Origin of the sequence: Labrys sp. LIt4, from assembly GCF_017813775.1 — a bacterium.
Taxonomy (GTDB): domain Bacteria; phylum Pseudomonadota; class Alphaproteobacteria; order Rhizobiales; family Labraceae; genus Labrys; species Labrys okinawensis_A.
In genome coordinates this window covers 1-112,589 of sequence record NZ_JAGIPY010000005.1, presented here as the reverse complement: position 1 = coordinate 112,589, position 112,589 = coordinate 1, and the positions used below count along the sequence as shown (strand labels likewise).

Genomic DNA, 112,589 nt, shown 5'->3' with positions numbered 1-112,589 from the left:
CTGCAGGAGAATACCGCCGAATTCACATTGGTGCCGACCCCGCCCTGCATCGAAGATCTGATTGACCCGCTGGCCGCGCCGGATAATCTGCGCGAGATCCCGGACCTCACCCATATCGGAGAAGATGTGGTGGAAGCCGAAGTACCGCTCAGGAGGGTCGCCGGCGGGCGCGGCTGAATCCAGTCGCTAAGAGCAGGGAATCTTTATTCAACGGCTGGAGCGCGAGGGCGCTCCGGCCCCGAGCCGTGACAGACTGTTCTGTGGCGATGACGGCGGACTTTTCCGCCAATCCCCAAAATTTGCCCTTCCAAGGGCTGAAATCGCGAATTCCGGCCCCGAGGCGTGCCTGAGGCTTGCCTCCGCGCGTCAAGGTGCTTACTGCGAACGCTGACCGAACTGATAGGAAGCGTCCGCATGTCTGCCTCTTTGAACCGTCTCGTCGACGAAATGTTGGCGAATGCCTTTTCAGCCTGTGGATTGCCGACCGAGACTGCCCGCGCCACCCGCTCCACGCTGCCCGAGCTCGCGGATCTGCAGTGCAATGGCGCCATGCCGCTCGCCAAGAGCCTCAAGCGCAATCCGCGCGAGCTCGCCGCCGAGGTCGCCGAAAAGCTGAAGGAACAGCCTGCCTTCAAGGAGGTTTCGGTGGCCGGCCCCGGCTTCCTCAATCTTCGCCTGTCCGATGAATTCCTGTCCGAATGCGCCGCGGCGCAGGCCGCTTCGCCCGATCTCGGTATCGTGCAGCTGCCGGCGGACACGGTGGTGCTCGACTATGGCGGCCCGAATGTCGCCAAGGCGCTGCATGTCGGCCATATCAGGGCGCTGGCGATAGGCGAGAGCCTGAGACGCATCAATGTCGCGCAGGGCCTCAACACGGTTTCAGACATCCATCTCGGCGATTGGGGCCTGCAGATGGGCCAGCTGATCTCCGAAATCCGGCTGCGCTGGCCCGAGCTCGGCCCGGGCGAGACGCCTGACCTGACCATGGACGACCTGCAGCGCCTCTATCCCGAGGCGGCGGCGGCCTGCAAGGCCGATCCCGCCCGCATGGAACTCGCCCGTGCCGCCACCGCCGCCTTGCAGGCCGGCGATCCCGACGCCACGGCGATCTGGCAGAAGCTGCGCGACATCTCGCTGACGGCCCAGCGTGTCGATATCGACCTTCTCGACACCCATTTCGACCTGTTCCTGGGCGAAAGCGACGTGCAGCCGCTTATCCCGGACATGATCGCCGACATGCGGGCCAAGGGCGTGGCTGTCGAGAATGACGGCGCCCTGATCGTCGACGTCGCCATTCCTGGCGACAATAAGCCGATGCCCCCGCTCTTGCTGCAGAAAAAGGACGGCGCGGCCCTCTATGCCACCACCGATCTCGCCACCATCGTGGCACGGGTACGCGACCAGGACCCGAAGCGTATCATCTATGTCGTCGACCAGCGCCAGGAACTGCATTTCCGCCAGGTCTTCCGCGCCGCCGAACTGGCCGGGATAGCGCCGGGCGTCGAACTGATCCATGCCGGCTTCGGCACGGTGAACGGCGCCGACGGCAAGCCCTACAAGACCCGCGACGGCGGCGTCGCTCAGCTTAAGGATCTGCTTGCCGATGCGATCGAAAAGGCCCGCCAGCGTCTTGATGAGGTCATCGCAAAGCGCACGGTCGATCCTGCGCTGGATCTTGACACGTTGGCTCGTCAGGTTGGCATCGGTGCGGTCAAATATGCTGACCTCTCGTCTTATCGTCTCTCGGGCTACATCTTCGACATCGAGCGGATGACCGACCTCGAAGGCAAGACCGGTCCTTATGTGCAATATGCCTGCGTGCGGACCGGCTCGATCCAGGCGGACGCCCGCCTCAAGGGCTTCGAAGCCGGTACGATCGCGGTCGAAGCGCAGGCCGAGCGCACTCTTGTGCTCGAATGTGCCCGGTTGCCCGAAGTGGTTGCTTCCGCCAGCCGCAACAACGCGCCCAACGAGATAGCCGACCATGTATTCACGGTCGCACAGGCCTTCAGCCGCTTCTACGTTGCCTGTCCCGTTCTCAAGGACAATACGGAGGCCGAGCGTGCTTCGCGTCTGGCTCTGTGCGGCCTTGCGCGCGCCGTTCTGGAGAAGGAACTGTGGCTGCTCGGCATCGAAGTGCCGGAGAAGATGTAAACTTGGGTCATCCCGCGCGCAGTGCAGCATGCAATACTGCTCCACAGATGCGGGATCGCGGCCGGGATGACGAATGCCCTTCCCGCGTTTCCTGTTTGCTGCTACGCACGCTTCTAATTGACTGACAAATAGAGGCGGCCTTCATGAGCCAGCATTCCATCGCCATCATCGGCGTCGGCAAGATCGCGGTCGACCAGCATCTGCCGGTCATCGCCAAGAACCCGGCCTTCCGGCTGGCCGCCCTGGTGAGCCAGCGCGGCGTCGAGCAGGCGGGCGTGCCGACCTTCCGTACCCCGGCCGAGCTCTATGCGGCGATGCCGGACCTCGACGCCGTTGCGATCTGCACCCCGCCTTCCGTGCGCCACCAGGTGGCGTTGGAGGCGCTCAATGCCGGCATGAACGTGCTGCTGGAAAAGCCGCCCGCCCCCACCGTCAGCGAGTTGGCCGACCTCGTGCGCCAGGCCGCGGCCCGGCGCTGCGTGCTGTTCGCCACTTGGCACTCGCAATACAATGCTGGGGTCGAAGAAGCGAAGAAGCGCCTTGCCGGCCGCAAGATCGCCTCCCTCGCCATCACCTGGAAGGAAGATGTGCGGCGCTGGCATCCGGGCCAGGAATGGATCTGGCAGCCCGGCGGCTTCGGTGTGTTCGATCCCGGCATCAATGCGCTGTCGATCCTGACCGAGATCGCGCCCGAGCCCTTCTTCGTCACGGCCGCGACGCTGACCTATCCCGCCAACCGCGATACGCCGATCGCGGCCAAACTCACCTTCGCCTCCGATGCCGGCCTGCCCGGCGCGGTGCTGACGGCGGAGTTCGACTGGCGCCAGACCGGCGACCAGACCTGGACGATCGAGATCGCCCTGGAGGACGGCACCCGGCTCACCCTGATCGACGGGGGCTCCAAGCTCGCCGTCAACGGCGACCTGACCGTGGCCGAGCCCATGGCCGAATATGAAGGCATTTATGCCCGCTTCGCCGGCCTGCTCGATCGCGGCGAGAGCGCGGTGGATGCCGCGCCCTTCCATCTGGTCGCCGACGCCATGGTGGTGGGCAAGCGCGAGACCACCGACGCCTTCGAGTGGTGATCGCCCGTGGTGCTCACGGTGTGATCCGGCCGTCTTTCTCCCTATAGGTGGCGCTGCCCCTCACCGTCCCTCTCCCCGTAAGAACGGGGCGAGGGACTTTGACGTCGCGTTTCATGCCGAGAACGCATCATCTCGCCCAACCGTCGGGCGAGATGAAAGGACTGTGGGGAAGTCGCAACGCCTGTGCCTCCTCGCCCCGTTCTTACGGGGAGAGGTACGGTGAGGGGCAGCGCGACCGTGAGCAATTACCCCAGCATCTGGGCGTTTGATATCAATAGGTCGCCCGGCCGCCGGAAAGATCGAACACGGCGCCTGTGGTGAAGGAATTCTCCTTGGTGGCCAGCCAGCAGATCATCGCGGCCGCCTCGGCGAGTTCGAGCATGCGCCCGCGCGGGATCTTGGAGAGGATCATCTTCAGGAATTCCGGATCCTGACTCATCGCCATCGTGGTCTTGGCCACGGCCGGTGTCACCGCATTGACGGATATGTCGTATTTGGCGAGTTCCTTGCCGAGCGACTTGGTCAGCGCCAGCACGCCGGCCTTGGTGGCCGAATAGGCCGGTGCGCCGGGATTGCCTTCCTTGCCGGCGACCGAGCTCAGATTGACGATGCGCCCGTAATTGCGGGCGATCATGTGCGGCACAACCGCGTGGCAGACATGGAAGGTGCCGACCAGCCCGACATGCACCACCTCGGCGAAGGCCGCGGGCGGGTATTCCCAGGTATTGGCATTGGGGCCGACGATCGCGGCATTGTTGATGAGGACATCGATCTGGCCGAAGCGCGCCAGGGTCTGCTTGACGCCGGCCTCCACCGAGGCGAGGTCGCCGATATCGACATTGAGGGCCTGGACCTTGCCGTCCCGGCCATATCTGGCCTCCAGGGCCTGCAGGAGGGAGGCGTCCCGGTCCCAGATCGAGACAGTGCCGCCGCCGGCCAGGATGCGTTCGGCGACCGTCAGCCCGATGCCCTGGCCACCTCCGGTGACGATGGCGGCCTGTCCTGCGAAATCGTAGCTGTTCATGGGAACGTCCGGGGAAACTGGGATGAGGGAAGGCCGGCGCGGGATGTCCCGCGCCGAATCGGAATCAGAAGTTGAACTGGTCGATATTGCCGGCGTCGAAGGTGGTCAGCTCGGCCTGGGTGTTGATGATATGATCGGCCCCGATGGTGATCTCGCCGAGGCCCGGAACCTCGAACTTGGTGCCGGGCTCGTTCTTGATGGTGCCGTTCTTCACCCCCACGGCGAAATAGGAGGTGAGCAGGCCTTCATTGTAGGGGCTCCAGAGCTGGAAGGCCTTGAGCGTGCCGTCCTTGATGAAGGGGCGCATCTGGTTGGGCGTGCCGAGCCCGGTAAGGGTGATCTGCTTGGCCTTGCCCTGGGTCTGCAGCACCTGCGCCGCGGCGGCGACACCCACGGTGGTCGGCGAGATCACGCCCTTTAGGTTGGGGTATTTCTGGATCAGCGCTTCCATCTCGGTGGTTGATTTCTGTGGGTCGTCGTCGCCATAGGCCACGGCCACCAGCTTCATCTTGGCGTATTTGGGGTTGCTGGCGAGGCTGTCCTTCATCGCCGCGATCCAGGTGTTCTGGTCGGGCGCGTCGGTCGTGGCGGAGAGGATGGCGATCTCGCCCTCGTAATTGATCTGCGAGCCCAGGAGCTCCACCTGGCTCGGCCCGGTCTTGGTGAAGTCGACCGGCAGGATGCCGGCATCGCGATGATCGAGATTGCCGACGAGGTCGCCATTGACCGCCAGCACCAGGATGCCGCGGGAGCGGGCGCGGTCGAGCACCTGGTTGAGGGCGTCGGGGCTGTTGGGGGAGATGGCGATCACGCCGACGCCGCGCTGGGTCTGCGCGGTGATGAAGGGGATCTGCGAGGTGGCCTCGGCGGTCGCCGGGGCCTGCATGTCGAAGTCGCAGCCGACCTTGGCGCAGCCGTCCTGGAAGCCTTTCACCAGCGAATCGAAATAGGGGTTGCCGGTATTCTTGGGAATATAGACGATCGAGACCTTGTCGGCCGCCTGCGCGCCGACGGCGGCGGTCAAGGCGAGCCCGAGCGACAGCCCGAGCAGAAGCGTTTTCCTCAGCATGGTTCCCTCCTGATGATGGTCTAAGGCCGTTGTTTGCCGGCTATCTCTGGTTGCGGGCGTAGATCGCGTTGGTCGCGATGATGGAGACGATGAGCAGAAGGCCCATCACCGTGAGCTGGTAGGTCACCGGGATGTTGGCGACGGTCATGCCGGTGGCGATGATCACCAGGAGCCAGGAGGCGATGAAGGTGCCGGCAATGGTGCCGCGGCCGCCGAAGATGTAGGTGCCGCCGAGCATGACGATCAGCACCATCTGCAGTTCGCCGCCGGTGGCCAGATCATAGCGCACCGAGGCCAGCCGCGAGGCCGCCAGCAGGCCGCAGAGCGCGCTGGTGAGGCCCATCGCCAGGAACAGGGCGAACTTGATGCGCCGGACCTTGATGCCGGCATGGCGCGCGGCAATCTCGCTGGTGCCGATCTGGTAGATCTGCCGCCCGAGGATGGTGGCGCCCAGCACGAAGGCCAGGGCCAGCGAGGCGATGACGAAGACCAGCACCGGCACGGGCACACCGAGCAGGGTGCGATAGTCGATACCGACGAACCAGGCCGGGAACTTGCCGATGGATTTGTCGCCGGCCAGTACCTGGGCGAGGCCGCGATACATGATCAGCGTGCCGATGGTCACCATCAGCGACGGCAGGCGCAGCCAGAGCACCATGACGCCGTTGAAGGCACCCATGACGAGGCCGGCGGTGAGGCTCGCCGCGATCGCCCAGCCGATCGGCAGGCCGGCCTGGAACACGGTGCCGAACAGGCAGGCCGTCAGCGCCATGGTGGAGGCAGGAGACAGGTCGATCTCGCCGGCAATGATCACCAGGGTCAGCACCAAAGCGATGATCGAGAATTCGGCGTAGTAGGTGGCGCTTTCGAGGATGAAGGTCAGCGAGGCGAAGAAGGGCGAGAGCAGGCAGGCGCTCACGAAGGCGGCGGCCAGCAGCACCAGGGTCATGGTCTCCGGCCGCACCAGCACGACGCGCCAGAGCGGCAGGGGCTTGGCGGCGTCCTGCGGCGAGACGGCGGTGGCGGGAGTATGGCTCATGGGCGCCGCCCTTGCCGGCCGTGGTGCGGCCACTTTACCCTCCCCTTGATGGGGAGGGTCGACGCGCAGCGTCGGGGAGGGGTGACTTTTTCGAAAAAATCCGCTGTTTTCATTGCTGAGGTCGGCGTGTTTCCACCCCACCCCGGCCCTTCGGGCCGACCCTCCCCATCGAGGGGAGGGTAAAGAACCCGCGGCTCCAGCCTTAAGTTCGCGCCTATGAGGGTAAAAGTGACGTCTATATCGTTCATGCCGCATCCCTCGCCAGCAGACCCTTGAGACCGCCTTGCCGGACGCTGCGGTCGATCACCAAAGCGGCGAGGATCACCGCTCCGTAGATCGCCTGCTGCCAGAAGCCGGAGACGCCGAGGATCGGCAGTGCCACGCTGACGGCGCCGAGCAGCAGCACGCCGAGCACGGTGCCGGCGACCGAGCCGGAGCCGCCATTGATCGAGACCCCGCCGATCACCACGGGGGCGATCACCGTGAACTCGAAGCCGACCCCGGTGATGCCGGGATTCACATAGCCGAAGCGCGAGGCATACATCACGCCCGCGAGCCCGGCGAGAGCCCCGGAGAGCACGAAGACCAGCACGGTGATCGGTGCGGCGCGGATGCCGCGCAGCGGCGCCGCCACCGGATTGGAGCCGATGGCGTAGATCTGGCGGCCGAGCCTGGAATGGCCGAGGAAGAGGTAGGTGGCGAGCGCCACGGCGAAGGCGATCAGGATGATCCAGGGAATGCCGAAGACGGGCGAGGTCTGGCTGAGCTCGATCAGGCCGCGCGGGATATATTGCGGATCGACCTGCCGGGCATCGGAGATGAAGAAGACCAGGCCGCGATAGAGGCTGAGCGTGCCGAGCGTCACGATGATGGAGGGCAGCCTGAAGACGGTGACCACCAGCCCGTTGACCAGGCCCAATGCCGCGCCGACCGAGATCGCGGCGCCGACGCCGACGATGACGGGCAGTTCCGGATGGTCGCGCCAGAGCATGCCGGCCACGATGGCGGAGAAGCCGAGGATCGAGCCGATCGAGAGATCGACATGGCGGGCGACCAGCACCATCATCTCGCCCATCGCCGCCACCATGATCAGGGGCACCGCGAGCAGCACGATGCGCAGCGTCTCCGTCGAGAGGAAGCGCGGCTGAATCAGGCCGACGATGACGGCGAAGAGCGCGATCATCACCACGATGCCCGCCTCGCGGCGGCGGAAGAGGCTGGCGATGCTCATGCGGCGGCCTGTCCATCCGGGGTCGACTTGCGGCGCGGCACGGCGGCGTGCATCACGCTCTCCTCGCTGGCCTGGCCGCGGGGGAGATTGGCGGTGAGCCGCCCTTCCGACATCACCAGCACGCGGTCGCTGAGCGCCAGGAGCTCCGGCAGCTCGGAGGAAATCAGCAGCACGGCGCGGCCCGAGGCGGCCAGCTCGCCGATCATCTCATAGAACTCGGCCTTGACCCCGATGTCGATGCCGCGCGTCGGCTCGTCGAGGATGAGGATCTGGGGATCGGTGAGCAGCCAGCGGGCCAGGATCGCCTTCTGCTGGTTGCCGCCGGAGAGCTCGCCGATGGGCTGGCGCAGGCTGGCGAGGCGGATGCGCAATTTGCGCACCTGTTCTCGGGCGATCGAGCGCTCGAGCGCGCGGCGGATCACGCCGCCGGGAGCGACCTTCCCAGGCACGGCCGCCGTGATGTTCTGCTCGACGGGCAGGCTGCGGAAGATGCCGGCGACGGCGCGGTCCTCCGGCACGAAGGCGAGGCCTTGGGCCACCGCATCCGCGGGTTCGCGGATGGTGACGGCCCGCCCGCCTATCTCGATGCTGCCGCTGGCGGCGGGAACCACGCCGAACAGAGCGCGGGCGACATCGGTGCGGCCGGCGCCGACCAGTCCGCCGAGGCCGACGATCTCGCCCCTGCGCACCTCGAAGCTGATGTCCTCGAACTTGCCGGGCAGGCTCAGACCCCGCACCGCCAACGCGACCGGGCCGATCTGCGACTTGTGCTGGGGAATATAGTTCTTCACCTCCCGTCCGATCATCAGGCGGATGATGTCGTTATCGGAGAGGGTGGCGGTTTCCTCGGTGGCGATCCTGCTGCCGTCCCGGAAGATGGTGACGCGGTCGCACAGCGCCCGCACCTCCTCGAGCCGGTGGCTGATGAAGATGATGGTGCGGCCCTCCTGGCGGAGCTGGCGGGCGATGCCGAACAGGGTTTCGACTTCCCTCGGCGTCAGCGGGGCCGTCGGCTCGTCCATGATGATCAGGCGGCTGTCGCTGGCCAGCGCCCGGGCGATCTCCACCATCTGCTGGTCGGCGATGGAGAGGCCGCGCATGGGCTTGCCGACATCGATGGCGATGCCGAGGCGGGCCATCAGGCTGTCAGCCTCGCGGCGGAGTTCGCCCCAGCGCACCCGCCCGAGCGCCGGGCCTTCATGGCGGCCGAGCACGAGGTTTTCGGCGACGGAGAGATCGGGAAAGGAGATCGGTTCCTGGTGGATCAGGGTGATGCCGAGCTTCTGGGCGATCAGCGGCGTCGCCACCTCGACAGTTGTGCCGTTGAGGGCGAGCGAGCCACGGCTGGGCCGGTGCACGCCGGCAATGATCTTGGCGAAGGTCGACTTGCCGGCCCCGTTCTCGCCGAGCAGAGCGTGGATCTCGCCGGCATGCAGATCGAGATCGACGTCGCGCAATACTTCCACGCCGGCAAACTGCTTGGAGATGCCGCGGGCAGAGATGAGGACCGGCCGCGCCGATGCGGGCACGCCGTCCATGCTCCACGCTCTGCCGGTCATGGCGTCGGCGCGTCCTTGTCGATCAGGCCTTCCGCCTTGAGGTCAGACCAGAAGCCGGCTGGGATGGGGGCGTGATGCGAGGCGACGTTCTCCGTCACCTCGCTCGGCTTCACGGCGCCGGGAATTTCCGAGACCACGGCGGGATGGGCCAACACGAATTGCAAGGCCGCCGCCGGCAAGGCCACGCCATGGGCCTTGCAGACCGCCTCGATACCGCGCACCTTGGCCTGCACGGCCTCCGGCGCCTTGCTGTAATTGTAGTTGGCGCTGCCGCCGGAGCCGGTGACCAGGATGCCCGAGGCAAAGGGCGAGCCGATGATCACGCTGACCTTGCGCTTCACGCATTCGGCCATGCCAGTATGAAGGCACCCTTGGTCGATCAGGGTGTAGGGCATGGCGACCAGCACGAAGTCGAGATCGACCAGCGGGGCCACGGTCTCCAGCGCCTCGGCGGTGTTGATACCCATGCCGATGGCTTTGATCTCGCCGCGCCGCTTCAATTCCTCCAGGGCCTTGATGCCGGAATAGACCAGGTCCTTCTTGCGGTAGCCGAAATCCGGGCCCTGATAGGCGGCATCGAGGTCGTGGATGACCAGGGCATCGATGGTGTTGAGGCCGAGCCGCATCATCGACTGCTCATAAGAGCGCATGATGCCGTCATAGCTGTAGTCGTAGCGGTGCTGGAAGGGCAGGCCGCCGAGCCACATTTCCGATTTGAAGGTGGCGGGGTCGAAGGGGCGTTCGAGGATGCGCCCGACCTTGGTGATCAGCTGGTATTCGTTGCGCGGCCGATGCCGCAGACCATAGCCGAGACGGTGCTCGGAGAGGCCCAGGCCGTACCAGGGCGCGGTGTCGAACAGGCGCACGCCCGCATCCCAGGCGGCGTCGATGGTGGCGCTGGCATCGGCCTCCGTCACCAGGCTGTAGAGCTCGCCGAGATGCGCCGCGCCATAGCCGAAGGTCGGCACGGTCATCGCTGTCTGGCCGACGCGGCGGCGCTCGAATTCCTTGGGCATTGCGGCACTCCCGGGCATTTCTGAATCTGCGTTACCGGGGCGGCCCGGTCGCCTTTGCGGCTAAGTTGTCAGACAAAAATTAGTTTGACAAGTTTTTACTGGCTGGCGGAGAATGGGGGCGAGATCCGATGCTGTTTACTTGGGCGCCTTGGAATTTTCGCGACTTTTGTCATAGCCGGGTCAAGCCCGGCTATGACAAATCGGGAGATTTATCCCTCAAGTAAAGTCGCGTTTGGCCAAGGCAGGCACCGGTGCAGAAACGTCGGATGCCGCGTTAAGGCTCACAACTCGAGGATGCCATGCCCGATTTTCCCATCATCGACACGCATCTTCACGTCTGGGACCATTCGAAGCTGAAATATTCGGCCTTCGAGGGCAGCCCCCTGTTTTCCAGGGACTACCATGTCGAGGATTACAGGCGCGACCTTGGCGCGGTCGAAGTCGAGGCGATGGTTTTCCTCGAATGCTATGCCGATTTCTGGGACGACGGTGGGCAATATCTCGACGAGATCCGCTTTGTCGAGGAGGAAGCCCGGCGCGACCCCGGCATCAAGGCGATCGTGCCGATGGCGCCGCTGGAATGGGGAAGCCGGGCGGAGCCGATCCTGGCGAAGATGAAGGAGAAGCACCCCACGGTGCGGGGCATCCGCCGCATCGTCGAGTTCGATATCGATCCGCGTGCTTTGACCCTGTCGGACAGTTTCGTCGAAGGCGTCAATCTTCTCGAAAAGTTCGGCTACCATTTCGAGATCAACGTCCATCACCACCAGATGGACATCGTGCGGGACTTCGTGAGCCGCATCCCGCATGTGCCGATGATCCTCGATCATTGCGGCAAACCCGGCATCAAGGAAGGCGCCATCGCCCAATATCGCGATGACGTGGAGGAACTGGCGCGCTGCCCCAACCTCTTCATCAAGCTCTCCGACCTGCCGGTGGAGGCCGACCACGCGGCCTGGACCGATGCGGATCTCCGCCCCTTCATCGATGCCACCTTCGAGAGCTTCGGCGTCGACCGTACCATCTTCGCCATGGACTGGCCGATCTGCCTGCAGGCCACCAGCATGACGCGCTGGGTCGAGACGCTCGATCGGGCCCTGGCGGGCTTTTCGGAAAGCGATCTGCGCAAGTTCTACCGGGATAACGCCAATTCCTTCTACCGCCTCCATCTGTGACGCAGTAAGGCAGTCCTGTGAGCAAGCTGATCAAAGACCCCGATTTCAGCGACCTGGCGGCCCTGGACGCCGGCGATGCCTTCGGCGAGCCGTTCGGCGGCGGCGCGCTGGAGCGGCGCCCCATCGCCGAGCAGGTCGCCACCCGCATCATGGGCATGATCAAGTCGGGCAATCTGCGCTCCGGCGACCGCCTGCCGACCGAGCAGCAGATGGGCATCGCCTTCGGCATCTCGCGTCCGCCTCTGCGCGAGGCGCTCAAGGCGCTGACCCTGATGGGCGTGCTCGAAAGCCGCCAGGGCGGGCGCTACAGCGTCACCGACCTGTCGCCCAGCCGCCTGGTAGCACCGTTCTCGACCATGCTGTCCTTCGCCGACTACGACGTGCGCGAGCATTTCGAGGCGCGGGTGGTGGTCGAGCTCGAACTGGTGCGGCTCTGCGCCGAACGGGCGGATGAGGAGACGCGGGCGCGTATCCTCGAACTCGCCGTCGACGGCCGTGCTTTCCACGAGGATCCGGTCGCCTTCCGCCTGCTCGACATCGAGTTCCATCGGGCCCTCTATGGCGGCGGCGGCAGCCGCCTGCTCGCCGCGATGGCGGAGGGGCTCTACGATGTCGGGCTCGACGTGCGCCGCGTCGCCAGCGCCCTGCCGGGCGTGATCGAGATCAGCGTCGCCCAGCATGTCGAGATCGCCCAGGCCGTGGTGGCCCGTGACGCCGAGGCTGCGATGGCGGCCTATCGCCGGCATCTCGAACATGTGCGCGACACCTCCAGCCAGGCGCAGGACGTGATCGGCAGCGAGGCGGCGGCCAAGCGCTGATCACGCTTTCGAACCCGCAACGAAACGCCCCCAAGGCCACGTCTCAAGGGAACGTACCATGCCGGACCGCATCGCCTTTCGCATGAATCTCCATCCCGGCCAGGCGGCCGAATATGAAAAGCGCCATGACGAGATCTTTCCCGAGCTGGTAGCGCTGCTGAAGGAGGTCGGCATCTCCGACTACACGATCTGGCTCGACCCGGAAGACCACCATCTCTTCGCCATCCTCACCCGCAGCGACGACCACGGCCTGGACCGCCTGCCCGACGAGGCGGTGATGAAGCGCTGGTGGGCCTTCATGGGCGATATCATGGAGACCAATCCGGACAGTTCCCCGGTGCAGGTGCCGCTGAAGCGGGTGTTCTATCTGGCGTGATGGGTAGACGCGACTTACCCTCCCCTGGAGGGGGAGGGTCGAGGCGAAGCCTCGGGGTGGGGTGGCCTCACAGCAGCAATAACCGTCTTCATTCTTATGACCGGCGTATTTTCACCCCACCCCGGCCTTTCAGGCCGACCCTCCCCCTCCAGGGGAGGGTGATATACGCTCACCCGTAGCGGTGCAGCCCGGCGCCATGCAACTTCAGCCAGGCCCGGGCTTCCTCGGTACGGGGGCAGAGCTGGTGGCACAGGCGCCAGAAACGGGGCGAGTGGTTCATTTCCTTCAGGTGCGAAACTTCGTGCGCGGCCAGATAGTCGAGCACGAAGGGCGGCGCCAGGATCAGACGCCAGGAGAAGGCCAGCGCGCCGGCCGAGGAGCAGGATCCCCAGCGGCTGGTGGTGTCCTTGACGCTGATCGGGCCGTGCTTGACGCCGAGCGCCGCGGTATGGCGGGTGACGGCCGCCTGCAATTCGCGCAGGGCCTGCTTCTTCAGCCAGTCGGTCAGGCGGCGCGGCAGATGCTGGATATCGCCATGGACGACGAGGACGGGCGGTGTGCCTGCCTCGACCTTCACGGTGCCGCGGCCCTCGCGATGCTCGACGCGGTGCGGCACGTCGCGGAAGGGCACCATGGCGCCGTCGGCGAAGCTGACGTCCTGGGCAAGCTTGGCGAGCTTCAGGGCGATCCAGCCGGCATGCTTGTCAGCGAAGGCCTTGGCGGTGGTCAGGCTGCCGCGCGCCGGCATGGAGAGCACGATGTCGCGCTGGGCCGTGCGGACCCTCAGCGTATAGCGGCGCGCCGAAACCAGCCGCCTGACGGCGACCGGATAGGTCGTTGCCCCGATCCTGACGGTGATCTGTTCGGGTTGGGGCGTCGGATTGCGTCGAAACAGCGATATCATGCTCGAATCAGGTGTGAGGCGACATCATAACCCGGATTGCGGTTTTGCCGCGGCTGGCGTAGGGGCGAGGCAATCCATCGCAAAGGAGCCGCCATGCCTTCCGATCCCACCCCCTGGTGGCAGCCATCGGCCCATCAGGATCGCCGGCCCTTCCTGATCGGGCGCAACCGGCTGATGAAGGCGCTGCGCAGCTTCTTTGCGGCTGAGAATTTCACCGAGGTCGACACGTCAATCCTGCAGGTTTCGCCCGGCAATGAGGCGCATCTGCATGCCTTTGCCACCGACCTGATCGATGCCGACCTCAGCGTGCGCCGGCTCTATCTCCACACCTCGCCGGAATTCGCCTGCAAGAAGCTGCTGGCGGCGGGGGAAAAGCGCCTGTTCACCTTCGCCAAGGTCTTCCGCAACCGCGAGCGCACGGCCACCCATTCGCCCGAATTCACCATGCTGGAATGGTACCGCAGCGGCGAGCCCTATCAGGTGCTGATGGAGGATTGCGCCCGCCTGCTGGTGCTCGCCGCCGAAACCGGCGGCCTGAAGCGGTTCCGCTATCGCGGCGTGGAGACCGATCCCTTCGCCGAGCCCGAAAGGCTCAGCGTGGCCGAAGCCTTCGAACGTTTTGCGGGCATCGATCTGCTGGCGACGCTCGACCGGGACGGCGGCAGCGACCGCGGCGCCCTGGCGGCGGCGGCCCGCCGGGCCGGGCTGCGCGTGGCCGAGGACGACACCTGGTCCGACATCTATTCCGGCGTGCTGGTGCAGAAGATCGAACCCCATCTCGGGCATAACAGAGCCACCATCCTCCACGACTATCCGAGCGTGGAGGCGGCGCTGGCCCGCCGCACCGCCGATGATCCGCGTGTATCGGAGCGCTTCGAGCTCTATGCCTGCGGCGTCGAGCTGGCCAATGCCTTCGGCGAACTGACCGATCCCGACGAGCAGCGCCGACGCTTCCAAGCCGAGATGGACGAGAAGGAGCGCGTCTATGGCGAGCGCTACCCGATCGACGAGGATTTCCTGGCTGCCCTGGCCATCATGCCGCAGGCCAGCGGCATTGCGCTGGGCTTCGAGCGGCTCGCCATGCTGGCGACGGGCGCCAGCCGCATCGACCAAGTGATCTGGACGCCGGTCGCCTAATGCCAGGCCCGCGCTTTGGGTTGTGAATAACGGGGATAGGTCGTACCAGAGGCCACAATCTCGACAAAAGGAGCTGTGAGCTTCCGCTCCATGCCGTTGACGCGGCACGAACTTGATCCGCGAGAGACCTCATTGCACCCGCCGGCCCCAGGGGTCGGCGGTTTTTTCTTCCGGGTGCGCGGGCATCTTGCCCGCATCTACCCCTTCAGCCGCAACGTTTCCAAGAGCGGGCAAGATGCCCGCGCACCCGGATTACGCGGCCGCATCCTTGGCGCGTTCGGCCTTCTTGCGCTCGTTGGGATCGAGGATGGCCTTGCGCAAGCGGATCGACTTCGGCGTGACTTCCAGGAGTTCGTCATCCTGGATCCAGGCGATCGACTTCTCCAGCGTCATGCGGATCGGCGGCGTCAGGCGCACGGCCTCGTCCTTGCCGGCGGCGCGCACGTTGGAGAGCTTCTTGCCCTTGAGCACGTTGACTTCCAGATCGTTCTCGCGGGTGTGTTCGCCCACGATCATGCCCTGATAGACCTTCCAGCCGGGCTCGATCATCATCGGGCCGCGATCTTCCAGGTTCCACAGCGCGTACGCCACCGCCTCGCCGGCATCGGTGGAAATCAGCACGCCGTTGCGGCGGCCGGCCACCTCGCCCTTATAGGGCGCATAGGCGTGGAACAGGCGGTTGAGAACGGCAGTGCCCTTGGTGTCGGTCAAGAGTTCGTTCTGATAGCCGATCAGGCCGCGGGTCGGGGCGTGGAAGACCAGGCGCTGGCGGTTGCCGCCGGAGGGGCGCATCTCGATCATCTCGGCCTTGCGCTCCGACATCTTCTGCACCACGGCGCCGGAGAATTCCTCGTCGACGTCGATCACCACTTCCTCGATCGGCTCGAGGATCTCGCCGGCCTCGTTCTTCTGGAAGACGACGCGCGGGCGGGAGACGCCGAGCTCGAAGCCCTCGCGGCGCATCACCTCGATGAGGATGGCGAGCTGGAGTTCGCCGCGGCCGGAGACGATGAACGAGTCCTTGTCGGCCGATTCCTCGATCTTCAGCGCGACATTGCCCTCGGCTTCCTTGAGCAGGCGGTCGCGGATGACGCGGCTGGTGACCTTGTCGCCTTCGGTGCCGGCGAGCGGGGAATCATTGACGGTGAAGGTCATCGACACGGTCGGCGGGTCGATCGGCTGGGCCTGCAGCGGCTCGGTGACTTCGAGCGCGGCGAAGGTATCGGCCACGGTGCCCTGGGTCAGGCCGGCGATGGCGACGATGTCGCCCGCCTCGGCTTCCTCGACCGGCTGGCGCTCGATGCCACGGAAGGCGAGCACCTTGGACACGCGGCCCTGCTCGATCACCTTGCCGTCGCGCGACATCGCCTTGATCGCCATGTTCGGCTTCAGCGTGCCGGAGGAGATGCGGCCGGTCAGGACGCGGCCGAGATAGGGATTGGCCTCCAGGATGGTGGCCAGCATGCGGAAGGGGCCGGGCTCGACGGTCGGCTGGGCGACATGCTTGAGCACCAGGTCGAACAGCGGGGCCATGCCGGCGCTCTGGTCGGCTTCCGGCGAAGTACCCATCCAGCCCTGCTTGCCCGAACCGTAGAGGATCGGGAAGTCGAGCTGCTCGTCGGTGGCGTCGAGCGCGGCGAACAGGTCGAACACCTCGTTGATCACCTCTGTGGTGCGGGCGTCGGGCTTGTCGACCTTGTTGATGGCGACGATCGGCTTGAGGCCGATCTTGAGGGCCTTGGCCACCACGAACTTGGTCTGGGGCATCGGACCTTCGGCGGCATCGACCAGCACGATGGCGCCATCGACCATGTTGAGGATGCGCTCGACCTCGCCGCCGAAATCGGCGTGGCCGGGGGTGTCGACGATGTTGATGCGGGTATCCTTCCACACCACCGAAGTGGCCTTGGCCAGGATGGTGATGCCGCGTTCCTTTTCGAGATCGTTCGAGTCCATCACGCGCTCGGCCACGCGCTGGTTGTCGCGGAAGGCGCCGGACTGCCGCAGCAGCTGGTCGACCAGCGTGGTCTTGCCATGGTCGACGTGGGCGATGATGGCGATATTGCGAAGTTGCATAGGTTAAACCGGGTTCCTGCGTCAGCCGGGACATTGGCCGCGCTCAAAAGGGATCGTCTGTCGGATTTTGCGCCGCAATATCACAGGAGAGGGGGGCGCGGCAATGGCGGAGCACAGCCAGCTTCCGGGAACTTCATTCGGTTCTGGCCACGGGACGATGTTTCCCAATCAATTCGATGAAGCGGTTTTTCACCTGGGAGAAGAGGGACGGGGGAAGCGGGCCATAATAACCTGTATCGGTGTCGACAGGACGCAGGTCCGGGCCAGGCCAGACGAAACGATTGCTTTCGTTCAACACGATCCAGGACCGGTCCGTGTCGAGACGAAGCCTTTCTTTCACCGTCAAGGGAATTTCGATCGCCGCTCGCAGGTCGTCGGGCGGTGAATGGGTAATCGGCAGGACACGCACGATCCTTTGACCGGCATCGTCGGCTGCGACGATCGCCAGGACCAGGCAGGGGCGGTCCTTATCCGCTTCCTCGCGTCCTTCCTGATATTGACGATGCCAGAGATAGGCGTAGCGAAAGATGTAGCCGACCCTCGGCTCACTTGGCAGCATGCTTGGTCAATTCGGCGTCCAGGTGTTCGTGGCCGGGCTCCATCTGGGATCGCTCGATTTCGGCAATGTCCAAATCGGAAAGGTCTTCGGTGCGCTGCACGATACGAAGGCGCTTGGTCAGGCGAACAAAGTCGTCATAAGCCATCAATACCGTGCGCGGACGGCCATTCTTGGTGATGATGACGGGTTCGCGGATGGCGGTGTCCTGATAGGCGCCGAAATTCTTCGAGATCGCGGCAGCGGAAACGGTGGCGGTCATGCTATCTCCTTCCGGGAAAATATACGGAATTTACGGAAATGCCGCAAGTTGTCTCATCAAGACAACAAGGTCACCGATATCGCCTTAAGCGCCATCCTCTTCCGGCTCGTATTCCAGGAAGGTCGGCAGATCATCGGCCGTGGCAAACCAGGAAACCTGGCTGCGGGTCCAGATATGCTTGCGCGGCGCCGCCAGCGAGGGATCGTCGAGCGTGCCGGCATTGATGCTGATCTCAGTGGGATTTTCGCGGAGCCGGAAGCCGAGCGAGGCTCCGCATTCGCCGCAAAAATGCCGTTCCCCGAAGCTGGAGGAATGATAGACGCGCGGCTCGCCCCTGACATAGGCGAAGGCCTCGGCGGCAAACAGCGCCCAGGGTTGGGCCGGCGCGCCGGAAATACGCTGGCAGATGCGGCAATGGCACCAGCCGGCATCGAAGGGCGCTTCCCGCGCCTCATAGCGGATCGCCCCGCATTCGCAGCCGCCGGTCAGCAAGGCCATGGCGTTCCCCCCGGGCCGACGACACGAGCGGCCTTCCCGCGCAGTTTACAGCTAAGCGCGACGCTAGGGGAGATGGCTTCCAGGAAACGAGGGCCTGAAGAAGACCTGCGGTATCGGCTCCCCTCAGTGAGGGGGCCGATACCGCAGGGGCGGGCGAGCGCCGGCTGACAGGGCGGAAAGCTAGGGCGCGTCATCCGCTATGGTTTGGCGTTTGATGAGGTCAAAAATGGTCGGATGGGAGGAGTGAGCGCTGCCAAGACTTTCGTCTTGGCAAGCGAAGCGACGTTGCAGCTGGCCATTTTTCACCTCACCGCCTCTGGCGGCGGGGCGCTTTTGGCCGATGAGCGCGCCGTTCTTCGTAGCAAGCCGGAAGGCTTGCGTCCTCGAACTCCTTCTCTTCGGCCAAAATCGCTCCCGTCAAACCCTAAACCATAGCGGATGACGCGCCCTAGCGCTGCGCCACGAAGACCGCATTGTCGAGGACGAAGGAGCCGTCCGCCTCGATGGCAAAGTGCTCGCGCACTTCCTCCGACATCGCCGCCTGCAGGGCGCGGATGGCTTCGACGAAGACCGGCGGGGTACGCATGCGGGCGATCCAGGAGGAAAATTCCAAGGGCTGGTGCCCGGGGGTCGTCGCCGTCACCGTGAAACCGGCAGCGGCGAGCATCGCCTGCCATTCCCGGATCGAATAGTCACGCACATGCGAGGGATCGCGCAGCATCTCGAACGCCTGCAGGAAGGTGTCGCAGACGGCCCGCCCCGGCGCGACGGCATCGGCCATCACCAGCATACCGCCCGGTTTCAGCACCCGGAAGGCCTCCCGCAAGGCGGCCGGCACGTCGCCCCAGTGATGGGCCGAATAACGGCTCAGCACCATGTCGAAGCTGGCGTCGGCGAAGGGCAGCCGCTCGACCGAGCCCTGCTGGGTGGCGATGTTGGCAAAGCCGCGCCTGGCGGCTTCCTCGGCGACGGCCGCCAGCATTTCCGGGGAGAGATCGTAAGCCACGACCTCGGCTGCCACCGGCGCGGCCGCGAAGCTGACATGGCCGCCGCCGCAGCCCAGATCCAGCACGCGGGAGGGCTGCCGGGCTGCGACCGCTTCGGCTACCAGCCGCAGATCCTCACCCTTGGCGTGAACGGAGCTGGCGACATAGGCGGCAGCCTGCGAGCCGAATTGGCTCGTGACCAGGTTTTCCAGGGTGACCGATCGGGCCATGGCTCTTTCTCCGGGGATGATTGGAAGCACTCTGGAACGTCTCTAGGTTCTCGCTTACACTGGTACCAGATCCTTTTTTATCCTGGTATGAAAGTTGCCATGACAGCGGAGTCGGATCAGGCGCGCCGCCAGCAGCTCGGCGAGTTCCTGCGGTCGCAGCGGGCGCGTCTGACGCCCGACCTTTTCGGCCTGCAGGGTGGGGCACGGCGGCGGACGCCGGGCCTGCGCCGCGAGGAAGTGGCCCAGCTCGCCGGCCTGTCGACCACCTGGTACACCTGGCTGGAGCAGGGGCGGGACATTTCCCTGTCGGCCCACGCGCTCGGCCGGCTCGCCAATGTCCTGAATTTTTCGACGGCCGAGCGTGCCTATCTCTTCGATCTCGCCGGCAAGCGCGATCCGCAGGCGAGTACCGAAGCCGAGCCGGCCGCGCCGCCGGCACTGCTCGCCGCCCTCGACACAATCGCCGGTCCGGCCTATCTGCTCGACCACCTCTGGAATGCGCTGGGCTGGAACGCCCAGGCGGCCGAACTCTTCGGCGGCTGGCTGGACGGCGAGAATGACCGCAACCTCCTGGCCTATATCTTCCTCAGCCCGGCAGCCCGGGACCTGATCGAGAACTGGGAAGGGCGGGCCCGGCGGGTGATCGCCGAGTTCCGCATCGATTATGGCCACCATATCGAGGAAGAGGCGATGCAGGCGCTCGTCAGCGGCCTGACGGCGCGGAGCCCCTTTTTCGCGCAGGCCTGGCCGATCCACAGCGTGATCGGCCGTGAAGGGGGTCTGCGGCGCTTCAACCATCCCACGCGCGGCGCGCTCGAATTCCAGCAGATCACCCTCAGCCCGACGACGCGGCCCGACCTGAAATTCGTGATGCTGGTGTAAGTCGGGGCCGGGTCTCCAATCCCGCCGGGGATGACGCTGACGGCTTCACGTGATTGCCCCGCCCCCGATCGCCCGCCTTGCCCCCATTCGATCGCTCGGCTAGGTTTCGCGCCAATTTCCCCAAGGGTATACTTCCATGTCCCTAGAGACCGATCTCCTGGTCGACAGACGTGTCCTGCGCCGCAAGCTTTCCGTCTGGCGCGTGCTGGCTTTCCTGTTCCTGGCCGTCACCCTGGTGGTGGCCTATTTCGCCATTGCGGGCACCAGCGCCCTGCAGCATCGCAGCCCCCATATCGCCCGCATCAAGCTCGACGGCTTCGTCGGCGACCAGACCGCCAATCTGAAGCTGTTCGACCAGATTGCCGCGTCCCAGGCCGAGGGCGTGATCGTGCGGATCAACTCGCCCGGGGGGACGACCTCGGGCGGCGAGGCGCTCTATGACGGCCTGCGCAAGCTCTCGGCCAGCAAGCCGACGGTGGCCTTCATCGATGGCCTCGGGGCGTCCGCCGCCTATATGGCCGCCGTCGGCACCGACCACATCGTGGCCCGGCGCTCGGCTCTGGTCGGGTCCATCGGCGTGCTGGTGCAATATCCCAATGTCTCCAAGCTGCTCGATACCATCGGCGTCAGCGTCGAGGCGGTGAAGTCGTCCCCGCTCAAGGCGGCGCCGGACGGCTTCACGCCGACGAGCCCCGAGGCACGGGCCGCGCTCGCTTCCGTGGTCAACGACACCTATGGCTGGTTGAAGGACCTGGTGAAGGACCGGCGTAAATTCGACGACGCCGGCCTTGCGGCGGTCTCCGACGGGCGCATCTTCACCGGCAAGCAGGCGCTCGACCTCAAGCTCATCGACGAAATGGGCGACGAGGCGACCGCGATCGCCTGGCTCGGCAAGGACAAGCCGCGCCTCAAGGCGCTGCCGGTCGAGGATTGGGACAAGCCTTCCACCAGTTCCTCCTTCCCCTTCGCGCGCACGGGCCTGGCCTGGCTTGCCGACAACGTCGGGCTCGCCAGCCTGGGCGACGCCATCCGCACGGCACCCGAAACGCCTCCGGGCGCGCTTGACGGGCTTGTCTCGGTTTGGCACCCTTGAGGCACTCGTGTCCCACGGTCTGTCCGGACCAGCGTAGGGTGCCCAACAAGGATTGGGCTAGTAAGGATTTGGGGGGTGGAGCTTTTGGGCTCGATCCGCATCATGCTGTAAGGGAAGCTTCGACGCGATTCGCGCCGAGCGAACGTAACTTCACAAGACCGGCGACTGACGGGAACGAAAATGATCAAATCCGAATTGGTTCTGAAGATTGCGGAAGCCAACCCGCACCTCTACCAGCGTGACATCGAGAATATCGTCAACGCCATCCTCGACGAGATCGTCAATGCCATGGCCAAGGGCGATCGCGTCGAGTTGCGCGGCTTCGGAGCCTTTTCGGTCAAGTCGCGTCCCGCCCGCATCGGCCGCAATCCGCGCACCGGCGCGCATGTGCCCGTCGACGAAAAATTCGTGCCCTTCTTCAAGACCGGCAAGGACATGCGGCTGCGCCTGAACAAGCCGACGGCCTGATCGAGAGCAAAGCGCGCCTTGGCGAGAATGCTTGTTTGCTCTAACTCTTTGTCTGGACGCGTCTTTGCGATTCTCCGCGATGCCGGGAAATCGCGGGGCGCCTTTGCGATCATGCCGGAGCGGGGCAGGCCATGAAGCGCCTCTTCTATTATTTCATCCTGATCCTGGCCTTGATCGTGATGGCGGCCTTCGCCATCGCGAACAAGCAGTGGATCGCCGAAGGCGTCGCACTCTCCTATGACCCCAGCGCGCCTGGGGCCGAAGCGAGCACGCTGCATCTGCCGATGTTCCTGATTCTGTTCGGGATCCTGGTGATCGGCATGCTGATCGGCGGAATCACGGTCTGGCTGAAGCAGAGCCGTTTCCGCCGTGCCGCACGGATTGCCCAGGTCGAGGCGGAACGCCATCGCAACGAACTCGACCGGCTGCGCAGCCAGACCGCCCCCGCGGCCGAGTCGCGCGATAGCCATGCCATTCTGCCGTCGAGCGTGCCGTTCTGATCTTGTCGCCGGGAGCGCGGATATTCTCCCGCTCTCGAACGCTTCCCGTCAGGCTCTGCCTGTTTCCCGCAACCGGATCGGTTATAATCAGCGCTCCCGGCCCGACGGCCCGGACCTTTTCGTTGCCTGGGATGGAAAGCCATGCGCGTCATCACGGCCGATGAGATCGATGGCCTCCTGACCTTTCCCGACCTGATCGAGGCATTGCGCGCGGCCTTTGCCGCCGATTTCGTCACGCCGCCGCGCCAGCATCTGGAAATCGGCCATGGTTCCGAGGCGGCCACCGCCCTGATCATGCCGTCCTGGAGCGCCGACGCACCCGGGCCGGGCGCCTATCTCGGCACGAAACTGGTGAACGTATTCCCGGCCAATGGCGCCCGCGGCCTGCCGGCCGTGCTCGGCACCTATGTCCTGATGTCGGGGGAAACCGGAGCGCCCTTGGCCGCGATCGACGGCACCCGGCTGACCCATTGGCGTACCGCCGCTGCCTCGGGGCTCGCCGCCTCCTATCTCGCCCGCCCGGATGCCAGCCGCCTTGCCATGGTGGGGGCCGGCGCCCTGGCGCCCTTCCTCATCCGCGCCCATGCCAGCCAGAGGCCGATCGGCGACGTGGCGATCTGGAACCATCGGGCGGAGCGTGCCGAAAAGCTCGTGGAGGAACTGGCGCAGCAGGGGATCGCGGCCCGCTACGAGCCGGATCTCGAGCGGGCGGTGCGCACGGCCGACCTGGTTTCCTGTGCCACGCTGTCGAACCTGCCCTTGGTCAAGGGAGCCTGGCTGCGGCCGGGCATGCATCTGGATCTGGTCGGCGCCTTCAACCTGCAGATGCGCGAAGCCGATGACGAGGCCATGCGTGCCAGCGATCTGTTCATCGACACGCCGAGTGCACTGACCGAGGGCGGCGACATCGCGCTGGCCCTCAAGGCCGGCATTGTCGGGACCGAGGATATCAGGGCTGATCTGGCCGGGCTCGCCCGCGGCAGCCATCCCGGCCGCGCTTCCAGCGAAGCGCTGACGCTGTTCAAGTCGATCGGCAGCGCGCTGGAGGACCTCGCTGCGGCTATCCTGGTGTGGAAGAAGATCGGCGGCGAAGGCTGAGCGAGCGCAGCCTCAGGCGGCGTCGCTTTCCTGCTTCTGATGCAGGTCCAGAGCTTCGCGCAGCCATTCCAGCCAGTCCTTGAGCGCCCCGGCCTGGGCGGCTTCGAGGCCGGTGTTGGCGGCGATCTGGGACGGCACAATACGGGCTTTTTCCCGCAAGGCCTTGCCCTCGGCGGTCAGGGAAATGCGAACCTGACGCTCGTCATGGCTGTCGCGCCGTCGCTTCAGCAGTCCCGCTGCCTCCAGCCGCTTGAGCAGGGGGGTCAGCGTGTTGGTTTCCAGGAAGAGCCGGGCGCCGATCTCACCCACCTTCAGGCCGTCGCGCTCCCACAGGCAGAGCATGACCAGATATTGCGGATAGGTCAGGCCGAGCGGGTCGAGCAGGGGCTTGTAGGAACGGCCAAAGGCATTGTTGGCGGCGTAGAGCGCAAAGCAGAGCTGGTTCTGCAAGAGCAGCGGCGTGAACTCGTTGGAAGATGGTTCCATCGGTGCCTCCTTTGGCGCAACGCACATGACGCAACGTTCGGATTTCGGCGGATGCGTGACGGGTCTTTGCGCGGTGCCGGCTGCAGAAACGCGGCAGGCGATTGTCGTTCGCGAATCATATCGCACGCGACAAGGATGCTGAATCATTTTTCGCACACTTTCCCGATAAAAATCGCCCTCTCGAAAAAAATTGCATTTCCATCAAAATTTATATCGCGTACGATATAAATGTGTGCGATATATAACTCGTGTTCAACCCGAAGGGAGTTTTGTCATGAAGGTTCTCTACACCACCGCCGCCCGTTCCGATCACAATGGCCGTGATGGCGGCCGCTCGGGGACCGTGGACGGTCATTTCTCGGTCAAGCTCGACCTGCCCAAGGAGCTGGGCGGCGCCGGCGGCCCCGGCACCAATCCGGAGCAGTTGTTCGCCACAGGCTATGCCGCCTGCTTCATGGGGGCTCTGCGCTTCGTGGCCGGCAAGGAAAAGGTGGCCCTCCCCGAGGACGCCAGCGTCACCGCCACGGTCGGCATCGGCCCGCGTGACGACGGCGCCGGTTTCGGCCTCGATGTCGCTCTCGCCGTCGCCCTGCCGGGCATCGAGCATGCCCGCGCCGAGGATCTCGTCGCCAAGGCTCATATCGTCTGCCCCTATTCGGAAGCGACCCGCAAGAATCTCGACGTCCGCCTCAGCGTAGTCTGAGATCGCGTTCGGGAGCGATGTTCGGCACCGGGCGCGCGGATCCTGTGGGGGACGCGCGCCCGCCCTGCACGCGGCATGGCTGGCGCCCTGATTCGGCGCTAAGCAGGAAGCTCTGCTCGGAGCTTTCCTATGTCGCTGCCTCGCCCCTGGCGTGAAATCCTGCCGCAACTCCTGTCGACGGCCTTGATTCCGCTCACCGTAGCCGGCATCGGCTGGTACTATACGCGCTGGCAGCAGAACCTCGCCGATCTGCGCACCATGATCGACCTGATGACCGACGCCGCGCCGGAGAAGCGCAAATATGGCGTGGCCATGTTCGAATATCTCCTCAAGAACGACAAGGTGCCGGTGGAATTCATCACCGCACAGCTCGACTATGCCAATTCCTCGTCCGACCGCGACCTGCTGCCCTTGCTGGAGAACGCGGTGCAGAAGGCCTCGATCGTCAACAATTCGGTGAAATCCGCCTATGAGGAGGCGACCGCGAGGCTCCCCAGCCGCATCTTCGTGCATGCCCTCAACGATGCCCAGCGTCCTTGTGCCGGCATCCTGCTCGACGAGATGAAGGATGGCGACAAGGCCGCCATCACCTTTCCCTCGGTGATCCTCGCCAAATGGTCGGGCGAGGCGCATGAGCTGCGCTATTTCAAGACCTCCGATCGCAAGCGCGCCGACAATCTCGCCGAACTCTTCGCCGCCGTCGGCCTGCAGCTCACCACCAAGGACCTCTCGACCAGCTGGAGCGGAGCGCGCGATTCGCGCCCCAACACCTTCGAGATCTGGTTCGGCAATCCGGCCCTTCCGGCGAACTGCCTGCAGCCGAAGAAATAAGCGGGCCGGTCACGCGGCGCGCGGCAATGACCTGGCAGGTAATCGCCTTTCCCGGCCTGTCCGCTATTGTCGGCAGCATCGGTGGCGGGATTGCCGCGGGAGGACAGTCGAATGAGCGTGACCTATCTGATCGGCTTTGCCGTCAAATTCGAACAGCGCGAGCTTTCTGGTCATGCTCGATGAATTGCTGGATACCATGCGCCACGAAGGGAATTTCGTGAACGCCACGCTTCACACCGATCCCGAAGACCCCTGCCGCTTTCTGCTCCACGAAACCTGGGCCGATCACCAGGACGTGCTCGACGTCCAGCTCGGCCGCCCCTATCGGCAGGCCTGGCACGAAGCCCTGCCGGAACTGCTGGCGGAGCCGCGGGCCGTTTCAATGTGGCAACCATTGCGGGTCGATCGCAGGGATTGAGTGTCGCCTTCACCAGAGATTCTTGCCGTCGATCACGGTGACAGGCACCGCCTCCAGGTCGAAATCGTCGAAGAGGCGGGCATTGATGCTGATCTTGGGATTGTCGAAATCGGGCTCGCCGGTCGACCAGTCCGGCGTCTCGGTATAGGTGCCGCAGCCGCAGATGGCGCAGAAATGGTGCTGGATGGTCTTCGACCCCCAGCGATAGGTCGCAACCTGCTCGGGCGGCGATGTCAGCCGGAACTGTTCGGGCTTGTAGTAGGCCCAGAGCGAGCCGCGCTTGGAACAGAAGCTGCAGGTGCAGCGCGTCACCTCCCGTGGCGCCTCGCTCAACTCGAATGTCGTGCCACCGCAATGGCAGCTGCCTTTGAGAGCCATGGCTTGTTCCTTTCCGATCTTCGCGCTAGCTCTTGATAAAGCCTGCCTACTGACATCTTCCTGTCAGCAGTGATCCGCTAAAATGAGAGCCTGATGAGCGCCGCCCGCAAGATTCACATGCTGACCTTCCATCTCCTCGGCATCGCCGGCGAGGATGCCATGGATGATATCATCGATGAGATCGAGGAGTTCGCCGATGGTGTGGACTGGCCGATCGAGGCGCCGGATGCGTTCAAGCACAAGATCAGCGAAACCGATCCGGACACGGGCTGCGCGGTGGAACTGCCGGTGCGCGCCACGCTTGCAGGGGAGACCATTGCCGGCGAGAAAGCCGACTTTGCCGGCGCCATGGCGCTGATCGAGCAGTTGCGCCGGCTCTCGGCCCGCCATCGCTTCGACGTCGAGATCGCCTTCGACAAGGAGATCGTCGGCACCATCGACAAGGGGACCTATAGCGAGGCCCTGCGCCAGGGATTGCTCGAACCCTGGCAGGAGGGGTAGCCGCTTGCACGGGCGGTCCGGCTGGCGCACCGCCGTCGTCGGGTTGGCATCCGGCCTGATGCTGCTCGCTTTGGGGCAGCCTGCTCCGGCCCGCTCGTCTTTGGCTGGCGACCGCCTCGCGGACCTGCCGCTCGAGATTTCGGCAGCTCCCTCCGAGCAGGGCAAGCTCGTGCTCTTCCTGTCGGGCGATACAGGCTGGGGCGGGCTGGAACGAAGCCTGGCTCGCCGCCTTGCCAGGGCGGGAATCGGTGTCGTCGGGCTGGATGCGCGCCGCTATTTCTTCGTCAAGCGCTCGCCCGCCGAACTTGCCCGGGATATCGAGCGTATCCTGGCCGTCTATCGCCGGCGCTGGCATGCCGGCCGCATCGTCCTGGCCGGCTATTCCTTCGGCGCGGACGCCTTGCCTTTCGCCTGGCCCCTGCTTTCGGCGAGGACACGGCGGGAAACCGGGCTGATTGCCCTGGTCGGCCTGCTGCCGGAGGCCAATTTCCGCATCTCGCTCCTCGAAATGCTCGACCTGCCGGCGGCGGACGACACGCCGGTCGCGCCGATGCTGCTGCAACTGCCCGTGCGCAGGGTGGTCTGCCTCTATGGCCGGGAGGAGCATAGTGCCTGCACCTTGCCCGAGCTTGCGGGCGCCGAGCGCATCGCGCGGCCCGGCGGGCATGACCGCGATGGCGATGCCGGGGCGGTGGCGCAGGCGATCCTGCGGCGCCTGGCCGTCAGCCCGCCAGCTCGGCCACCACCGTATCGAGCAGCGGAAAACCCGCACGGGTGACCCGCACGCGGTCCTCCCGGCGCTCGACCATGCCGCTGTCCTGCAGGACGGCCAGTGTGCTCTCCGCCACAGGCCGGCCGCGCAGCCGGGCGAGGCGGGCGAGATCGATGCCTTCCGCCAGGCGCAGGCCCATCAGCAGCATTTCGTCGCCTTGCTGGTCCGCCGTCAGGGGCTGGTCGTCGACGAGGCCATGGCCGTTCGCACGCACCCCCGCAAGCCATTTCTCCGGGCTGCGCTCGGTGGAGAGCGCCCGGCGGACGCCATCGGCATCGATGAGGCGGCCATGGGCGCCGGGGCCGATGCCGGCATATTCGCCATAGCGCCAATAGACCAGATTATGCCGGCATTCGGCGCCGGGGCGGGCATGGTTGGAGATCTCATAGGCCGGCAGGCCGCGCCTTTCGCAGGTCTCGCGGGTGATGTCGAACAGGATACGGGCATCCTCGTCCGGCATTGGAATGAGCTTGCCGGCGGCGACCAGGCGCTCATACATGGTGTCCGGCTCGATGGTGAGCTGATAGAGCGAGAGATGCTCGGCCGCCCGATCGATGGCCTGGTCGAGCTCAGCCTGCCAATCCCGGGGCTGCTGGTCCGGGCGGGCATAGATCAAATCGAAGGAATAGCGCTCGAAGGATTTGGCGGCGATCTCGACGGCTGCCATGGCCTCGGCCACCGAATGCATGCGGCCCAGGCGCTTGAGATCGGCGTCGTTCATCGCCTGTACGCCGAGCGAGACGCGGTTGACCCCCGCGGCGCGGTAGCCGGCGAAGCGGGTGGCATCGACGCTGGTCGGATTGGCTTCCAGCGAGATTTCGGCATTGGGCGCGATGGTCCAGGCCCCGCCGATGGCATCGAGAATGGCGCCGACGGTTTTCGGGTCCATCAGCGAGGGCGTGCCGCCGCCGAAGAAGATCGACTGCACCTGCCGCCCCGGCGCGACGGCGGCCATATGGGCGATTTCCTTGAGATAGGCCTCGACATAGCCGGCCTGGTCGACGCCGCCGGTGCGGACATGGCTGTTGAAATCGCAATAGGGGCATTTGGCCAGGCAGAACGGCCAATGCACGTAAACGCCGAAGCCGGGCTCGGAGGAGTTGGGGATCATGCCGGCTCAAGTGGCAGTTGCTCGGGGCTACGTCAATCCCGCTTCACACGGGAGTCCCGGTAGCGGTCGCGGGCCACTTCACTGCACAGGCCCGACCATTCGCAGCCAATGCAGGCCGAGCGGGTGAGATTGGCGGCGAAGGCGCCGCGGAAACGCGCCAGCAGGGTCGGAGTCAGGGCGATGCGGGTACCGGTGCGGATGGGCAGGCGCATCAGGGCGCTGACATCACGGATGGCGAGTTCGTCGCGCTGGTCGATCCGCGGCTCATGGCAATGCGAATCGGCCTCTTCTGCGAGCGGGGCGCAGATATCGTCCGGCCCCGCCACGATCTCGATGTCTTCACCCTGGCTCAGTCGCGCTGCGATGGCATCGTAATTGGCGACGAAGCCGGGGCTGTATCCCTTGCCGACATAGGTCAGCATGCAGAGGAGATGGTGGGCACGAAGCCGCACCGTCACCGGGCGGTGCCGGCCTTGCCGCGAACCAGGGCCATCAGGGTGACGGCGCCGATGACCGACTTCAGCAGGCCGCCGAGAAGGAAGGGCGCGACGCCGAGCAGGAAGGCCTTCTCCAAGCCGATCTGGGCGCCAAGCCAGGCCCCGCCGATGGCCAGGCAGAGGGCATTGCCCAGAGTCATGTTGACGAAGGCGAGAACCGGGCGGTTGCCGTTCCAGCCACGCTCGGCCAGCAAGCCGCAAAAAGCGGCCACGAGCGGGAAGGAGATCAGATAGCCGGCCGTCGGACCGACGAACAACAAGGTGCCGATGCTTCCCGTTGCGGTGACCGGAAGGCCCATCCAGGCTTCCGCCAGCCAGGCCAGGACGGTGATGGCGCCGAGACGCCAGCCATAGAGCGCACCGATGAGGGTGACGGCCAGGGTCTGCATGGTCATCGGCACGGGGAACATCGGCACCTGGATGTGGGAGGCCAGGGCCAGAACGGCCGTGCCCGCGACCACAGCAGCCGCCTGCCAACCGAGGGAGCGCCGCGAGATGTCGAGGGGGCTGAAAGCCGGAGCCAGGGAGGGGGTGACGGTGTGCGACATGGGAGCTCCACGGGAATTATAGATAATTTCGAATTCAATCATCTATAGAGGTCACAAAATGGGACGATTGGCAATATCCGGGTGCGCGGGCGACATAATCGATGTCATCCCGGACGCGGAGCTGGCACGTCGTGCTGCACCGCAGAGCCGGGACCGCGAGAGGAGAAAAGCGCCTATCTTGATGGCGATCCCCGTGTCTGCGCCGCGGCACTGCGCGCCGCAACGCGCACGGGATGACACAGGTCACCCGATAATGGCGAAGGCTTCCCGCGTCGCGCCGGAGGCCGACCGGACCGGTTTCAGGCCGACCCGCTGCACATGGCGGGCCAGGGTGGCGGCGGCATCGTCCAGCTTGCCCGCGCGCAGGGCCGCCAGGATGGCGCGGTGGTCCTGGTCGGTCGGGGTTTCCCATTCCGAGCGCCAGGCCGCGAACAGGAAGCGGGCGCTGGCGGCATGGAGATCGTCGATCGCCGCCAGCAGGCGGGGCATGCGGCAGGGTGCCAGGATCAGGCGATGGAAGCGGCGATTGGCCTCTTCCCAGGAGCGCACGTCGCGCGACCGGTCGCCCGCCTTGGTGGCTTCCTCGGCCTCGTCGAGAATGGTCGCGGTCAGGTGCGGTGCGGCCTGGCGCAAGGCCAGCCCCTCCAAGGCCGCGCGCATCTGCGCGACCTCCTTCACCTCTTCGAGGTTGAAAGCGGCCACGCGCACGCCGCGCCGGGGCTCGCTCACCGCAAGGCCCTGCGCCTCCAGGCGCCGGAAGGCCTCGCGTACCGGCACATGGCTGGTCGCGAACTCCTCGGCGACATGGTCCTGGCGCAATCGGGCACCGGGTTCGATCGCCCCGGAGATGATGCGATCCGCCAGCACCTTGGCGATGCGGATGGCGATGGTGTCGTCCTTCGGGGCGCTCATGATTTATAGATAATTTCAGGTGTGCCGATTTGTCGAGAGGCGCGCTTCCTGGGACCGCCGGCTTCCAGCCGGCATCTTTCTATCCGGCGAACTCCGTGTTTCCAGGCTGGTCTGAAGACCAGCCCTCCAAATCAGCCCGCCGCCACCGGCAAGGCGCGCTTGTGGGCAGTGGCCCGATAGGTCGACAGGATGCGCTGGTGCGAGGCATCGGCGATCGGCTTGCCCTCCAGAAAGTCGTCGATCTCCTCATAGGTCACGCCATAGGCATCCTCGTCGGGCTTCAGCGGCACATTGGTCTCGAGGTCGGCGGTGGGTACCTTGAAGACCAATTCGCGCGGGGCGCCGAGATGGATGGCCAGGGCCCGCACCCGCCTCTTGTTGAGGCCTGCCAGCGGCAGGATGTCGGCCGCGCCGTCGCCGAACTTGGTGTAGAAGCCCATCACCGCCTCGGCGGCGTGATCGGTGCCGATGACCAGGCCGCGCACCGCGCCGGCGAGGCCGAACTGGGCGATCATGCGCTGGCGCGCCTTGATATTGCCGTGATGAAAATCCGCCCGCACGGGATCGATCAGGTCGGCGGCCTCGCGGGCGAGTTCCGCCATCATCGCGTCGGCGGCCGGCTTGATGTTCACGGTGACGGTGCGGTCGGGCTTGATGGTGGCGAGCGAACGCTGGGCATCGGCCTCATCCGCCTGCACGCCATAGGGCAGGCGCATGGCGAAGAACCAGGCGTCGTATTCTTCCGACCGCAGCTTTTCGACGGCGGCCTGAGCCAGCATGCCCGCGGTGAGCGAATCGACGCCGCCGCTGATGCCCAGCACATAGGAGTGTGCGCCCGAAGCCTTCAGGTAGTCGGCGAGGAAGGCGATGCGCCGCTCGGCCTCTACGGCGGGATCGAAGGTTTCGGGCACGATGATGTCGGGCGTGAGCGGCTGCGGCATGGGCAAGCTTCCGGGCAGTTGAATCGGGCGACAACAGGCCATGTTCGTTCCGGAGCGTCAATATGGGGCACTTGGAGGGGCGATCTTCAGATCGACCACCTTGCGCTCTCCGTCATGCGCGTCGTTTCCAGGAGCTCGATCCTGCTCCATCACTGAATGGAGCTGAGAAGGTCGGCCCTCCAGATGCCCCATCTATCCACAAGCCTCCGGCGTCGCCCTCGTGCTCCCTTTGCCCGCATCTGCTAGCGTGCCGCCATGACATCCTCGCCCCGCAAACTCGACACCGCCGACGCCTCGGCGCCCGTCACGCCGATGATGGCGCAATATCTCGAGATCAAGGCTGGCCATCCCGGCGCCTTGCTGTTCTATCGCATGGGCGATTTCTACGAATTGTTCTTCGAGGATGCGGAAATCGCCTCCAAGACGCTCGGCATCGTCCTGACCAAGCGCGGCAAGCACCAGGGCGAGGACATCGCCATGTGCGGCGTGCCGGTCGTCAGGGCGGACGAATATCTGCAGCGCCTGATCGCCCATGGCCACCGCGTCGCGGTCTGCGAGCAGATGGAGGATCCGGCCGAGGCCAAGAAGCGCGGCTCCAAATCGGTGGTCAAGCGCGGCGTGGTCCGCTTGGTCACGCCCGGCACCATCACCGAGGAGACGCTGCTGGAGCCGACGCGCACCAATCTGCTGCTCGCCCTGGCGCGCCTGCGCATTTCCGACGACGAGGCCCGTTTCGGGCTCGCCTTCGCCGATATCTCCACCGGCGAGTTCGGCCTGTCGGAATGCGACGAGGCCGGGCTGCCGGCCGAAATCGCCCGGCTCGACCCGTCCGAGATCGTGATGGCCGAGGCGGTGCATGAGGATGCCGAACTGGCTTCGCTCTGGCGCGAGAGCCGCGCCGCCGTCACGCCGGTCGGGCGCGACGTCTTCGACGGCTCCCAGGCCGAGCGCCGCCTCGCCGCCTTCTACGATGTCGGCACCATCGACGGCTTCGGCAGCTTTTCCCGGGCCGAGCTGGTCGCCGCTTCCGGCCTGGTCACCTATATCCTGCGCACTCAGGTCGGTCAGAAGCCGGCGCTCGATCCGCCGCGCCGGGACGGCGCCAGCGCCCATATGGCGATCGACGCCGCCACCCGCGCCAATCTGGAGCTGACGCGCACGCTGGGCGGCGAGCGGGCCGGCTCCCTGTTCGATGCCGTCGACCGCTCGGTGACGGCGGCGGGCGGCCGCCTCCTGGCGCAATGGCTGGCGAGCCCGCTGCTGGCGCCGGAGGCCATTGCCCTGCGCCAGGATGCGGTGGCCTTCTTCGCCGAGCAGGCGCTGCTGCGCGGCCAGGTCCGCGCCCGGCTGAAATCGGCGCCGGACATCGCCCGCTCCATGGCGCGCCTCGCCCTCGACCGGGCCGGCCCGCGCGATCTGGCGGCTCTCAGGGAAGGGCTGACCGGCATCGCCGCCATCGAGGCCCTGCTGCGCCAACGCGAGAGCGAATTGCCGCCGGTGCTCGCCGGCATCCTCTCGGCCCTGGCAAGGCCGGACCAGGGTCTGGCGGCGCGCCTGGCCGCTGCCCTGCAGGACGATCTGCCGCTGCTCAAGCGCGATGGCGGCTTCGTGCGCGCCGGCTATGATGCCGGCCTCGACGAGACCAGGGCGCTGCGCGACGAAAGCCGGCGCGTCATCGCCGGCCTGCAGGCGCGCTATGCCGAGGAGAGCCAGGTCCGCCAGCTCAAGATCAAGCACAACAACATGATCGGCTATTTCGTCGAGGTGCCGCAGCAGGCGGGCGAAGCCTTCCTGCAGCCGGGCCTGCGCGAAACCTATGTGCATCGCCAGACCATGGCCGGTGCCATGCGGTTCTCGACCGCCGAGCTCTCGACCCTGGAATCGCGCATCGCCTCGGCGGCTGAGCGCTCTCTGGCGAGCGAACTCCAGATCTTCTCCGATCTCGCCGCGGCCCTCATCGCCGACGGCGCCGCCATCCGGGCCGCCACCGAGGCGCTGGCCCTGCTCGATGTGATCGTGGCGCTCGCCGTGCTGGCCGAGGAAGAGAACTATGTCCGTCCCGTTGTCGACACCTCGCTCGCCTTCGCCATCGAGGGCGGGCGCCATCCCGTGGTGGAGCGGGCGCTGAAGCGCGAGGGCAAGCCCTTCGTCGCCAATGATTGCGAATTGAGCGGCGAGGGCGAGGGCCAGAAGGCGGCCGGCAAGATCTGGTTGCTCACCGGCCCGAACATGGCGGGTAAGTCGACCTTCCTGCGCCAGAACGCCCTGATCGCGGTGCTGGCGCAGATCGGCTCCTTCGTGCCGGCGAAATCGGCCCATATCGGCGCGGTGGACGCGCTGTTCTCACGCGTCGGCGCCGCCGACGACCTGGCGCGCGGGCGCTCCACCTTCATGGTGGAAATGGTGGAGACGGCGGCGATCCTCAACCAGGCCGGGCCGCGCGCGCTCGTCATCCTCGACGAGATCGGACGCGGCACCGCCACCTTCGACGGCCTCTCGATCGCCTGGGCGGCGATCGAGAACCTCTCCGCCGTCAATCGCTGCCGCGCTTTGTTCGCCACGCATTATCACGAGCTGACCCAGCTGACGAAGAAGCTGCCGAGGCTCGCCAACGCCACCATGCGGGTAACCGAATGGCACGGCGACGTCGTCTTCCTGCATGAGGTGGTGCCCGGCGCCGCCGATCGCTCCTACGGCATCCAGGTCGCCAAGCTCGCCGGCATGCCGGCCGCCGTGGTGGAACGGGCGCGGGCCGTGCTGGCGCAGCTGGAAGCGACCGACCGCCAGGCTCCGGCGGCGCGCCTGGTCGACGATTTGCCCCTGTTCGCGGCGGCCCCGCGGGCGCCGGCCCAGCCCGCGATCAAGGCCCGGGACGAAGTCGCGGAAGCCCTCGATGCCCTCGATCCCAACGACATGACGCCTCGCCAGGCGCTCGACGCCTTGTTTTCCTTGAAAGCCAAACGCGATAGCGCCAAGAAGGGATAATACCTGGGACCGCCGGCTTCCAGCCGGCTCTTCTCATCCGGCGAACGCTGCGGTTCCAAGAACCGGCTGGAAGCCGGCGGTCCCAGGACACTCTCCTTCCTAGAGCAAAGCGCGTTCAAGCGTGAACGCTTATTTGCTCTAGCTCATTGTTTTGACGCGTCTTTGCGATTCTTGGTGACTCCGTCTAATCGCAAAACGCTATAGAGCAAAGTGCGTTCAAGTGTGAACGCTCATTTGCCCTAACTCATTGTTCCAACGCGCCTTTGCGATTCGGGGGCCCCGTCGAATCGCAAAACGCTATAAGGCCTGCAATGCTCGACAAGCCCAATCGTGAGCTCCACCTCGTCCTCGACCGTATGGCGCTCGAAGCCGAGATCGACGCCTTGGCGCTGGAGCATGAGGGGCATGCCGACGCCTTGCGCCTGGCGGTGGTCACCCTGCTCAAGACAACCTTGCGGGACGGCCGCGAGACCATCCGAACCTGGTTCAGCGAGGACCGCCTCGGCACCGCCTGCGCCCAGCGCCTGTCCTGGCTCGAGGACGAGATCATCCGCGCCAGCTACGCCTATGTGACGCGCTACGTCTATACCACCCACAATCCGACGGCAGGCGAGCGCATGGCCGTCATCGCGGTGGGCGGCTATGGCCGCGGCACCCTCGCGCCGGGTTCGGACATCGATCTCTTGTTCCTGCTGCCGGCCAAGCAGACGGCCTGGGGCGAGAGCGTCACCGAAGCCATCCTCTACGTCTTGTGGGATCTCGGGCAGAAGGTCGGCCATGCCACCCGCACGATCGACGAGTGCCTGCGCCTCGCCCGCGGCGACATGACCATCCGCACCGCCTTGCTCGAGGCGCGTCCGATCCTCGGCGACATGGGGCTGGCCGCGGAGCTCGCCGCCCGTTTCGACCGCGAGCTCGTCCAGCTTACCGCGGCCGAGTTCGTGGCCGCCAAGCTCGCCGAGCGCGACGAGCGCCTGATCAAGGCCGGCAACTCGCGCTACCGCGTCGAGCCCAACGTCAAGGAAGGCAAGGGGGGCCTGCGCGATCTCAACACGCTCTACTGGATCGCCAAATATGTCTATCGCGTCAGGGATGCCGCCGATCTCGTCGAGGCCGGCCTGTTCACCCGGCGCGAATATCGCCAGTTCACCCTGGCCGAGGACTTTCTGTGGGCGACGCGCTGCGCCCTCCATTTTCTCACCCGCCGGCCCGAGGAGCGCCTGACCTTCGACACCCAGCGCGAGATAGCGACCTTTCTGGGCTATGCGGACCGCGGGGGCCTGCGCGGCGTCGAGCGCTTCATGAAGCACTATTTCCTGGTCGCCAAGGATGTCGGGGATCTCACGGCCATCGTCTGCGCGGCGCTGGAGGCGCGCCAGGAAAAGCCCAAGGCGATGCTGGACCGCTTCATCGCTCCCTTCCGCCGCAGTCAGCGCCAGGCCCTGATCGGCACCAAGGATTTCGTGATCGAGACAGGCCGGCTCAACGTCGCCAACGACCAGGTGTTCGCGCGCGACCCCGTCAACCTGATCCGCCTGTTCCACCTTGCCGACCTGCATTCCCTCGCCTTGCATCCCGACGCGATGCGCCTCGTCACCCGCTCGCTCAAACTGGTGAACGCGGCACTGCGCGAGAACGCCGAGGCCAACCGGCTGTTCCTGGAGATCCTGACCTCGCGCAATGCGCCCGAGACCGTGCTCCGGCGCATGAACGAAGCCGGCGTGCTCGGCCGTTTCATCCCCGATTTCGGCAAGGTCGTGGCGATGATGCAGTTCAACATGTATCACCGCTACACCGTGGACGAGCATCTGCTGCGGTCGGTCGGCGAACTCGCCGACATCGATCGCGGCGAGGGCGGCGACGAGCATCCTCTCGTCAACGAGATCATGCCGAGCATCCAGAACCGCACCGCCCTCTATGTCGCCACCTTCCTCCACGACATCGCCAAGGGCAGGCCGGAGGATCACTCGCTCGCCGGCGCCAGGATCGCCAAGAAGCTGGGGCCTCGCCTCGGCCTCACCCCGGCCCAGACGGATACGGTCTCCTGGCTGATCGAGCAGCACCTGGTGATGTCGATGACGGCGCAGTCCCGCGACATTTCCGACCGCAAGACCATCGAGACCTTCGCGGGCACGGTACAGACGCTGGAGCGCCTCAAGCTGCTGCTCATCCTCACCGTGGCCGACATCCGGGCGGTGGGGCCTGGCGTGTGGAACGGCTGGAAGGGCCAGCTCCTGCGCTCGCTGTTCTGGGAGACCGAGCTGGTGCTGGCCGGCGGCCATTCGAATGTGGACCGGCGCGCCAGCGTGCAGTTGTCCCAGGACGAACTGAGGGCCGGCCTGTCCGACTGGAGCAAGGCGGAGGTCGATGCCTATGTGGCGCGCCTGTATCCGCCCTATTGGCTCAAGGTGGACCTGCCGCGGCGGCTGCGCCACGCCCGCTTCGTGCGGGCCGTGCGCGAGCGCGGCGAGACGCTCGGCACCGAGGTGGCCACCGATGCCTTCCGCGGCGTGACCGAACTGACCATCCTCGCCCCCGACCATCCGCGCCTGTTGTCGATCATCACGGGCGCCTGCGCGGCTTCCGGGGCCAACATCGTCGATGCCCAGATCAACACCACCACGGATGGCCTGGCGCTCGACACCATCTTCGTCAGCCGTGAATTTCCGCAGGACGAGGACGAGTTGCGCCGGGCGGGGCGCATTGCCCAGGCGATGGAGCAGGCACTCACCGGCACCATCCGACTGCCTGACGCCGTGGCCAAGCGCAGCGCCATCAAGCCGCGGCAGAAGGCCTTCCAGGTCGCGCCCGAGGTGGTGGTCGACAATGAATGGTCGAACCGGCATACGGTGGTGGAGGTCTGGGGCCTCGATCGCCCCGGCCTGCTCTACGACCTCACCACGGCGATCTCGCGGCTGAACCTGAACATCGCCTCGGCCCATATCGCCACTTTCGGCGAAAAAGCGGTCGACGTATTCTACGTCACCGACCTTACCGGGGCGAAGATCACGTCGCTGCAGCGCCAGGACAGCATCCGCAGCAATCTGCTGGCGGTGTTCCGGGGTGAAGGGAAATCGGGCTGAACGGGGTGGCCGATCAAGCACCGTCATTGCGAGCGTAGCGAAGCCATCCAGGTCTCGCAGACGCAGTGGCCATGGCTTCTGGATTCACGACCGCTGGCGTCATTGCAGCCTCTGCACCAGCTGCTGGTAGAATTTCTGCGATTCCGTTCCCATTGGAAGGTCGTTCTGGGCATTGGGGCCGACCAGGTCGGCCGTCACGACGCGAGCCCGCTCGCGCAGGGCCGCCCAGTCCGGCAAGGTCCATTGGGCCTGGGTGATGGTCGAGAGGATGTAGAGGACGTTGTAGCGCCCCGTCAGCGTCAGGCTCTGGACGGCCGGCCGTGCCAGCATGTTGACGAGGGCGCCGACCAGCATGCGCTGGTCGGCGGGCGAGACCGTCCCGTCGCGCAATGCCCGCACGAGATTGTCCGTGGTCGCCCGCCGCGCATTGCCATTGGGGCCATCGATCAGGTTGACGTTGGCGAGCAATTGTTCGCCGGCCGTCAGCTTGGGGGGAGGGGGAAGCTTGTAGGACCGGGACTGGTCGATGGCCTGTGTCAGCACAGCGTCCGAAGCACGCAGGAACTGGTGCTGGGACGGGTTCGCCGTTGGTGCCGGCGCCGACTTCAGGGCATCCTTGAGTTTGGTCTGGGCTTCCTCCAGCGAGCGTTTCATCGCCAGCAACTGGTCGTTGAGATCCTTGAGTTCGGCCTCGTGCCGAAACCGCTCGGTCTGGAGTTGAACATCGGCCTTGAGGAAGCGCTGGGCCCGCTTGTCATTGTCCGCCGACAGTTCCTCCGCCTGCTCGCGCAGGCGATCGGCCTCCTTGCGGGCCTCGTTCTCCCGAAGGAAGGAGAGGACAGCGAGGATGGCAAAGGCGACGGACAGGAGGAGCGTAACGATGAACCCGATGCGGATATGGCGCGCCCGGCGTTCGGCCGCCGTGCTCGCGCTCACGAAGGCCTCGATTTCCGGGTCCTTGTCGCGATATCCGGCGGCTTCCACCAGGGCATTGCCGGTAAGCAGATAGCCGGGCGCCCGGTTCGACCGGCGCCATTGATAGGCCAGGGCACCGATGCGGATCTGGGCGCGGGCGTCCTGCGCCGTCGCCGGCCCCGTCGAACTCCCGGCCACCGTTGCGCCGGCGGGGAGAGCCTTGTCCGATGTGAGATAGGGAGCGAGCGGCAGGTCGAGATCCAGCCTCGCGCCGTTCGTCGACCAGGTCAGCAGCTGCGTGCTCCAATAGTCGATGATGCCCTGGGCTGCTTCGCGATCCTCCTCCTGTCCAAGGCGAGCGCCGGCTGCCGCGACACTGTCCCGGAAAGCCGCAACGCGATTGTGAAAGGCTTCGATTGCTTGCGGACTATCGTCACTCCGCTGGCTGCTGGACCTGAGCAGGTCGAGATGTGCGTGGCTGATATCCGCGATGCTCGCGAAGATGTCCGGCTGAAGAGGGGGCGCTGTTTCGGTCATGGCACGGCCCCCAGAATGTCCTTCAGGCGGCCGCTGATCTGGAAGACGCTGTCGAAATCCGCCTTCAGCCGGCTATCGAGCGCGAAGAACTGGGCACTGGCATTCTTCTGGAAACCCGAGAAGGCCCGCTGCAGGGCCCGGATCGCCGGCGCGTTCTTGAGGTTGAACGCGGTGTCGCGCTGGGCGATCTCGACATCCTGCAGGCAGGCGTCGATCTTGTCGCAATCCTCTCCGTCGACGGTCAGATCCGCGCGTTCCAGGCCCAGCGACGCCAGGTTCAGCAGCATCGCCCTGGTCTCGGGCCAGAGGGCGGCGATCTCATCCACGATCAGGACACCGGGATCGTCCAGGCAACTGGCGAGGATCGAGAGGTTCTGCTCCACTTTCTGCAGGCGGTTATGGGTCGCGATCCGGCTCATCAAGGTGCGCTGCAGGGCCCCGAGGGCGACGATGGCCTCGTCGAGCGCCGCCTGCAGGCCAGCATCGGCTGCGCCGATTTCGACCAGGGCGCCTGCCAGTTCCGGCAGGGGCAATTTCGTCGCGGCATCGAAGATACCCTTGTTCAGCTGCACCGACTGGCTGTCGCTGATCGAGGCGATCTGCCGGATGGCGATGAGCACCGGCCCCGGCCTGTCGGCGTCGAGCCCCTCCTGGCAGCGCTGCGAGCTGCTTTCCAGCTCGTCGACCCAGGAAAGGTCGAGGCCGGCCAGGATCTCGTCCGCGCCCGGCCTGGCGATCTGGGTGCGGATGGCGGCGACGGCGGCACGGACCTGGGCGATGTAGACCTGCACCGTCTCGTAGCTGATCGGGTTGTCCATGCTCGCCACGGCCTGCAGCAGGATGCGGGTGTGGTTGATCTGGATATGGTGGAGGCTGTCGTGCAACCCCTTATAGGCAGCCAGCAGGTTGATGCGTCGGCCGATCTCGCCAAGGCGCTGCTTGGAGATGCCCGCCTTCTTCCCGACCTCGTCCTTGGCCAAATAGGCGGCGAGGCTGTCGAGCCCGGTGACGACGGTGCCGACCTGCGACGCCACGCTCGGCGGTGCGGTCAGGGCATCGGGGATCAATTGCGTCACCAATTCCCTGAACGCGGTGTTGTCGTTCTTGGCATGCAGCACGATGGCGACGAAATTCGTCAGGATCCCGCATTTTTGCGCCCAGTCGACGCAATCGCGGGCGACCTTGCGTCGGGGCTGCTCGGCAAAGCTCACACCGGTGATGGCAACCGACGTGCCGTAGCAGATCTGCATGAGGTCGCCCAGTTCGCGAAAGGTGCACAGGTCTCCGATCGCGTTGGAGATCGAGATGACGCTTTGAGGGGGGAGTGTGACGACGCCCATGCCGTTCCCCTTCTCAGGCCGCCGGAATGGTAGCGCCGAGGCCGGCCGCCTCGATATCCGCCCGGATCAGTCCCGCGGGGACGCCCTGGTTGAATGTCGGCTCGCCCCAGGCCGGATCGCCGAAATGATGGAGGGCGAGAAGCTGCCACTCCATGCTCAGGCAGGGTGAGCCCGAAGAGCCCGGATCGGTGTTGGTGGCATAGCGCAGCCTCGGCCGGCCCGGTGGAGCGGGTGTGGGCAGGATCGCCTCGGTGTCGATCGCCAGCTTGATCGGCCCCCCATGGGGATGCTGGGCGATGATCAGGGGCGAGCCTTGGCCCAGGGCGTCGTCCCGGTCCGGCAGGGCGAACCAGCCGCGCTCGGTGCCGGTGTTCCCGGCCAGCTCCAGCAGCGCAAAGTCGAGCTCGGTCGCCGAGGGGGGCGGCTCGTCCGGCGCCGCGGTCATTTCGGCCGGCGCGTAGGGGCGATGGTGCAGCAGCCCGGTGCCGGACAGCGCGGCCGCCTCGCCCTCGTTGAAGGAACCGTCGGCCTTGCGCGCATAGTCGAAACGGCAGGAAACGGCGGACAGGCCGTTCTGCCCGGCGACCGCCTCGACGACATGCCAGTTGGTCAGAACCGCCCGCGGGCCGACCAGGAAACCGGTGCCGGCCGGGCTGCCGTCGATCTCGATGCGGCAGACCCGGCGCAGTGTCCCGTTCATTCCGGCGATCCACGAGGCGGGATCGAGCATGCGCAAATGAGGCTTGATGTTGCGCTGCAGGCCGGGGCCCAGGGTCGCGGCGCTGGGTTGAGTGCCGCGATTGTCCTTGTCCAGCACCACCAGGTCATAGGGATTGGTCAGGGTTTCGGCCGCCGCTTCCGGCGCCAGCCGGGCGATGAGCTGGCGGATATCGTCGCGACGCGGGCGGTCGACATAGATCGCCTTGAGGAAATTGCCGGTCTGACCTTCCTGTTCGAGGCGGATGACCAATTCGCGCAGCACGGAGACCAGCGGCTTGGCGACGTCGGTCCAGTAGACCTCGAGCTGGTCGCCGGTCGCCACATAGACGAAATTGCCGAGATCATCGAGATTGACGGTCGTCGACAGGGCCTTGGCCAGTTCGGAGACCTGCGCGCCTGTGAGCTTGTCCACCTTCGCCCCCTCGCTCGATCATCTCGATGCCGGCCCCTGGCTGAGCGCTTGCCTGCTCGAGCTCCTTGCTTCGTCGCGTCCTCGCGGTTCCCAGGTGTCTCTGTCCAGTGGCGGAATGCTTTAGCATAATCGCGTGAGAGCGCCGTGAATCCCGGCCGTCGGTGAAGCCGGCATGACGACCGCCTCAACGAGAACCGCCTCCGTCGCGCGTGCAACGGAGGCGGGAAGGCTTGCGGTCCGGCGGCCGGGTCAGGTGCGGGCGCTGCCGGAGGAGCGCAGGCGGTCGAGGGCGACGGCGCCGATGATCACCAGGCCCTTGATGATGAACTGCCAGATATCGGAAACACCGATCAGGATCAGGCCGTTGGAAAGCACGGCGATGATCAGGGCCCCGATGAGCGTGCCCCAGATCGAGCCGATGCCGCCCACGAAGCTGGTGCCGCCGAGGATCACGGCGGCGATGGCGTCGAGCTCGTAGGACTGGCCGAGCTGCAGGCCGTTGGCGGCATAGAGCTTGGCGGCGGACATCGCCCCGCCGAGGCCTGCCAGCAGGCCGGAAATGCCATAGACGATGAGCAGGATCGACCAGACCTTGATGCCCGACAGCCGCGAGGCCTCGGCATTGCCGCCGATGGCGTAGATGCGCAGGCCCAGCACGGTGCGGCGCAGGATCAGCCAGGACACCACCACCGTGGCGAGCGCGATCACCATCAGCCAGGGCACCCCGAAGATCGTGCCGTTGCCGATGAAGGCGAAGGGCAGGCTGGGATTGAAGATCGTCTTGTCCTCGCCGAACAGACGGGCGAGGCCGCGCACCGCCGTCATCGAGCCGAGGGTGACGATGAAGGGCGGCAGGCGCATGAAGGCGATCAGCGCGCCATTGACGAGGCCGAGCAGGCCGCCGGTCACCAAAGCGGCCACCAACCCCATCATGCCCCAGCCCGGAATCAGCGAGACGATCAGGGCGATCATGGCCGAGGCCGCGAGCACCGAGCCGACCGAGAGGTCGATACCGCCGGTGAGGATGACGAAGGTCATGCCGGCGGCGAGCACGGTGTTGATCGAGGCCTGCTGGGCCACGATCGACAGATTGTTCCAGCTCATGAAGCGCCCGCTGGCCCAGGACAGGCCGCCGGATTCGACATAGCCCGACAGGAGCTGGAACAGGATGGCGATCAGCACGAGGGCGGGCAGCATGCCCAGGCCCCGCAGCGTGCCTGACAGGGCGAATTTGCGGTGGGCGGTATCTGCGGTGGAAGGGTTGGTGGATGTCATCGCACAGTCCTGCCTGTCTTGGGGGCCGCCTCGTCTTGCCGGTATGTCATCGCGCGGGATCGATGGGTGAGAAACCCAATAAGTGCTGCCGTCATCCCCGGCAGAGCCGCTCTTGAGCGAAGCGAGAGAGGGCGAGGTATCCTCACAAGCTTTGCTTGTGAGTGGAATCCAGGAGCTGAAGAGCTCGATCCTTGGCTCTGGGTCCCCTTCCCTCCCAGTCGCAAGCAAAGCTTGCGACGTGCTCGCCGGGGATGACAGCCTGGCAGCGATTCACTCATTCTTCGATGACTCCTAAAAGCCGGGTGCGTCATGCAGCATCCTTCGCGGCCGATGTCGCGATGGCCATGATGTTCTCCTGGCTGACCGCTTCGGCCTCGGGCCCGCCGCCGAGTTCCCCTGCGATATGGCCCTCGCGCATCACGATGACTCGGTCGCAGATGCCGACGATCTCGGGCAGTTCGGACGAGATCACCGCCACGCCGACGCCTTCGCGGGCCAGGCGGTCGATCAGGCGGTAGATCTCCGATTTGGCGCCGATATCGACGCCGCGGGTCGGCTCGTCCAGGATCAGCACGCGCGGCTTGGTTTCGAGCAGGCGCGAGAGCAGGACCTTCTGCTGGTTGCCGCCGGAGAGGCCGCCCACCGGCGCGTCGGGCGAGGCCGTGCGGATGCCGGTGGCCTGGATCGCTTCGGCCGTGCGCTTGCGGCCCTTGGCGAGGTTGAGGAAACCGCCGGCCAGGGCGTCGCGGGCGATCACCCCCAGATTGATGTTTTCGGCGACCGACATGTCCAGCATCAGCCCGAGCAGCTTGCGGTCCTCGGTGAGATAGGCGATTCCGGCCTCGATGGCGTCCTGCGGCGAGCGGATGTTCACCTGCTTGCCGTCGACCGCCACGGTGCCCGATATCCGCGCATCGGCGCCGTAGATCAGGCGGGCAAGCTCGGTGCGGCCGGCGCCGACCAGGCCGGCGATGCCGAGCACCTCGCCCTCGTGGATGTCGAAGGAGCAGGGCTGGATGCGCCTGCCATCGGCGATGTCGCGCACCGAGAAGATGATCCGGCCGCGGCTTTGATGGGCGTCGTGCTCCTTCTTGTAGAAGGAGGAGAGGTCGCGCCCCACCATCATGCGCACCACCGCGGCGGGGGTGATCGCCTCGCGGTCCAGCGTTCCGACATAGGTGCCGTCGCGCAGCACCGAGACGCGGTCGGAGAGCTCGTAGACCTCCTTCATGCGGTGGCTGATATAGACGATGGCGAGCCCTTCCTGCTTGAGCTGGCGCACCAGGGCGAACAGCCGCTCGGTTTCGCGCTCGGACAGGGTGGTGGTGGGCTCGTCCATGATCAAGACGCGCGAGCGGGCGTGGACGGCGCGGGCGATCTCCACCAGCTGGCGTTCGGCGATGGAGAGTTCGGCGACCTTGTCGCGCGCACTGAAGGTGGCGCCGAGGCGCTGCAGCACGCTTTCGACGCCGGCGACCATGGCGCCACGGTCGATCAGGCCGGCCCGGCTCGGCTCGCGGCCGAGATAGATGTTCTCGGCCACGGTGAGATTGGGCGCGAGGGCGAGCTCCTGATAGATGATGGCGATCCCCAATTGCTTGGCCGCCATCGGGCCCGAGATCGCCACCTTCTGCCCGTCGATCAGGATTTCCGAGCCCTCATCCGGCGTATAGGCGCCGGAGAGGATCTTCATCAGGGTCGACTTGCCGGCGCCGTTCTCGCCCATCAGGGCGTGGATTTCGCCGAGCTTGACGTCGAGCGACACGTTCTTCAGGGCCTGAACCCGGCCGAACGTCTTGGAAACATTGCGCATTTCCAGGAAGGGATGCGTCTGGCCTGGGTTCATCCTGCCCCCGTTTGCACGCTGTTATTGCAGCAGTTGCGCCAATGTTGCAGCTGTTCCCTGGCTTGCCAATGATTTTGACTGGATTTGGTAAGCGGCGACGAAGGCCGGGCTCTGGCGAAGGCCAAGACCGGCAAAGGCCTCGATGTCGAGCACGGCCAGGGGGTCGCCGCTTTTCAGCCGCTGCCAATCGGCCTGGCCGATGCGCGGCTCGAAGATGTCGAAGCCAACACCCCGATCATCCACGCCGCCGAGATAGCGGGCAAAACAGGCGAGCAGGAAGGCTTCGCGCCCAAGGTCCGAGCCCTCGGCGATCAGCTGGCCGATCGTCTTGCCGTGGAAGACCACGATCTTGGAGGCGCCGTCGCCGGCCACCCGGAGAAGCTGGTCCTTGATGGCGGGATTGGCGAAGCGCTCGATCACCGTGTCGGTGAAAGCTTTCGTCGAATAGCCGGCTGGCGGCTCGACGAGGCGGCGGGCGTCGCGGTTCCAGAAGGCGTGGAGAAGGCGGGGAATGTCGGGATGGCGCATGCCTTCATCGACCAGGCGGCTCCCCATCAGCAGGGACGGATAGCACATCAGCATATGGGCGGCGTTGGAGAGCCTGCCCTTCACCGCGACATAGGCCGGCACTTGGCTGCTGAACACCACGCCGGCCCGCTCGAGCTCGGGGCGGCCGGCGCAGAAACGGTCTTCCACCACCCAGCTCGTATAGGGTTCGCAGGTGGCGGCGACGAGATCCTCGACGCCGATGCCGGCGGTGATGCGCCGGCGTTCGTCCTCGGGCACTTGCGGAGCGATGCGGTCGACCATCGAGTTGGGGAAGGCGCCGTTCGCCTCGATCCAGTCGGCGAGGTCGGGATCGAGGGCACGGGCAAAGCCGACCACGGCAAGGCGCGAGGTGTCGCCATTGCGCGGAAGGTTGTCGCAGGACATCACGGTGAAGGGCGCCAGGCCGGCCTGGCGTCGGCGCGCCAGCGCGGCCACGATATAGCCGAACACCGTCCGCGGCGGCCCACCGCCGAGATCATGGCGAATATCGGGGGTATCGAGGCGGAACGCACCGCTGGCTTCGTCGATATTGTAGCCGCCTTCGGTGATGGTGAGCGAGACGATGCGGGTGGCGGGATCGGCGAGGCGGGCCAGCACGGCGTCCGGGCCCGCCGGGGCATGCAGATAGTCGATCATCGCGCCGACAATCTGCGTTTCCTTCGGTGCCGGGGAGGTGAGCTGCGTCACCGTGTAGAGATTGTCCTGCCGGCGATAGGCCTCGGCCTTGGCCCGCGCTGTAGGGCCGTCGGTCAGGCCCACGCCGCAGATCGCCCACTCCTCCTGCCCGGGATGATGCAGGCAGGCCTCGATGGCGACGGCCTGGTGCACGCGGTGAAAATTGCCGACCCCGAAATGCACGATTCCGGCCCGCAGCCGGCTACGGTCATAAGAAGGCTTGGTCACGGTCGGACCGAACGAGGCGAGCGTCGACATGTCGAGCGGGGGCATGGCCTGTACTTTCAGGAGTTGAAAAGGCCTCCCCCGGGGGAGGGAGGAGGCCATGTTACGTCAGACGGCGACGTCAGTCGTCGTGCTTGGCATTCCAGCCCTTGTAGTCGCCGACATTCTCGCGGGTGACCAGTGAGGAGGGAATCAGGATGACGGGCTTCTCGGGCTTCTTGCCGTTGACCAGGTCCATCGCAGTCTGCGCCGAGACCTTGGGAATGGCGTAGAAATCCTGGCTGGCCGAGGCCTTGATCATGTCCAGGGCCGGGTCCTTCAGGGCAGCCTCGATATCGGGCGAACCGTCGACCGAGGTGATGAAGAACTCGCTGCGGCCCGCCTGCTTGGCAGCGAGAGCGGTACCGATGGCCTGCGGATCGTTGATGGTGAAGATCGCGTCGATCTTGGGGAAGCGGGTCAGGTAGCCCTGCGCCACCGCCATGCCGCCGTCGCGCGATCCCTTGCCGTCCTGGTCGTCCGACAGGATCTTGATGTCGGGATATTTGGCCAGGACCTGCTTGCAGCCCACCACGCGATCGATCACCGAGGAGACTTGCGGCCCGTTCTGGATGACGACATTGCCGGCGCCCTTCAGCCTGTCGGCGATATACTGGCAGGAAATGCTGCCGGCCATGATGTTGTCGGTCATCACGATGGCATCGGCGCCCTCGGCGCCGGTGTCGAAGGCGATGACCGGGACGCCCGCAGCCTGCGCCTTCTTGATCGCCGGCGTGATCGCCTTGGGATCGCCGGGGTTGAGCAGGATGAAATCGGCGCCGGCCGCGATGAAATTGTCGATCTGGTTGACCTGCTTGCCGAGATCGTAGTCGTAACCGACGGTGGTCACCTGCGCCTGGGGATAGGCCTTCTTGATGATCCTGGTCGCGGTGTTGGCGATGATCACGAAGCCGGGATTGCCGAGCGACCCCACGGATATGCCGACTGCCCTGACCTCCTTGGCCTGGGCGGGGAGCGATGCGCCCATGACCAGCGCCGCACCGGCCATGGCGATGCCGGCGAGGCATTTCAAACCCCTCATGACTTCCTCCTCATGAATGAGATCGATCTCATTTTATTATAAAATAATACATTCAAATTGATGCACGAGAAGATGAGACTGTCAATGGAGGCCCGGCGATCAAGGCGCGAGATCGAAGACGGACTCCCGATCGATCAGGATGGTCGGCATCTCGACATCCCTGCCAGCCTCGCCACCCTGGATCTGCCGAACCAGCAAATTGACGGCGGCGCGCCCCATTTCATAGATCGGGCGCTGCACCACCGAGATGGCCGGCGTGAGGGCGCCGGACCAGGGCGATTCGTCGAAGCTGACGAGGGCGACATCCCGTCCCACCACCAGGTTCAGGGTCCGGCAGGCGGCCAGCACGCCAATGGCGATTTCCTCGCAGGTCGCCAGAATCGCGGTGGGCCGGGGTTCGGCGCGCAGAATCGATGTCGCGGCGTCGATGATCATCCGGGGATTGTTTGGCGTGTAGCGCAACCAGGCCTTCGGCAGGTCGAGGCCGGCTGCCTCCAGCGCCTCCCTCGCGCCTAGAACACGGTCGCGGGCGCTGGAGACGGCCCCTCGCGGTTCGCTCTGGCGTTGCGAAGTGGCGGCGGCCGTGAGGACCACCAGGCCGATGCGGGTATGTCCGCGCGCGATGAACAATTCCACGGCCTCGCGCGCGCCGCCGCGATCATCCGTGGTCACGGTGCTCACCGGGATGTCGGCAATGCGGCGATCGAGCAGTACCATGCGTCCCTCGCCGGCACCGGCCTTCTGCAGATGCTCGTTGTGGTCGGGCGAGGAAGGCACGACGATCATGCCGGCAACACGCTTCTCCGTCAGCGTCTGCACCGCCTCGATCTCGGTCTTCAGATCGTCATCCGTGTTCACGATCAGGGTCTGATATCCCAGCGAGGCGCAGGTATCGATGATCGCCCGGGCCGCGCTGGCAAAGAAGGAATTGCTGATGTCTGCAAGGACGACGCCGATGACCTGGGTGCGGCCCGCGCGCATGGCCCGGGCCGCCTCATTGAGCCGGTAGTTCAGCGCCCGGGCGGCCGCCGCGACGCGTTCCCGGGTCTCCTCGGTCACCAGGCCGTAGCCGCCGAGAGCGCGGGCCGCAGTGGCGCGGGAAACCTTGGCAAGGCGTGCAACGTCCAGAAGGCGGGCGGGGCGGGAACTGCCGGACTGCTGGCTTTCCTCGGCGGTTTTCTCTTTTTGAGTCATGCCTCTACTTGGGGCAGGAGGCTTTCTTCGGTCAAATTGAAAAGTATTTTTTGTCGCTGGGGTGCTTGCCTACTACCTTTACGGCAGAAAGGCAAATCATATGCATATTCTAATAGACAGAGCTGTTCAGTAAAGCTCAGATAGGTGTCCGATCAGAATATTTTAGGAATATTCGACCTTTTTTAAGTCATCGCTCTGCCGAGATGGCGCCGGACAGCCCGCCGATACTGTCGCTGTCCCGATGGGCGGCGATGGTGCGCAACCGTGGCCCCCGGGCGGTCGTGCTGCCGGCGGATGTCGCGGCCGTGTCGCCGATTGAGAGGCGCGGCGCCAGCCCACCCCTCTCCCTCCTAGAGCAAAGCGCGTTCAGGCGTGAACGCTTATTTGCTCCAACTCATTGTTCTGACGCGTCTTTGCGATTCTAGGTGACCCCGTCTAATCGCAAAACGCTATAGGGATATCGTCAACTCCCTTGGGTTGACCAGAGCGCGGGCATGCACGTCCGGCCTGGTCTTCAACCCAATCATCTGGCCCGACCCATCGGTTGGTGCCCATTGGCAAGATGACAGCCCAGAAGCCGGTCTCGATGTGCGCCGGAATGGTGCTGGGGTTATGATGTCAGTCAGCCGATTCACGATTGTGGCTGAATTGGGCTTACTTGTCACAGGAATTACTGATTCCTTAGAGGTGGATATTCAAAATAAACCATTGTTGTTCATCTGGTCTTAAGGCGGTCCGCGATATTTTACTGTTATAGCTGGGGTAATCAAATCGGAGTTTCCGTTGCAATGACGATGAAGATCTGCCTTTCAGCCGCAATGCTCTGCGTGACGACAGCATTGGCGATCACGCCGGCCTCTGCAGGCGACGGTCGCACCGGCGCCTTCGTCGGTGGCGCAGCCCTTGGTGCGGTCGGCGGCGTCCTGCTCGGCCAGGCACTGGCCGATCGCCCCGCGCCGCCGCCGCGGCCGGCGCCGGTCTATGAAGCGGCCCCGGTGGCCTATGATCCCTATATCGACCGCCTCGATCGTCTGCATGCCGGCTGCGACAGGGGCGATCGCCGGGCCTGCGTCCAGTTCGGCGAAATGATCGGGGCCCATCGCGAGCGCGTGGCGGAATGGCGCCGTACCCATCCAGACTATTTCGAATGGGAATAGAACGTTCCGCTTCAGGGGAAACGGGCAGGCGTTCCGGAAATGCCCGTTTTCCGATCGACCGCGCGATGGCTGCATGACGGAACTCAGCCGGCTGGCCTCATCGTGATCGTGCAGGCGATGCCGGCACTCGCGACGAGGCGCTGATTGAGACAGCGGATGGTGGCGAAGCTTTCGCTGACGACCCGGGCCCTGCCGATGTCGCCATCGGCATCGCCGCGCATCACGCCGAGATCGAGCATGTCCTGCTCGATGTCGTAGTCACTCTTCTCCGGCCCGATCGTGTGCAGCAGGCTTTCGAGATGGGCAGTGAAATTGATGAGGGCCGCCGGGCTGGCCCGGTCACCGACCAGGCCGATCGAATCGATCGCATTGCCGGCGAGGACGATGGTCATCGAAGTGGGCGAACGGGAGGCGCCGATCGAACCGGTGACATCGGCCCCCGGCCTGATCGTCGTCAGATATTCGGTGTCGTCGAACGTGCAGGCATAGGACTCCCCGTCCTTCCCCCGGCAGGCACGGATCGGGTCCAAGCCGTCCCGGAGGAGGCGCGCATCGAACATCTCGACCAGACGCCATTCCGTCAGCGGCGCAGATTGGGCCTGGGTCGCGCCGAACAGGGCACTCGTAAAGAATATGGATAGCAGCAGGCGCATGGCCGTAGCGAACTCCGGCCCCCCGAGGGGATTAAGCACCTGTCGCCTTAAACATTCATGAAGGCGGCTGCACCGCCGCCCTTGCCGACCTTCTATCGCCTCAGGCGGCGCGGACTTCCTGAACCTCGGGCACGAAATGGCGCAGCAGGTTCTGGATGCCGTTGCGCAGCGTGGCTGTGGAGGAGGGGCAGCCCGAGCAGGCGCCCTTCATGGCGAGATAGACCACGCCTTCGCGATAGCCGCGGAAGGTGATGTCACCGCCATCGGCCGCCACGGCCGGGCGCACGCGGGTCTCGAGCAGATCCTTGATCGTCTCGACCGTGTCCTCGTCCGCCTCGTCGAAGAACTCCTCGCCTTCCTCCAGCGGCGCGACGTCCGCATTGAGGATCGGCACGCCGGAGAGGTAATGCTCCATGATCGCGCCGAGCACGGCGGGCTTGAGGTGCTGCCATTCCACGCCCGAGCGGGTGATGGTGATGAAGTCCGAGCCGAAGAACACGCCGGCGACGCCCTCGATCGAGAAGAGCTTCTGCGCGAGCGGCGATTGCGCGCCTTCGGCGGAATTCGTCATGTGCAGCGTGGTGCCTTCGGGCAGCACTTCGCGGCCGGGCAGGAATTTGAGGGTCGAGGGATTCGGCGTCGCCTCGGTCTGAATGAACATCTTTCTCTCCGCTCCAGCAACCGGGTCAAGGCCGGTCAGGACCTCTCAATTATAGGAGAAGCTGCGATTTAGGCGCAATGCCCTCCACCGCCTCCACCAGCTTGTCGAGATCCTGCGGCCGGGACAGGCGATGGTCGCCATCCTTGATCAGCGTCACCGTCACATCGTCCTCGGCCAGGCTCTCGACCAGCGCCATGGCATGCTGCCAGGGCACGTCCGGATCTTCCATCCCCTGCAAGATATGTACGGGGCAGCCGGTTTTCACCATGTCGCCGAGAAGAAGATGGTTGCGGCCTTCCTCGATCAGCGCCCGGGTGATCGGGTAGGGCTCAGGCGAATAGTCGGACGGGCGCAGCCAGGCCCCCTTGTCCATGATCTCGCGCTTCACTGCGTCGGGAAACCGGTCCCACATCAGCCGCTCGGTAAAATCGGCCGCGGGAGCGATCAGCACCATGCCGGCCGGCGCCAGCGGCGTACCGGCCAGGGCCTGCGCGGCCAGCAGGGCGATCCAGCCGCCCATCGAGGACCCGACCAGGATCGGCGGCGTCTTGACGCCCTCGCGGATCACAGCCAGCGCGTCCTCCAGCCAGGAGCCGATGGTGCCGTCCTCGAAGCGTCCGCCTGATTCGCCATGGCCGGAATAGTCGAATCGTGTGACCGCCCTCAGGTGACGCGTGCCCCATTCGGCAAGAAAACTGGCCTTGGTTGCCTGCATGTCGGAGCGGAAGCCGCCGAGCCAAACCACATCCGGGCCGCGTCCCGGCTGGTGACGCCAGGCAATGGTTCGGCTGGACGGGCCTTCGCCGACGCTGATCATGGCGGGGTTGCTGGTCATCCGATCATTTCCTCTTGCTGGTGCGACGGCGCGTTCTGGAGGGACGCCCGAAAAAATATACGGGTTAGGCCCGAAATTCCTGGGCCGTATCACCTTTCATTTAGAACATGGGGCGCTCTATAGAGGATGTCAGGGGCCAAACGTTTTGCGGTTTGAAGTGATTCCGTCAAATTGCATGATGCTTCGGGTCCATTGCCGACCGCCATCCCCACGCTGAACCAAGCCGGAAAAATCTGCACCCATGTCCGATATCTCGTCCAAAGCTCGCCCGATCGGCCGCCGGCCGAAAGAGGAACGCTTTGCCGGCATCACCGTGCTGCAGATCATTCCGGCCCTGGATGCGGGAGGCGCCGAACGCACCACCATCGACATTGCCGATGCGTTGACGCGGGCGGGAGCCCGTGCCCTGGTTGCCACCGAAGGCGGCCGGCTCGTCGGCGAGTTGCAGGCCCGTGGCGGGCTCTGGATCCCGTTCAATGCCTCGACCAAGAATCCGCTGCGCATCTGGGGCAATGCCCGGCGGCTCGAACGCCTGGTGCGCGAGGAGAAGGTCGACCTCATCCATGCCCGCTCGCGGGCGCCGGCCTGGTCGGCCCGTCTCGCCACCAAGAAGCTCAACCTGCCCTTCGTGACCACCTATCACGGTGCCTATTCGGCGAGTTCGGAGCTGAAGAAGCGTTATAATGGCGTAATGGCGCAGGCCGACGTCGTCATCGCAAATTCGAATTTCACCGCCGCCACCATCAAGGAAAACTGGCCGGAGGCGGCTGAACGCCTGCGCGTCATCCATCGTGGCACCGACCTGACGGCCTTCACCCCCTCTGCCGTGTCGTTCGAGCGCGTGGAGACGCTGCGCCGGACTTGGAACGTGGCGCCGCATCAGCGCATCGTGCTGCTGCCCGGCCGTCTCACCGGCTGGAAGGGCCAGCGCGTGCTGATCGATGCCGCCGCCATCCTCAAGCAGAAGGGCATCGAGGACACGGTCTTCGTCCTGGCCGGGGATGCCCAGGGCCGGGACGGCTACGTTGCCGAACTCGAGGCGCGTATCGCCGAGCGGGGCCTCAAGGGGCTGGTGCTGCGCGTCGGCCATTGCAGCGACATGCCGGCCGCCTATCTCTCCGCCGCGGCGGTCGCGATCCCTTCCACCAGCCCCGAGGCCTTCGGGCGCACGGCGGTGGAAGCGCAGGCGATGGGCTGCCCGGTGGTGGTGGCCGACCATGGCGCCACCTCCGAAACCGTGCTGGCTCCGCCCGAGATCGTCGGCAATCTGCGCACGGGCTGGCGCACGCCTGTGGGCGATGCCGAGGCCCTGGCGGAGGCCCTGCACGAGGCGCTGACCCTGGGCGCTTCGGCCCGCGATGGTCTTGCGGCGCGAGCCCGCGCGCATGTCGAGGCGCATTTCTCGCTGGACGTGATGTGCAACGCCACGCTCGATGTCTATGCCGAGCTTCTGGTGAAGAGCCGCAAGCTCAAAGACGAGTGAGCCAGAAGCCTCGAAATATTCGCCGCGTGGCGAGCCCGTGACGATTTATCGGGCTGATTTGTGATCTAAATTTCACGCCGCGGACATGAAAGCGTTGACTTCCGGGCGCTTCGGCAACATCTTCCCGCATCCGGGCGCGGGCTTCGACGCGGAGCCGTCGGCTCGCCCAAATCCATTCATGGTAGAGGAGTTTACCGCCATTCGTCGCCCTATGAGGACTAACGCCCCGGTCGCCAAGGACGGGCCGCGCATCAATGAGGAGATTCGAAACCGCGAAGTCATGCTGATCGATCAGGACGGGCAGAATCGCGGTGTCACCGACACCAGGGCTGCGATCGCCATGGCCTATGATGCCGGATTGGACCTGGTCGAGGTGGCTGCCAATGCCGAGCCCCCGGTCTGCAAGATCATGGACTACGGCAAGTTCAAGTTCAACGAGCAGAAGAAGGCCGCCGAGGCCCGCAAGAATCAGAAGACGGTCGAGATCAAGGAGATCAAGCTCCGTCCGGCCATCGACGATCATGACTATGACGTCAAGATGAAGGCCATGAAGCGCTTCTTCGAGGAAGGCGACAAGGTCAAGGTCACCCTGCGCTTCCGTGGTCGTGAAATGGCGCATCAGGAGATCGGCTATCGCCTGCTCAACCGCGTCAAGGATGACACCGGCCTGATTGCCAAGGTGGAATCCGATGCCTCGCTCGAAGGCCGCCAGATGGTGATGGTGCTGGCACCGCGCTGATCGAGCCGGATAAGCGGAGTGTCGACCTCTCAGATCCGTCGATTGGATGGAGCGTGGTCGACATCCTTCTTGTCGGCAAATGGGGCGGTTCCAGGAGTGCCGATTTCGCTCCATCAATCGATGGAGCGCAAAAGCCGGTTCTCCAAGTCCACGGCGGGTCCGGCCCGCCATCGTCGCGCCATGTTCCGGGCACAGGAACGGACAGTTCATCTGTTGATGCCGTCTCATGGCCCGTTTCCTGACATTGCGGCGTTTCGCCTTTCTCACCCTTCTCGTCGCGGCCGGCGTCTTCGTCGACGCCAAGCTCCTGCCGCGCTGGTTTCCGCAGGCCTTCGGTGGGGTTTGGGGTGGGTTGGCCGCCCCCGACGATGCCAATGTGCCCGCATCCTTGCGCGATCTGCCGGTCGTCCTGATCAAGGGACGGCGCGATGACGGGCCGGTCGCGATCCTGCTGTCGGGCAACGGCGGCTGGTGGGGCATCGACGACGGCATCGCCGAGGGGCTCGCCCGCGCCGGCGTCACCACGATCGGCCTGAACAGCCTGGCCTATTTCATCCATCGCCGGTCTCCCGAAGAGGTCGCGGCCGCGATCGACAGGATGGCGGCCTCGATCGGCCCCGACAGGCCGGTTATCCTGGTCGGCTATTCCTTCGGCGCCGATATCGCAGCCACAATCTATGCCCACCTGTCCGACGATCTGCGCGCGCGCATTCGCCAGGTCTCGCTGCTCGGTCTCTCCCGCGAAGCCGATTACGCCGTCGGCTTCATGAAGGTCGCCGGCGGACGCAAGGCAACCATCCCGGCCGTCGCAGCCATCGATGGCCCCCACATCCAGTGCTTCCACGGCGCCGATGAAGGCGCGCGGTCGGGCTGCAACGATGTCGATGCCGCGAAGGTACAGGTGGTCGAGGTGCCGGGCGGACACCATTTCGACGGTGACTACGACAGGATCGCCAGCCTCATCCTCGCGGGCATGCCGTCCCAGCCGCGCAACGATGCGATTCGCTATGCGGGCATGAACCGGTTCGCCTGGCTGGCCCATCCGGCCGGGATGGAGGCACAGGCCGGCAAACGCTGAAACGATTGAATCCCCCGGTTGCGCTATTTATGTGTGTGCGGCAGGTCCTGGAGCGCAGTGAATTCCGATGGAAGGCCCTTCGTCCCAGTTCCCGAGAAAAACGCTCTATAGCGTTTTGCGATTGAACGGAGTCACCCATAATCGCAAAGACGAGCGAAACAACGAGATAGAGCAGATAAGCGTTCACGCTTGAACGCGCTTTGCTCTAGCACAACGCGATAATGGCTTCAGGCGGATCGATCCATGTCCACTCCCCTCGTCGGCAAGCGCATTCTTCTCATCATCGGTGGCGGCATCGCGGCCTATAAGGGCCTCGACCTGATCCGCCGCCTGCGCGAGCGCGGCGCCGATGTCAGGGCCATCCTCACCAAGGCCGGCGAGGCCTTCGTCACGCCGCTCTCCGTCTCGGCCCTCACCGGCGACAAGGTCTATACCGACCTGTTCTCGCTGACGGACGAGGCCGAGATGGGCCATATCGAGATGTCGCGCGATGCCGATCTGCTCGTGGTGGCGCCGGCGACGGCCGACCTGCTTGCCAAGATGGTGCAGGGGCTCGCCAATGATCTTGCTTCCACCACGCTTCTGGCGACCGACAAGCGCGTACTGGTCGCCCCGGCCATGAATGTGCGGATGTGGCTGCATCCGGCGACCCAGCGCAACATCGCCCGGTTGCGCGAGGATGGCGTGCTCTTTGTCGGCCCGAACGACGGGGAAATGGCCTGCGGCGAATATGGGCCGGGGCGGCTTGCCGAACCCCTGGAGATCGTCGCCGCGATCGAGAAGGCCCTGGCGGGGCCGACCTTCATTCCGCTGCCGGGCTCGGTGAGCGCCGATACGCGCCTGCTGCCGGCCCTGCCGCTCGCCGGCAAGCATGTGCTGGTGACGGCCGGGCCGACGCATGAGCCGATCGATCCCGTGCGCTACATCGCCAACCGCTCCTCCGGCAAGCAGGGCTATGCCATTGCCGCGGCGGCCCTGGCCGCGGGCGCCCGCGTCACCCTGGTGTCGGGACCGGTCGCGCTGCTGCCGCCCCCGGGGGTGAAGCTGGTGCCGGTGCAAACGGCCCGCGAGATGCTGGAGGCCGTCAGGACCGCGCTGCCGGCCGATATCGGCGTCTTTGCGGCGGCCGTGGCCGATTGGCGCGTGGCCGATGCCGGTGCGCAGAAGATCAAGAAGGGCGCCGAGGGTACGCCTGATTTCGCATTGGTGGAGAACCCCGACATTCTCGCCACCATCGCGCGGGACAAGGCGCGCCGGCCCTCCTTGGTCGTCGGCTTCGCCGCGGAGACCGAGCATGTCGTCGAGCATGCCAAGGCCAAGCTTGCCCGCAAGGGCTGCGATCTCATCGTTGCCAACGACGTCTCGCCGGAGAGCGGCGTGATGGGCGGGGACCGCAACCGTGTTCATCTGGTATCGGCCTCGGGCATCGAGACCTGGCCCGACATGGACAAGGAGGCGGTCGCCCGGGCGCTGGTGTCCCGCTTCGGCGAGCTGGCCAGTGCCGTGGCGTGAGCAGGGCTCGGTCTTCGGGGCTTGATCGAAAATCGGGGGAACCTCGACTTTTTGTCATCACCGGCCTTGTCCCCGTGATCGAGGGGTCCCAGTCTCGATGGGTTGCTGTATCTGGATGCCCGGAACGAGCCCCGGCATGACACAGGCGGAGCTATTCTGGGCCGTGTTGCGAGTTTTGAGACAGGCTCATCAGGCTCGCCTACCCCGTTCCTTGTCTCTACGATTTTGAAACAGGCGGGTCTGAGACCCGCTCTCCGAAGGATTGCCATGACCCTGACCATTCCCGTCAAGAAACTCGCCCATGCCGGTGACCTGCCGCTGCCCGCCTATCAGAGCGAGGGGGCGGCGGGTCTCGACCTGCCGGCAGCGCTGGGACCGGGGGAAACCCTGGTTCTTGCACCGATGATGCGTGCTCTGGTGCCGACCGGGCTGGTTTTCCAAATTCCACAGGGCTATGAAGGACAAGTGCGCCCACGTTCCGGTTTGGCTGTGAAAAGCGGGATTACCGTTTTGAACGCACCCGGTACGATAGACGCCGATTATCGCGGTGAGATTAAAGTCGCCCTGATCAATCTGAGTGTAGAATCTTTTGCCATCACCCATGGCATGCGAATCGCCCAGTTGGTCATTGCGCCGGTGACGTTGTCTGTCCTGGTCGAAACGGCGGAAGTCGATTCGACCGTTCGCGGCAGCGGCGGCTTCGGTTCGACGGGCACCGCAACAATGAAGTAGGACCGTTTCAGGGGGTCGACATGCAATTGCTTTCGCGCCGTTCCTTGCTTGGCCTTGCCGCCGTGGTCGATATCGCCCACCATTCGAGGCCCACGCCGGTCGCCGCCAAGGCTCTTGCGTCCCGACATGCCTTGCCGCCGCGCCATCTGGAAACCTTGCTGCAGACCCTGGTGCGCCACAATATTCTCAAGGGCGTGCGCGGCCCGCGGGGAGGTTATGAACTGGCCCGCGAGCGGCGGCGTATCAGCGTCGGCGACATCGTGCGTGCGGCGATGACGGATGCCGCCGGCGAGGACGAGCCGGCGCCCGTGTCGACCCTGGTCGACCAGGTCATCGCACCGGCGGTGAACCAGGCCTCGCAATCCTTTCTGGCCGAACTCGACCAGATCACCGTCGAGGATCTGTGCCGGGATGCCGAGCGCAAGCATGTCTTCGGCGGTACGCCCGCCAATATCGACTTTGCGATCTGAGCCTCGGCCGCTAAAAAACATTATGAATCTGTAATTCAATATTAATCTCGACATTTTCGTGGATTAATGTTGAATTCCAGCGCTTTCAATCAAGGACGTTTCCCATGGCGAATGCCAATCACGTGCCCGGCCGCGGCCGCATCTTCCAGTCGATCACCGAGACCATCGGCGATACCCCGCTGGTGCAGCTCAATCGGTTGGCCAAGGCCAAGAACGTCAAGGCTCGTATCCTCGCCAAGCTCGAATTCTTCAACCCGATCGCCAGCGTCAAGGACCGCATTGGCGTCAGCATGATCGATGCGCTGGAAAAGTCCGGCCATCTCAAGCCCGATACCGTGCTGGTCGAGCCGACTTCCGGCAATACCGGCATCGCGCTCGCCTTCGTCGCGGCGGCCCGGGGCTATCGGCTGATCCTGGTCATGCCGGAATCGATGTCGATCGAGCGCCGCAAGATGCTGGCCCTGCTCGGGGCCGAACTGGTCCTCACGCCGGCGGCCCAGGGCATGCGCGGCGCGGTCGCCAAGGCCGAGGAGATCGTCAAGGAACTGCCGAGCGCCATCATTCCCCAGCAGTTCCGCAATCCCGCCAATCCCGAGATCCATCGCCGCACCACGGCCGAGGAAATCTGGAACGACACCAAGGGCGACGTCGATTATTTCGTCTCGGGCGTGGGCACCGGCGGCACCATCACCGGCGTCGGCCAGGTGCTGAAGCCGCGCAAGCCCGATCTCAAGATCGTCGCCGTGGAGCCTGAGGATTCGCCGGTGCTGTCGGGCGGCCAGCCTGGCCCGCACAAGATCCAGGGCATCGGCGCCGGCTTCGTGCCGGATGTGCTCGATCGCTCGGTGATCGACGACATCATCACCGTCGGCAACCAGACGTCCTTCGACACCGCCCGCCTGCTCGCCCGCATCGAGGGCATTCCCTGCGGCATTTCTTCCGGTGCCGCGGTTGCCGCCGCCCTGGAACTGGCGGCCCGCCCCGGCATGGACAACAAGTCCATCGTGGTGATCGTGCCTTCCTTCGCCGAGCGTTACATTTCGAGCGCTCTGTTCGAAGGGCTGTGAGTCACGACATTGGAGGGTCGATCTTCGGATCGACCACCTTGGCAACGCGGCGTTTGGGGGAAAGGCGGTCGATCTGAAGATCGACCCTCCTGTACCCGGGCCTGCTGCGCGGCATGTCATGTAAAACCCCGGCCACAGGCCGGGGTTTCGCAGGAACGATTGTTTTCAAACAAAATGGCGATCAGATCCAGCCGTCGTCGCTGCCGCCGGAATCGTCCGAGCCGTAATCGCCATCGTCGTCATTATCCGAGTCGTAGCTGGCGTCGCGCACATTGTCGTCGTTGTCGCGGCCCCTGTCGCCGTTTTCGTTGATGATGGTCTCGTTGATGGTGGTGTTGCCTTCGCCCCAGGGGGCGGAGCCGCCGCCGCCGAACAGGCCGCCGCCACCACCGAACATCGAGCGCACCCCCTCGAACAGCAAGGCGCCGCCGGCGACACCAGCCGCCGTCTGCAGGGCCCCCTGCAGGAAGCCGCCGCCACGCGCGGGCTGTTCGGCCTGCTGCGGAGAAACCTGTCCCGGCTGGGCTTGGTTGCGCTGGCCGCCGAAGCCCTGCAGGGCCGAGCCGGCGCGCTCGAGCATGGATTGCGGCTGCGCGGGCTGCTGTGGCGCTTGCGGGGCCTGCTGGCCGGCCGTTTCGGCGGCCTGCACCTTGGCGTGGGCCTCGCGCAGGGCATGGTCCTGCACCAGCACGGTCTGCACCAGCGCATAGGCGGCGCCCGGCGAGCGGGCCATCTCGGCCGCGATGGCGGCCTCGGCCTCGGCGTCGCGCCCGCTCGGGGCGGAACTGCGCAGGCGATTGAACAGGTCCTCGATGAGGGCTTTTTCGTTGGGGGTCATCCTGACTCTCCTTCGCGGCTGCTTCCTGAGAGGGTAGGCCGCAACGCCTCCCATGTGGGTGCTGCTTCTCAATCGGACAAGAACCGGCCGGAATTGGGGCGAGTTACAAAGGATTAATGCCGACCGGCTCGGCTCAATGGGCCTCTTCCCAATTGCTCGCAGCCCGCGCCTCGACCTGCAGCGGCACCTTCAGCTGCAGGGCCGGGAGCGCTGCCTGCTCCATCACCTTGGAGATCACGGGCAGTGTCGCCTCGACTTCCTCCTCCGGTGCCTCGAAGACGAGTTCGTCATGCACCTGTAAGAGCATCCTGGCCGAAAGGCCGGCCTTGGCGAGTGCGGCGTCCATGCGGCTCATGGCCCGGCGGATGATGTCGGAAGCAGAGCCCTGGATCGGCGCGTTGATGGACTGGCGCTCGACGAAGGCCCGCTCGGACGGGTTCTTCGAGTCGATCGCCGGAAAATGCATCTTGCGGCCGAAAATGGTCTCGACATAGCCATTCGCGCGGCATTCGGCCTTCATGCGGTCCATATAGTCGCGAATGCCAGGGAAGCGTTCGAAATATCTCTTGATATAGGCGCCCGCTTCCTCGCGCGGGATGGAGAGCTGGTTGGCAAGGCCGAAGGCCGAAATGCCGTAGATGATGCCGAAATTGATGGCCTTGGCGCGGCGCCGCACCAGCGGGTCCATGCCGGCGACCGGCACGCCGAACATCTCGGAAGCCGTCATGGCGTGAATGTCGACGCCATCCTCGAACGCCTTGGTCAGCTGCGGGATCTCGGCGACATGGGCGAGCACGCGCAGTTCGATCTGCGAATAGTCGGCCGAAATCAGCTTGGCGCCGGGCGCGGAGATGAAGGCCGACCGGATCTTGCGGCCTTCCTCGGTGCGCACCGGGATGTTCTGCAGATTGGGCTCGGAGGAGGACAGGCGCCCCGTTGTGGTCGCCGCCAGGGAATAGGAGGTGTGCACCCGGCCCGATTTCGGGTTCACATAGGTGGGCAGGGCGTCGGTATAGGTGGATTTGAGCTTGGTGAGCTGGCGCCAGGCCACGATCCGTCGCGGCAGCTCCAGGCCCTGGTCGGCCAGATCCTCCAGGACCTGGGCCGAGGTCGCCCATTGGCCGGTCGGCGTCTTCTTGCCGCCGGGCAGGCCCATCTTGCCGAACAGGATGTCGCCGAGCTGCTTGGGCGAGCCGACATTGAAGGTCTCGCCGGCGAGTTCGTGGATTTCCGCCTCGAGCCGGGCGGCGCTCTGGGCGAATTCGCCGGACAGGCGCGCCAGGATCTGGCGATCGATCATGATGCCGCGCGATTCCATATTGGCGAGCACGGCGACGAGCGGGCGCTCCAGCGTCTCGTAGATGTTGACCAGCCCCTCGGCGACCAGGCGGGCCTTGAGCAGCAGCCAGAGGCGCAGGGTGACGTCGGCATCCTCCGCCGCATAGGCGGTGGCACGTTCGATGGTGACCTGATCGAAGCCGATCAGGGACTTGCCGGAACCGCAGACCTCGGAAAAGGCGATCGGCTTGTGGCCGAAATGGCGCAAGGAGAGTTCGTCCATGCCGTGATTGCCGCGGCCGCCATCGACGACATAGGACATCAGCATGGTGTCGTCATAGGGCGCGACCTTGATGGCCTGCTCGCCCATCACCAGCGTGTCATATTTCAAATTCTGGCCGATCTTCAGGACACCCGGGTCTTCGAGCAGGTCTTTCAGCCGCTTCAGGGCTTCGGCGGCATCGACCTGGCCGGGCATCATGCCGCCGCCGAACAGGTCCGCCTTGTCGCGGTGGCGCAGCGGCACATAGCAGGCCTTGCCCGGCTCGACCGACAGGGAGAAGCCGACGAGATCGGCCTGCAAGGCGTCGAGCGAGGTGGTCTCGGTGTCGAAGGCGACGTAGCCGAGCTCACGGGCCCTGACTATCCAGCCATCGAGTGCTTCCAGGCTGGCGACGGTTTCGTAGGACCCGGTGTCGAAGGGAATGGCGGCAAGCCTGGCCTTGACGCTCTCCACCACCGCGGAGGGGGTGCCGGCCCCGGTCGCAACAGCCGGAGCGGAAGAGACGCCGTCGGCGCTCGGCCTGGGCGACGGCGTCCGGGCCGGGGCGGGCGAGAAATCGCTGTCGGGGATCTTCAGCGTCTCGTCGGCCTCGATATCGGCGACGTCAAGGCCGGCATCCTCGGCGATGCGGCGGGTCAGGGTCGAGAATTCCATCGCCTTCAGGAAGGCGATGGCGCCCCTGGCATCGAGCCCGGGGGCGATGAGCTCCTCGATCGGCGTTTCCAGGGTGACGTCGCTGACCAGCTTGACCAGTTCGCGCGATATCCGGGCGAGCTTGACGTTCTCCGGGTCGGTCAGGCTCTCGCGGCGCTTGGGCTGCTTGATCTCGCCGGCGCGGGCGAGAAGCCCTTCGAGGTCGCCATATTCATTGATCAGCTGCGCCGCCGTCTTGACGCCGATGCCGGGCACGCCGGGAACATTGTCGGTGGAGTCGCCGGCCAGGGCCTGCACGTCGACCACCTTGTCGGGCGTCACGCCGAACTTTTCCAAAACCTCCGCCTCGGCGATCAGGCGCTCGGGGCGCGAGCCCTTGGCCTTCTGGTCGCCGGAAGCGGGGTCGAACATCACAACGCCGGGCCGGATCAGCTGCATCAGATCCTTGTCGGCGGAGACGATGGTGACGTCGGCGCCGGCCTTGACGGCGATGTCGCAATAGGTGGCGATCAGATCGTCCGCCTCGTAGCGAGCCTGTTCCACCGGCTTGAGGCCGAAGGCGCGCACGGCAACGCGCATCAGCGGGAATTGCGGCACCAGCTCTTCCGGGGGCGGCGGCCGGTGGCCCTTATAGGGCGGGTAGATCTCCTTGCGAAAGGAGTCTTCCGACTTGTCGAAGATGATGCCGAGATGGGTGGGCTTGATGCCCATCACCCCTTCCTTGATCATCTTGTGCAGCACGTTGCAGAACAGGCGCACCGCGCCCGTGGGCAGGCGGTCGGAGCGGTAATTGTAGCGGGCGTCCTGGTTGATCGACTGGAAATAGGCCCGGAAGATGAAGGAGGAGCCGTCGACCAGGAAGACGTGGTCGCCCTTTCCGGGTGCGCGCGGGGCAGAAGTCATCAGGGCCTCGTCTTCGGTCTGTTCAGGACTGATTCTTGGAGCGCGATCATACAGGCTCGCATTCAGAAGGCGAGACTATGGATCGGTGGGCGGATGCGGAGAAAGAAAAGCGGACATCGCGACATGCAAGCATGCCGCTGTGACGCCCGCGGTCCCGGGCGCAGCGCTTTCTCGGCAATATCCGGGCTGCTTTGCTTGGAACAACCGAGCGGCGTGGCGCTCGGTTGGGCCCGCGGACGTCTCGTCCATAGGCACTAACTTAAGGCCAGAGGCGCGACGCCGGCCACCCCTTCGCCCCGTTAACGGGGAGAAGGTTAGGATGAGGGGCGGCGCGACCTCACAAACTGACGCCTTGCTTAGCCCCTCACCTCCATCCTCTCCCCGTAAACGGGGCGAGGGGGCTCATATGTCGAGCTCGACCTCCAACCGCCTCATCTCGCACAACCCCTTATCTCAGCGCCTATGGACGTCTCGTCCGCCTCTTCCCCCGGAAGAAGCCCTCTCGGCAATTGCGCCCCACGCCGGGGGCCCCTACATTCGTGCCATGGCATTCTCATCCGAAGAGCTGGAGCGCTACGCCCGGCATGTGGTCATGCATGAGGTCGGCGGCGCCGGACAGCAGGCCCTGTCGCGGGCCCGCATCCTGGTGGTCGGCGCCGGCGGGCTCGGCGCGCCGGTGCTGCTCTATCTGACGGCGGCGGGCGTCGGCACGCTCGGCATCGCCGACGACGATGTCGTCTCGCTCTCCAACCTGCAGCGTCAGATCATCCATGCCACGCCCGACATCGGGCGTCCCAAGGTCGAGACGGCTCGGGAGGCGATCGAGCGCCTCAACCCGCACGTGACGGTGATCGAACATGCCCTGCGCATCGATCCCGCCAATGCGGCCGGGCTGATCGCAGGCTACGACCTGGTGATCGACGGCTCGGACAATTTCGACACCCGCTATGCCGTCTCCGATGCCTGTTTCCATGGCCGCAAGCCGCTGATCATGGGCGCGCTCGGCGTGTTCGACGCCATGCTCACCACGCTGCGGCCCTTCGAGACCAATGCCGAGGGCGCGCCCAATCCGACCTGGCGCTGCCTCTTCCCGCAGAAGCCGCCGCCGGGCACCATTCCGAGCTGTGCGGAGGCGGGCGTGCTCGGCGCTCTCGCCGGCGTCGCCGGTTCGATGATGGCTCTGGAGGCGATCCGCGAGATCGTCGGTTTCGGCACCGGCCTTACCGGCCGCCTCATCCATCTCGATGCGCGCGACATGCGGTTCGGTGAAACCCTCTATGGCTGGGATCCCGACAACCCGCTGAATGGCGAAGCGGCGCAAGCGACGGGCGAAAAGGCAATGGCCATTCCCGGCTGAGTGTGTCATGTCTCGCTTCCATGACCGAACGGCGATCCTATAGCCGCGTCTTTCTGCGCGCCCTCAATCTCGAAGCCCATATCGGCTATTACGAGCATGAGAAGGGCGTGACCCAGCCCCTGGTCGTCGATGTCGAGTTAACCCTGGCCGAAGCGAATTTCGGCAATGACGATATCGGGGGCACGATCGACTACGACAAGATCGCCGCCATCGGCCGGGACCTCGCCGCCAGCCATGTCGACCTGCTCGAGACCTTCGCCGAGCGCCTCGCCCAGCGCTGCCTTGCCTTCGACCGGGCCGCTGCCGTGCGCGTGCATGTCGAAAAGCCGCGCGCCGTGCCGGGCGCCATGGCCGGCGTGGAGATCCTGCGCGTGAAGTAACGGGCCCTTCGTCCGCGATATCCGTCCAATTCGATTACAATTTGGCAAGGCTGGGTTCCCAGGCCGGGCGCGTCCCTCTATTTTGCGCGCGATTGTTCATATCGGGTTGAGATCACTTTATGGAAAAATGGATCGAACGCGGGCTTGTCGCCTCGCGCTGGGTGCTGGCGCCGTTCTATATCGGGCTGGTCATCGCCCTGTTCGTCGTCTTGCTGAAATTCGGGCAGGAATTGCTCCATTTCGTCGCGGGCGCCTATACGCTCACGCCAAAGCAGACGGTGCTGGGGGTGTTGGAACTGGTCGATCTCGCCTTGCTCGGCAGCCTGGTCTTGATCGTGATCTTCTCGGGGTACGAGAATTTCGTTTCGAAGATCGATGGCGCCGAGCATCTGTCCTGGCCGAACTGGATGACCAAGGTGGATTTTGCCGGCCTCAAGCTCAAGCTGCTCGCCTCGATCGTGCTGATCTCGGCCATCGAACTGCTCAAGGGCTTCATGCAGATCAAGGACCTGTCCGACCGCGACCTCTATTGGCTGGTCGGCGTCCACATGGTGTTCATGGTCTCGGGCGTGCTGCTGGCCTTCTCCGATCTTCTGCAGGCCAAGGCCGGCCATCCCGACGACTGAGGCTGTCAGGCCGAAGACGACCGGGCGGCGAGGAGTTCGGCGCGGATCTCGCGCTTGAGTACCTTGCCGACCTTGGAGCGTGGCAGATCCGGCCAGATCTCGACATGTTTGGGCGTCTTCACGCTGCCGATCCGGGCCTTGACGAAGGTGCGCAAGGCCTCGGTATCGGCATTGCGGCCCGCGCGAAGCTGCACGACCGCGCAGACCATCTCGCCCCACTTCTCGTCCGGCAGGCCGAAGACGGCGCAGTCCTGGACATCGGCATGTTCGAGCAGCGCCTGCTCCACCTCGACCGAATAGACGTTGAAGCCGCCGCTGATGATCATGTCTTTCAGGCGGTCGACGATGTAGAGCATGTTGTCGGCGTCGAGATAGCCGATATCGCCGGTATGCAGCCAGCCCGAGCGCAGGGTCTGAGCCGTGGCGGCCTCGTCCTTGTAATAGCCGCGCATCACCAGCGAGCCGCGTATGGCGATCTCGCCGCGTTCGCCCGGCGGCAGAGGCCGGTCCTTGCCGTCCAGAATGGCGAGTTGCAGCAGGGGCGGAGGATAGCCGGCCGCAGAGAGGCGCGCCTTGTCGATGCTGCCGTCCGGTTTGAAATGATCGGCCGGCGCCATGGTGGTGCATACCATCGGCGCCTCTGTCTGGCCGAAGAACTGCGCCATCACCGGCCCGATCCGCTGGATCGCCTCTTCCAGCCGCGCCGGCGCGATCGGCGCCGCGCCATACCAGAAGCATTGCAGCGAGGAGAGGTCGGTCCGCGGCAGGTCGGGATGGGAGAGTAGCGCGTAGATCAGGGTCGGCGGCAGGAAGGTGTGGCTGACGCCATGGCGTGGAATGAGGGAGAGGAAGACGCCGAGATCGGGCTTGGGCATGATCACGATCTCGCCGCCCTTGGCGAGGACGGGCAGGGTCAGCACGCCCGCCGCATGGGTGAGCGGCGGCAGCGCCAGATAGACCGGGCGGTCGCGATAGGGATAGGCCATCAGCATGATGGCTGACATCGCCTCGAGATTGTCGTCGGTGAGCAACACGCCCTTGGGCTTGCCGGTGGTGCCGCCGGTGCCGACCAGCATGGCGACATCATTGTCCGGGGGCGTCGGGAAGGGCGTGTCGGGCATGTCGGCCAGCCATTCCGCCAGCGACGGGGCACCGGCCGCCTCTCCGTCCAGGCAGACCAGCATCTTCAGGGCCGGCAGGTCCGGCAGGATGGTCTCGACCAGTTCGTGGAAGGCCTGCTGGAACAGCAGCACGGTGCAATCGAAATCCGCCAGGATCTGGCGATTCTCGCTTGGTGCGTTGCGCGGGTTGATCGGACACCATACGGCCCCGGCCCGGGCGATGCCGAACACACTGGCGAAGGCCCTGGGATCATTGGCCGAAAGCACGGCCACCTTGTCGCCGGGGCGGGCGCCAGCCTTGGCGAGGGCATGGGCGACGCGATTGGAATGGGCGACGACGTCGGCATAGCTCAGCGAGGCGCCATCCATGGTCAGGCACGGCGCGGCCGGCCCCAGCGAGGCACCCTTGTCGAGATAGAAGCTGATCCGCATCGGCCTCGCCCTCCCGTTCCTCGTTCAATCCTGGACTGTCAGCACCGGCTTCATCACCAGGCCGAAGCTTCTGAGCACGCCGAGCAGCGTGTGATGGCCGAAGGCCTGGCAGGCCGAGGCGAAGCCGGCGCGCAGGGGCGGCTGCTGCAGCAGGGAATAGGCGGCATAGGCCTGCAGCAGGCCGGTCTGCTTGTAGTTGCAATTGCCGTGGATGACGCAATGGACCCGCCCGAGCGGGCCCGAGCCATAGACCGAATCCACCGAGCGGTTGACCCGCGGGTTTTCGCGCGGCGGCATGCCGCTCTGGATCGAGGCCGCGATCTTGCCGAGTTCGACCTCCTGCTGGGCCATCGGCAGCGGCTTGATGTTCTCCTCATACATCTTCACCGTGGCGATGACGCCCTGCATCACCTCGCGGGCGAAGACGCCGGCGGCCACCTTCACGGTGGCGACACGCGGATCGTCCTTGAACCAGACCGGATGGCTGGTGCCGCCCCAGGGCAGGGCGATCGCCGTGCCATGCTGGCCGGGCACGTTGACCTCGAAGGTCTGGGAGAGCGGCCATTCCTTGTACTGGTTCTGCTCCAGATAATACCATTTGGCCTTGAGGATGGTGAAAATGGTCTCGACCGAGGCGGTGGTCGGAAAGCCGCTCCACAGCACCAGAATGTCGAGCGTGTCGATGCCGGGCGTCTCCAGCGCGATCTGAGCGGCGATCTCGCCGGTGGTGTACATCTGCGCGACGCCGGGGGAGAGCAGGAGACCTTTGCCGGCAAACTTGCTGCCCCATTCGGCCTGTGCATGCAGGACCCAATCCTGTTCGCCCGTGGTGTCGAGATAATGGCAGCCCGCTCGCAACGAGGCCTCGACCACCTCTCCGCCATATTTGATGAAGGGGCCGACCATGTTGCACACGACCCTGGCGCCGCGGAACAGTTCCGTCAGCGCTTCGACGCTGTGGTTGACGCCGACCACCTCGTAATTCGCCGTCTCGATGCCGGGGATGCGCTCGACCACCCCGCGGACGCGGGCGGCGTCTCGGCCGGCGGCGATGAAGGGTATGTTGTATTCGCGCAGATATTCGCAGACCAGGCGCCCCGTATAGCCGGAGGCGCCGTAGACGACGACGGGTTGCTTGCCGTTCATGCAAAATCCTTTCGGGATAGCTGTATCCTGCGGCCCCGTGACAGGCCGCAGCCGATCGAGCCTCAGCTCCCCATGCCGCCCTCGACCGGAATGCCGGCGCCGGTGATGAACTTCGAGGCGTCGGAGGCTAGGAACACGGCCGCATCCGCGACCTCGGAAATCTCGGCCAGGCGGCCGAGCGGCGTCAGACCGGTCACGGCCGCGAGCGCGGCGTTGATGTCGGGGAACAGGCCGAGGCCAACGACGTCCTGCGCGAGCTTGACGCCCATTTCAGTGGGAATGAGGCCCGGATAGATGCAGTTGACACGCACGCCATAGCCGAGCTTGCCCGCCTCGGCGGCGGCAACGCGGGTCATGCGGTCCACGGCCGATTTGGTGCCGGAATAGCCGGAGATGGCCGGGAAGGCGATCAGGGCCGCGACCGAGGCGATGTTGATCACCGAACCGCCCTGGCCAGCCGTCCCGCCGGGCCGCATGGCGCGGAACGCATGCTTCATGCCGAGCAGCGTGCCGACGATGTTGACGTCGAGCATGCGCCGCAGGCTCTCCGGCTCGATCTCCGTGACCAGCGCGGTCACTTCCATGCCGGCATTGTTGACCAGGATGTCATAGCCGCCGATCGCGCCGATGGTATCGGCGACGGCGCTTTCCCATTGCGCTTCCTGGGTGACGTCGAGCCGCACGAAGCTGCTTTTGCGGCCATGGCCGGCAAGGGTGGACGCAATGTCGCGCCCCTGGTCCTCCAGGACGTCGCCGATCACCACGTCGGCGCCGGCCTTGGCCAGGGCCTCGGCGATGCCGGCACCGATGCCGCGCGCTCCGCCGGTGACGAGGGCCTTGCGGCCGGTCAGATCGAATGGATTGGCCATCGGGCAGTCCCTCCTGATTTCTGACGGTCGGACCTGTCGGCACCGGCCGGCCCCTTATGGCGGGGATGATGATGCGATCTCATGCCACTCTTGGACGAGTGTCAAGTTTTTATTGGACAGTTGTCAAGCTATGGACGGGGCGAGGCGATAGAGTGATTCGAAAAAGATAAGTAGCCGGCTATTTTATAGCGTTTTGCGGTTTGACGCAGCCGCCTAGTCTCGCAAAGACGCATCAGAACAATGAGTTAGGGCAAATAAGCGTTCACGCTTGAACGCGCTTTGCTCCAGAGAAAAAGACCCCAAGCAGCTGGGAGGCCTCTGCTTGGGGGCGCACCTGTGATGCGCTTTAGAAGATCTTCATCAGGCGGATCTGCCCGGTGAAGTCGTTGCGGAAGCCGCCCTTGGCATTGGTGATGTCGGCGCCTACCACGCCCGAGATCTGCCATGTCGGTGTCAGCATGTGGCTGGCAAAGGCGCGCAGGCCGTGCGAGTCCGTCTTCAGGCCGGTATAGGTGCCGCCGACCGACTGCTTGCCGCCGAAATGGCCGGAATAGCCGAAGGAGACCGAGGTCGCCGGCGAGAGCTGATAGCGCAGATAGGCCTGAAGCTGCACCGAGGGATCCTGCGAGCGCTTGAGGCCATATTCGGTGTGGTCGATATAGAGCGCCACATCCGCGGCGGCGTCGATGAAGAAGCCCTTGCCGAGATTCTGGATGACACCGAGCTGCGGCGTGAAATACCAGGTGCCCGTGCCGATGTTGAAGGGCGCCCGGGCGCTGTAATTGCCGGTGGGCGCCGAGACATAGGCGGTGAGTCCGACAGTGGTGCCGCCGGGCTGGTCGGCGCCATGCAGCGGGAAAACGGTGAAGCCGAGCGTCAGGTCGCCGATGCCGCTCTTGCTTCGGGCATCGACGCCGCCGATCTGGTGCTGGGTGAAGCCGCCGATCGGCAGGAAGGCTTGGACCGCGATCGGCATGCCGTTGATGTCGGAGTAATGCAGATAGCGCAGGATGCCGACCGCCGTCTGATAACGCGATTTCGGAATCTTGCCGATACCCTCGATGTCCAGCCGGCTGTTGGCCGTGAAGCCGAAATAGCCCAGGGCCAGATTGGTTCCGGACGGCAGAGCGGTATAGTCCCCCGGATAGATATCGATGGCCTTGGCCGCATTCGGCTCCATCAGGCACGTCATCAGCGCGGCGCACGCCAAGGCCTTCCGCCTCAGTTTTGAAGTCATGGAGTTCCCCCACTATTGTACCTCTGCATTCTCTTGCAGGCAGAAACCACCCGGGGAAATGTGTACTCAGTATTGGCCGTATCATACTGCGCCACGAAAAGAGGCCTTATTGATGAAGGGATGGCCTCATCAGCGGTTCCATCAGCGAAGACTGAGCAATACCTTATCGTCTCTCCCGGAGAATGGCTGTCTTGTACGAGATACGCAGTATTCCCTTTGTGCCGGGAACGCCGCATCCTCAGGCCAAAATTATACGACTGTCAAGATTTTGTTTGACACTTGTCCAGCTCATGGCGAATTTGTCGCAAAAATGCCACCTATGGGAGGCGGCCTGCCGCCGGGCGGTGAAGTCGCTTTCAGGAGGGAATGGAAATGTCATCATCGCGGGTGCTGGTCGCGGGTGTGGGCATGATCCCCTTCGCCAAACCGGGCGCGAGTGAGCCCTATGACGCCATGGCGGCCAAGGCGACGCGGCTCGCCCTCTCGGATTGCGCCCTGGATTATGGGCGGGTGCAACAGGCCTATGCCGGCTATGTCTATGGCGATTCCACCAGCGGCCAGAGGGCGCTCTACCAGATCGGCATGACCGGCATCCCGATCATCAACGTGAACAATAATTGTTCCACCGGCTCCACCGCCCTGTTCCTCGCGCGCCAGGCCGTTGCCTCGGGCGCGGTCGATTGCGTGCTCGCCCTCGGTTTCGAGCAGATGAAGCCGGGCGCGCTCGAAATGCAGTTCGGTGACCGTCCCAGCCCTTTCGCCGATTTCGAGGCGCTGGCCGACCAATTGGTGGGCATGAACGAAATTCCGCTCGCTCTGCGGTATTTCGGCGGCGCCGGGCTGAGCCATATGCGCAAATATGGCACGCCTCTTTCCGCCTTTGCCGCGGTGCGCGCCAAGGCGAGCCGGCATGCGGCCCGCAACCCTCTTGCGGTGTTCCGCAACGAGGTGAGCACCGAGGAGGTGCTGGCTTCACCGGTGCTCTGGCCCGGCGTGATGACGCGGTTGATGGCCTGTCCGCCGACCTGCGGCGCTGCGGCGGCCATCCTGGTCTCGCCCGAATTTGCCCGGCGCCACGATCTCGACTGCAAGGTCGAGATTGCCGCCCAGGCGATGACCACGGACGGCGAATCGACCTTCGAGGCCGGCGACATGATGCAGCTCGTCGGCTTCGACCTCAGCCGTCGTGCCGCACGCCAGGTCTATGAAGCGGCCGGCATCGGCCCCGAAGACCTGGACGTCGTCGAACTGCACGATTGTTTCGCGCACAATGAACTGGTGAGCTACGAGGCCCTGGACCTCTGCGGCGACGGCGAAGCGGGCAAGATGATCGCCGATGGCGACAATTCCTATGGCGGGCGCTACGTCACCAATCCCTCGGGCGGGCTGCTGTCGAAGGGGCACCCGCTGGGAGCCACCGGCCTGGCGCAATGCTATGAGCTGACCCACCAGCTGCGCGGCACGGCGGACAGACGCCAGGTGCCTGGCGCGCGCCTCGGGCTGCAGCACAATCTCGGCCTAGGCGGCGCTTGCGTCGTTACCCTTTACCAGGCGGTGTGAAGCGAGCTTGGGCCGGCTGCCGGTCGTTCCCATCTTGGCGGGCAGGCCGCATGCCGGCAGGAAGGCCCGGATCCGCGCCTGCATCTGTGCGATGGCATCGGCGTCGCCGCCCAGATGGCGCAGCAGGGCATGTTCGAACAGCCCGTCGAAAGTCGCATAGACCACGGCCGAGGGCAGGGCCGGCTTGACCCCGGCCAATTCGAAGGCGCGCGACATCACGCGCCAGACCATGTCTTCCAGGCTCTTGTCGATCTCCCTGACGTCCGCATGGAAGGAGGGCTCGAACAGGGCCTGGGAGCGCAGATCATACCAGAGCCGATGCATCGGGGCCTCGTCGCGCAGCGTGGCGGCAAGGCTGTCGAGGAACTGATCTATCAGGCTGCCATGGCTGTCGGCATCGGCGGTGATGCGCTCATAGCGCTGCACGCATTTTGCTTTGTAGTCGCGCACGCAATAGGCGATCAGGTCGACCTTGTCGCTGAAGTAATAATGCAGCACGCCGTGGGAGAAACGCGAATTCTGGGCGATCTCCCTGAGACTGGTGCGGGCATAGCCGAGTTCAGCAAGCGTCTGCAGCGCGGCCTCGGCCAGCTCGGCTCGGCGCGCGGCAAACTTGTCCGGCGCAGGCCGGGGCGCTTTCTTCAGCTTGGCGCCATTTGCCATCACATCCTGCCAGCATCAGCATACCACCGATACTACAATATCGAGGTCGCCCGGCCAGATCAACCGAACCGCGCCGCGCCCTGCGCGGCAGTCCGGCCTCACGGGGCTGCAATCACCTGGCTGCACGCAGGCGGCAGATCGCTGAGGGTGAGCTGGCGCGGCGGGCGCGGCGGCTTGGGACGGGGCTTTGGATGCAGCACCGCGTCCGAGAACCAGTAGTCGAGCTCCTTGCCGCAGCCCTCATCGCCCGTCGGCGGCTTTTGCGGCGTGCAGGTCGGGCTGCCGCGCGGACAGGTGATGCGGATATGGAAATGATAGTCGTGGCCGTACATCGGGCGCACCTTGCCGAGCCAGGAGCGGTCGCCGGTGGCGTCGCGGCACATCGCCTTCTTGATGGCGGCGTTGACGAAGATGCGCTCGACTGCCGGGTCCTGGGCGGCGGCGCGCACGATGCCCATCTGGCCCGGGGTCCAGGAACGGGAGACGTCGAGCCTGTCCGGGCGCACCATCATCACGGCACTCTTGGTCTCCCGCTCGGCGACGCTCAGCCGGCGGTTCGGCATGGGGGTCAGCCAGATGTCGGCGTCGAGCCCGATCTGGTGCGAGGCATGACCCGTCAGCATCGGCCCGCCGCGCGGCTGCGCCATGTCACCGATCAGGATGCCCGGCCAGCCCGCCACCGTAGGGGCCTTGGCGGCGAGATTCTTCACCACCCGGATGATGGCGGCATTGCCCCAGGCACGGTTGCGCGAGGGGCGCATGACCTGCCAGGTCGGTCCATCCGCCGGCAGTTCCACGCCGTTCGACAGGCAGCCCTTGGCGTAGAAGCCGATCGAGCCGAGGCCGATACTGGCCGGCGTCTCGGCGCGGCCGAAGAGCTGCTTGGCGGGAGTGGCCGCCGTCACCACGCCGAGTGGCGGCAGTTTGAAGCCGGGCGGGGTGATGTCCTGCGCCACGACCGATCCCCCCATGGCCAGGAGCGGCAAGGCGGCGAGGGCCAAGCCGGATTTGAGCGACGGGAAGGTCCGGACGAAACGGCGCATGCCTGCTCCCGCGAAGTGATTCGTGACTGCATCCTATCCTGTCTTTTTCCAAACGGCAGCATCGGCGGTTGCAGGAGCCCCGGGGGGGCGCTGGCATCCTCTCCGCTCCTTCTTTTCGGGAGCAGACGAAGGCGCGCCACCGCAAGCCAGCCCTGCGGAAGCGGCCGGCGGAAACCGAAAATTAACCCTGTTCGATTCATGCTTTGTTCGGGTCCGGCTGGACACGCTTCCTGTGCAAAAGCGCATGGCGAATGGAGGCCCGGACGGCCAATGTCAGTGAACCGCATCGAGGAACCTGTCATGCCTGCCCTGCATCTGAGCGCGAACTTCCGCTGGATCGCCATCGCCTTCGCGCTCTTGGCCGCTATGCTCTGCCAGTTGGCCCCGGCCTCCGCGGGTATCGTGGCCAAGGTCGATATCGCCAGCCAGCGCATGACCGTGATCGTCGATGGCAATGTCGAGGCGGTCTGGGCCGTGTCGACGGCACGGCGCGGCTACTATACCCCGCGCGGCGTCTACCGCCCCAAGCTGCTCAAGCGCATGCATTACTCCAAGAAATACGATAATTCGCCGATGCCCTATTCGGTGTTCTTCAAGGGCGGCTATGCGGTGCACGGCACCTATTCGGTCAAGCAGCTCGGCCGCGCCGCCTCCCATGGCTGCATCCGGCTGGCGCCCTCCCACGCCGCCGCGCTCTACCAGCTCATCCGGCATCGAGGCATGTCGGATACCCGCGTGGTGATCGGCTAGCCGTAGATTTCACGGGGCAGGGCCGATAATAGCCACGAATCTGCATATCAGCCGTGCACATTCGCGCGAGAAGCCATCCCGCTCCTTGACGCTGGGCCAGTGCGTTCCTAGCTTGAAGGCAACGGATATTTGCATGGCGATTCCGCCATTCCCGCTGTGGAGATTCTCGAAATGGGTGCCAACACGATCAAGGTCACGGATGCCTCCTTCGCCAATGACGTGCTGAATTCGGCCGAGCCGGTCGTCGTCGATTTCTGGGCCGAGTGGTGCGGGCCCTGCCGCATGATCGCGCCTGCTCTCGACGAGATCGCCACCGAGATGGCCGGCAAGGTCAAGATCGCCAAGCTGAACGTCGACGAGAACCCGCAGATCGCCTCGCAGTTCCGGGTGATGTCGATCCCGATGCTGATCGTGTTCAAGGACGGCAAGCCCGTCGCCCAGAAGGTCGGCGCTGCTCCCAAGGGCGAGCTGTCCCGCTGGGTTTCGGCCTCCGCGGCTTGAAGCGAGAATCTTCCCCGGCATTTGCTCGGTGAATGGAAAGGCGGCCCTTCGGCCGCCTTTTTCATGTCGCCAGCGTCGCGGCACGCAGGGCGTCGGCATCGCCGATCTTCAGGCCGGCCGCCTCGATCGCCTGGCGCGCCAGCATCACCAGTTCGGCATTGTCCCGGGCCGGCGTGCCGTCGGGGCGATGAAGGTTGTTTTCGAAGCCGACGCGGGCATGCCCGCCCAGCAGGGCGGCCGTGGTGACACAGGCAATTTCCTGCGGACCGAAGGCGCACAGGCTCCAGGGATCGAAGCGCGGCATGTCCGCGGCGAGGAAGGGCAGGAGATCGGCGGGCCGGGACGTCTGGTCCGCCGTATAGCGGCCGAGCACATAGAGTACGGGCAGTTTCTCGTAGGGGATGAGGCCCCGCCGCCGCAGGTCGGCAAGGCGCCTGGCTTCGTCCGGCGTGTAGAGGATGATCTGCGGCATGGTTCCGATCAGCCTGAGAAAGAGCAGCAATTCGGCGAAGGCGGCTTCCTCGCCTGCGTCAGGCACCAGTTCGCGCAGGGCGAGCGACACGGCCTCCGGCCGCGTGTCGCGGATGACGGCTCTTTGCTCTGCCGGCGAATAGAGGCCGAGCGCCTCCGAGGTGATCTGCACCACGAGCTCCTTGCCCGTTGCGGCGGCAATCGCGGCGATCACGGCGCGATAGGCCTCGGCGTCGAGCAGATGGCCGCCATCCTCGCGCCGGACATGGACATGGATCATGGCCGCGCCGGCCTCGAGACAGGCCGTGGCCGTCTGCGCCAGGGCGGAGGCCGTCATCGGCAAGGCCGGGTGATCCGCCTTGGTCCGCCGGCCACCATTGGGGGCTACGGCAATGAAACGCGGGGCGCAGTCCAGCGTAGCCGACAAATCCATCTCCGAATGAGGATTCATTTGTATCAGAACGATAGCATATGATACATTTGTTTCAATAATCCTTCCGACGGAGCATAGGGGCATGAGCGGGCTTGTGGATCTCGACGGCCTGGCCAGCGAGATCGTCAAAGGCTTCGACGCGATGCCGGCGCAGATCAAGGCGGCCGCCCGCTATGTGCTGGAGAATCCGCGCGATGTCGCCCTGTTGTCGATGCGGGAACAGGCGCGGCGTGCCGGCGTGCAGCCGGCGACCATGATGCGGCTCGCCCGGCAATTGGGCTTCGACGGTTACGAGGCCCTGCGGGAACTGCATGCCGATACGCTGCGGGAAGCGCCGACAGGCTTTGCAGGCAAGGCGGGCGACCACCTTATCCGGCAGGGGCGCGTCGGCGATGAGGGACTGGCCGCCGCCATGCTCGGCATGCTGGGCACCCAGCTTGACGGACTTTCGGCAGCCAAGCCGCTTGCGGCATTCGCCGCCGCCGCGCAGATGCTTGCCTCGGCGCGCCGCATCCATTGCTTGGGTCTCAGGGCGAGCCATCCGGTCGCCTGGCATCTGCATTATGGGCTCACCCTGATCGGCAGGCCCAGCATTCTGCTCGACGGCATCGCCGCCATCGGGGCCGATGCCCTCATCGATGCCGTCCCGGGCGAGGTGATGGTGGCCGTCAGCCTGCAGCCCTATACGCGCCTCACCCTCGAACTCGCCGAGCATGCCGCGTCGCGCGGGTTGTCCATCCTTGCCATCACCGACAGCGAGGTGGCGCCTCTGGCCAGGATCTCCCGCCATCATCTCGTCGTGCCGACGGCGAGTCCGTCCTTCCTGCATGCCGTGACGCCGGCCTTCGCCGCTGCCGAAGTGCTGGCTGCGCTGGTGGCGGGCCATGACGGCGAGGCGGCGCTCGCCGCCCTGCGCCGGACGGATGCGCATCTGGCTGCCCTCGGCACCCATCTGACCCGACGTCCTCAGCCGAAACTTCCGGGAACCCCGCCATGAGCCATCTGCTCCACCGGACCGCCAACGCCGTCATGCCGGTCGCCGTCGGTGGGCGCGGCATCGAACTGATCGACGCCGCCGGCAAGCACTATATCGATGCCTCCGGCGGGGCCGCCGTCTCCTGCCTGGGCCATGGCCATCCGGCTGTGCGGGAGGCCTTGCACCGTCAGCTCGATACGCTCGCCTATGCCCACACCGCCTTCTTCACCACCGACATCGCCGAACGGCTGGCGGACTGCCTGATCGCCCATGCGCCGCCCGGTCTGGAGCGGGCCTATCTCGTCAGCGGAGGCTCGGAGGCCGTCGAGGCGGCCCTGAAGATGGCGCGGCAGTATTTCGTCGAGAAAGGCCAGCCGCGGCGCCGGCATGTGATCGCCCGGCGCCAGAGCTTTCACGGCAATACGCTGGCGGCACTCGCCGCCGGCGGCAATCAGTGGCGCCGCGCCGCGTTCCTTCCGCTGCTGATCGAAACCCATCACATCGACCCCTGCTTTGCCTATCGCTTCCAGGCCCCGGGGGAGAGCGGGGAAGACTATGCGGCCAGGGCGGCCCAGGCCCTGGAAGACAAGATCCTCGAATTGGGGCCGGACGAGGTCATCGCCTTTCTGGCGGAGACGGTGGTCGGCGCCACGGCGGGTGCGGTGCCACCCGTCGCCGATTATTTTCGCCGCATCCGTGCGATCTGCGACCGCTATGGCGTCCTGCTCATCCTCGACGAAGTGATGTGCGGCATGGGGCGTACGGGCACGCTGCACGCCTGCGAGCAGGAGGGGGTCGTACCCGATCTCATGACGGTGGCCAAGGGGCTCGGCGGCGGCTACCAGCCGATCGGCGCGGTCCTGCTCAGCGCTGCGATCTTTGAGGCCTTCGCGAGGGGATCCGGATTTTTCCAGCACGGCCACACCTATATGGGCCACGCCATGGCGGCTGCGGCTGCCCTGGTCGTGCAGGAAACAATCGTGCGCGATAATCTGCTGGCCAATGTCGTGGCCATGGGGGACCATCTGCGGGAACGGCTGGAACAGCGCTTCGCCAACCATGCCCATATCGGCGATATCCGCGGCCGCGGCCTGTTCCGCGCCATCGAGTTCGTCGCCGATCGCAGCAGCAAGCAACCCTTCGACCCGGCGCTGAAGCTTCACGCTGCCGTCAAGCGCGAGGCCATGGCGCGCGGACTGATGGCCTATCCGATGGGCGGCACCATCGACGGCGTGCAGGGCGACCATATCCTGCTGGCGCCGCCCTTCATCATCGAGCGCGGCCAGGCGGATGCCGTCGTCGAACGCCTGGGCGATGCGGTCGATGCCGCCATCGCCGGCCTGCCGGCGGGAAGCGCCTGAGCCTTCGACGCTCATGCGGGCAGCCTGCGGTTGGGGCATAGCCTATCGACGAAAGCCGAAATCCTGTTTAGCAAAAGAGAATAGGGGAGATGGCGCCGGCCGAAGCAGCCGCCGCCTCGCCGTTCCGCGTGCCGCTTCGGTACGCCGAGAAGATCTGCGTCCCGGTTGTGAGCCGGGCCGCCCATAGTGAGGCGAGCGGTCGCAGGCCGCCGCGCAGTCAGAGGAGGAGCCTATGCACCACGTCCGTCCGGTGATCGCCACCGGTCTTGCCGTCGCACTGACCTTCGCCCCCCTTGCCGGGGCTCACGCGGCCTCGCCGGCACCGGTGGAGGCCGAGCACGGCATGGTCGTCACCACGCAGCGCCTGGCGACACAGGCCGGCGTGGATGTCCTCAAGAAGGGCGGCAATGCCATCGATGCCGCCGTGGCGGTCGGCTACACACTGGCCGTGGTCTGGCCTGAAGCCGGCAATATAGGCGGCGGCGGCTTCATGACCATCCGCACCAAGGACGGCAAGTCGACCTTCATCGATTTCCGCGAAAGGGCGCCGCTGGCCTCCACCAAGAACATGTATCTCGACGCCAAGGGCAATCCGGTGAAGGGCGCCTCGACGGATGGCTATCTCGCCGTCGGCGTGCCCGGCTCGGTGGCCGGCTTCGAATATGCCCGCGAAAAATACGGTTCCCTGCCGCGCAAGGACCTGATGGAAGCCGCCATCCGCTATGCCAAGGACGGCTATGTGCTCGGCCAGGGCGATGTCGCCTCCGTCAAGGAGAATGCCGACTGGCTCAAGCGCGATCCCAGCACGGCCAAGATCTTCCTCCAGGCCGACGGCAAGCCGCATGCGGTCGGCGATACTTTCAAGCAGCCCGATCTCGCCGCCTCGCTGGCGGCCATCTCGGAAAAGGGACCCGACGCCTTCTACAAGGGCGCGATCGCCGATGCCATCGTCAAGGCCTCCGCCGCCAAGGGCGGCATTCTGAAGAAGGAGGATTTCGAGCAGTACAAGGTCCGCGAACTCGAGCCGGTGAAGTGCAATTATCGTGGCTACGAGATTATTTCCTCGCCTCCGCCGAGTTCGGGCGGCGTGATCATCTGCGAGATCCTCAACGTGCTGGAGGGCTATCCGCTCTCCTATCTCGGCGCCGATTCGGCCAACACCGTGCATCTGATGGTGGAGGCGATGCGCTATGCCTATGTCGACCGCAATTCCAGCCTGGGCGATCCCGATTTCGTCAAGAATCCGGTGCCGCACCTCCTCGACAAGAACTATGCCGCCGAGATCCGGGCCAAGATCAATCCCTACAAGGCCGGCGTCTCCAAGGAGTTGATGCCCAAGGGCATGGGCGAATCCAAGGAAACCACGCATTATTCGATCATCGACAATGACGGCAATGCCGTCGCCGTCACCTACACGCTGAACGGCTCCTATGGCGCCGGCGTGGTGGCGGAGGGTACCGGCATCCTGCTCAACAACGAGATGGACGACTTCACCGCCAAGCCCGGCGTGCCCAATCTCTACGGTCTGGTGCAGGGCGAGGCCAATGCCATCGAACCCAAGAAGACGCCGCTCTCCTCGATGAGCCCCACCGTGGTCACCAAGGACGGCAAGCCCTTCATGGTGATCGGCAGCCCCGGCGGCTCGCGCATCATCACCATCACGCTGCAGGCCATCCTCAACGTGATCGACCACGGGCTGGATATCCAGGAAGCCGTCGACGCGCCGCGCATCCACCACCAATGGCTGCCCGACCAGATCTATACCGAACCCCAGGCGCTCTCGCCGGACACCGTCAAACTGCTGGTCGAGATGGGCTACAAGGTGGATGAGGGCGATCCGGCCTGGCCGGTCTGGGGCAAAGCGGCCGGCATCCTGGTCGGTGGCAAGGATCTCGCCACCATCAAGAAGGGTGACGGTGCCCGCTACAACGGCGCCATGGACAGCCGCGTCGAATCAGGCCTGGCGGCCGGATATTAAGGCCACGCCCAAAGGAGCGTGGCACTTGTCATTGCCGGGCTTGACCCGGCAATCCAGCCGGCCTCCGGATGCCCGGGTCGAGCCCGGGCATGACGAAGGCCGGCGTTTGCGTCGTCAAGATCAGGCCTGCTTTTCGGCTTCGGCGGCCTGCTTGGGGCCGCCGCGGGCGACACCGACCATGGCCGGGCGCAGAACGCGCGAGCCGATCGAGTAGCCGACCTGCACCACCTGGGCCACGGTGCCGTTGGGCACGGAGGGATCGGGCACCTCGAACATCGCCTGGTGGAAATTCGGATCGAAACGCTCGCCCTTGGGGTCGAGCTTCTTGACGCCGTGCTTTTCGAGCGAGCGCAGCATTTCCTTCTCGGTGAGTTCCACGCCTTCCATCAGGGCCTTGACGGCGGCATCGGTCTCACGGGCCCCGCTGGGGACGCTCGCCAGGGCACGCTCCATGTTGTCGGCGACGCCGAGCATGTCACCGGCGAATTTGGCGATGGCATATTGACGCGCATCGCTGACTTCGCGCTCGCCGCGGCGGCGTACATTCTCGATCTCCGCCATGGCGCGCAGCAGGCGGTCCTTCAACTCGGCGTTCTCGGCCTGCAGCTTGGTGAGAACCTCGAACGCATTGTCGTTGACGGCGGCCTGGTCGGCGCCAGTCTGCTCGCCACCAGCCTGTTCCGCGCTGTCCGCCGTCGGTGCCGCGGGGGCGGCCGCCTCGGCCGCAGGGCGGTTCTCGGTTTCGGCTTCGGGTTTGGTCTTGCTGGTCATTTCACCTTTTCCAAGTCATGTCCGGCCGGGATATCAGCGTCCTCGGCGATAAAATCAAGGGTTCGATGCGGCGGACGCCCTCAATCCGCTCATTTTGATTCTTGATTCAGTGCCGATGGCGTTCGACGAACGCCAGGGCAGCCGCGAAGGCGCTCTCGACATCGAGGGCGGTGGTGTCGAGCACATGGGCGTCGGGCGCGGGTTTCAGCGGCGCGTCGGCGCGGCCGGCATCGCGGGCGTCGCGCTTGCGGATATCGGCGAGCACGGATGCGAAAGGCGGGGCATCGCCGCGCTTTTCCAGCTCGAGATGGCGGCGTCGGGCCCGGATCTCGGCGTCGGCGGTCACGAAGATCTTCACCTCGGCACCGGGCGCGATCACCGTGCCGATGTCGCGCCCGTCGAGCACGGCGCCGCCGCGCTGATGCGCGAAGCGACGTTGCAGGTCGAGCAGGGCCTTGCGCACCTTGGGGTGTGAGGCGACCACGGAGGCGGCCTCGCCCATTTCCCGGCCGCGGAGCCGGCTCTCGTCGAGGCTGGCGACATCGAGGCCGTCGGCGATCTCGGCGGTGGCGTCCGCATCCTCGAGGTCGATGCCGCCATCGATGGCAGCCCGCCCGACGGCGCGGTAGAGCAGGCCGGTGTCGAGATGCGGCAGGCCCAGATGGGCGGCGAGGCGCTTGGCCAGGGTTCCCTTTCCGGAGGCGGCGGGGCCATCAATGGCAATGATCATGACAAGGCACCAGGATTACAGGATTACACGTCAGCACGAGGCAGGCGGAGTTTCCGCCGGCAGGGTTACGATCGCCGGCCGAAGCGTGGGACGGCCCTGCAGCACGATGCGCCGCCCGCCCCCCTCGGGCGAAGTCGCGACATCCGCCCCGAACAGCCGGAGCAGGCGCATGGCCTCGCCGCCGGCCTCTTGCGGCGCGATGACGGTGGTCTCGCCGGGAGCATTCAGGCCGGCCAGCAGCACCGCCGAGGCCACCAGATCCGGCGTCACTGGCGATGAGGGGCCGCCATCGGGCACGCGCCAGAGGACCGGGACCGCGTCCATGGCGCCACGCAGGGTCAGGGGCAGGCGGACGCCCTCGGCCGAGGCGACGATCTCGGCGCCCATCCGCATGAGGGGCGCCAGGGCAGGCATCATTGCACAGGCGCGCAGGGCGGGATCGCCATCGAAGCCGGCCGTGACGCCGTGGCTGGCGACGACACCCATCAGCAGGACCGCACCCGCCAGCGACCCTCCGAAATCGAGGCCTCCTTCCGGCGAGAGCAGGCCGCCGACCCCGACCCCATGGACATACCAGCTTTGATCTCCGGCACGCTCGATCGCCGCGCCCAGCTTGCGGCAGGCCTCGGCCATGGCCTGGGCGCCGTCGCTCTGCGGGGCGTGCCCGATGCGTGTCTCTCCCACGCTGAGAAGGCCCAGGATGATGGCAAGCAGACAGGCTGTCTCGTCGCGCGCGACCGGACTGGCCTGCGCCGGCCCGGGCGACCGGCGCATGGGAAGCGGAACGGCTTGAGAGGGCGGTGCGAGCAAGGGAACGGCTCCGGACAGGCGGAAGAAATCTGCGGCAAGACGCAATGCCGATGGTGGGACTGATGCTCCCGCATGGGCGGACCTCAAGGTCCGTCCGGCCACACGCCCTAGCATGGATGGTGAGAAGGGCAAAGCGGGCGGTGGGAGGAATTCGTGATTCAACCCCTTGCCAGATCGCGAAAAAACGCCATCTTTGCGATTCTGATTGACATAGGGGCTTCTAGTCTGTAGCGGCCTCGCACTTCGATTTCCGACATAAGGTACACGCCGTGGCCAGACCCGAACTTGGCACGAAACGCGTCTGTCCGACGACTGGGCGCAAATTCTACGATTTGAACAAGGATCCGATCATCTCCCCCTATACGGGCCAGGTGGTCACCATTGCAGCGCCGCTGCTGCGCGGTCGCCCCGACGCGGTTGCCCCGCGCGCGGACCAGACCGAGGACGACAACGAGCTCGATCCGGTGACGGACGCCGAACTGATCAGCCTCGAAGAGGCCGATGACGAGGCGAGCGCCGCCAAGGCCGTGGTCGGCGACGACGACATCGATGTCGAGGATGATCCCGGCTCCGACGATACCTTCCTCGAGGAAGACGAGGACGAGAATGACGATGTCACCGATCTGATCGGCGACGGCATCGAGGACGACGAGGAAAGCTGAGGCTCGCTACGAGCCCGCCTGGAGGCGCGGAACCGGCCCGGTGCCGCGTCTTTTCCCCAATCGAAAGATTTTCCAAAATTTCTTCACAAGACGTCTTGCATCGAGCCGCGAAACGTGACAAACGAGCGGCCCGTCGGCGGTGACGCTGAGGGACACCGAAGCAGCTCCCAGGCCGCTTCGCAAAAGTGGGGTCATAGCTCAGCTGGGAGAGCGCTACAATGGCATTGTAGAGGTCGGCGGTTCGATCCCGCTTGGCTCCACCACTTCCTCCCGAACTTCGATGACGAAGTTCGGCTCCATCAAGCCCGCCTGTGAGCGGGCTTTTTTATCGCCCATGATGCGCCCCGCAGGATTGCGGCCTGCGTTCTGGCAAAACAGCGTTTCCGTCCAAACGCACTTTGCTCTAGAATTTCATGGCATTCCGTTCGGTTATCCGCACCGGTGGACCAATGTAGCTCCATTGCTGCCCGCTGGGGCCCTTTGGCTCCGAGGCCCTGTGTTTCGCAGGCGATAGCCGTGGTGGCCGGCATCGGCGAGGATGCCCGAGGCAAGAGATGCCAAGCAAAGGGAGATAAAGCATGCGCTTTTCACTCAAGGCCTTGTTCGCTGCCGTCATGATGCTCGGCGGACTGGCAGCCACTTCGACGCCGTCTTCGGCTCTGCCGGTGGCGCCGGTCGAGCGGGCGGTCCCCATGGCGAACGCCCAGGAAGGCTCGGCCCGGGTTCAGCAGGCTCAGTATTATTATTACTACCGGCCGCGCTATTACCGTCCCCGCTACTACCGGCCATACCGGTACTATCGCCCCTATCGGCGCTATTATCGACCGCGCTACTACTACCGGCCCTATTACTATCGCCGGTACTATTACGGCTATTGAGCCCTGTGGGGCTTCGTTATCAGGAGGCCCGCCGGCCGGGCCTCCTGATTCGATGCGGAACCATGGCCTGATCCATGCGTTCTCATCCCGGGACCGGCAAGGTCCCGCCTCGGCACCATGGCGCCCTGCGAACGGGCCGGCCTTGCGCCAGTCGCAGGAGGCCTTCGGCAGGCGCGCCTGGTTCCAGGCCTGATAATGGGGGTGAAATATGGATAATCCGCAGGTGGGTTGGATCGGAGCCATCATTATTGGCGGCCTGGCTGGCTGGCTGGCCGAAATGTTCATGAAGAGCGATATGGGCATCCTCATGAACATTATCCTTGGCATCGTCGGCGCGGCTGTCGCCAATCTGGTGCTGAGTATGTTCGGCGTAGTGCTGGGCGGCTGGATCGGCTATCTCATCGCGGGCTTCATTGGCGCCTGCATCCTGATCGCGCTCGGACGAATGCTGAAACGATCCGCCTGATGGGCCAACCTCCGTGCCCTCACCGGGCGAACGGTGAAGGGGCACGGCCCAGCCAGCGAACGCTGCTGGAGAACCCGGCCGGGCCGTGGCAGGGCGAGAGAGGCCCCATGCCCGGCCATGCTATTCCCGCCTTGCGACAGTTTCGTAACAGGCGGCGACGGGGCGTGGCTTCATGGGCTTCCGGCTTGCGCCATGAAGCGGTCGAGTTCGGCGAAGTCCGCGCTCCCTTCCATCGGTCCCTGCACGGTGACGGTGTGGGCGCCCGCGGCATTGGCATAGCGCAGGGCTTCCGCCACCGGCTTGCCGAGCCGGCGGGCCACCAGGAAGGTCGCGCCGAAGCAATCGCCTGCGCCAGTCGGGTCGATCTCGGTCACCGCGAAGCCTGGCATGTCGGTGCGGCCCTCTCGGCTGAAATGGCTCGCGCCGCCGGCGCCGCGCTTCAGCACGATCTCCTTGACGCCCGTCGCCAGCACGCCTGCCACCGCCTTGTCCTCGTCGGTCTCGCCGGAGACCAGCGACAGCTCCTCGCCGGAGGGCAGGAAGAGATCGGTCGCCGCCAGCACGGTATGGAAGACCGCCTTGCTGCCGTCGCGCAGCGTCTCCCGCCGGATGTTGGGGTCGAAGGAGACGGTGCCGCCGCGTGCCTTGAGTCCCGGCAGGGTCTTCAGGATCATGTCGGCGACGGCCGGTACGGGCAGTCCGGATCCCATGATATGGAGATGGCCCGCTTCGGCGAGCACCGCCTCGGCCTCGGGCGTGGCGGCGATGCGCCCGGCGGCGCTGTCCCGCATGTTATAGACGAAGGAACGGCCGCCATCCGGCCGGTAGCGCACGAAGGCGCTGCCGGTGGCCGCACCCGCATGCACGGCCACGGCGGAGACGTCGACGCCGTCGCGACGCAGGCGTTCGAGGTTCAGCGTGCCAAAATCGTCGTCCCCCACGGCCGAGACGATCGCGGCGGGGTGGCCGAGTTTGCCGACCTGGTCGATGAAGATCGCCGGAGCGCCGCTCGGGAAGGGCCCGACCAGGGGTTGTGGCTCCAGGAAGCCGTTGCCGGTGGTGGTGGCCATGATCTCCACCAGGATCTCGCCGATAGTGACGATCTTGCCTGCAAGCATGGGAGGTTCCTCGATGACGGAAAGGGGGAGCGGCCTTTCGGCTTGCTACGATACGCGACGCGCCAATTGGCCAAAAGTGACGGCGCGCCCTAGCTCTGGAACAGCGTGATCGGCTGTTCGCTGGCATAGATCGCGCTTTCGTCGATGGAGAACATGCGCTGATGCATCAGGAGAGCGCCGCCGAGGGCAGGGCCTTCGACACCGAGGGCTGAAACCTCGATGCGCGGCAGCGGAAAGCCCTCGAGCAATTCGCGCTGCATGGCCCTGCTGACCTCGGCCGCGACGTGGGTGAAGACCGGGGCGACGGAGCCGCCCAGGATGATCAGACCGGGATTGAGCACGCTGGTGACCTGGATCAGGCCGGCGGCGAGGCGCTCGCCCCAGGCCCGGGCGGTGGCGAGGGCAGCGGCTTCCCCGCGTGCCAGCCCCTGCAGCAGCCTGTCGAGATCGGCCTCCCCGCCCTGGGCGTGGTAGGAGCCGAGGAGGGCGTCCTTGCCGATATAGCTTTCCAGATGGCCCGGCTTGGAGCGGCCCGCCTGGATGCTGTGGCCGCCGAGCACGATCTGGCCGAATTCGCCGGCAAAGCCTGCCGAGCCGCGCAGCAGCCTGCCGCCGATGACGATACCGCCGCCGGCACCGTTCTCGATCAGCAGGAAGGCGACGGTCTCCGAGCGATGCGTGGTGTCGCGATAGGTCTCGGCGATGGCGAAGGCATTGGCGTCGTTCTCGATCGAGATGGCGGGATCGAGCGACGGGAAACGCCGCTTCAGCCGGTCGGTGACCATGTCCCGCAGCTTCACGTCGCGCCAGCCGAGCATGAGGCCGTTGATCACCGTGCCGTCCGAGGCGAGCAGGGCCGGCAGGGTCACGCACAGTCCGCGCAGGCGCTCGGGCCGGTCGAGGCTCTCGATGGCTTCGGCGATCAGAGCTACCATGCGGTCGGTGCCGGCCTCCGGGGTTTCACGATGGGTCGGGAAGGGCAAGGTGAGGCGCAGGATCTCCTCGGCCCGCATGTCGATGACGACGACAGTGAGCCGGTCGACGCCGATCTCGGCGCCGAGAAAGCTGGCGCCGGCTGGATCGATCTGCACCCGGATACCGGGACGGCCAGTCTTGCCCGCGCTCTCGTTGTGCGGCTCGTCGCGGCGCTCGACGGCAAGGCCCTCCGTGATCAGGCCCGTGATGATGTTGCCCGTGGTCGACCGGTTGAGCCCGAGTGCTCGCGCAAGGTCGGCCCGGCTCATGCCGGTGTGGCGAAACAGGGCATTGAGAGCCCTGATTTCATTGAGATGACGGACGGTCTGCGGCGTTGCCAAGATGGAGAGATCCGCTCGGTTTGGAGGGGAGACTACAATGCCGCGCGGCGCCATGGAATCGTCAGCCGCGCAAAGACGCGTCGGAACAACACGTTAGAATGGTGTTGCCGGTGCGGTTCCATAATTGCCGCGTGGCGGGCTGCCGGCACTGACGCACAAGCAGCCAACGTTCCCAAGCGCGTTCCAGGTCGATTTCACGGCGTGCGTGCCGTCTCGGCCTTGCGCCGCGCCTCGGCGTAGCGATCGTCGATGAAGGCCTTGGCGCGGCGGGCGAGATCGACATTGTCGGTCCAGGTGTTGCGCCAGATCGCGCAGATGATCGAGAGATCTTCGTCGACCACCTCGGAGGAAAAGCTCTCGAAGGTGATCCAATCCTCATAGCCGCTGGCGACGAGGGCGTCGAATATGGCGGGAAAGTTGATCACGCCCGAGCCGAGATAGCCACGATTGCTTTCGCCGATGTGGAAATAGCCGAGCTTGTCGCCCGCGAGCCGGATCGCCTGCACCGGGTCTGCTTCCTCGATGTTCATGTGGAAGGTGTCGAGATGCAGGAAGATATTGTCCGAGCCGGTCTCCTTGATGAAGGCAAGCCCCTGCGCGGTGGTGTTGAGCAGATTGGTCTCGAAGCGGTTGACGATTTCCAGGTTGAGGCTGACGCCCGCCTGCTTGGCCGTATCGGCCAGGCGCGACAGCGTCGCCACGCTGTTGTCCCAGCCCTTGCGCGTCGGCAGGCTGCGATATTTGGTGTGGGCCGAGAAGATGATGCCGCCGAGCTTGTGGCCGCCGAGATCGCGCGTGATGGCGACCGCATCGGACAGGATTTCCTCGCCCCGGCGCACCACGGCCGCGTCCTCGCTCGAAATATCGCCTTCCAGCGGCAGGCCCATGGTGACGGTCACGGCAAGGTCATAGTCCTTGAGGCGCCGCGCCAGCCAGGACACATCGAATTTGCGGGGATCGAGGCGGGGGAATTCGATCAGCTTGTAGCCGAGGTCATGCGACTTCTCCATCGCGCCTTCGAGATCCTGCTGGGTGGTGCCGCCCGTCCATACGAAGGAATGAATGCCGAGTTTGTCCATGGTGGATCCTGCCCCTGTTGCGCCGGCCGGGTTCCGTCCGGACCGTGCCGGTTCGATTATACTTTTTGGCCTTATTTGTTGTGAGTAGCAGCAAACTGGCTCCCATTCAAGCAAGGCGGTCGGCCTCTTCCCGGCGGCCTATCCGGCGGTCGCCACGCCCAGGCCAGGCCTCTCGGCGCGGGCGGCAGCGAAGCGAAGCCCCTCCCGCGCCCGATGAAGCGCGGGATTATCCCGCCGGGCGGCGTAGAGCGCATAGATCGAATGGGAGAAGGCCGGCGCCCCTTTTACGAGCCGCAGGCGTCCATCGGCGAGGAAGGACGTGACGGCGCCGGCGCGAAAATAGCCCGAACCTCCCACGGCAAGAATATGGGTCAGCGCCAGGGGGCCGAGCGAGATCGCAAGGGGAGCGGCGGCGAGATCGGGAAAGGCGGCGCGGTGGTTGAGGGCGAAAGCCGGCCCCCAATCGACCTGGATATAGCTGTCGCGATCCACCGTCCCGTCGGTGGCGGTCGTCACCAGCACCAGCTGTTCCTCCACCACCAGCTCGGCGACGATGTCGCGATATTGCGGCGGGTTGTAGAGCGTGACGAGGTCGAGCGAGCCTTCCCGGACACGTTCGATGAGCCGGGACGGCGTATCGACCTCGACGCGCAAAGCCACCCGCGGACATTCACGATGCATCCAGGTCAGCCAGTCGGCGAGAAGAGGATGCCAGAGGCTGAGTTCGCCTCCCAGGCTGATGCCTTCCTCCCGTCCCGGCGGCAGCGCCACCTCCTGCCGGGCGCGTTCCCACACCTGCACCAGGGCCGCAGCGGGACCGACAAAGCGCTCGCCAGCGGGCGTGAGGCGGGCTCCGGCCTTGTTGCGGACGAAAAGACGGCGGCCGATCTGCTGTTCGAGAGCCCGGATGCGCGCGCTGACCGCCGTCTGCGTCAGGTTGAGGCGCTCGGCCGCGCCGGCGAAGCTGCCAGTCTGCGCGATTTCCAGGAAGGTTCGTGCCAGCCCGATATCCATGAAATCAGATTATGAATCTTGCATTGAATTGCAATAACAATGCGTTTGTCTGAAGTTATTTTCGATGTCACAACTCTTGGAAAGCCGATGGCGCCGGTGTGACTCTGCCGGGCGGCGAGCCGACGGCCGGCGTTCCGCGCTGGCCAGCAGCGGGTGTTTGGGACATGATGGGCGCACTTCGATCAGGGAGCCGATGCCATGATGGAAGCCGATCACGACGATGACGATGGGACGCGTCCCTTTGCGTCGTCAGCCTGCTTCGCCCATGAGGTCGAGGGCGGCCAGCTCGATGCCGCCGCACAGAAGCAGGCCGAGCGCCGCGCGGAAATCATGGCGTGGCGCAAAGGCGAGCGGGCCCGCCTGATTGCCGAGCGGCTGGCTATGCCCGTCGATCTGAGAACCGAAAAGACCCGGGCGATCGCCAAGCATCTCGATGATGTCGTCGGCGATGTCGCCGGGCGGGTGGTGAGCTTCTACTGGCCCCTGCGGGGCGAGCCCAATCTGCGCGACTGGGCCGAGGCACTCGCCGCGCGGGGGGCGATCACGGCCCTGCCGCTGGTGGTGGAAAGGAACACACCCCTGGTGTTCCGGACATGGCGGCAGGGCGAGAAGCTGGTCAAGGGCTTCTGGAACATCCCGGTCCCCGAGGGCGGGCGTGAGGTGGTGCCCGACATCTGCCTGGCGCCGGTGGTCGGCCACGACGCAAGGGGCTTCCGGCTCGGCTATGGCGGTGGCTATTTCGACCGCACGCTGGCGAGCCTGCCCGCCAGTGTGGTGGCGATCGGCGTCGGCTATGCCGAAGCGGCGATCCGTACCATCCACCCGCTGGCGCATGATATCCCGCTTGACGCCATCGTCACGGATGAGGGAGTTCGTCGCTACCCGAGCGATTGAAGCAAAGAGGGCCCGTCATTCGCCGAGCCGGATGCGCTCGCCGCTCGAAGATGCCGGCAAATGCGGCTCTCTTCCGCCGGCTTAGTTCTCCTCCATGTCCTGAAACGCTCAGGCCACAACGTTGCGCAACGCTGTCCGTGGTGACATGCTGGGTCGATGCCTATTCTCCGCGCAAGAAACGCACTTGCGCCGGCAGACCGAGCATTCTATGTAAAATGCCCTAATTACGCATTTCACAATGTGAAAAGGGCCTATAGGCGTCAATGTCCCGCACTCTCTCCCCTCATCTCAAGCGGCTCGAAGCCGAGTCGATCGGGATCATCCGCGAAGTCGCGGCCGAATTCGCCAATCCGGTGATGCTCTATTCCATCGGCAAGGATTCGGGGGTGATGCTGCATCTGGCCCTGAAGGCGTTCTATCCCTCCAAGCTGCCCTTCCCGCTGCTGCATGTCGACACGACCTGGAAGTTCAAGGACATGATCTCGTTCCGCGACGAGATCGCCAAGCGCTACGGGCTCGACCTCATCGTGCATATCAACCAGGACGGCATCGAACGGGGCATCAATCCGATCACCTCCGGCTCTTCCCTGCATACCCAGGTGATGAAGACCGAGGGGCTGCGGCAGGCTCTCGACAAACACAAGTTCGACGCGGCCTTCGGCGGGGCCCGCCGCGACGAAGAAAAGAGCCGCGCCAAGGAGCGCATCTTCTCCTTCCGCACCGCCAACCACACCTGGGATCCGCGCAACCAGCGCCCCGAACTATGGTCGCTCTACAACACCAAGATCCGGCAGGGCGAATCGATCCGTGTCTTCCCGCTGTCGAACTGGACCGAACTCGACATCTGGCAATACATCCTGGAAGAGGACATTCCGATCGTGCCGCTCTATCTCGCCAAGGAGCGGCCGGTGGTGTTCCGGGCCGGCACCATGCTGATGGTCGACGATGACCGCCTGCCCCTGGAGCCGGGGGAGGTGCCCGAGATGCGCCGGGTCCGTTTTCGCACGCTCGGCTGCTACCCGCTTTCGGGCGCCATCGATTCCGAAGCGACCTCCGTCGCCGACATCGTGCGCGAAATGCTCACGGCCCGCACCTCCGAGCGCCAGGGGCGCCTGATCGATAATGACGAGTCGGCCTCGATGGAAAAGAAGAAGCGCGAGGGCTATTTCTGATGAACGCTGCCGCTCCCCAGACCCAGCTCTCGCTCGCCGAAATGCTCAAGCCCCGCGAGAAGGGGTTGTTGCGCTTCCTCACCTGCGGTTCCGTCGATGACGGCAAGTCGACCCTGATCGGCCGCCTGCTTTACGATTCCAAGCTGATCTTCGAGGACCAGCTCGCCGCGCTGGAGAAGGATTCCAAGCGCCACGGCACCACGGGCGAGGACATCGACTTCGCCCTGCTGGTCGACGGGCTGGAGGCCGAGCGCGAGCAGGGCATCACCATCGACGTCGCCTATCGTTTCTTCTCCACCGCCAAGCGCTCCTTCATCGTGGCCGACACGCCTGGGCACGAGCAATATACCCGCAACATGGCGACCGGGGCTTCCACCGCCGATCTCGCCGTGCTGATGATCGATGCACGCAAGGGCGTGCTGGTGCAGACCAAGCGCCATGCCACCATCTGCTCGCTGCTCGGCATCCGCCACATCGTGGTCGCCGTCAACAAGATCGACTTGGTGGACTATGATCGTGTCGTCTTCGAGAAGATCGTCCACGACATTCTGGCCTTCACCGCCAATCTTGCTTTCACCTCGGTGACCCTGATTCCGATCTCGGCCCGCTTCGGCGAGAACGTCTCGACACGCTCGACCAATATGGACTGGTATCACGGCCCCATCCTGATCGAGCATCTAGAGACCATCGACGTGGCCTCCGACGCCGCCAAGAAGTCCTTCCGCTTCCCGGTGCAATGGGTGAACCGGCCCAATCTCGACTTCCGCGGTTTTTCGGGCACGGTCGCCTCCGGCGCCGTTCGCCCGGGCGACAGCGTGACGGTGGCGGCTTCCGGGAAGACCTCGGTGGTAACCCGCATCGTCACCCAGGACGGCGATCTGGAGGAAGCCGTCGCAGGCGACGCGGTCACCCTGACGCTTGCCGACGAGATCGATGCCGCCCGCGGCGACGTGTTTTCCCTCGCCACCGAGCGCCCCGATGTCACCGACCAATTCGCCGCTCACCTGATCTGGATGTCCGAGGACGCGCTGCTCCCGGGCCGTTCCTATATGCTGCGCATCGGCACCAAATTCGTGCCGGCGACCATCACCTCGATCAAGCACAAGATCGACGTCAATACCCAGGAGCATCTCGCCGCCCGTACGCTGCAGCTCAACGAGATCGGCGTCGTCAAGGTGGCGACGGGCGTGCCCGTGGCGATCGACGCCTATGTCGACAACCGCGAGACCGGCGCCTTCATCCTGATCGACCGGGCGACCAACCAGACGGCGGCGGCGGGCATGATCGACTTCGCCCTCCGCCGGGCCACCAACATCCACCGCCAGTCGCTCACCATCGACAAGCTCGCCCGTTCGGCGCTCAAGCACCAGAAGGCGGCGATCGTCTGGTTCACCGGCCTGTCGGGCTCGGGCAAGTCGACCATCGCCAATCTGGTCGAGGCCGAGCTCGCCCATGCCGGCCATCATACCATGCTGCTCGACGGCGATAATGTCCGCCACGGCCTCAACCGCGATCTCGGCTTCACCGATGCTGACCGGGTCGAGAACATCCGGCGCATCGGGGAGGTCGCCAAGCTCTTCGTCGAGAGCGGCACCATCGTCTTGTGTTCCTTCATCTCGCCCTTCGAGGCGGAGCGGGCGCTCGTCCGCTCCCTGGTCGAGGCCGGCGAGTTCGTCGAGGTCTTCGTGGACACCCCGATCGAGGATTGCATCAAGCGCGATCCCAAGGGGCTCTACGCCAAGGCGCTGGCCGGCGAGATCAAGCACTTCACCGGCATCAGCAGCCCCTATGAGCGGCCAGAGAATGCCGAGATCGTGCTGCAGACCGTCGGTGAAACGCCCAAGGCTTTGGCGGAGATCGTGGTGAAGGCCCTGCGCGAGCGCGGCCTGCTCGACCATCAGGACGATTGGGGGCTGTAAGCACCCGCGATTGCGAGGCGGTAATTTTTCCCATAGGGGAAAAACGGGCAAATCCGGGGGGCGCCGCGTGCACTGGCGATATCAGCTGTTCTGCCTTCGGGGCAGAACAGGGCCGGGGGCGTGGCGGGCCTTCGGCCCGGCTCTGCTCGGTTTGGCGCTGGGACTCGAACTGGTATTCGGCCAGGCGGCGGCGTCGATGCTGATTGCTCTTCCAGACCGGCTCGGCCTGCCTGAATCGCTGATCTATCTCATCCTGGTCCCGGGACTTTCTCGCCTTCTTGCGTGCTTGCCGTTGCTTTGGCCACTCTGGGCCGTTTCAACCAAGCGCCTGCACGATCTGGGCTATTCGGGCTGGTGGCTGTTGCCCGTGCCCTTCGCTCCGAGTTCGGTTCTATGGTTCTGGGTGACGGCCTTGCTCGCAGTGCGGGACGGTGTAGCCGGCCCGAACCGTTATGGACCCGCCCTCGAGGCGAGCACCGATGAACAAATGTTGGAACTCTTCTCCTGACACTGCGGACTACAGCCGGCGAGGCGGCACGCCGCATGCACAGTTGACGCCTCGGCCATCGGTTGCAATGGTGGCGCGGGTACCGGAAATTGGACTGATGTCGATGCGCAGCGCGGGATCGTGGTTCGCGGCGTTCTTCCTGGCGGGCGCGGTCTTCGCCATGCCCGCTTTGGCGCAGGCCCAGACGCCTCCCGCGGTCGGGAGCGAGACACCTCTCAGCGGCGGCCCGCTGGGCGAAACCGTCGGGCCTGCCGAGGCGGCTGACTTCATCATCCGGCGGCCCAGTGCCGTGCACCCCTATTATTTCGCCCGCGTCGTCGATGTGCTGTGGGCGCGCGGCGACAGGCGCCAGGCGGCATTCTGGTATTATTTGTTCCAATCGCGCTCACGCGCCTGGGCTGAAACAGAACCGAAACTGAACGATCTGCGCGGCGCGCTGAACGACAGTATGGGGCCGGCCATCAATTCCTGGGCTGCCAGTGACCTCGATGCCTGGCAGGAAATCGGAGCTCGGGCCATCTCCTACGAAAAGAAAATACCGCTCTATGCTGGCAGGCCGGAGGGCCTGTCGGCTTCCCAATGGACCGAGGCTGTCAGCGAATGGCGTAAAAAATACCAGGACGGCTTCATTTCTGTATTTCCGAAGACGGTCGAGGAGCGCCGGCAATACGCAGCCAAGCGCCGCCAGAGAGGTCTTTATGTCGGGCCGCTGCTCGAACCCGGCAAGCCCTTGCCGGATGACTGGCGCTGAGGGCGGGGCGTAATGGGCAATCTGCTTTCCTTCAAGGGCCGCATCGGTCGGCACGCCTATCTTCTCGTCACGGTGCCGCTCGCCTTCATCTATCTGGTCTGGGTCGCGTGGTGGCTGTTCGCGGCGACGAATTTGCCGGACGAGGGACCGGCTCGCGTTTTCCGCATGAGCGCGATCGGCTGGTTCATCTGCGCCTGGCCCTATCTTGCTGCCGGCTTCAAGCGTTGTCATGATCGCGGCAAATCGGGCCTGTGGTATGTCGGCTGGACGGCGGGCTGCCTTGCCTTCTGGGCCGCCGCGATCTTCGTGCAGTCCTGGCTGGTCTGGCTGGGCCATCTCATCGCACTGTGGACGCTGATCGAGATGGGCTTCATCAGGGGCGTGCCGGGTCCCAACCGCTTCGGGCCTCCTGCTGACGAATGACCTTCGGAGCATAGATCCTCGCGATCCGACGGAATCACCGTCGAGCAGTCGTGGCGTCGCCTCGCTCCCACCTCGAGTTGCAGACCGTTGGCGCAGTATCGTTCCGAGTGTATCCTGGCCAGAGGAACGCCAGCCGTGACGAATGCACCATGGCACAAGCCGGTTCAAATGAAGGCGGTATGACCATCGGGCGGATGTTGCTCAGCCCGAAAGGGCGTATTCCTCGCTTCGACGCCTTGTTCGCCTATGTTTGCCTGTGCGCGATGTTTGCGGCCGCTGCCTTCGTCTGGGGAGGATGGGTATTCGCCTATTATCGCCATGATCCGGCGGCGGCGTTGCGGCTGCTGCCGTGGGTGCCGCTCGGCGGGCTCGGCCTGATGATGGGCTGGATGAGCTTCTGCATCCTGGCCAAGCGCTGCCATGACCGTGACCATTCAGCTTGGTTCCTGCTGGTGGGACTGATCCCAATCGCCAACCTCTGGCTGCTGGTCGACCTGTTTTTCTGGCGCGGCACCCGAGCCGCCAATCGCTTCGGTCCTGAGCCGGAGGGCATGGCCAGCCAATGGCGGGCAGCCAACGAGGATCTTTGAAGGCAAGCCGACGATCAAGGCCCAGAAACGCCGGCGAGTTTCCCGCCCATGAATTGGAATGCCGAGGTAAGGTGAAGATCATCGCTTTGATTGCGACAGTTTCCTGAATTGTAAAATGTCATGACTTCAAACGGACAGCTCGCCGTTCTTCTGTCACGCTGGAAACAAGTCTCTCATTCGTCGGGATCGATGCCTTGTTTTCAATTGTCCCCACTGATAGGCCGACAAACATTGAAACCGCTAGAGCAAAGCGCGTTCAAGCGTGAACGCTTATTTGCTCTAACTCATTGTTCTGACGCGTCTTTGCGATTCTAGGTGACTCCGTCTAGTCGCAAAACGCTATAGAGCTTAAGATCAAAGGGGTTGAGCAGATGAATGAACCGACACTTGTGGAGAAATTGTTCAGTTTCCAGGGCCGGCTGCGTCGCAGCAGCTACTGGATCTATCATCTCCTGCAATGGATCGCCTTGTGCGTCATCGTGGGAATCCTCTACGGCTTGGCACTGACCATGACGCCTGACAGTCCGCTCATCTACCTGCTGGGCGTGATCGGTGTCGTGCTCTATGTCGGCTTTGTGTGGTCCGGGCTTTCCATCGGCGTTCGCCGCTGCCATGACCGCAACAGGAGCGGTTGGTTCCTGCTCGCCAGCCTCATTCCCATCGTCGGCGCCATCTGGGTTTTCATCGAACTCGGTTTCCTGGATGGCACCCAGGGCCCCAACCAATATGGTCCCTCGCCCAAGGGGATCGGCGGCAATGAAGTCGCAGGTGTCTTTTCCTGAACGAGAAGGGGGCCGAGCCGGCTCGGCCCCCGAAGCACCATATCGGACAGCCGAGACCGGTTTTCAGCAGAGACCACGCCACGAGCTTGTTTTCAATGGCACCTGGCATAGGTCTACGCCGCTGCGTTCAGACCAGGTTCCAGGCCAGGTAGAGCGCTGCGAAGGCGATAATCCACAACGCGGCATTGCCCCAGCGATTGCGGCGGGCTTCGGCCCTGCCGATCGCCTCGATGCTCTCGGGCTTGAGGGCAAAGCCCTTTTCCGCCGCCTCGTTGAGACGTTCGGCAAGGGTCTCGGCCCGATTGAGCAGGCTCGGCAGCAAGGTGAATGATTTCCCGGCCTCCCGCGTCTGCTGCCCCAGATCGCTGAGCTTGCCCAGTGGGCCGAGATTGCGCTCGATCCAGTCGCGCACCACCGGATCGGCCGTCGTCCACATGTCGAGCTTGGGATTGAGCCGCCGGGCGACGCCTTCCACCACCACCATGGTCTTCTGCAGCAGGATCAGTTCGGGCCGGGTCTTCATGTCGAAGAGTTCGGTGATCTCGAACAGCAGCGTCAGGAGCTTGGCCATCGAGATCTCGTCGGCCCGCTTCTGATGAATCGGTTCGCCGATGGCACGGATCGCCTGGGCGAAATCGTCAATCGAGTGGCTCGAGGGCACATAGCCCGCTTCGAAATGCACCTCTGCCACCCGCCGGTAGTTTCGGGTGATGAAGCCGTGCAGGATTTCGGCGAGGAAGCGGCGCTCCTTCAGGCCGGCCCGGCCCATGATGCCGAAATCCACGGCCACGAGCTGGCCGGAGGCATCGATCATCAGATTGCCCTGATGCATGTCGGCGTGGAAGAAGCCGTCGCGTATGGCATGGCGCAGGAAGGACTGGATGATGATGCGGGCGAGATCGACGAGATCGAAGCCGGCCGCCTTCAACCTGTCGATGTCGGAGAGGGGGATGCCCTCGATCCATTCCAGCGTCAGCACGGAGCGGGCGGTGCGGTTCCAGTCCGGCGCGGGGATACGGAAATCGGGATCGTCGGCGATGTTTTCCGCCATTTCCGACAGAGCAGCTGCCTCCAGGCGCGAATCCATCTCGAAGGCGACGGTGCGCGCCAGCATGTCGACCGTCTCGACCGGCTTGAGGCGCTTGGAACGCGGATCGAGCCGCTCGATGGTGCGCGCGGCGAAATAGAAGGTGGAGAGGTCGGAGCGGAAACGCCGGTCGACGCCCGGGCGCAGTACCTTCACCGCCACTTCGCGCTCGCCGTCGGCGTCGCGGATGACGCCCTTGTGCACCTGTGCCACCGAGGCGGCGGCGACAGGCTCGGAAAGCTCGGCGAAGAACTGGTGCAGCGGGCCGCCCAGGGCCCTCTCGATTTCCGTGATGGCGGTGGCCTGCGGGAAGGGCGGCATGCGGTCCTGCAGCTCCTCCAGGTCGCGCGCCACGGCAAAGCCGACGACATCCGGCCTGGTCGCCAGGAACTGGCCGAGCTTCACCCAGCTCGGACCGAGTTTCACCAGGGCGGCGGCCAGGCCCTTGCCGCCGCTGACATTGCGTTTTTCGACCAGCCGGCCGAGGCGCACCACCAGCCTTGCCGGCGCCGGCAAATCATGGACGTCGACGAGGCCGAGCGCGCCTTCGCGGGCCAGCGTCCAGCCCGCGCGCATGAGACGAAAAGGGTCGAGGAAAGAAGCCAAGGGTACCAGCCGAATGAATTCGCGGGGAGGTCGATAGCACGCGCGGGCGCGTTGGCAAACCTTCCCGGGACTGCCGCCTTCAGCCGGCTCCCGGAAACGTTGTGCCTGCCGAGGAGGAATAGTCGGCTGGAAGCCGGCCGTCCCGGGAGAAACCCTTCGTCCGCAACCGCCCAGACCCCTCCGCCTCTTGCACATCGTCTCGCGAGAGTTCTATCTGCACTCTGATCCAATGATATCGAGTTCAGGAAGCTTCCGTGACCATTCGCTACCACCGCGGCGATCTGCCCGACCTGTCCCGCTACACCACCAGCGCCGCCATCGATACCGAGACCATGGGCCTCAACCCCCATCGTGACCGGCTCTGCGTGGTGCAGCTTTCGCCGGGGGATGGTACTGCCGATGTGGTGCAGATCGCCCAGGGGCAGAAGAGCGCCCCCAATCTCGAGCAGTTGCTGGCCAATCCATCGGTCACCAAGATCTTCCATTTCGCCCGCTTCGACATTGCCGCGCTGCAGAATGCCTTCGGCGTGGCGACGAAGCCGGTCTATTGCACCAAGATCGCTTCCCGGCTCACCCGCACCTACACCGACCGCCACGGGCTCAAGGACCTGGTGCGCGAACTGCTCGGCATCGACCTCTCCAAGCAGCAGCAATCCTCCGACTGGGGTGCGGACACGCTCACCGACGCCCAGCTCGCCTATGCCGCATCGGATGTGCTCTATCTGCACGAGCTCAAGGCCAAGCTCGACGTCACCCTGGCGCGGGAGGGACGCTCAGAAATGGCGCGCGCCTGTTTCGACTTTCTGCCGACGCGGGCGCTGCTCGACCTCAATGGCTGGCCCGAGACCGATATCTTCGCCCATAGCTGAGACCGGGGCCTCATGCCTCGCTCCATATTCGTGCCCGTCCGGAAGCCCGGCGGGTGACGGCGGCGTGACGCGTTCCCCTCGGCACATTCCCCCTGGGGCGGAAATCTGCTATGAGAGCGCACCTGTTGCGATTTTCACCCAAAGTTCAGGAATTGCAGGCAGGGATGGACGGCGCCGCCGGCGCCGGGTTGACGTCTCCACTTCGCATCGCAATATGATGGTCGGTGGCGATGGTTTCCCGCCGCCAGCAGCGTTTGGAAGGTATTCGTTTGGCCGATATCATGGATGCGCGGGTCAAGATCCCCCAACCCGCCATGCCTTCGCGTGAAAGCGCTTTCAAAGCTGCCCGCGCTCACAGCAGGCTGGTGCGTTTCCTGAAGTTTGCCGTGCCCGCCACAGCGGTTGCCGGAGCGGGTATTTTTGTGTTTCTGGCGGTGTTCAACCCCTTTGCCCCGCAGCCGGTCATCGTGCCCGATCCCGTCAAGCCGTCCGGCGAGGGGATTCTGGCGGTCGAAAGGCCCCATCTGACCGGCTCCAACAACCGCGGGCAGAAATACGACGTTACCGCCACCGGCGGCACGCAGAAGGTCAACGTGCCCGGCGTGGTCAGCCTGACCGGGCTGAAGGCGGTGATCACCGCACCCGACCAGAGCGATGCCACGCTGAGCGCCGAAGCCGGCACCTTCGACACGGTCGGCCAGCTTCTCGATCTCAAGGGCGATGTGCGTGTTCGCTCCACCAAGGGCTATGACGCTACCTTGAAGAGCGCCAGCATCGACCTCAAGGCCAGCACGGTCACCAGCAAGGAGCCGGTCACCGTCAATCTCACTTCCGGTACGATTTCCGGCAATGGCCTGAGCATCGTGCAGGGTGGTGCGAAAATCCTGTTCAAGGACGGCGTCAGCGCCAGCTTCAAGGTGCCCTACAAGCCGGATGCGGAAGAGGGGGGTGACGGCTCCGAAACGCCCGCTTCGCCGCCCGATGATACGCCGGCTCCCAATGCCGCTCCCCCCAATCCAGCCAATCCAGCGCAGGGAAATCCTACCCAATGACGATGAAAATCCGCCGCCTGGTGCCTCTCGCGGTGCTGCCGCTCGCCCTGGCTCTGACGGCTGCCGATGCCGGCGCCGCCCCGAAGAAGGCGGCCAGCCCGTTCCAGGGTTTCTCCTCCGACAGCGGCAAACCCGTCGACGTCAAGTCGGATTCACTCGAAGTGCATCAGGACGAGCAAAAGGCGGTGTTCACCGGCAATGTGGTGGCGACGCAGGGTGACTCCACCCTGCGCACCAACGAACTGACCGTGTTCTACGAGAATGTCGACAACAACGCCAACGGCGCCGCCAAGGATGGCAAGGCCAAGGACGCCAAGGCGGCTGATGCCAAACCTGCTGATCCGAAGGCCGCCGACGCCAAGCCTGCCGATGCCAAGCCTGCCGATGGCCAGCCGGCGGGCGATGCCAAGACGACCGAAGCCAAGCCTGCCGACACCAAGCCTGCCGACACCAGCAAGGCGCCCGCCTCCGGTTCGGGCACGCCGGCCAGTTCCATCAAGAAGCTGGTTGCCCGCGGCAATGTCGTCGTCACCTCCAAGGACCAGAAGGCGACCGGCAACAATGGCGTGATGGACATGGCTACCAATATCGCCACGCTGAGCGGTGGCGAGGTGGTGATGATCCAGGGCCCGAACGTGCTGAAGGGCACCAAGCTGACCGTCAACCTCAAGACCGGCATCGCAAAGGTCGAGGGTGGCGGCGGCGGCGTATCCGGCGTCTTCACCCAGGGCAGCCAGAAGAAAAGCAATTGAGGAAACAGGCCCGTGATGATGCGACCCAGCCCGACGTCTCGTCGCCTCGCTCCGGCGCTGTTGCTGCCGCTGGCGCTGCTCGTTTCATCACTGGCCTTGCCGGCCGGCGCGCAGGAGAAGAAGCCGTCCACGCCGTTCCAGGGCTTCTCCTCCGATAATGACAAGCCGGTAAACATCAAGGCCGATCAACTCGAAACCCATCAGGACGAGCAGAAGGCGATCTTCACCGGCAATGTGGTGGCGACCCAGGGCGAATCGACACTTACCGCCGAGGAATTGACCGTCTTCTACGAAGCCGCCTCGCCGCCAGGCAAGCAGCCCGCCGATGCCGCCGGCGCCAGCCCGACTCAGCCGGCGACCCCCTCGGCAGCACAGCAGGCGAGCCCCTCGGCGGCGCTGCCGGCCGATGCCTCCTCGACCGCTGAAGCCGCCGGCGCCGATGCGCCGCCGGAACCGGCGGAGAACAAGGTCAAGAAGCTGGTGGCCAAGGGCAATGTCGTCGTCACCGCCCCCGACCAGAAGGCGACCGGCGATGACGGCATCCTCGACATGGAGACCAACATCGCCACGCTGACGGGCCAGGAAGTGGTGATGAGCCAGGGCTGCAACGTGCTGCGCGGCAAGAAGCTGGTGGTCAACACCCAGACCGGCCGTGCCACCGTCACCGGCGGCACCACCGGCCATTTCGTCTCGGGCGACCAGAAGTGTTGATCCACGGACGTGCCGTCGCCAGAGCGGAACGCTATAGCGTTTTGCGATTAGATGCAGTCACCAAGAATCGCAAAGACGCATCGAAACAAAGAGCTAGAGCAAACAAGCGTTCACGCCTGAACGTGCTTTGCTCTGGGGCAGCATGTTTTTGCCCGATGAACGAGATATTCACCGGCAGGCGGCAAAGCTGTCATCGGACACCGGGATGCGCGATGCATGCCGGTTTTCGGCAGGACGGCGTGATAACAGGAAAACGCGGCATCGGGCCCGATGCCGCAGGAAGAGTGCGGGCCAGGCATGAGCGAGATGGTGCAATACGCGGCTGACGGCGATGAAGCAGGGCCGGCCGTCAGTGTCGAGGGCACGCTCTCGGTGGTGTCGATTGCCAAGACCTATGGCAAGCGCACGGTCGTGAGCGACGTCAGCCTCGAGGTTCGTCGCGGCGAGGCTGTCGGCCTGCTTGGTCCGAATGGCGCCGGCAAGACCACGGTCTTCTACATGATCACCGGCCTGGTGCCGCCGGACCATGGCCGCATCGAACTCGACGGCCATGACGTCACGACACTGCCGATGTATCGGCGCGCCCGGCTTGGCATCGGCTATCTGCCGCAGGAGGCCTCGATCTTCCGCGGCCTGAACGTCGAGGAGAATATCCGCGCCGTTCTCGAAATCGTCGAGCCGAACAAGGCCGAGCGCGAGCGCCAGCTCGACGAACTGCTCGAGGAGTTCAAGATCGGCCGCCTGCGCAAGACGGCCTCCATCGCGCTCTCGGGCGGCGAACGCCGGCGCGTGGAAATCGCGCGCGCTTTGGCTGGCCGTCCGTCCTTCATGCTGCTGGACGAGCCTTTCGCCGGCATCGATCCGATCGCGGTCGGCGACATCCAGACCCTGGTGCGCCATCTGACCAATCGCGGCATCGGCGTGCTGATCACCGACCACAATGTGCGCGAGACCCTGGCCCTGATCGACCGGGCCTACATCATCCATTCGGGCCATGTACTGACGCAGGGCACGCCGCAGGAGATCATCGACAATCCCGAAGCCCGCCGGCTCTATCTGGGCAGCGAATTCAGGATGTGAGGGGGCTGTGGATCACCCCTCATCCCCCTGCCGGGACCTTCTCCGCAAGGGGAGAAGGGGAGCAATGGTCTAAGGCCGTTCGACGTTGGGCAGCGCGAAAGCGATACGCAATCCGAACAAGGTGCCTTCTCCCCTTGCGGGAGAAGGTGGCGGCAGCCGGATGAGGGGTGTTCCGCGTCCCGCCAGGATTCCCATCGCCCTGATTCTCCTCTAGGTTCGACAGGCCAACCCGGAACGTCGATTTGCTCGCCTATGTCCTGCGCCGCCTCGCGCTGATCGTGCCGACCTTATTCGGCATCATGCTGATCTCCTTTGCCATCATCCAGATCGTGCCCGGCGGTCCGGTGGAGCGCATGGTGTCGATGCTGTCGGGCAATGCCGGGGGCGGGGGCGATATCGGCGGGCCGGCGCCGAGCTTCAATGCCGGCGCCTCGCAATATCGCGGTTCCCAGGGGCTCGATCCCGCCTTCATCGCCAGCCTGCGCAAGCAATATGGCTTCGACAAGCCGGTCTACGAGCAGTTCTGGCTGATGATCAAGAACTACGCCACCTTCAACTTCGGCCAGAGCTATTTCCGCGATACGCCCGTCACCACGCTGATTGCCGAGAAATTGCCGGTCTCGATCTCCATCGGCCTGTGGGTGATGCTGCTCTCCTATGCGATCTCGATACCGCTGGGCATCCGCAAGGCCATCAAGGACGGCTCCTTCTTCGATGGCTGGACCAGCGCGGTCATCATCGTCGGCTACGCCATCCCCGGCTTCACCCTCGGCATCCTGCTGATCACCCTGTTCGCCGGCAGCGCCTTCTGGCAGATCTTTCCCAACGGCCGGCTGGTTTCCGACAATTGGAACGAATTGTCGCTGTGGGGCAAGATCGCCGACTATGCCTGGCACATGACGCTGCCGCTGATCGCCATGGGAGTCTCGGCCTTCGCCACGCTGACGATGATGACCAAGAACGCCTTCCTCGACGAGATCCGCAAGCAATATGTGCTGACGGCGCGCATGAAGGGCCTGTCGCCGCGCCGGGTGCTCTACGGCCATGTCTTCCGCAACGCCATGCTGATCGTGATCGCGAGCTTTCCCGCCGCCTTCATCTCGGCGCTGTTCACCGGATCGCTGCTGATCGAGCAGACCTTCGAGCTCAATGGCCTGGGCCGGCTGAACTATGAATCGGTCGTCAACCGCGACTATCCCGTGGTGCTGGCCTCCATCTATATCCTGGCGCTGGTGGCTCTCGTCATCAACCTGGCCACCGACCTGATCTATATGTTCGTCGATCCGCGCATCGACTTCGAAGCGCGAGAGGTTTGAGATGGAGGCTGCCATCCAAACCAGGCGGGATTGGCTGAAACTGTCGCCTCTCAACCGGCGGCGCCTCAACAATTTCAAGGCCAACCGGCGTGGCTACTGGTCGTTCTGGCTCTTTCTCGCCCTCTTTATCCTGTCGCTGTTCGCCGAATTCATCGCCAACGAGAAGCCTCTGCTGATCATCGACAAAGGACAGGTCTTTACGCCGGTCTTCGTCGATTATGACGAGACCGATCTCGGCGGAGACCTGCCGGGACCGGCGAATTTCCGCGATCCCTATCTGGTCAAGCTGCTGGCCGATCGCGGTGCCTTCGTGCTCTGGGCCCCCATTCGCTATGGTCCGCAGACCATCAATAAAAATCCGCCGGCCGGCGGCGTGCCCTCGCCGCCAACCTGGGCGCTGGGCGACGACCAGTGCCGCGAGGCCGCCCAGGCTGTCGGCGGGACGATCTGCCGCGACATCGAATGGAACTGGCTGGGCACCGACGATACCGGCCGCGACGTACTGGCGCGCATCATCTACGGCACCCGGATTTCCCTGCTCTTCGGCCTGATCCTCACCTTCTTTTCCTCGCTCATCGGCGTGGCGGCCGGCGCGGTGCAGGGCTATTTCGGCGGTTGGGTCGACCTGATCTTCCAGCGCGCCATCGAGATCTGGACCAGCATTCCCTCGCTGTATCTGCTCATCATCATCTCGGCGGTGCTGGCGCCGGGCTTTTGGGTACTGCTCGGCATCCTCCTGCTGTTTTCCTGGATGGCGCTGGTGGCGGTGGTCCGTGCCGAGTTCCTGCGCGCCCGCAATCTCGAATATGTGCGGGCGGCCAAGGCGCTCGGGCTGTCCGACACCACCATCATGATCAAGCATCTGCTGCCGAACGCGACGGTAGCGACGCTGACCATGCTGCCCTTCATTCTCTCGGGCGCGATCTCGACCCTGACGGCGCTGGACTATCTCGGTCTTGGCCTGCCTCCCGGCACGGCCTCGCTCGGCGAGCTGCTCAAGCAGGCGCAGGCCAGGCCCAATGCCTATTGGCTCACCATCTCCGGCTTCACGGTGACGGCGTTGCTGCTGTCGCTGCTGATCCTGGTGGGGGAAGCCGTGCGTGATGCGCTCGACCCGCGCAAGACCTTCGGCTGACCGGGCAGGAAATCGCCGGGAGAATTGCAGGCGGCGATTGCAGGATGTGGAACGATCGGCTAGAAGGGCAATCGACGCACCCATAGCTCAGCTGGATAGAGTGTTGCCCTCCGAAGGCAAAGGTCGCACGTTCGAATCGTGCTGGGTGCGCCATTTCTCCCTTTTGCGATGATCTGCAGCCGCTCGAGATGGCCCCGGGCGGCAAGGCTTGTCGGTTGCAGGCGATGGGATGAACCGTTGGTTCAGTCCGGGTTCATGGCGGTAAAGACCGCATCGTAGCGGCCATCCCGTTCGGCCCAGCGGCGAGCGCGGTCACGTTCGACCAGCACCTCGCCTCGGGGATGGTCGCCCCGGTCGAGCAATCGCATCACCTCGGTGACATAGCTGTCGATGGGCATCGCGCGGGGATCGAAGGCCTGCTGGCGGCCGGTGAGTTCGGTCTGCACGTAGGGCGGTGCCAGTTCGAGCACCTCGACGGGCACCTTGCGAAGCTGGTGTCGCAGAGACTGCAGCCAGGAATGCAGGAACGCCTTGCTGGCGCAATAGGCCGGAAAGTCGGCGCGGGGCACGAAGGCAAGATTGGAGCTGGTGGCCATGATCGTCGCATCCGCCTGTCCCTTCAGGATAGGCAGGAGCGCGGCCGTCACCCGCAATACGCCCAGGATGTTGGTCTCCACGATCGCCTCGGCATCGCCGACATCCCAGCCGTCCGCCGCCATGTCCTCCGCCCGTGAGATGCCGGCATTGGCGACCAGCATGTTGAGGTCGGGATAATGCCTGCGAACCTCGTTTGCGAGGTGCGACAGGGAAGCGGGATCGGTGAGGTCGAGCGGCAGCCCCGCCATGCCGGGCCGGCTTGCCGTGATCCGGTCAAGCAGGTCTTGGCGCCGCCCCGTCACGATGACGCGGTTGCCGCGCTGGTGGAAGGCTTCGGCGAGCGCGCGGCCGATGCCGCTGGTGCCGCCGGCGATGAGGATGGTGTTGCCGGTCATCTTCATGGGTGTTGCGTCTCCGTTGAACCGAGGGCACGGAAACGCCGCCGCTGCGCCCGAGGCAGCGGACCGCCCGCATTCCCAGCCGGGCAGCAGGCATCACGGCGGCGGCGAGCCGCGCCGGGATGGCAGCCCCAGAGGAAGACGGAAACGCGGAGCAGGCAGATGGCATGACCGTGGCGCCCTGTTGAATCGAGATCTCCCTGCTGGGACCCTCTCGACGAAGGACGCGTTGGATGACGGTAACGCCTACGGCAGCGTCATGACTGGTCGCTGCACGCATTTCCTAATATGGCGGGACCACCACCGTCAAGGAGGCCGTGCAAGCCTCAGCCCTCTGGGCCAACTCAAGGCCGATCTCGCGCTCAAAGCAGGAACGATGCGGTGCCGATAATGTGCGGCGCCTATTCGGTATCGACACTCCGATGCCTGCCTAAGCGGTAACCTGTCAAATCAGCGGTATGTACATATTTGCGATAAGAACTATCAATATGTATAAGCTGTTTTAACTGAATCAATTATCGGATTACCGATGCTGCGTCCCAAGTTCATTGTGCTGCTCCAGGGACCGGTAGGGCCCTTTTTTTCCGAGCTTGCGCAATCGCTCCTGGCGCGCGGCGACAGAGTTCTCAAGATCAATTTCAATCTTGGAGACCGCCTCTATTCGCGGCGGATTCCGTTCGTGATGTTTTCCGACAGCCTGACGGCCTGGCGGGGCTGGTTCTCGCAATTCCTGCTTGGTCAGAAGCCGGACAAGGTCATCCTGTTCGGCGATCAGCGCCCCTATCACCAGGTTGCGGTCGCCCTGTGCCGAGAGCTCGGCGTCGATGTCTGGTGCCTGGAAGAAGGTTATCTGCGGCCCGATTATGTGACGGCCGAACGGGAGGGCAACAATGCCGCTTCCCTGCTGCCGCGGGTGCTGTCGGCCTATGACCGCAATAAAGTGGCCTCTGTCGAGGCGCCGGTGACGATCCCGGCCACGAGCTTCAAGCCCATGGCATGGTGGGCTTTCAAATATTATCTGGCGATGTCGGCAGGCAGTGTGGTGTTCCGGCAATATTCCCACCACCGCGAGCGCTCCTTGCTTGGAGAGGCGGTACTCTGGAGCCGCAATGCCGTTCGCAAATACACCGATCGCTGGAACAATGCGAAGAAGATCATCGACCTCGTCGACAATTTCGACCGTAAATATTTTGTCGCGGCCCTCCAGGTGCATGATGACCTGCAATTGCGGGTCCATGGCGCCGGCTGGACCATGGAGCGCATGATCGAGGCCACGATCCGCTCCTTTGCCAAGCACGCGCCGCCGGGCACCCGCCTTGCCTTCAAGGCCCATCCGCTCGACCGCGGGCACCGGCCTTATCATCGCTTCGTGGCACAGCTCGCCAGGCTGGCGGGGGTGGCGGACCGGGTTTCCTTGATCGATGACGGACCGACGGGACTGCTGATCCGGCATGCCCGTGGCATGATCACGGTCAACAGCACCACGGGCATTCTGGCGCTGCAGCGTAATTGTCCCGTATTCGTGCTGGGAAATGCCCATTATGCCATTGACGGCCTTGTCGCCCATGGCGACGAGGACAAGCTCAAGCAATTCTGGAGCGCTCCCTTCCTTCCCAATGCGGCGGCGAGGGACGCCTTCATCAGTCACATGGTGACGGAGACGCAGATCAACGGCTCCTATTATCTGAGCCGTTACTTTGATCTGACCATCCGCAACCTGATCGGCCGCATCGACGACAATGTGGTGGAACTGCCGAAAAAAGCCCCTGTACGCGTGCCGAAATCGGCTTGAAATCACTCTGCAGGACTTTTGCGACAATCCTTGAGCGGTGTTCCGAGGCGGCGGCAATGGATTCGCCCCCTACCTGTCTATTGCCGGCAACACAATGAGCGGCAGCGCTTGACTGAGCGAGCTTGAAAAGGCCCTCGTCGATCGGCCTGCGCTGGCCATGCAGCTCACACGAAGTTCGAAGCAATCGCACTTTGCTCCAAAAGATCGACCTATCGAACCGGGCCCTTCACGAGTCGGCCTTTTCAAAGCCTTGGCATGCTCCAGCAAACAAAAACGGGGGCAAACCTGCCCCCGTTTGATGCAATGAGATCTGATACAGCAGCGGCGGTTCAGAACTTGTAGTTCACACCGAGACGCACGGCGTGGAAGTCCGGCGAGGCCTTGGAGTGGAGGGTACCGGCACCGCGCACCGTGTAGCTGCCGAAATTCACATACTGATATTCGACGCGGCCCGAGAGATTGTCGGTGAAGGCATATTCGAGACCGGCGCCAGCCGTCCAGCCGACCTTGGTGTTGCTGTCGCTGAACGACGCGCCGTTGTAGCTGAGCTTGTAGTCGATGTTGCCATAGGCCAGACCGCCGGTGGCGTAGATCAGGAAGCGGTCATAGGCATAACCGATGCGCGGGCGCAGGGTGCCGTACCACTTGATGTCCGAGCGAGCGCGGCCAGGTTCGCCGGCGACCACACCATGCACGGTGTCCTTGATCTGGGCGCCCTGGAAGTCGGTTTCGATACCGACCACGATGTTGTCGAACTGATAGTTATAGCCCGCCTGCAAGCCGCCAAGGAAACCCTTGGCCGTCAGCTTGCCGAGATCGCCGAGGAAAGCGGGATCGTGGATGCCGACCGTATCGCGACCGCCGAAAGCATAGCCGACGTTCGCACCGGCGTAGAAGCCCGTCCAGGAGAACGGAACGACAACCGGTGCCACAGGCTCGACGGGCGCAGGCGCAAGATCGGCAGCGATGGCTGCCGTCGACGTGAGCAGGAGAGCAATAGCTGCTGCAGAGATTCTCATATGCGTTACTCCTAAAGGTGAAGACACCATGCCAGCTTTCTAAACACGAGTCTGTAGCTTTGATGCAACAGTTGGTGAGGAAATAACGTCCTTAGATCAATGGGTGCCCCAAGGTGCGGGGCCGATCTGAGTTTCATAAGGTAAGATGATTTGTCTGTAATCTCAAAGGAGTTTTATGGAAAGGCGATTTTATGTAGTAGAAAATTGTATCTCAAGTGGAAAAATTTCGTTGGGGCAGGCGGTATGATGCGGTGGCCCGCCTCAGACGGGCCTCGTGCTGGCTAAGTTGTTTTTCGGGGTCGCGTGAGCGGAGGAATTTTCAGGGCCGAAATGATCCCGTACGACATCGAGCGCTTGCCGCACATGGTCCCGCCAGGAGGGAAGGGCGACACGGGTGCTGAGCTCGAAACGGTCCGAGGCCAGTGCCGTAACGGCACCCATCCATTGCGGCAAGTCGATCGGATCGACCAGGCTGATGCCGTGATGGCCGGCGAGTTCGGCCACTTCGCGGTGAGCGGGAATATCGGAGGCGATGACCGGCACGCCGAGGGCATTGGCTTCCAGGATCGGCAGTCCGAAACCCTCCACCAGCGAGGGCTGTACCAGGCCATGCGCGCCAGCGATCAGAGAGGCGACGGCCGGGTCGCTGAGATCGGCCACTTCCACGACATGGCGGGCCAGCGGTGCGGCATGGGTCAATAGATCCAGGACCTGATCGACCTTCCAGCCTCGGCGTCCCACCAGGACCAGGCGCGGGCAGGCAGCGCCGAGCTTCTCGGCAAGGCGGCGCCAGAGCAGGAGAAGCAGAGCGTGATTCTTGCGCGCTTCGATCGTGCCGAGACAGACGAAATACGGAATTGGCGATGGCGGCGGCCGCAAGGCGTCACGTGTCAGGAATTCGTTCTCGACGGCCAGTGGGACGACCACGATGGGCGGCGCGGCGGGCCGGAGCTCGCCCCGCGGGGCGACGGTCGCCAGCCAGGCGGCGAAACGGTCGCGCGAATAGGCCGAGTTGGCGATGATCAGATCGGCATGCTGCAGCAAAGAGAGCATGCGGCGGTGGTGCTTGGCAGCCTCGCCTTCGCGGCAGAATTCCGGAAAATCCACGGGAATGAGATCATGCAGCATCGCGACGATGCGCGCGCCGCGCCGCCTCATTTCCTGGATCTTGAGAGTGTTTTCCAAGCCTGAGTGTGAGGTATTGAGATACACCGATCCGCGCAGGCTCAAGGGCAGATCCCGAGTGCCGAAGACCTGCCGCATGCCGGTGAACGCCACCCGGGCGGCGGAAGGTTCCGCCCGATCGGTTTCAGCAAGGCGCCGGCAGCCGCGCTCGGAGGGCCATGCCGGCATGGCGAGATAATCGGCCAACTCGGTGTAGATGCGATCCTTTTCGACGTCCAAGCCCTGGCCGGCCGAATAGGCCGCAGACGGCAGAAGCCTGTCGACGCGCCGCAGGCCGTTGAAGCCGGGCATCTTGGCCACGAAGGTGACCTCACCGGCGAGATCGGGCAGAAGCCGGATATAAGCGGCATCGACCCGGTCGATGCCGGTGGGCGTGGTGCGAATGAGCCGGCGCAGGTGCCGCGATACGTCAAAGAGGAACTGCATTGCGGGGCCACCAACGTATGATTCGGCGCAAAGGGTTGGTCCGGCCGGCGGGAGTCTGGCGCGCCGCACTCAGCCAGGCCACCGCGTCTTCGGCTTCCATCGGCAGTCCCCGAACGGGGTGCAGATAGGTCGGATAGAGAATGAGGGCGGCGGCCACCAATTCGTCGAGCGAGCGCCGGCGCCTGCGACGGGATATGGCGACGCGGTCGGTCGTCAGGCCCCAGCCCGCAAAGAAGGGCGCTCCGTGGCAGATCACGGGCCTGTTCCGCAGCAAAGCCTCGAATCCGGTCAGCGAGGTGCGTACATGGACCTCGTCGGCAAAGTCGATCCAGGCCGCCGCATCGCCCGACACGGCCAGATGATCGGCCAGGGCGCCGGCCGCCTTGCGATCGCTCAGGCCCGGCCGTTTGCCGGCCACCAGATCGGGGTGCTCCTTGAAGACGATGAAGGCATCGGGGCATTCGTGGCGGACGGCCTGGAGAAATTCGAGGTTGCTGGCCTGGCTGGGAAGGCCGAGCCTGAGGGATTGATCGCCCGGTACCTGGCCGACCACCAGCACGCGCCGCCGGCCCCGCGCCTGCCGATGGATCGCGTCGGGCACATCGCTGCTCAGATTATACTTGGTTAGGCCGGCTTGCAGGATCGCCTGGCGCAGACGGGCGGCGCGCTCGGTGAGTTCGGCGGGAAACGTGCCGGTCTCCAGCAGGGTTTCGAGGTCGCTGGCGGCGGTGGCGTCATAATAGATGCCGCTGGCGTCGAAACACAGGGAGATCGGCACGGTGCCGGGAAAGCCCAGGCCGACCGATCTGAGGAAGCCGTCCTCGACCGTAATCGCCGAGGCTCCGCCGATGGAGAAGGGCGGTAGGCCCCAGCTGAGCTGGCGTACCTTGCCGGTCGCGGTGGCGCTGAAGCGAAGCGTGCCGCCCGGGGCCGCGCAATAGCGCCTAAGTATCGGCCGTTTATGCCGTTTGATGGCCACTGCCTCGGTCTCTCCGCGCCAGCGCCCGGCATGGGCGCGCCAGCCTTGCAGCCTGGCGATCGCCTGTTCCGGGCCGACGGCGCGGCCCGTGATCGGATCGGCGTAGAGCGGATAGCGGATCAGGGCGGCGTCGACGAGATCGACCACGTCCAGTGCAGGCCCGATCCGCGCCTGGCGGCGGCGGGCCAAGGCTTCGCGGGCAGCGGTCAATACCGGCTGGTCCTCGCTCAGCCCCCACCCTGCATAGAAGGGCACGCCATAGCACCGCACCGGCAGACCGCGCAGAAGGGCGTCGAAGCCGAGCTGGCTCGACACGGTCCAGACCTCGTCGACCTCGTCGAGCACGGCATGGGGCGAAACGGCATCGTCGAGCCTGCGCAGATGGGCGGCGGCCGCCAGACCCGTGAAACTGCCCTGGGCTCGGCCCGCCATCACATCCGGATGCGAGCGGATGATGATCTGGGCGCTCGGGATGGCAAGGGCGTCGGCCAGCATGGCGGCGAAGCTCGTCCTGTCGGCGCACGCGCCGGCAATCGACATGTCGCCCGCGACCTGCTCCACCAGCAGAATGCGCCGGTTTCCGCGCGGCCCGAGTTCCGGCGTTCTATCGGGAAGATGGTTATATTTGGTCAGCCGCCGATGCACGATCTCTTCGCGCAGAGCGGTGGCGCGCGGCCGCGACTCGCTAAAATCTCCCCGCGCCAATTCGTGTTCGAGCCGCGATGGCGTACGGGCGTCGTAATAGACGCCGAGGTCATCCATCACCACTGAAACGGCCGCGGCCCCGCTCTTGCCCAGGCCGACCGAGCGCAAGAATCCGTCTTCCAGCGTAAAAAAGGGGCGGGCCAGCCTGGCGGCCGCATGCCTTGCCCAGCGGGCCGGCAGCTTGCGGCCCCAGCCGGCGACGGCGTCCACCCTTGCTCCTGCCCGCTCCAGCGCCACCAGCCGATAGTCCGGCAATAGCTCGCCCAGATCCGGAAAGCGCAGCAGGGTGACCAGAGGCAGGCCGATAACGCTACTGGGGCGCGGCAACCAGGACCGATCCATCAGCATGACCCCGGTAACGGAGAGGCGGGGCCGGCGCACAATGCGCCAGGGATGCGCATGATGGACGGCGGGTGCGAGGAGGGGGGCAGGCGCGCGCGCATCAGGTGGCCCCTGACCTGGATCGGGGCCTCGATCCCCAAGATATGGCCGGGTGCTGTTCTAAGCGGAATGGCGCGAGACGGGCTTGCGAAAGCGGCGACAGCAAAGAAGGGGTCTCTACTGCTAAAGGAGTAATCTCCCTATCTCCAGCAGGCGTCGAATCCTTGCAGTTCTCAGTCGAGTTTTCCTTCAGGCGAGTTCGGGCGGAATTCTCACCGATGATTGTCAGTATATTGTAAGAATGCCTTTTTCTTTTCTTGATGGAAGTGGAAAAAATCGGGTTAAGAATTAAGGAAAGTTTCACGCAGGGGAATCTAATATGTAGATTCCGTGACAGGATGGCTGCCATGGCGAGCGCAATTTCTGTTGCATTATCACGGAAAGTTTGCAAATTGGCGCAGGCTGCCCTGCAGCCTCCTTCGGTTGGCACTGCCAGAGCCCTCCGCCAATCCCTATGGCTCCTACTTACCTTTCGGGAGACCGAAACGGAAGTGGAAATATGGGGTAATGGGGAGCGAGGAGTGTGAGTAAGCCCGAGCGTAACAAGTCTCCAAGGCGGGCTGGATGGAAGGCGAATCGGGTCCGAAGTTGTGATGTTCATTTCATCGGCATCGGTACGAAAAGTTCGAAGGAAGCTGATGTTTGGGCAAATGTTACCTCTTTCCGAACAGAGATCTTTACCACGAAAAGCATCAAAGCTTGTTCCGGTCCGTCAGTGATGGGAAAAAGAATGGTGCCGTTGAAAAGCGAGTGATGTCGAAGTGCTGCGTATTCCAATCATTCTCCTGATCACCGCCGGCCTTGCGGCTTGTTCCAGCCTGCCGAATGCGGGTCCCACGGCCAAAACCATTCTGAGCCGTCAGCAGAATGGCGGTGCGCAGGGGCGTGCTGTCGCCAGCCCCTATTCCATCTTCGACGTCAACGCCGAAACGGTCGCCGTGCTGTCGCGGCATCGGCCGACCGGTTTCCTCGGCAGTTTCGCGGCAGGCGGCCCGCCCTCGAGCGGCACGCTGGGCGTGGGTGACATGGTATCGGTCTCGATCTTCGAGGCCAGCTCGGGGGGCCTGTTCGGCACCGCCGACGCCACCGGCAGCGCCGGCAGCAAGAGCGTGCAGTTGCCGCCCCAGCAGATCGATCG

General features: G+C 64.9%; 105 protein-coding genes, 2 tRNA genes and 2 pseudogenes (1 of these 109 running past the window's edge). 58 read left to right on the top strand and 51 right to left on the bottom strand.

The annotated features are described in order from the left end of the window. The 3 genes from J8I29_RS11275 to J8I29_RS11265 form a co-directional block, all read left to right on the top strand. Positions 1-177, top strand: the 3' portion of a protein-coding gene (locus tag J8I29_RS11275) for a DUF2934 domain-containing protein (RefSeq protein WP_181161021.1). The gene continues 114 nt to the left of window position 1, outside the view; only the last 177 of its 291 coding nucleotides appear in the window; its start codon lies off the left edge, out of view; its stop codon occupies positions 175-177. A 237-nt stretch (positions 178-414) separates the two neighbouring features. Continuing rightward, the gene (gene argS / locus J8I29_RS11270) at positions 415-2,154 is read left to right on the top strand and encodes an arginine--tRNA ligase (RefSeq protein ID WP_209431709.1); all 1,740 of its coding nucleotides are present in this window, start codon (positions 415-417) and stop codon (positions 2,152-2,154) included. Between the two features lie 143 nt (positions 2,155-2,297). Further along, complete coding sequence (locus J8I29_RS11265; RefSeq protein ID WP_209431708.1) at positions 2,298-3,239, top strand: Gfo/Idh/MocA family oxidoreductase; 942 nt, start codon at positions 2,298-2,300, stop codon at positions 3,237-3,239. 271 nt (positions 3,240-3,510) lie between these two features. Here the strand turns inward: J8I29_RS11265 and J8I29_RS11260 are convergent, their stop codons facing one another. The 6 genes from J8I29_RS11260 to J8I29_RS11235 form a co-directional block, all read right to left on the bottom strand. After that, on the bottom strand, positions 3,511-4,263 hold the full coding sequence (locus J8I29_RS11260; protein ID WP_209431707.1) for an SDR family NAD(P)-dependent oxidoreductase: 753 nt from the start codon (positions 4,261-4,263) through the stop codon (positions 3,511-3,513). Positions 4,264-4,327: 64 nt separating this feature from the next. Then, a complete protein-coding gene (locus J8I29_RS11255) occupies positions 4,328-5,332 on the bottom strand; it encodes a substrate-binding domain-containing protein (protein ID WP_105860785.1) in 1,005 nt (334 codons plus the stop codon). Positions 5,333-5,372: 40 nt separating this feature from the next. Continuing rightward, positions 5,373-6,371: an ABC transporter permease gene (locus tag J8I29_RS11250; RefSeq protein WP_209431706.1), complete on the bottom strand. Its 999-nt coding sequence runs from the start codon at positions 6,369-6,371 to the stop codon at positions 5,373-5,375. A gap of 244 nt (positions 6,372-6,615) precedes the next feature. Continuing rightward, positions 6,616-7,602, bottom strand: a complete 987-nt coding sequence (locus J8I29_RS11245) for an ABC transporter permease (protein WP_209431705.1) — start codon at positions 7,600-7,602, stop codon at positions 6,616-6,618. Next, a complete protein-coding gene (locus J8I29_RS11240; RefSeq protein ID WP_245196883.1) occupies positions 7,599-9,161 on the bottom strand; it encodes a sugar ABC transporter ATP-binding protein in 1,563 nt (520 codons plus the stop codon). The genes J8I29_RS11245 and J8I29_RS11240 overlap by 4 nt, the downstream gene beginning before the upstream one ends. Continuing rightward, positions 9,158-10,177 (bottom strand): aldo/keto reductase, encoded by a 1,020-nt coding sequence (locus J8I29_RS11235; RefSeq protein WP_209431704.1) that lies wholly within the window; start codon positions 10,175-10,177, stop codon positions 9,158-9,160. Before J8I29_RS11235 ends, J8I29_RS11240 begins: the two co-directional genes overlap by 4 nt. A gap of 299 nt (positions 10,178-10,476) precedes the next feature. Between J8I29_RS11235 and J8I29_RS11230 the strand changes: the two genes are divergently transcribed. The 3 genes from J8I29_RS11230 to rhaM are packed head-to-tail and all read left to right on the top strand — an operon-like array spanning position 10,477 to position 12,546. After that, on the top strand, positions 10,477-11,352 hold the full coding sequence (locus J8I29_RS11230; protein ID WP_209431703.1) for an amidohydrolase family protein: 876 nt from the start codon (positions 10,477-10,479) through the stop codon (positions 11,350-11,352). Between the two features lie 17 nt (positions 11,353-11,369). Then, a complete protein-coding gene (locus J8I29_RS11225) occupies positions 11,370-12,170 on the top strand; it encodes an FCD domain-containing protein (RefSeq protein ID WP_105860779.1) in 801 nt (266 codons plus the stop codon). Between the two features lie 58 nt (positions 12,171-12,228). Continuing rightward, positions 12,229-12,546, top strand: coding sequence for an L-rhamnose mutarotase (gene rhaM, locus J8I29_RS11220; RefSeq protein ID WP_105860778.1), 318 nt, complete (start codon positions 12,229-12,231; stop codon positions 12,544-12,546). Between the two features lie 169 nt (positions 12,547-12,715). On the opposite strand, the gene J8I29_RS11215 is transcribed toward rhaM, so the two are convergent. Beyond that, positions 12,716-13,450 carry a SprT family zinc-dependent metalloprotease gene (locus J8I29_RS11215; protein ID WP_209431702.1) on the bottom strand — a complete coding sequence of 245 codons (735 nt, stop codon included), beginning with the start codon at positions 13,448-13,450 and terminating at the stop codon, positions 12,716-12,718. Positions 13,451-13,543: 93 nt separating this feature from the next. Between J8I29_RS11215 and epmA the strand changes: the two genes are divergently transcribed. Then, positions 13,544-14,587 (top strand): EF-P lysine aminoacylase EpmA, encoded by a 1,044-nt coding sequence (gene epmA, locus J8I29_RS11210; protein ID WP_209431701.1) that lies wholly within the window; start codon positions 13,544-13,546, stop codon positions 14,585-14,587. Positions 14,588-14,839: 252 nt separating this feature from the next. Here epmA and typA read toward each other — a convergent pair whose 3' ends face one another. From typA to J8I29_RS11185, 5 genes are all read right to left on the bottom strand, one after another. Beyond that, complete coding sequence (typA, locus tag J8I29_RS11205; protein WP_209431700.1) at positions 14,840-16,663, bottom strand: translational GTPase TypA; 1,824 nt, start codon at positions 16,661-16,663, stop codon at positions 14,840-14,842. A 133-nt stretch (positions 16,664-16,796) separates the two neighbouring features. After that, positions 16,797-17,222 (bottom strand): type II toxin-antitoxin system PemK/MazF family toxin, encoded by a 426-nt coding sequence (locus J8I29_RS11200; RefSeq protein WP_209431699.1) that lies wholly within the window; start codon positions 17,220-17,222, stop codon positions 16,797-16,799. Further along, positions 17,209-17,481, bottom strand: a complete 273-nt coding sequence (locus J8I29_RS11195) for a type II toxin-antitoxin system Phd/YefM family antitoxin (protein ID WP_209431698.1) — start codon at positions 17,479-17,481, stop codon at positions 17,209-17,211. The genes J8I29_RS11200 and J8I29_RS11195 overlap by 14 nt, the downstream gene beginning before the upstream one ends. Before the next feature lie 84 nt (positions 17,482-17,565). Further along, entirely contained in the window at positions 17,566-17,979 is a 414-nt protein-coding gene (locus J8I29_RS11190) for a GFA family protein (RefSeq protein WP_209431697.1), read from the bottom strand. Between the two features lie 448 nt (positions 17,980-18,427). Next, positions 18,428-19,195, bottom strand: a complete 768-nt coding sequence (locus J8I29_RS11185) for a class I SAM-dependent methyltransferase (protein WP_209431696.1) — start codon at positions 19,193-19,195, stop codon at positions 18,428-18,430. Positions 19,196-19,294: 99 nt separating this feature from the next. Here J8I29_RS11185 and J8I29_RS11180 point away from each other — a divergent pair, with 99 nt between their 5' ends. The 5 genes from J8I29_RS11180 to J8I29_RS11160 all read left to right on the top strand — a co-directional run bounded on the left by J8I29_RS11180 (position 19,295) and on the right by J8I29_RS11160 (position 23,236). Next, positions 19,295-20,077: a helix-turn-helix transcriptional regulator gene (locus tag J8I29_RS11180; protein WP_209431695.1), complete on the top strand. Its 783-nt coding sequence runs from the start codon at positions 19,295-19,297 to the stop codon at positions 20,075-20,077. 136 nt (positions 20,078-20,213) lie between these two features. Then, positions 20,214-21,170 carry a signal peptide peptidase SppA gene (gene sppA, locus J8I29_RS11175; RefSeq protein ID WP_209431694.1) on the top strand — a complete coding sequence of 319 codons (957 nt, stop codon included), beginning with the start codon at positions 20,214-20,216 and terminating at the stop codon, positions 21,168-21,170. A gap of 180 nt (positions 21,171-21,350) precedes the next feature. Further along, positions 21,351-21,638, top strand: coding sequence for an integration host factor subunit beta (ihfB, locus tag J8I29_RS11170; protein WP_105860770.1), 288 nt, complete (start codon positions 21,351-21,353; stop codon positions 21,636-21,638). A 131-nt stretch (positions 21,639-21,769) separates the two neighbouring features. Then, positions 21,770-22,138: a LapA family protein gene (locus J8I29_RS11165; RefSeq protein ID WP_209431693.1), complete on the top strand. Its 369-nt coding sequence runs from the start codon at positions 21,770-21,772 to the stop codon at positions 22,136-22,138. A gap of 141 nt (positions 22,139-22,279) precedes the next feature. Continuing rightward, a complete protein-coding gene (locus tag J8I29_RS11160) occupies positions 22,280-23,236 on the top strand; it encodes an ornithine cyclodeaminase family protein (RefSeq protein WP_209431692.1) in 957 nt (318 codons plus the stop codon). 12 nt (positions 23,237-23,248) lie between these two features. Here J8I29_RS11160 and J8I29_RS11155 read toward each other — a convergent pair whose 3' ends face one another. After that, positions 23,249-23,722, bottom strand: a complete 474-nt coding sequence (locus J8I29_RS11155) for a MarR family transcriptional regulator (RefSeq protein WP_105860767.1) — start codon at positions 23,720-23,722, stop codon at positions 23,249-23,251. Between the two features lie 274 nt (positions 23,723-23,996). Between J8I29_RS11155 and J8I29_RS11150 the strand changes: the two genes are divergently transcribed. The 3 genes and pseudogenes from J8I29_RS11150 (at position 23,997) to J8I29_RS11140 (ending at position 25,674) form a co-directional block, all read left to right on the top strand. Further along, positions 23,997-24,425 (top strand): organic hydroperoxide resistance protein, encoded by a 429-nt coding sequence (locus J8I29_RS11150; RefSeq protein ID WP_068282400.1) that lies wholly within the window; start codon positions 23,997-23,999, stop codon positions 24,423-24,425. A gap of 129 nt (positions 24,426-24,554) precedes the next feature. Then, positions 24,555-25,256: a hypothetical protein gene (locus J8I29_RS11145; protein ID WP_105860765.1), complete on the top strand. Its 702-nt coding sequence runs from the start codon at positions 24,555-24,557 to the stop codon at positions 25,254-25,256. A 111-nt stretch (positions 25,257-25,367) separates the two neighbouring features. After that, positions 25,368-25,674 (top strand): annotated as a pseudogene (locus J8I29_RS11140) (putative quinol monooxygenase). Between the two features lie 9 nt (positions 25,675-25,683). Here J8I29_RS11140 and J8I29_RS11135 read toward each other — a convergent pair. Next, complete coding sequence (locus J8I29_RS11135; protein WP_209431691.1) at positions 25,684-26,052, bottom strand: GFA family protein; 369 nt, start codon at positions 26,050-26,052, stop codon at positions 25,684-25,686. Positions 26,053-26,145: 93 nt separating this feature from the next. Between J8I29_RS11135 and J8I29_RS11130 the strand changes: the two genes are divergently transcribed. Continuing rightward, on the top strand, positions 26,146-26,553 hold the full coding sequence (locus tag J8I29_RS11130; RefSeq protein WP_105860762.1) for a hypothetical protein: 408 nt from the start codon (positions 26,146-26,148) through the stop codon (positions 26,551-26,553). Positions 26,554-26,557: 4 nt separating this feature from the next. Then, positions 26,558-27,331 carry an AcvB/VirJ family lysyl-phosphatidylglycerol hydrolase gene (locus J8I29_RS11125; RefSeq protein WP_209431690.1) on the top strand — a complete coding sequence of 258 codons (774 nt, stop codon included), beginning with the start codon at positions 26,558-26,560 and terminating at the stop codon, positions 27,329-27,331. On the opposite strand, the gene hemW is transcribed toward J8I29_RS11125, so the two are convergent. The 5 genes from hemW to nadE form a co-directional block, all read right to left on the bottom strand. Continuing rightward, a complete protein-coding gene (hemW, locus tag J8I29_RS11120) occupies positions 27,276-28,436 on the bottom strand; it encodes a radical SAM family heme chaperone HemW (protein ID WP_209431689.1) in 1,161 nt (386 codons plus the stop codon). The genes J8I29_RS11125 and hemW overlap by 56 nt on opposite strands. A 32-nt stretch (positions 28,437-28,468) precedes the next feature. Continuing rightward, the gene (locus J8I29_RS11115; protein ID WP_209431688.1) at positions 28,469-28,894 is read right to left on the bottom strand and encodes a DUF1284 domain-containing protein; all 426 of its coding nucleotides are present in this window, start codon (positions 28,892-28,894) and stop codon (positions 28,469-28,471) included. Next, entirely contained in the window at positions 28,891-29,481 is a 591-nt protein-coding gene (locus J8I29_RS11110) for a biotin transporter BioY (RefSeq protein WP_105860758.1), read from the bottom strand. Before J8I29_RS11110 ends, J8I29_RS11115 begins: the two co-directional genes overlap by 4 nt. Before the next feature lie 243 nt (positions 29,482-29,724). Then, positions 29,725-30,393, bottom strand: a complete 669-nt coding sequence (locus tag J8I29_RS11105; protein WP_209431687.1) for a GntR family transcriptional regulator — start codon at positions 30,391-30,393, stop codon at positions 29,725-29,727. A 131-nt stretch (positions 30,394-30,524) separates the two neighbouring features. Next, positions 30,525-31,334 carry an ammonia-dependent NAD(+) synthetase gene (gene nadE, locus J8I29_RS11100; RefSeq protein ID WP_209431686.1) on the bottom strand — a complete coding sequence of 270 codons (810 nt, stop codon included), beginning with the start codon at positions 31,332-31,334 and terminating at the stop codon, positions 30,525-30,527. A gap of 255 nt (positions 31,335-31,589) precedes the next feature. Between nadE and mutS the strand changes: the two genes are divergently transcribed. Then, positions 31,590-34,319 carry a DNA mismatch repair protein MutS gene (mutS, locus tag J8I29_RS11095; protein WP_209431685.1) on the top strand — a complete coding sequence of 910 codons (2,730 nt, stop codon included), beginning with the start codon at positions 31,590-31,592 and terminating at the stop codon, positions 34,317-34,319. A 311-nt stretch (positions 34,320-34,630) separates the two neighbouring features. After that, positions 34,631-37,402, top strand: a complete 2,772-nt coding sequence (locus J8I29_RS11090; RefSeq protein WP_105860754.1) for a [protein-PII] uridylyltransferase — start codon at positions 34,631-34,633, stop codon at positions 37,400-37,402. 99 nt (positions 37,403-37,501) lie between these two features. On the opposite strand, the gene J8I29_RS11085 is transcribed toward J8I29_RS11090, so the two are convergent. The 8 genes from J8I29_RS11085 to J8I29_RS11050 form a co-directional block, all read right to left on the bottom strand. Then, entirely contained in the window at positions 37,502-38,854 is a 1,353-nt protein-coding gene (locus tag J8I29_RS11085; protein WP_209431684.1) for a hypothetical protein, read from the bottom strand. Next, entirely contained in the window at positions 38,851-40,194 is a 1,344-nt protein-coding gene (locus tag J8I29_RS11080; RefSeq protein ID WP_105860752.1) for a hypothetical protein, read from the bottom strand. Before J8I29_RS11080 ends, J8I29_RS11085 begins: the two co-directional genes overlap by 4 nt. A gap of 13 nt (positions 40,195-40,207) precedes the next feature. Further along, positions 40,208-41,326 (bottom strand): trypsin-like peptidase domain-containing protein, encoded by a 1,119-nt coding sequence (locus tag J8I29_RS30395; protein ID WP_209431683.1) that lies wholly within the window; start codon positions 41,324-41,326, stop codon positions 40,208-40,210. A 249-nt stretch (positions 41,327-41,575) separates the two neighbouring features. Continuing rightward, positions 41,576-42,601: a ribose ABC transporter permease gene (locus J8I29_RS11070; protein WP_209431682.1), complete on the bottom strand. Its 1,026-nt coding sequence runs from the start codon at positions 42,599-42,601 to the stop codon at positions 41,576-41,578. Between the two features lie 307 nt (positions 42,602-42,908). Beyond that, a complete protein-coding gene (locus tag J8I29_RS11065) occupies positions 42,909-44,447 on the bottom strand; it encodes a sugar ABC transporter ATP-binding protein (RefSeq protein WP_209431681.1) in 1,539 nt (512 codons plus the stop codon). Between the two features lie 21 nt (positions 44,448-44,468). Then, positions 44,469-45,944 (bottom strand): mannitol dehydrogenase family protein, encoded by a 1,476-nt coding sequence (locus J8I29_RS11060; RefSeq protein WP_209431680.1) that lies wholly within the window; start codon positions 45,942-45,944, stop codon positions 44,469-44,471. A 73-nt stretch (positions 45,945-46,017) separates the two neighbouring features. Beyond that, positions 46,018-46,977: an ABC transporter substrate-binding protein gene (locus J8I29_RS11055; protein ID WP_209431679.1), complete on the bottom strand. Its 960-nt coding sequence runs from the start codon at positions 46,975-46,977 to the stop codon at positions 46,018-46,020. A gap of 99 nt (positions 46,978-47,076) precedes the next feature. After that, on the bottom strand, positions 47,077-48,171 hold the full coding sequence (locus J8I29_RS11050; RefSeq protein WP_209431678.1) for a LacI family DNA-binding transcriptional regulator: 1,095 nt from the start codon (positions 48,169-48,171) through the stop codon (positions 47,077-47,079). Between the two features lie 788 nt (positions 48,172-48,959). Between J8I29_RS11050 and J8I29_RS11045 the strand changes: the two genes are divergently transcribed. Next, positions 48,960-49,328 (top strand): hypothetical protein, encoded by a 369-nt coding sequence (locus J8I29_RS11045; RefSeq protein WP_105860745.1) that lies wholly within the window; start codon positions 48,960-48,962, stop codon positions 49,326-49,328. Positions 49,329-49,411: 83 nt separating this feature from the next. On the opposite strand, the gene J8I29_RS11040 is transcribed toward J8I29_RS11045, so the two are convergent. The 3 genes from J8I29_RS11040 to J8I29_RS11030 all read right to left on the bottom strand — a co-directional run bounded on the left by J8I29_RS11040 (position 49,412) and on the right by J8I29_RS11030 (position 51,477). Further along, complete coding sequence (locus J8I29_RS11040; protein WP_209431677.1) at positions 49,412-49,981, bottom strand: hypothetical protein; 570 nt, start codon at positions 49,979-49,981, stop codon at positions 49,412-49,414. 100 nt (positions 49,982-50,081) lie between these two features. Beyond that, positions 50,082-50,642 carry a NifU family protein gene (locus J8I29_RS11035; RefSeq protein WP_209431676.1) on the bottom strand — a complete coding sequence of 187 codons (561 nt, stop codon included), beginning with the start codon at positions 50,640-50,642 and terminating at the stop codon, positions 50,082-50,084. Between the two features lie 49 nt (positions 50,643-50,691). After that, complete coding sequence (locus J8I29_RS11030; protein WP_105860742.1) at positions 50,692-51,477, bottom strand: alpha/beta hydrolase; 786 nt, start codon at positions 51,475-51,477, stop codon at positions 50,692-50,694. A gap of 241 nt (positions 51,478-51,718) precedes the next feature. Here J8I29_RS11030 and J8I29_RS11025 point away from each other — a divergent pair, with 241 nt between their 5' ends. The 7 genes from J8I29_RS11025 (at position 51,719) to cysK (ending at position 58,558) form a co-directional block, all read left to right on the top strand. Beyond that, entirely contained in the window at positions 51,719-52,960 is a 1,242-nt protein-coding gene (locus tag J8I29_RS11025; RefSeq protein ID WP_209431675.1) for a glycosyltransferase family 4 protein, read from the top strand. 211 nt (positions 52,961-53,171) lie between these two features. After that, positions 53,172-53,699: a translation initiation factor IF-3 gene (gene infC / locus J8I29_RS11020; RefSeq protein WP_105860740.1), complete on the top strand. Its 528-nt coding sequence runs from the start codon at positions 53,172-53,174 to the stop codon at positions 53,697-53,699. Between the two features lie 226 nt (positions 53,700-53,925). After that, positions 53,926-54,777 (top strand): AcvB/VirJ family lysyl-phosphatidylglycerol hydrolase, encoded by an 852-nt coding sequence (locus tag J8I29_RS11015; protein ID WP_209431674.1) that lies wholly within the window; start codon positions 53,926-53,928, stop codon positions 54,775-54,777. A gap of 243 nt (positions 54,778-55,020) precedes the next feature. Then, positions 55,021-56,289, top strand: a complete 1,269-nt coding sequence (gene coaBC, locus J8I29_RS11010) for a bifunctional phosphopantothenoylcysteine decarboxylase/phosphopantothenate--cysteine ligase CoaBC (RefSeq protein ID WP_209431673.1) — start codon at positions 55,021-55,023, stop codon at positions 56,287-56,289. A 267-nt stretch (positions 56,290-56,556) separates the two neighbouring features. Beyond that, positions 56,557-57,021 carry a dUTP diphosphatase gene (gene dut, locus J8I29_RS11005; protein WP_209431672.1) on the top strand — a complete coding sequence of 155 codons (465 nt, stop codon included), beginning with the start codon at positions 56,557-56,559 and terminating at the stop codon, positions 57,019-57,021. A gap of 20 nt (positions 57,022-57,041) precedes the next feature. Then, entirely contained in the window at positions 57,042-57,491 is a 450-nt protein-coding gene (locus tag J8I29_RS11000) for an Rrf2 family transcriptional regulator (protein WP_105860737.1), read from the top strand. A 104-nt stretch (positions 57,492-57,595) separates the two neighbouring features. Then, positions 57,596-58,558, top strand: coding sequence for a cysteine synthase A (gene cysK / locus J8I29_RS10995; RefSeq protein WP_105860736.1), 963 nt, complete (start codon positions 57,596-57,598; stop codon positions 58,556-58,558). 181 nt (positions 58,559-58,739) lie between these two features. Here cysK and J8I29_RS10990 read toward each other — a convergent pair whose 3' ends face one another. After that, entirely contained in the window at positions 58,740-59,396 is a 657-nt protein-coding gene (locus J8I29_RS10990) for a DUF2076 domain-containing protein (protein ID WP_209431671.1), read from the bottom strand. A gap of 133 nt (positions 59,397-59,529) precedes the next feature. Further along, positions 59,530-62,514, bottom strand: a complete 2,985-nt coding sequence (polA, locus tag J8I29_RS10985) for a DNA polymerase I (protein WP_209431670.1) — start codon at positions 62,512-62,514, stop codon at positions 59,530-59,532. Positions 62,515-63,058: 544 nt separating this feature from the next. Between polA and moeB the strand changes: the two genes are divergently transcribed. The 3 genes from moeB to J8I29_RS10970 all read left to right on the top strand — a co-directional run bounded on the left by moeB (position 63,059) and on the right by J8I29_RS10970 (position 64,877). Further along, entirely contained in the window at positions 63,059-63,871 is an 813-nt protein-coding gene (moeB, locus tag J8I29_RS10980) for a molybdopterin-synthase adenylyltransferase MoeB (protein WP_209431669.1), read from the top strand. A 20-nt stretch (positions 63,872-63,891) separates the two neighbouring features. Then, entirely contained in the window at positions 63,892-64,251 is a 360-nt protein-coding gene (gene folB / locus J8I29_RS10975) for a dihydroneopterin aldolase (protein WP_209431668.1), read from the top strand. Positions 64,252-64,370: 119 nt separating this feature from the next. Continuing rightward, positions 64,371-64,877 (top strand): TIGR00645 family protein, encoded by a 507-nt coding sequence (locus J8I29_RS10970; RefSeq protein WP_209431667.1) that lies wholly within the window; start codon positions 64,371-64,373, stop codon positions 64,875-64,877. Between the two features lie 5 nt (positions 64,878-64,882). On the opposite strand, the gene J8I29_RS10965 is transcribed toward J8I29_RS10970, so the two are convergent. The 4 genes from J8I29_RS10965 to J8I29_RS10950 all read right to left on the bottom strand — a co-directional run bounded on the left by J8I29_RS10965 (position 64,883) and on the right by J8I29_RS10950 (position 69,682). Next, complete coding sequence (locus J8I29_RS10965; RefSeq protein WP_209431666.1) at positions 64,883-66,430, bottom strand: long-chain fatty acid--CoA ligase; 1,548 nt, start codon at positions 66,428-66,430, stop codon at positions 64,883-64,885. 24 nt (positions 66,431-66,454) lie between these two features. Next, complete coding sequence (locus tag J8I29_RS10960; RefSeq protein ID WP_209431665.1) at positions 66,455-67,576, bottom strand: DUF5938 domain-containing protein; 1,122 nt, start codon at positions 67,574-67,576, stop codon at positions 66,455-66,457. Positions 67,577-67,638: 62 nt separating this feature from the next. Next, positions 67,639-68,445, bottom strand: coding sequence for an SDR family oxidoreductase (locus tag J8I29_RS10955; protein ID WP_105860728.1), 807 nt, complete (start codon positions 68,443-68,445; stop codon positions 67,639-67,641). Between the two features lie 346 nt (positions 68,446-68,791). After that, a complete protein-coding gene (locus J8I29_RS10950; protein ID WP_209431664.1) occupies positions 68,792-69,682 on the bottom strand; it encodes a transporter in 891 nt (296 codons plus the stop codon). Between the two features lie 372 nt (positions 69,683-70,054). Here J8I29_RS10950 and J8I29_RS10945 point away from each other — a divergent pair, with 372 nt between their 5' ends. Then, on the top strand, positions 70,055-71,242 hold the full coding sequence (locus tag J8I29_RS10945; RefSeq protein WP_209431663.1) for a lipid-transfer protein: 1,188 nt from the start codon (positions 70,055-70,057) through the stop codon (positions 71,240-71,242). Here the strand turns inward: J8I29_RS10945 and J8I29_RS10940 are convergent. Then, positions 71,201-71,905, bottom strand: a complete 705-nt coding sequence (locus J8I29_RS10940; RefSeq protein ID WP_105860726.1) for a TetR/AcrR family transcriptional regulator — start codon at positions 71,903-71,905, stop codon at positions 71,201-71,203. The genes J8I29_RS10945 and J8I29_RS10940 overlap by 42 nt on opposite strands. A gap of 98 nt (positions 71,906-72,003) precedes the next feature. Then, a complete protein-coding gene (gene mepA, locus J8I29_RS10935) occupies positions 72,004-72,948 on the bottom strand; it encodes a penicillin-insensitive murein endopeptidase (protein ID WP_209431662.1) in 945 nt (314 codons plus the stop codon). 300 nt (positions 72,949-73,248) lie between these two features. Between mepA and J8I29_RS10930 the strand changes: the two genes are divergently transcribed. Then, on the top strand, positions 73,249-73,698 hold the full coding sequence (locus tag J8I29_RS10930) for a L,D-transpeptidase (RefSeq protein WP_342588391.1): 450 nt from the start codon (positions 73,249-73,251) through the stop codon (positions 73,696-73,698). A gap of 171 nt (positions 73,699-73,869) precedes the next feature. After that, positions 73,870-74,199, top strand: a complete 330-nt coding sequence (trxA, locus tag J8I29_RS10925; protein WP_068292695.1) for a thioredoxin — start codon at positions 73,870-73,872, stop codon at positions 74,197-74,199. Positions 74,200-74,260: 61 nt separating this feature from the next. Here trxA and J8I29_RS10920 read toward each other — a convergent pair whose 3' ends face one another. After that, complete coding sequence (locus J8I29_RS10920) at positions 74,261-75,097, bottom strand: 3-keto-5-aminohexanoate cleavage protein (RefSeq protein ID WP_245196882.1); 837 nt, start codon at positions 75,095-75,097, stop codon at positions 74,261-74,263. A 148-nt stretch (positions 75,098-75,245) separates the two neighbouring features. On the opposite strand from J8I29_RS10920, the gene J8I29_RS10915 reads away from it, so the two are divergent. The 3 genes from J8I29_RS10915 (at position 75,246) to ggt (ending at position 79,418) form a co-directional block, all read left to right on the top strand. Further along, positions 75,246-76,100, top strand: a complete 855-nt coding sequence (locus J8I29_RS10915) for a MurR/RpiR family transcriptional regulator (protein ID WP_245196918.1) — start codon at positions 75,246-75,248, stop codon at positions 76,098-76,100. Beyond that, positions 76,097-77,440, top strand: coding sequence for an aspartate aminotransferase family protein (locus J8I29_RS10910; RefSeq protein ID WP_209431659.1), 1,344 nt, complete (start codon positions 76,097-76,099; stop codon positions 77,438-77,440). The genes J8I29_RS10915 and J8I29_RS10910 overlap by 4 nt, the downstream gene beginning before the upstream one ends. A gap of 232 nt (positions 77,441-77,672) precedes the next feature. Then, the gene (gene ggt / locus J8I29_RS10905) at positions 77,673-79,418 is read left to right on the top strand and encodes a gamma-glutamyltransferase (RefSeq protein WP_105860722.1); all 1,746 of its coding nucleotides are present in this window, start codon (positions 77,673-77,675) and stop codon (positions 79,416-79,418) included. A gap of 120 nt (positions 79,419-79,538) precedes the next feature. On the opposite strand, the gene grpE is transcribed toward ggt, so the two are convergent. From grpE to J8I29_RS10890, 3 genes are all read right to left on the bottom strand, one after another. Then, positions 79,539-80,189, bottom strand: coding sequence for a nucleotide exchange factor GrpE (grpE, locus tag J8I29_RS10900; RefSeq protein ID WP_105860721.1), 651 nt, complete (start codon positions 80,187-80,189; stop codon positions 79,539-79,541). A 106-nt stretch (positions 80,190-80,295) separates the two neighbouring features. Beyond that, positions 80,296-80,919: a (d)CMP kinase gene (cmk, locus tag J8I29_RS10895; RefSeq protein WP_105860720.1), complete on the bottom strand. Its 624-nt coding sequence runs from the start codon at positions 80,917-80,919 to the stop codon at positions 80,296-80,298. 30 nt (positions 80,920-80,949) lie between these two features. Beyond that, on the bottom strand, positions 80,950-81,729 hold the full coding sequence (locus J8I29_RS10890; protein WP_209431658.1) for a hypothetical protein: 780 nt from the start codon (positions 81,727-81,729) through the stop codon (positions 80,950-80,952). A gap of 269 nt (positions 81,730-81,998) precedes the next feature. Between J8I29_RS10890 and J8I29_RS10885 the strand changes: the two genes are divergently transcribed. The 4 genes from J8I29_RS10885 to J8I29_RS10870 all read left to right on the top strand — a co-directional run bounded on the left by J8I29_RS10885 (position 81,999) and on the right by J8I29_RS10870 (position 83,735). Further along, a complete protein-coding gene (locus J8I29_RS10885; RefSeq protein WP_105860718.1) occupies positions 81,999-82,391 on the top strand; it encodes a TIGR02300 family protein in 393 nt (130 codons plus the stop codon). Positions 82,392-82,578: 187 nt separating this feature from the next. Beyond that, positions 82,579-82,654: transfer RNA gene (locus tag J8I29_RS10880), tRNA-Ala, on the top strand. A gap of 315 nt (positions 82,655-82,969) precedes the next feature. Continuing rightward, on the top strand, positions 82,970-83,269 hold the full coding sequence (locus tag J8I29_RS10875) for a hypothetical protein (protein ID WP_209431657.1): 300 nt from the start codon (positions 82,970-82,972) through the stop codon (positions 83,267-83,269). Positions 83,270-83,477: 208 nt separating this feature from the next. After that, positions 83,478-83,735, top strand: coding sequence for a GlsB/YeaQ/YmgE family stress response membrane protein (locus tag J8I29_RS10870; RefSeq protein WP_105860717.1), 258 nt, complete (start codon positions 83,478-83,480; stop codon positions 83,733-83,735). 170 nt (positions 83,736-83,905) lie between these two features. Here the strand turns inward: J8I29_RS10870 and J8I29_RS10865 are convergent, their stop codons facing one another. The 4 genes from J8I29_RS10865 to J8I29_RS10850 form a co-directional block, all read right to left on the bottom strand. Beyond that, on the bottom strand, positions 83,906-84,853 hold the full coding sequence (locus J8I29_RS10865) for a sugar kinase (protein ID WP_209431656.1): 948 nt from the start codon (positions 84,851-84,853) through the stop codon (positions 83,906-83,908). Positions 84,854-84,942: 89 nt separating this feature from the next. Then, positions 84,943-86,169, bottom strand: coding sequence for an ROK family transcriptional regulator (locus J8I29_RS10860; protein ID WP_209431655.1), 1,227 nt, complete (start codon positions 86,167-86,169; stop codon positions 84,943-84,945). Positions 86,170-86,363: 194 nt separating this feature from the next. Next, positions 86,364-87,248, bottom strand: a complete 885-nt coding sequence (locus J8I29_RS10855) for a sugar phosphate isomerase/epimerase (RefSeq protein WP_209431654.1) — start codon at positions 87,246-87,248, stop codon at positions 86,364-86,366. A 138-nt stretch (positions 87,249-87,386) separates the two neighbouring features. Further along, positions 87,387-88,262: a LysR family transcriptional regulator gene (locus J8I29_RS10850; protein ID WP_209431653.1), complete on the bottom strand. Its 876-nt coding sequence runs from the start codon at positions 88,260-88,262 to the stop codon at positions 87,387-87,389. Between the two features lie 198 nt (positions 88,263-88,460). Here J8I29_RS10850 and J8I29_RS10845 point away from each other — a divergent pair, with 198 nt between their 5' ends. From J8I29_RS10845 to J8I29_RS10810, 8 genes are all read left to right on the top strand, one after another. Beyond that, complete coding sequence (locus J8I29_RS10845; protein WP_348536002.1) at positions 88,461-89,156, top strand: 5-formyltetrahydrofolate cyclo-ligase; 696 nt, start codon at positions 88,461-88,463, stop codon at positions 89,154-89,156. Between the two features lie 263 nt (positions 89,157-89,419). Continuing rightward, positions 89,420-90,328 carry a sulfate adenylyltransferase subunit CysD gene (gene cysD / locus J8I29_RS10840; protein WP_105860712.1) on the top strand — a complete coding sequence of 303 codons (909 nt, stop codon included), beginning with the start codon at positions 89,420-89,422 and terminating at the stop codon, positions 90,326-90,328. 41 nt (positions 90,329-90,369) lie between these two features. Continuing rightward, on the top strand, positions 90,370-92,247 hold the full coding sequence (gene cysN, locus J8I29_RS10835) for a sulfate adenylyltransferase subunit CysN (RefSeq protein WP_280870375.1): 1,878 nt from the start codon (positions 90,370-90,372) through the stop codon (positions 92,245-92,247). Between the two features lie 151 nt (positions 92,248-92,398). After that, positions 92,399-92,755 carry a DUF805 domain-containing protein gene (locus tag J8I29_RS10830; RefSeq protein WP_209431651.1) on the top strand — a complete coding sequence of 119 codons (357 nt, stop codon included), beginning with the start codon at positions 92,399-92,401 and terminating at the stop codon, positions 92,753-92,755. A 97-nt stretch (positions 92,756-92,852) separates the two neighbouring features. Further along, positions 92,853-93,506, top strand: coding sequence for a hypothetical protein (locus J8I29_RS10825; protein WP_209431650.1), 654 nt, complete (start codon positions 92,853-92,855; stop codon positions 93,504-93,506). Between the two features lie 12 nt (positions 93,507-93,518). Next, positions 93,519-93,929, top strand: a complete 411-nt coding sequence (locus tag J8I29_RS10820) for a DUF805 domain-containing protein (protein ID WP_105860708.1) — start codon at positions 93,519-93,521, stop codon at positions 93,927-93,929. A gap of 179 nt (positions 93,930-94,108) precedes the next feature. Beyond that, entirely contained in the window at positions 94,109-94,519 is a 411-nt protein-coding gene (locus tag J8I29_RS10815; RefSeq protein WP_209431649.1) for a DUF805 domain-containing protein, read from the top strand. Between the two features lie 371 nt (positions 94,520-94,890). Then, complete coding sequence (locus J8I29_RS10810) at positions 94,891-95,301, top strand: DUF805 domain-containing protein (protein ID WP_209431648.1); 411 nt, start codon at positions 94,891-94,893, stop codon at positions 95,299-95,301. 127 nt (positions 95,302-95,428) lie between these two features. Here the strand turns inward: J8I29_RS10810 and ubiB are convergent, their stop codons facing one another. Continuing rightward, a complete protein-coding gene (gene ubiB / locus J8I29_RS10805) occupies positions 95,429-96,964 on the bottom strand; it encodes a 2-polyprenylphenol 6-hydroxylase (RefSeq protein ID WP_209431647.1) in 1,536 nt (511 codons plus the stop codon). A 284-nt stretch (positions 96,965-97,248) separates the two neighbouring features. On the opposite strand from ubiB, the gene J8I29_RS10800 reads away from it, so the two are divergent. The 8 genes from J8I29_RS10800 (at position 97,249) to J8I29_RS10765 (ending at position 104,062) form a co-directional block, all read left to right on the top strand. Beyond that, on the top strand, positions 97,249-97,863 hold the full coding sequence (locus J8I29_RS10800) for a ribonuclease D (RefSeq protein WP_105860705.1): 615 nt from the start codon (positions 97,249-97,251) through the stop codon (positions 97,861-97,863). Between the two features lie 269 nt (positions 97,864-98,132). Continuing rightward, positions 98,133-98,915 (top strand): LPS export ABC transporter periplasmic protein LptC, encoded by a 783-nt coding sequence (gene lptC / locus J8I29_RS10795; RefSeq protein ID WP_209431646.1) that lies wholly within the window; start codon positions 98,133-98,135, stop codon positions 98,913-98,915. Continuing rightward, a complete protein-coding gene (locus tag J8I29_RS10790; protein ID WP_209431645.1) occupies positions 98,912-99,667 on the top strand; it encodes an LptA/OstA family protein in 756 nt (251 codons plus the stop codon). The genes lptC and J8I29_RS10790 overlap by 4 nt, the downstream gene beginning before the upstream one ends. Positions 99,668-99,682: 15 nt before the next feature. Beyond that, positions 99,683-100,378, top strand: coding sequence for an LptA/OstA family protein (locus J8I29_RS10785; RefSeq protein WP_105860702.1), 696 nt, complete (start codon positions 99,683-99,685; stop codon positions 100,376-100,378). A gap of 306 nt (positions 100,379-100,684) precedes the next feature. Further along, positions 100,685-101,458, top strand: coding sequence for an LPS export ABC transporter ATP-binding protein (gene lptB, locus J8I29_RS10780; protein WP_245196914.1), 774 nt, complete (start codon positions 100,685-100,687; stop codon positions 101,456-101,458). Positions 101,459-101,700: 242 nt separating this feature from the next. Then, positions 101,701-102,774: a microcin C ABC transporter permease YejB gene (yejB, locus tag J8I29_RS10775; protein WP_105860700.1), complete on the top strand. Its 1,074-nt coding sequence runs from the start codon at positions 101,701-101,703 to the stop codon at positions 102,772-102,774. A gap of 1 nt (position 102,775) precedes the next feature. After that, positions 102,776-103,909: an ABC transporter permease gene (locus J8I29_RS10770; RefSeq protein WP_209431644.1), complete on the top strand. Its 1,134-nt coding sequence runs from the start codon at positions 102,776-102,778 to the stop codon at positions 103,907-103,909. Positions 103,910-103,985: 76 nt separating this feature from the next. Further along, positions 103,986-104,062: transfer RNA gene (locus J8I29_RS10765), tRNA-Arg, on the top strand. Positions 104,063-104,151: 89 nt separating this feature from the next. Here J8I29_RS10765 and J8I29_RS10760 read toward each other — a convergent pair. Further along, positions 104,152-104,907, bottom strand: a complete 756-nt coding sequence (locus J8I29_RS10760; protein ID WP_209431643.1) for an SDR family NAD(P)-dependent oxidoreductase — start codon at positions 104,905-104,907, stop codon at positions 104,152-104,154. 526 nt (positions 104,908-105,433) lie between these two features. Between J8I29_RS10760 and J8I29_RS10755 the strand changes: the two genes are divergently transcribed. After that, positions 105,434-106,696, top strand: a complete 1,263-nt coding sequence (locus tag J8I29_RS10755) for a capsular biosynthesis protein (protein ID WP_209431642.1) — start codon at positions 105,434-105,436, stop codon at positions 106,694-106,696. 329 nt (positions 106,697-107,025) lie between these two features. Here the strand turns inward: J8I29_RS10755 and J8I29_RS10750 are convergent, their stop codons facing one another. From J8I29_RS10750 to J8I29_RS10740, 3 genes are all read right to left on the bottom strand, one after another. Further along, positions 107,026-107,715 carry an outer membrane protein gene (locus tag J8I29_RS10750; protein ID WP_105860696.1) on the bottom strand — a complete coding sequence of 230 codons (690 nt, stop codon included), beginning with the start codon at positions 107,713-107,715 and terminating at the stop codon, positions 107,026-107,028. 261 nt (positions 107,716-107,976) lie between these two features. Then, positions 107,977-109,326, bottom strand: coding sequence for a glycosyltransferase family 1 protein (locus tag J8I29_RS10745; RefSeq protein WP_209431641.1), 1,350 nt, complete (start codon positions 109,324-109,326; stop codon positions 107,977-107,979). Further along, positions 109,310-111,337 (bottom strand): capsular polysaccharide biosynthesis protein, encoded by a 2,028-nt coding sequence (locus tag J8I29_RS10740; protein ID WP_209431640.1) that lies wholly within the window; start codon positions 111,335-111,337, stop codon positions 109,310-109,312. Before J8I29_RS10740 ends, J8I29_RS10745 begins: the two co-directional genes overlap by 17 nt. An 875-nt stretch (positions 111,338-112,212) precedes the next feature. Between J8I29_RS10740 and J8I29_RS10735 the strand changes: the two are divergent. Beyond that, positions 112,213-112,589: pseudogene (locus J8I29_RS10735) on the top strand (sugar transporter); the annotation flags it as partial.

Bases quoted from the DNA above. Each gene is read 5' to 3' on its own strand.
- argS (WP_209431709.1), top strand. From the start codon at position 415: ATGTCTGCCTCTTTGAACCGTCTCGTCGACGAAATGTTGGCGAATGCC.
- J8I29_RS11265 (WP_209431708.1), top strand. From the start codon at position 2,298: ATGAGCCAGCATTCCATCGCCATCATCGGCGTCGGCAAGATCGCGGTC.
- J8I29_RS11260 (WP_209431707.1), bottom strand. From the start codon at position 4,263: ATGAACAGCTACGATTTCGCAGGACAGGCCGCCATCGTCACCGGAGGT.
- J8I29_RS11255 (WP_105860785.1), bottom strand. From the start codon at position 5,332: ATGCTGAGGAAAACGCTTCTGCTCGGGCTGTCGCTCGGGCTCGCCTTG.
- J8I29_RS11250 (WP_209431706.1), bottom strand. From the start codon at position 6,371: ATGAGCCATACTCCCGCCACCGCCGTCTCGCCGCAGGACGCCGCCAAG.
- J8I29_RS11245 (WP_209431705.1), bottom strand. From the start codon at position 7,602: ATGAGCATCGCCAGCCTCTTCCGCCGCCGCGAGGCGGGCATCGTGGTG.
- J8I29_RS11240 (WP_245196883.1), bottom strand. From the start codon at position 9,161: ATGACCGGCAGAGCGTGGAGCATGGACGGCGTGCCCGCATCGGCGCGG.
- J8I29_RS11235 (WP_209431704.1), bottom strand. From the start codon at position 10,177: ATGCCCAAGGAATTCGAGCGCCGCCGCGTCGGCCAGACAGCGATGACC.
- J8I29_RS11230 (WP_209431703.1), top strand. From the start codon at position 10,477: ATGCCCGATTTTCCCATCATCGACACGCATCTTCACGTCTGGGACCAT.
- rhaM (WP_105860778.1), top strand. From the start codon at position 12,229: ATGCCGGACCGCATCGCCTTTCGCATGAATCTCCATCCCGGCCAGGCG.
- J8I29_RS11215 (WP_209431702.1), bottom strand. From the start codon at position 13,450: ATGATATCGCTGTTTCGACGCAATCCGACGCCCCAACCCGAACAGATC.
- epmA (WP_209431701.1), top strand. From the start codon at position 13,544: ATGCCTTCCGATCCCACCCCCTGGTGGCAGCCATCGGCCCATCAGGAT.
- typA (WP_209431700.1), bottom strand. From the start codon at position 16,663: ATGCAACTTCGCAATATCGCCATCATCGCCCACGTCGACCATGGCAAG.
- J8I29_RS11200 (WP_209431699.1), bottom strand. From the start codon at position 17,222: ATGCTGCCAAGTGAGCCGAGGGTCGGCTACATCTTTCGCTACGCCTAT.
- J8I29_RS11195 (WP_209431698.1), bottom strand. From the start codon at position 17,481: ATGACCGCCACCGTTTCCGCTGCCGCGATCTCGAAGAATTTCGGCGCC.
- J8I29_RS11190 (WP_209431697.1), bottom strand. From the start codon at position 17,979: ATGGCCTTGCTGACCGGCGGCTGCGAATGCGGGGCGATCCGCTATGAG.
- J8I29_RS11185 (WP_209431696.1), bottom strand. From the start codon at position 19,195: ATGGCCCGATCGGTCACCCTGGAAAACCTGGTCACGAGCCAATTCGGC.
- J8I29_RS11180 (WP_209431695.1), top strand. From the start codon at position 19,295: ATGACAGCGGAGTCGGATCAGGCGCGCCGCCAGCAGCTCGGCGAGTTC.
- sppA (WP_209431694.1), top strand. From the start codon at position 20,214: ATGTCCCTAGAGACCGATCTCCTGGTCGACAGACGTGTCCTGCGCCGC.
- ihfB (WP_105860770.1), top strand. From the start codon at position 21,351: ATGATCAAATCCGAATTGGTTCTGAAGATTGCGGAAGCCAACCCGCAC.
- J8I29_RS11165 (WP_209431693.1), top strand. From the start codon at position 21,770: ATGAAGCGCCTCTTCTATTATTTCATCCTGATCCTGGCCTTGATCGTG.
- J8I29_RS11160 (WP_209431692.1), top strand. From the start codon at position 22,280: ATGCGCGTCATCACGGCCGATGAGATCGATGGCCTCCTGACCTTTCCC.
- J8I29_RS11155 (WP_105860767.1), bottom strand. From the start codon at position 23,722: ATGGAACCATCTTCCAACGAGTTCACGCCGCTGCTCTTGCAGAACCAG.
- J8I29_RS11150 (WP_068282400.1), top strand. From the start codon at position 23,997: ATGAAGGTTCTCTACACCACCGCCGCCCGTTCCGATCACAATGGCCGT.
- J8I29_RS11145 (WP_105860765.1), top strand. From the start codon at position 24,555: ATGTCGCTGCCTCGCCCCTGGCGTGAAATCCTGCCGCAACTCCTGTCG.
- J8I29_RS11135 (WP_209431691.1), bottom strand. From the start codon at position 26,052: ATGGCTCTCAAAGGCAGCTGCCATTGCGGTGGCACGACATTCGAGTTG.
- J8I29_RS11130 (WP_105860762.1), top strand. From the start codon at position 26,146: ATGAGCGCCGCCCGCAAGATTCACATGCTGACCTTCCATCTCCTCGGC.
- hemW (WP_209431689.1), bottom strand. From the start codon at position 28,436: ATGATCCCCAACTCCTCCGAGCCCGGCTTCGGCGTTTACGTGCATTGG.
- J8I29_RS11110 (WP_105860758.1), bottom strand. From the start codon at position 29,481: ATGTCGCACACCGTCACCCCCTCCCTGGCTCCGGCTTTCAGCCCCCTC.
- J8I29_RS11105 (WP_209431687.1), bottom strand. From the start codon at position 30,393: ATGAGCGCCCCGAAGGACGACACCATCGCCATCCGCATCGCCAAGGTG.
- nadE (WP_209431686.1), bottom strand. From the start codon at position 31,334: ATGCCGCAGCCGCTCACGCCCGACATCATCGTGCCCGAAACCTTCGAT.
- mutS (WP_209431685.1), top strand. From the start codon at position 31,590: ATGACATCCTCGCCCCGCAAACTCGACACCGCCGACGCCTCGGCGCCC.
- J8I29_RS11090 (WP_105860754.1), top strand. From the start codon at position 34,631: ATGCTCGACAAGCCCAATCGTGAGCTCCACCTCGTCCTCGACCGTATG.
- J8I29_RS11085 (WP_209431684.1), bottom strand. From the start codon at position 38,854: ATGACCGAAACAGCGCCCCCTCTTCAGCCGGACATCTTCGCGAGCATC.
- J8I29_RS11080 (WP_105860752.1), bottom strand. From the start codon at position 40,194: ATGGGCGTCGTCACACTCCCCCCTCAAAGCGTCATCTCGATCTCCAAC.
- J8I29_RS11070 (WP_209431682.1), bottom strand. From the start codon at position 42,601: ATGACATCCACCAACCCTTCCACCGCAGATACCGCCCACCGCAAATTC.
- J8I29_RS11065 (WP_209431681.1), bottom strand. From the start codon at position 44,447: ATGAACCCAGGCCAGACGCATCCCTTCCTGGAAATGCGCAATGTTTCC.
- J8I29_RS11060 (WP_209431680.1), bottom strand. From the start codon at position 45,944: ATGCCCCCGCTCGACATGTCGACGCTCGCCTCGTTCGGTCCGACCGTG.
- J8I29_RS11055 (WP_209431679.1), bottom strand. From the start codon at position 46,977: ATGAGGGGTTTGAAATGCCTCGCCGGCATCGCCATGGCCGGTGCGGCG.
- J8I29_RS11050 (WP_209431678.1), bottom strand. From the start codon at position 48,171: ATGACTCAAAAAGAGAAAACCGCCGAGGAAAGCCAGCAGTCCGGCAGT.
- J8I29_RS11045 (WP_105860745.1), top strand. From the start codon at position 48,960: ATGACGATGAAGATCTGCCTTTCAGCCGCAATGCTCTGCGTGACGACA.
- J8I29_RS11040 (WP_209431677.1), bottom strand. From the start codon at position 49,981: ATGCGCCTGCTGCTATCCATATTCTTTACGAGTGCCCTGTTCGGCGCG.
- J8I29_RS11035 (WP_209431676.1), bottom strand. From the start codon at position 50,642: ATGTTCATTCAGACCGAGGCGACGCCGAATCCCTCGACCCTCAAATTC.
- J8I29_RS11030 (WP_105860742.1), bottom strand. From the start codon at position 51,477: ATGACCAGCAACCCCGCCATGATCAGCGTCGGCGAAGGCCCGTCCAGC.
- J8I29_RS11025 (WP_209431675.1), top strand. From the start codon at position 51,719: ATGTCCGATATCTCGTCCAAAGCTCGCCCGATCGGCCGCCGGCCGAAA.
- infC (WP_105860740.1), top strand. From the start codon at position 53,172: ATGAGGACTAACGCCCCGGTCGCCAAGGACGGGCCGCGCATCAATGAG.
- J8I29_RS11015 (WP_209431674.1), top strand. From the start codon at position 53,926: ATGGCCCGTTTCCTGACATTGCGGCGTTTCGCCTTTCTCACCCTTCTC.
- coaBC (WP_209431673.1), top strand. From the start codon at position 55,021: ATGTCCACTCCCCTCGTCGGCAAGCGCATTCTTCTCATCATCGGTGGC.
- dut (WP_209431672.1), top strand. From the start codon at position 56,557: ATGACCCTGACCATTCCCGTCAAGAAACTCGCCCATGCCGGTGACCTG.
- J8I29_RS11000 (WP_105860737.1), top strand. From the start codon at position 57,042: ATGCAATTGCTTTCGCGCCGTTCCTTGCTTGGCCTTGCCGCCGTGGTC.
- cysK (WP_105860736.1), top strand. From the start codon at position 57,596: ATGGCGAATGCCAATCACGTGCCCGGCCGCGGCCGCATCTTCCAGTCG.
- J8I29_RS10990 (WP_209431671.1), bottom strand. From the start codon at position 59,396: ATGACCCCCAACGAAAAAGCCCTCATCGAGGACCTGTTCAATCGCCTG.
- polA (WP_209431670.1), bottom strand. From the start codon at position 62,514: ATGACTTCTGCCCCGCGCGCACCCGGAAAGGGCGACCACGTCTTCCTG.
- moeB (WP_209431669.1), top strand. From the start codon at position 63,059: ATGGCATTCTCATCCGAAGAGCTGGAGCGCTACGCCCGGCATGTGGTC.
- folB (WP_209431668.1), top strand. From the start codon at position 63,892: ATGACCGAACGGCGATCCTATAGCCGCGTCTTTCTGCGCGCCCTCAAT.
- J8I29_RS10970 (WP_209431667.1), top strand. From the start codon at position 64,371: ATGGAAAAATGGATCGAACGCGGGCTTGTCGCCTCGCGCTGGGTGCTG.
- J8I29_RS10965 (WP_209431666.1), bottom strand. From the start codon at position 66,430: ATGCGGATCAGCTTCTATCTCGACAAGGGTGCCTCGCTGGGGCCGGCC.
- J8I29_RS10960 (WP_209431665.1), bottom strand. From the start codon at position 67,576: ATGAACGGCAAGCAACCCGTCGTCGTCTACGGCGCCTCCGGCTATACG.
- J8I29_RS10955 (WP_105860728.1), bottom strand. From the start codon at position 68,445: ATGGCCAATCCATTCGATCTGACCGGCCGCAAGGCCCTCGTCACCGGC.
- J8I29_RS10950 (WP_209431664.1), bottom strand. From the start codon at position 69,682: ATGACTTCAAAACTGAGGCGGAAGGCCTTGGCGTGCGCCGCGCTGATG.
- J8I29_RS10945 (WP_209431663.1), top strand. From the start codon at position 70,055: ATGTCATCATCGCGGGTGCTGGTCGCGGGTGTGGGCATGATCCCCTTC.
- J8I29_RS10940 (WP_105860726.1), bottom strand. From the start codon at position 71,905: ATGGCAAATGGCGCCAAGCTGAAGAAAGCGCCCCGGCCTGCGCCGGAC.
- mepA (WP_209431662.1), bottom strand. From the start codon at position 72,948: ATGCGCCGTTTCGTCCGGACCTTCCCGTCGCTCAAATCCGGCTTGGCC.
- J8I29_RS10930 (WP_342588391.1), top strand. From the start codon at position 73,249: ATGCCTGCCCTGCATCTGAGCGCGAACTTCCGCTGGATCGCCATCGCC.
- trxA (WP_068292695.1), top strand. From the start codon at position 73,870: ATGGGTGCCAACACGATCAAGGTCACGGATGCCTCCTTCGCCAATGAC.
- J8I29_RS10915 (WP_245196918.1), top strand. From the start codon at position 75,246: ATGCCGGCGCAGATCAAGGCGGCCGCCCGCTATGTGCTGGAGAATCCG.
- J8I29_RS10910 (WP_209431659.1), top strand. From the start codon at position 76,097: ATGAGCCATCTGCTCCACCGGACCGCCAACGCCGTCATGCCGGTCGCC.
- ggt (WP_105860722.1), top strand. From the start codon at position 77,673: ATGCACCACGTCCGTCCGGTGATCGCCACCGGTCTTGCCGTCGCACTG.
- grpE (WP_105860721.1), bottom strand. From the start codon at position 80,189: ATGACCAGCAAGACCAAACCCGAAGCCGAAACCGAGAACCGCCCTGCG.
- cmk (WP_105860720.1), bottom strand. From the start codon at position 80,919: ATGATCATTGCCATTGATGGCCCCGCCGCCTCCGGAAAGGGAACCCTG.
- J8I29_RS10875 (WP_209431657.1), top strand. From the start codon at position 82,970: ATGCGCTTTTCACTCAAGGCCTTGTTCGCTGCCGTCATGATGCTCGGC.
- J8I29_RS10870 (WP_105860717.1), top strand. From the start codon at position 83,478: ATGGATAATCCGCAGGTGGGTTGGATCGGAGCCATCATTATTGGCGGC.
- J8I29_RS10865 (WP_209431656.1), bottom strand. From the start codon at position 84,853: ATGCTTGCAGGCAAGATCGTCACTATCGGCGAGATCCTGGTGGAGATC.
- J8I29_RS10855 (WP_209431654.1), bottom strand. From the start codon at position 87,248: ATGGACAAACTCGGCATTCATTCCTTCGTATGGACGGGCGGCACCACC.
- J8I29_RS10850 (WP_209431653.1), bottom strand. From the start codon at position 88,262: ATGGATATCGGGCTGGCACGAACCTTCCTGGAAATCGCGCAGACTGGC.
- J8I29_RS10845 (WP_348536002.1), top strand. From the start codon at position 88,461: ATGATGGAAGCCGATCACGACGATGACGATGGGACGCGTCCCTTTGCG.
- cysD (WP_105860712.1), top strand. From the start codon at position 89,420: ATGTCCCGCACTCTCTCCCCTCATCTCAAGCGGCTCGAAGCCGAGTCG.
- cysN (WP_280870375.1), top strand. From the start codon at position 90,370: ATGCTCAAGCCCCGCGAGAAGGGGTTGTTGCGCTTCCTCACCTGCGGT.
- J8I29_RS10825 (WP_209431650.1), top strand. From the start codon at position 92,853: ATGTCGATGCGCAGCGCGGGATCGTGGTTCGCGGCGTTCTTCCTGGCG.
- J8I29_RS10820 (WP_105860708.1), top strand. From the start codon at position 93,519: ATGGGCAATCTGCTTTCCTTCAAGGGCCGCATCGGTCGGCACGCCTAT.
- J8I29_RS10815 (WP_209431649.1), top strand. From the start codon at position 94,109: ATGACCATCGGGCGGATGTTGCTCAGCCCGAAAGGGCGTATTCCTCGC.
- J8I29_RS10810 (WP_209431648.1), top strand. From the start codon at position 94,891: ATGAATGAACCGACACTTGTGGAGAAATTGTTCAGTTTCCAGGGCCGG.
- ubiB (WP_209431647.1), bottom strand. From the start codon at position 96,964: ATGCGCGCGGGCTGGACGCTGGCCCGCGAAGGCGCGCTCGGCCTCGTC.
- J8I29_RS10790 (WP_209431645.1), top strand. From the start codon at position 98,912: ATGACGATGAAAATCCGCCGCCTGGTGCCTCTCGCGGTGCTGCCGCTC.
- J8I29_RS10785 (WP_105860702.1), top strand. From the start codon at position 99,683: ATGATGCGACCCAGCCCGACGTCTCGTCGCCTCGCTCCGGCGCTGTTG.
- lptB (WP_245196914.1), top strand. From the start codon at position 100,685: ATGGTGCAATACGCGGCTGACGGCGATGAAGCAGGGCCGGCCGTCAGT.
- J8I29_RS10770 (WP_209431644.1), top strand. From the start codon at position 102,776: ATGGAGGCTGCCATCCAAACCAGGCGGGATTGGCTGAAACTGTCGCCT.
- J8I29_RS10760 (WP_209431643.1), bottom strand. From the start codon at position 104,907: ATGAAGATGACCGGCAACACCATCCTCATCGCCGGCGGCACCAGCGGC.
- J8I29_RS10755 (WP_209431642.1), top strand. From the start codon at position 105,434: ATGCTGCGTCCCAAGTTCATTGTGCTGCTCCAGGGACCGGTAGGGCCC.
- J8I29_RS10750 (WP_105860696.1), bottom strand. From the start codon at position 107,715: ATGAGAATCTCTGCAGCAGCTATTGCTCTCCTGCTCACGTCGACGGCA.
- J8I29_RS10745 (WP_209431641.1), bottom strand. From the start codon at position 109,326: ATGCAGTTCCTCTTTGACGTATCGCGGCACCTGCGCCGGCTCATTCGC.